The sequence below is a fragment of the Streptomyces sedi genome, assembly GCF_006335015.1.
GTDB classification, from domain to species: domain Bacteria; phylum Actinomycetota; class Actinomycetes; order Streptomycetales; family Streptomycetaceae; genus Streptomyces; species Streptomyces sedi.
Window position 1 is genome coordinate 55,304 of sequence record NZ_VDGT01000011.1, and the last position, 115,343, is coordinate 170,646.

Here is a 115,343-nt window from a genome sequence, read left to right on the forward strand (position 1 = left end):
GGGCGCCGGGGGGACTGCGTTGGACGGACGTGGAGGTGGTGCCGGAGGACTCCGGCCGTCCGCGTCTTGAGGTGCGCGGCACGGTCGCGGCCCGCGCGGCGGAGCTGGGCGTGACGGGCTGGCACGTGTCCCTCAGCCACGACGCGGGGGTGGCCTCGGCGGTGGTCATCGCGGAGGCGCTGCGCTGAGGTTTCTCGGGGAGGCGGGGCGTCCGTCGTCTTCGCGCGTGTCACCAACGTCCCGGGACAGCACATCTAGGCCAGCAGCCGCCGCCAGACCCGCGGCAGCGCTTCCGTGACCGTCGTCGCCGAGGGCGGCGGGGCCGCCTCGCGGGCGGCGAGGCCGTGGAGGTGGGCGCCGACGGCCGCCGCCTCGCGGGGGGCGAGCCCGGCGGCCAGCAGGCCGCCGGCCAGGCCGGTCAGCACGTCGCCGCTGCCCGCGGTCGCCAGCCACGGCGTGCCGGTCTCGTTCACCAGCACCGGCCCCGAGGGGTCGGCGATCAGCGTCGTGGAGCCCTTCAACAGCACGGTGGCGCCGAAGCGTTCGGCCAGTTCGCGGACGGAGGCCAGCCGCCGGGCCTCCACCCGTTCGCGTTCCGTGCCGAGCAGCGCCGCGGCCTCCCCGGCGTGCGGGGTGAGCAGCGTCGGCGCCGAACGGGCGCGCACCCGCGCCGGGTCGAGGCCGGCCAGCGCGTCCGCGTCCAGCAGCAGCGGAACGTCGGCGGCCAGCGCCTCGGCGACGATCCGTTCCCGCCGCGGGTCGTCGCCGAGCCCGGGGCCCGCCGCCCACGCCTGCACGCGGCCGGCCTCGGCCGGGGTGCCGCGGCTGACCAGCGTCTCGGGGTGGCGGGCGATCACCGCGTCGCCGGCCGGGCCGGCGTAGCGGACCGCGCCGACCCCGCCGCGCAGCGCGCCGCCGACGGTGAGCACGGCGGCGCCCGGGTAGCGCGGCGAGCCGGCGGCCACGCCGAGCACCCCGCGCCGGTACTTGTCGCTCTCGCCGGTCGGCCGGGGCAGCAGCGCGGCGACCTCGGCGGTGGTGAACGCGGCGACGTCCGGCTCGGCCGGCAGCAGCGGGCCCAGCCCGATGTCCACCAGGCGCACCTCGCCCGCGTGGCCGCGCGCCGGGTCGACCAGCAGCCCCGGCTTCAGCGCGCCGAACGCGACGGTGAGCGCGGCGGGCAGCACCGGTCCCTCGACCCGGCCGCTGTCGGCGTCGACGCCGCTCGGCAGGTCGACGGCGACCACCGGCACGCCGGCGGCCTCGACCCGTTCCGCCAACTCGGCGGCGGCCGGCCGCAGTCCGCCGCGCCCGCCGATGCCGGTGATCCCGTCCAGCACCAGGCCGGCGCGCCCCAGCAGCGCGTCCAGCGCTCCGGGAGCCGTGTCCGCGAGGGCCCACGCCCGCCCGCCGGCCGCCCGCAGCGCGGCCAGCCCGCGCGGGTGCGCGCGGTCGGGCGCCAGCAGCACGGCCGTGACGCCGACGCCGCGCCGCGCCAGCCGGGCGGCGGCCAGCAGCGCGTCGCCGCCGTTGTCGCCGCTGCCGACCAGCGCGACCAGCCGGGCGCCGGCGAGCCGGCCGCGCCGGGCGCGGAGCGCTCCGGCGCAGGCGGCGGCGAGCGCGGCGGCGGCCCGGTCCATCAGGGCGCCCTCGGGAAGCCGGTCCAGCAGCGCGCGCTCGGCGGCGCGCACGGTCTCCACGCGGTATGCGGTCCTCATGCGCCCAGTCTCACCCAGCCGCGTCCCGCCGCGGCTGTCGGCGCGTCCTCGGCTGTCGGCGCGTCAGGAACGCGGCATGGCCGGTCGAGGGGCGGGGCCGGCCGGGCATGCTGCGACACTGGTGGGCGATGAACGACCATGTGACCGCTGGGGGACCGGGCGAGGGGCCGCCCCTGCGCGCGGACATCGACCTCGCCGCGCTGCGTTCCAACGTGCGTGCGCTGCGCCGCCGGCTGACCGGCGGGGCGGCGCTGATGGCCGTGGTCAAGGCCGACGGCTACGGCCACGGCATGTTGCCCTGCGCCGCCGCCGCGCGGCAGGCGGGGGCGCGTTGGCTGGGCACCGCGACGCCGGGGGAGGCGCTGGCGCTGCGCGCGGCCGGCGACACCGGCCCCGTGCTGTGCTGGCTGTGGACGCCGGACGGGCCCTGGCGGGAGGCGGTCGCGGCGGGCATCGACGTCTCGGTCAGTGGCCGCTGGGCGCTGGATCTCGCCGTCGCCGCCGGCCGCGCCGAGGGCCGCCCGGCCCGGGTGCAGCTGAAGGCCGACACGGGCCTCGGACGCAACGGCGCCCCGCCCGCCGACTGGCCGGCGCTGGTGGCGGCGGCGCGGGCAGCCGAGGCGGCGGGCGAGGTGCGGGTGACGGGCGTCTGGTCGCATCTGGCGTGCGCCGACGAGCCGGGGCACCCGTCGATCGCGCCGCAACTGGCCGCGTTCGCCGAGGCGGTGGCGGCGGCGGAGGCGGCGGGGCTCACCCCCGAGGTGCGCCATCTGGCGAACTCGCCCGGCACGTTGACCCTGCCGGAGGCGCACTACGACCTGGTGCGCACCGGGGTCTCCGTCTACGGCCTGTCGCCCTCGGCCGAGGTGGGCGCCCCCGAGGACTTCGGGCTGCGCCCCGTGATGACGCTGCGCGCCCCGCTCGCGCAGGTCAAGCGGGTGCCGGGCGGGCACGGCGTCTCCTACGGGCACCACTACACGACGCCGGGCCCCACCACCCTGGCGCTGGTCGGCGCCGGCTACGCGGACGGCGTTCCCCGGCACGCCTCCGGCTCCGGGCCGGTGCTGGTCGCCGGGAAGTGGCGGACGGTCGCCGGGCGGGTGGCGATGGACCAGTTCGTGGTGGACCTCGGCGGGGACGCGGCGGAGGTCGGCGACGAGGCGGTGCTCTTCGGGCCGGGCGACCGGGGCGAGCCGACGGCCGAGGACTGGGCGCGCGCGGTCGGCACCATCGGCTACGAGATCGTCACCCGGATCGGCCCCCGGGTGCCCCGCGTCTACCACGGGGTCGAGCCGGGCCCGAAGGAGCCGGTGGACTGACGATGCGTTGGGCGACGAGGGCTGGCCTGGCGGGGCTCGCGCTGGGGGCGGTGGCCACCACGGTGGCGGTGGAACGGCTGACGGTGAGCCGTTCGGTGCGCCGGCAGGCGCGGGAGGCGCTGGACGCGGCCGGTCCGTTCGGCACGTTGCGCGGGAAGCCGGGCACGGCGTTCGCCGACGACGGCACCGAGCTTCACTACGAGGTCGAGGAGGCGTCGGACGGCGCGGCGGGGACGGTGGTCTTCTGCCACGGCTACTGCCTCAACCAGGACGTCTGGCACTTCCAGCGCGCCGCGCTGCGCGGCCGGGTGCGCGCCGTCTACTGGGACCAGCGCGGGCACGGCCGTTCCGCGCCGGGGCGCGCGCAACGGGAGCGCGGGGAGCCGTTGCACATCCGTCAGTTGGGGCGCGACCTGCGGGCGGTGCTGGACGCGGCGGCGCCCGAGGGGCCCGTGGTGCTGGTGGGGCACTCGATGGGCGGCATGACGGTGATGTCGCTGGTCGAGCGGCACCCCGACTACGTGGCCCGCCGGGTCGCCGGCGTCGCGCTGCTCGCCACCTCGGCGGGCGACCTGTCCCAGGTCGACTACGGCTTCCCGCCGACGGTGGTCCGCGCCGCGCGCCGGGCCGCGCCCGGGGTGCTGCGGGCGCTCGGCTCCCAGGCCGAACTGGTGGAACGAGGCCGGCGCGCGGTCGGCGACCTCTACGCCGGGCTGATCCGCCGCTACTCCTTCGGCGACCCGGACAGCGTCGACCCCGCGGTCGCGCGGTTCGCGGAGCGGCTGATCGAGTCGGTGCCGATCGACGTGGTCGCCGAGTTCTACCCGGCGTTCGCCGAACACGCCACGTGGGGGGCGTTGACCACCCTGCACACCCTCTCCGAGGACCTGCCCGCGCTGGTGCTGGTCGGCGACCGGGACGAGATCACCCCGCCCGAGCACAGCGGGCGGATCGCCTCGGCGCTGCCGGCGGCCGAGTTCGCGACGCTGCCGGGGGCGGGCCATCTGGTGCTGTTGGAGGAGCCGGAGGCGGTGACCGGGCGGCTGGTGGAACTGCTCACCCGTAGCATCGGGTGCCATGGGCCGACCGCTGACTGAACCGCGCCTCAGCCACGAGGTGGAGACCGCCGAGCTGATGGTGGAGCTGGGCCGACGCCTGGCCGGGCTGCTGCGCCCGGGGGACCTGGTGCTGCTCAGCGGCGACCTGGGCGCCGGCAAGACGACGCTGACCCGCGGGCTGGGCGAGGGGCTGGGCGTGCGGGGCGCCGTCACCTCGCCGACGTTCGTCATCGCCCGGGTCCACCCGCCGCTGGGCGACGGGCCGCCGCTGGTGCACGTGGACGCCTACCGGCTGGGGGGCGGGCTTGAGGAGATGGAGGACCTGGACCTGGACGTGGCGCTGCCGGAGTCCGTGGTGGTCGTGGAGTGGGGCGAGGACCGGGTGGAGGAGCTGGCCGACGACCGGCTGCACGTGGTGATCCACCGCGCGGCGACGGAGGCGGAGTCCGGCCCGGACGGGCGGGACCCGCGCGTGGTCGAACTGCGCGGGGTGGGCGCGCGGTGGCACGACGTCGACCTCGGCGCGGCGCGGGTCTGACCTGGCGGGGGTTGGTCGACTACCGACCTGGCCGGTCGGGGTGGGGTGTCGTCCTCGGCTGGGTGTTGGGTTGCTCGCGCAGTTCCCCGCGCCCCCTTGTGGGGGTGGGCGTTCGCCGTGAGGTGCGGGTTTCTTTGTTGGCGGGGTCGGGCCCCGTCAGGGGCGCGGGGAACTGCGCGGTGCATTCGTGGCGGGGGTTGGTCGACTACGGAGCTTCGTGGCTGGGTGGGTTGTCGGCGTGAGCCCGATGTCTGGTTGCTCGCGCAGTTCCCCGCGCCCCTGCACTGCCGGTGGGCGGCTTGGGGGCGCGGGGAACTGCGCGGTGCATTCGTGGCGGGGTGCGGACGACTACGGTGCCGCACCGGCGAGGTGGCCGGCGGTCAGGGGACGACGATGACCGGGATGCCGTCGCGTGCGAAGTCCCACATCATCGCGCCGTCCTGGCGGGACTGCCGGATGCCGCCCGTGCCCTGCGCCGCCCCCGGCTCCGGCGTCGAGCCGTCCAACGCCGCGGAGAAGCCGAAGACCGCCCCGTCGTCCGCCACATGGAAGACCACCGCGTGCTCCATCGCCACCCCGTCCGAGCCGGTGCCGCGTTCCGAGCGCGAGCTGACGGCGTAGGTGCCGGGCTGGGGGTTGAGCGCGCTGGGGAAGACCTCGTGGGTGGAGAGCACGCTCTCCTCGTCGTCGACCAGCCAGACCCGCCGCTGCTCCAACGCGTAGACCACCCGGCGGCCCTCGCCCGACTCGGCCGGCAGCTGCGGCTGTTCCGCCGCCTGGTCGCCGTCGCCGTCGCCGCCCGCCTCGTCGTCGGTCTCCTCCGGCGTGGGGGTGGCGCGGTTCGGCGGGGGCCAGCTGTCGGAGGCCGAGGCCTGGTAGGCGAAGAAGCCGACGACGGCGAGGGCGAGCGCGGTCAACGCGGCGACGAAGACCGCGGAACCTGAGCCTGAGGTGTGGCGCGCCACGGGTCGGTGCCGCCTTTCGCGACGAGGCCGGCTTCCCGACCGGCTCTGCCTGGGATCTGCCCCGCACCGGTCGGGGACCGGAGCGGCGGGGGCCAGCGCGAGGCCCCACCCGTCGAAGCTACCAGGAGACGGGGACACCGCGCGGGCGCCGTAGGCTTGCGGGGTGCTGCTGCTCGCCCTGGACACCGCGACCCCCGCCGTCACCGTCGCCCTCTTCGACGCGGAGGCGGGCCGCGTGCTCGCCGCGCGGGAGCGGGTGGACGCGCGCCGCCACGGGGAGCTGCTGATGCCCTCCGTCGACGCGGTGCTGACCGAGGCCGGGCGGGGGCTCGGCGACGTCGGCGCGTTGGTCGTCGGCACCGGGCCTGGTCCCTACACGGGGCTGCGCGTCGGGCTGGTCACGGCCGCCGCGTTGGGCGCCGCCAGGGATCTGCCGGTGCACGGCGTCTGCACCCTCGACGGCCTCGCGCACGCCGGCGGGCTGCGGGAGCCGTTCGTGGTGGCCACGGACGCCCGCCGCAAGGAGGTGTACTGGGCCGAGTACGCCGACGCCGACACGAGGATCGGCGGCCCGGCCGTCGACCGGCCGGCGGAGATCGCCGAACGGGTCGCCGGCCGGCCCGCGTTGGGCGCGGGCGCGGCGCTCTACCCGGAGGCGTTCCCCGGTGTGCGCGCTGATCTGCCGGCGCACGCCTCGGCCGGGGCGCTCGCGGCGGTCGCCGCGCGCCGGCTGGCGGCGGGCGAGCCGTTGGACGCGCCCACGCCCCTGTATCTGCGCCGTCCCGACGCGCGCGAGCCGGCGGGGTACAAGGCCGTCACGCCGGCGGGCTCGGGCGGCGGGCGGTGAACGCGCCGGCGGCCCACGGGGGCGTCGCGCTGCGCGCCATGCGCTGGTGGGACATCGAGCCGGTGCTGGCCCTTGAGGCGGAGCTGTTCGCGCAGGACGCCTGGTCGGCGGGGATGCTCTGGGCGGAGCTGGCCGGCGCGACCGGCCCGGCGCCGACCAGGGAGTACGTGGTGGCCGACGCCCCGGGGGAGGTCGGGCTCGCCGGCTACGCGGGCCTCGGCGTCGCGGGGGACGTCGGCGAGGTGATGACCATCGGTGTCGCCGGCGCCCACCAGGGCACCGGCCTCGGCGGCCGGCTGCTGGCGCGGATGCTCTCCGCCGCGGGGGCGTTCGGCTGCGCCGCGGTGATGCTGGAGGTCCGGGTGGACAACGAGCCGGCCAAGCGCCTCTACCGGCGTTTCGGCTTCCAGCAGGTCGGCGTGCGGCGCGGCTACTACCAGCCGGGGAACCGCGACGCCCTGGTGATGCGCAGGGAACTGTCCGCCGACGCGGCGCCGGCGCCGGAGCCGACCCCGGAGAACGTTTCCGCGGGGTCCGTCGAGTCCGTCGGGTCCGTCGGGTCCGTCGGTTCCGCGCGGCACGCGCGGCATGTGAAGGGAGAGACCGTGAACGGCGGGGAGCGTGAGGATGGCTGACGAACCGCTGGTCCTCGGCATCGAGACCTCGTGTGACGAGACGGGCGTCGGCGTGGTGCGCGGCACCACGCTGCTCGCCGACGTCGTCGCCTCCAGCGTGGACGACCACGCGCGCTACGGCGGCGTGGTCCCCGAGATCGCCAGCCGTGCGCATCTGGAGGCGATGGTCCCGACCATCGAACGCGCCCTCGCCCAGGCGGGCGTGCGCGCCACCGACCTGGACGGGATCGCCGTCACCGCGGGGCCGGGGCTGGCCGGGGCGCTGCTGGTGGGGGTGTCGGCAGCCAAGGCGTACGCCTACGCGCTGGACAAGCCGCTCTACGGGGTGAACCACCTCGCCTCGCACATCTGCGTCGACCAGTTGGAGCACGGGCGGCTGCCCGAGCCGACGATGGCGCTGCTGGTCTCCGGCGGGCACTCCTCGCTGCTGCTGGCGCCGGACATCACCACGGACGTCCGCCCGTTGGGCGCCACCATCGACGACGCGGCGGGTGAGGCGTTCGACAAGGTCGCGCGGGTTCTGGGTCTCGGCTTCCCCGGCGGGCCGGCCATCGACCGTTGGGCGCGGGACGGCGACCCGGCGGCGATCGCCTTCCCGCGCGGGCTGACCGGCCCGCGGGACGCGCCGCTCGACTTCTCGTTCTCCGGGCTGAAGACGGCCGTGGCGCGCTGGGTGGAGGCGCGGCGGCGGGAGGGCGTCGAGGTGCCGGTGGCCGACGTGGCGGCCTCGTTCCAGGAGGCGGTCACCGACGTGCTGACCCGCAAGGCGGTCCGCGCCTGCCGCGAGCAGGGCGTCGACCATCTGATGATCGGCGGCGGCGTGGCGGCCAACACCCGGCTGCGCGCCATGGCCGAGGAACGCTGCGCCGCCGCCGGCATCACGCTGCGGGTGCCGAGGCCGGGGCTGTGCACGGACAACGGGGCGATGGTGGCGGCGCTGGGCGCCGAGATGGTGGCGCGGAACCGCCCGGCCTCGGCGCTCGACCTGCCGGCCGACTCCTCGTTGCCGGTGACGGAGCCGCTGGTGCCGGCGGGGGAGCCCGGCTGATGGCGCTCGCGCTGATGTGGGAGGCGAAGGCGGCGCCGGGGCGCGGCGAAGCGCTGCTGGAGTGGGCCCGCGCGCGGGCCCTGGACCCGGCGCCGGAGCGCCGCGAGACGTTCACCGCGCCCCGGGACCGGGTGCTGGTGATCACCTGGTGGCCGGAGAACGTCGCCGAGCCGCCCGAACTCCCCGACCCGCCGGAGGAGTTGCGGGCCCGTCCGCCGCACCGCTGGCGGTTCACCCCGGTCGCCTCCTGAGGCGGGCGGCGCCTACAGCTGCCGGCGCCTACAGCGGCCGGCCGAGGATCATGGTGGGGGCGTCGGCGACCCGGGTGAGGAAGACGGTCGCGGCGTTCGGCCCGCTCGGCCGGACGCGGCGGAGCAGTTCCTCGGGGCTGATCGCCGAGCCGCGCTTCTTGACGGTGAGCGTGCCGACGCCCCGTTCGCGCAGCAGCGCCCGCAGCCGCTTGAGGTGGAACGGGAGCACGTCGGTGATCTCGTAACCGGTGGCGTAGGGGGTGGGCGCGGGCGCGTCGGTGGTCAGATAGGCGATGCTCGCGTCGACCAGCCTGCCGTCGATCGCCTCGGCCACCTCGCCGACCAGCCCGGCCCTGATGACGGCGCCGTCCGGCTCGTACAGGTAGCGCCCGGGGGCGCCGACGGGCGCCGGTTCCGGCGTCCCGGTCAGCGTGTGGCCGCCGGGCAGCAGGGTGGCCCTGCGGCGGCCGGGCGCGGCGTCGCCGCCGAACCACAGCACCGCCTCCTTCACCTCGCCCCGGTGCGAGACCCACTCGGCCTCGGCCTCGGCGGGGATCGCCTCGTGCGGGACGCCGGGCGCGATCTTCAGCGCGGCGTTCGGCGTCCGGGCGGCGGTCTCCAGGGCCCAGGACAGCGGCGGCGAGTAGGCCGCGGGGTCGAAGACCCTGCCCCGGCCGCCGCGCCGCGCGGGGTCGACGAAGACGGTGTCGAAGCCGTCCAGCGCGACGTCCTCGACGGCCGCCTCCCGCACCTCGATCCGGTCGGCCAGCCCGAGCGCCGCCGCGTTGGCCTCGGCGACCGCGCGGGTCAGCGGGGAACGGTCGACGGCCAGCACCGTGAGCCCGGCCTCGGCCAGCGCGACCGCGTCGCCGCCGATGCCGCAGCACAGGTCGGCGACCCGGCGCGCGCCGGCCCGCGCGAGGCGTCGGGCGCGCCAGTCGGCGACGGCGGTCCTGGTGGCCTGTTCGAGGCCGTCGGGGGTGAAGTACATGGCCGCCGCCCGGTCGCCGAACTTGGCGACCGCGCGCTGCCGCAGCCGCGCCTGGCCCAGCGCGGCGGCGACCAGCTCGGGCGGGTGCTCCCTGCGCAGCCGGGTGGCGACGGCCAACTCCTCGGCCGGGGTGACCTCGCGCACCCGTTCCAGCAGGTGCTGCCCCCGCTCGGTGAGCAGGGCGGCGAAGGCGGCAGGGGCGTCGGGGCGCTCGGACTCCGCCGAGGTCGCTGGGGGTGGGGCCACCCGGGTCATTCTGCCCGGCCGCCCGGTCGGGCCTGCGGGGGAGTGGTCGTTGCCGGTGGCACGATCCCGAACCATGAAGCTAATCCGACAAGTAGTACAAAATTATTGGCGGAGTTGGCTTGGAAGACGCGCCCGCGCTCCCCGCCACGCGCGCCCCCGCGCGGTGTCCGCGCGCCGACTGGCCGGCGTGGTCGGCGGGCCGTCCCCCGCGGTCCGCGTGCGGCTGCGGCGGTACGGCGCTCTGACCGGGGCCGGCGTGCTCGCCGTGGTCTGCTCGGGCGTCGGCCTGCCGCCGCCGTCGCACGCCGAACCGCCCTCGGCCGGCCCCCGTTGGCGCCCGCTGGCCGCTGAGGCGGCCAGCCCGGTCAGCGGCGCCTTCCAGGGCGTGGCGCAGCACGTGCAGGCGCCCGACATCGCGCGTTCGCTCCAGGCGTACGCGCGGGAGCTTCAGCAGGCCGAAGTGCGCCGAGGGGCGGCCACCAAGCACTGGAAACTGCGCCGCGTGCCGCTGCGCGCGCCCAGACCCCCCGAGGAGAAGCCGAAGCTGACCACCGAGCCGGGGCACATCACGGGCGAGGGCCTGCCCCCGGTGATCGTCCAGGTCCCGACGGACGAGAAGGTCATCTTCCTCACGGTCGACGACGGCGAGGAGAAGGACCCCGCGCTGCTGGAGATGCTGCGCGCGCTCGACATCCCGATGAGCGGCTTCCTCTCCGACGAGGTGGCCCGCGCCGACTACGGCTACTTCCGCGAGGCCCAGCGCGAGGGCTTCGCGATGCACAACCACGCGATCAACCACCGGCAGATGAACACCCTCGACGAGGCCGCGCAGCACGCCGAGATCTGCGGCCAACAGAAGAACATGGAACGGGGGTTGGGCCAACGCCCCAAGCTGTTCCGGCCGCCGTACGGCGCCTACGACGAGGCGACGCTGCGGGCGGCGGCCGACTGCGGGATCGAGGTCGTTCCCCTGTGGGCGTCCGAGGCGTTCCCCGACCGGATCGAGTACGGGCGGGCGGACAAGAAGTTCCACCCCGGCGACATCGTGCTCACCCACTTCCGCGGCGAGGCGGAGTGGGACGCGGCGATGACGGACATGCTCCGCCGGCTGGTGGACGCCGCCACGGACCAGGGCTTCGCCATCGCCCGCCTGGAGGACTACCTCTGACCCACCGGTGGCCCCTTGCCGGGGGCACGGGGTCGACTACTGACCTTGCCGGTCCGGGTGGGTTGTCGTCCTCGGCCCGGCGTCGGGTCGCTCGCGCAGTTCCCCGCGCCCCTGGTGTGGTGGGTGTGGTCGGGTCAGGTGCGGGTTCACGCTCGGTAGGTGGCGGCCTGCTTGGGGGGCGCGGGGAACTGCGCGGTGCATTGGTGGCGGGCCGCAGTCGACCACGGTCCGCACCGGCAAGGTGGGTTGTCGGCGTGAGCCCGACGTCCGGTTGCTCGCGCAGTTCCCCGCGCCCCTTCTTGGCCGGTGGGCGGCTTGGGGGCGCGGGGAACGGCGCGAATGCTGGGTGGCGGGCCGAGGACGACAACCCACGTGCGCGATACGGACGCGTTGTCGCTCCCAGCCCCGCCGGACGGCACCCCGCCGGACGGCGCCTCATTGGCACTCTAGTTGACTGAGTGCTAACCGCGTCATAGTCTCGTGGTTGGCACTCTCACTGAAGGAGTGCCAACCGCGCGACAGGCGGACTCGGCACCCGCGACGACGGGTCCACCAGGTCGCCATCCAGCCCTAGATAAACCCCGTGAGATCTCCGAAGGGGGAGGTCGGATCGTGACGACCGCCAGCTCCAAGGTTGCCATCAAGCCGCTTGAGGACCGCATCGTGGTCCAGCCGCTCGACGCCGAGCAGACCACGGCCTCGGGCCTGGTCATTCCTGACACCGCCAAGGAGAAGCCCCAGGAGGGCACCGTCCTGGCCGTGGGCCCGGGCCGCTTCGAGGACGGCAACCGTCTGCCGCTCGACGTCAAGGTCGGCGACATCGTGCTGTACAGCAAGTACGGCGGCACCGAGGTCAAGTACAACAACGAGGAGTACCTCGTTCTCTCGGCCCGCGACGTTCTCGCCATCGTCGAGAAGTAAATCGTCGAGAAGTAACACGCGAGCGCCTGTGTCAGACCGCGCCCCGGACCCGCGCCGCACCGGCTGCCGGGGCCGGGGCGCTGTCTGACGCGAGCGGCTCGTGCGCGGCCCGCACGCGGCCCGCTCGCGGCACCGACTCCACGGCCGCGGCCCTGACTCCACGGCCTGAGGCCTGACTCCTAGAGGAACTAAGGGACACCGAAGACCCATGGCGAAGATCCTGAAATTCGACGAGGACGCCCGTCGGGCCCTTGAGCGCGGCGTCAACCAGCTGGCGGACGCGGTCAAGGTGACCATCGGCCCCAAGGGCCGCAACGTCGTGATCGACAAGAAGTTCGGCGCGCCGACCATCACCAACGACGGCGTCACCATCGCCCGCGAGGTCGAGGCCGAGGACCCGTACGAGAACCTCGGTGCCCAGCTGGTGAAGGAGGTGGCGACCAAGACCAACGACATCGCGGGTGACGGCACCACCACCGCCACCGTGCTCGCCCAGGCGCTCGTGCGCGAGGGCCTGCGCAACGTCGCCGCCGGCGCCTCCCCCTCGGGGTTGAAGCGCGGCATCGACGCGGCCGTCGCCGCCGTCGCCGACGACCTGCGGGCCAGCGCCCGGCCGATCGACTCCAAGGAGGACATCGCCGCCGTCGCCGCGCTGTCCGCCCAGGACACGCGCGTCGGCGAGCTGATCGCCGAGGCCATGGACAAGGTCGGCAAGGACGGTGTGATCACCGTCGAGGAGTCGCAGACCTTCGGTCTCGACCTGGACTTCACCGAGGGCATGGCCTTCGACAAGGGCTACCTCTCGCACTACATGGTCACCGACCAGGAGCGCATGGAGGCCGTCCTCGACGACCCGTACATCCTGATCCACCAGGGCAAGATCGGTTCCATCCAGGACCTGCTGCCGCTGCTGGAGAAGATCATGCAGTCCGGCGGCTCCCGCCCGCTGCTGATCATCGCCGAGGACGTCGAGGGCGAGGCCCTCTCGACCCTGGTGGTCAACAAGATCCGCGGCACGTTCAACTCCGTCGCGGTCAAGGCCCCCGGCTTCGGCGACCGCCGCAAGGCGATGCTCGGCGACATGGCCACCCTCACCGGCGGCACCGTGATCTCCGAGGAGGTCGGCCTCAAGCTCGACCAGGTCGGTCTTGAGGTGCTGGGCACCGCCCGCCGCGTCACGATCACCAAGGACGACACCACCCTCGTGGACGGCGCCGGTGACGCCGCCGCCATCCAGGACCGGGTCGCCCAGATCAAGGCCGAGATCGACGCCACCGACTCCGACTGGGACCGCGAGAAGCTCCAGGAGCGCCTGGCCAAGCTCGCCGGCGGCGTCTGCGTGATCCGTGTCGGCGCGGCCACCGAGGTGGAGCTGAAGGAGAAGAAGCACCGTCTGGAGGACGCCATCTCGGCCACCCGCGCGGCGGTCGAGGAGGGCATCGTCCCCGGTGGCGGCGCCTCCCTGGTCCACTCGGCGAAGGTCCTGGAGAACGACCTGGACCGCACCGGCGACGAGGCCACCGGCGTGGCGATCGTCCGCCGCGCCGCCGTCGAGCCGCTGCGCTGGATCGCGGAGAACGCGGGCCTTGAGGGCTACGTCATCACCTCCAAGGTCTCCGAGCTGGACAAGGGCCAGGGCTACAACGCGGCCACCGGCGTCTACGGCGACCTGGTCAAGGACGGCGTGATCGACCCGGTCAAGGTCACCCGTTCCGCCCTGCAGAACGCGGCGTCCATCGCCTCCCTGCTGCTCACCACCGAGACCCTGGTGGTGGAGAAGAAGGAAGAGGAGCCGGAGGCCGCCGCCGGCCACGGCCACGGGCACTCGCACTGAGCCAGGTGAGCCCCCGGGCCGCCTGAGCGCGACAAAGGCCGGTCCCGACACCCCGCGGGGGGTGCCGGGACCGGCCGTTCGCGTTCCCCGGCCGGTGTGCCCTACTCGGTGGGCGCCTCGCGGGACGCCGCCCGCCGGGCCAGCGCCCCCGGGCGCTCGCCGCGCCGGCGCGGCCCGAACTCCCGCCCGGCCCGCGCCGAGACCCGGCCCAGCGCGCCGACGGGCAGCAGCTTCGCCGCGCCCAGCAGCGCCTTGTAACGGAAGTACGGCACGCTCACCACGCGCCGCCGCGCCAGGTCCCGCATCGCGGTGGCCACCACCCGGTCGGCGTCCAGCCACATCCAGCCCGGCAGCGACGCCATGTCCATCTCGGCGCGCCGGTGGAACTCGGTGCGCACGAAGCCGGGGCAGAGCGCCATCAGCCGCACCCCGCTGCCGGCCAGTTCGAGCGCCACGCCCTCGGTGAACCTGACCACCCACGCCTTGGAGGCGCCGTAGGTCCCGCGCGGCACGAACGCGGCGACGGAGGCCACGTTCACCACCCCGCCGCGCCCGCGCTCCCGCATCCCGGGCACGGCGGCCGAGGTCAGCCGCAGCACGGCCTCGCAGTGCACCCGCAGCATCCGCAGCTCGTCGTCGAGCGGGGCCCGCAGAAAGCCGCCGCCCAGGCCGAAGCCGGCGTTGTTCACCAGCAGGTCGATCGGGCGGTCGGCGTCGGCGAGCCGTTCGGCGACCTTCCCGATGCCCTCGTCCGTGGCCAGGTCGGCGGGCAGCGGCGTCACGGAGACGCCGTGGCGCTCGGCCAGCTCGGCGGCCTGGGCCGCCAGCCGTTCCTCGTCCCTGGCCACCAGCACCAGGTCCAGGCCGTCCCCGGCCAGTCTGCGGGCGAAGGCCGCGCCGATCCCCGCGCTCGCCCCGGTCACCAATGCGGTCGTCATGGGGCGACGGTAGCCGCCGCGTCGCGGTGCGTCCGCACCGCCCCGCGTTCCTCAGCCGCGGCGCACGGCCCCGCTCTCGGCGAGCCCGCGCCGCGCGCGCCCCAGCAGTTCCTCGCGCTCGTCCTCCGTCAGCCCGCCCCAGACCCCGTAGGGCTCACGGACGGAGAGGGCGTGTGCCGCGCACTCGGTGCGCACCGGGCAACGGGTGCAGACCTCCTTCGCGGCCTCCTCCCTGGCGCTGCGCGCGGCCCCGCGTTCCCCCTCGGGATGGAAGAACAGCGAGCTGTCCACCCCCCGACAGGCGGCCATCAACTGCCAGTCCCACAGATCGGCGTTGGGGCCGGGTAGGCGGGAGAAATCTGCCATGGCATGTCCCATCGTCATCGGGGTCGTCGGCGCGACCAGCCCTTGAGCCAGCGAGGAGCCCAGGAAGTAGATGTAAATATGACTACCAGCCGAATATAGCCTTAGACACGTCAAAGCGGAAAAGAAGGTCTAAATAGGGCAGAACTCAAACCCCGGCGTGTTTGCCGGACCCCCGCTTCGGGGTGACGGATCAGTCACGTACAGTGCGGATGCGGCGGGGTTGGAAGCCGTAACTCTTTCGGGTGACCGTCGTTGAGAGGGCGGAGGCGGTTGGCGTGGTTGTCAATCGCCAGGACGACGAATCACACTCCCTGGAGGCTCAAGGTGACGCGCATCAGCTGCGGAGGACGGCCATGACTTCTGTCCTTGTCTGCGACGACTCCCCGCTCGCCCGGGAGGCACTCCGTCGCGCGGTCGCGACCGTGCCCGGTGTCGAACGGGTCACGACGGCGGCGAACGGCGAGGAGGTCCTCCGCCGTTGGGGTGCCGACCGCTCCGACCTCATCCTGATGGACGTGCGGATGCCGGGGCTCGGCGGTGTCGAGACGGTCCGCCGGCTGCTCTCCGCCGACCCGGGCGCCCGCATCATCATGCTGACGGTCGCCGAGGACCTCGACGGCGTGGCCCTGGCCGTCGCCGCCGGCGCCCGCGGCTATCTCCACAAGGACGCCTCGCGCGCGGAGTTGCGGGCCACGGTCACCCAGGCCCTGGCCGACCCGACCTGGCGGCTCGCCCCCCGCCGGCTGCGCTCCTCGGACATGGGCGCGGCGCCCACGCTCACCGCCCGGGAGATCCAGGTGCTGGAGGGCATGAGCCACGGCCGGTCGAACGCGGAGATCGGCCGTGAGTTGTTTCTCTCCGAGGACACGGTCAAGACCCACGCCCGCCGGCTCTTCAAAAAGCTCGGAGCCTCGGACCGCGCACACGCCGTGGCCTTGGGTTTTCGTTGGGGGCTGGTCCGCTGACCCCAGGCGGCGCACGGGGCGGGACGGGGTGTTCGCCGGCGGCGCTCCACCCCGTCCGGCGGGAAGCGGGACGCAAACGGTCCACCGGTGTCGCATCCTGGAGGTATGAAGCTCCTTGGGGACGAGCCAGCCGGGTGTGAAGGGGAGGGCCAGGATCGTGACCTTCAGCGCTCCCGCGCATAACGCTTCGGTGCACAACTCCGCCTCGACGGCCACGGACCGGCCGGCGGGGGTGCACCATGGACCGATGCGCGATGACGACACCTCGGCGATCGCCGCCCTGGCGCATCGTGCGGCCACGGGCGACGCCCAGGCCACCCACGACCTGCTGGCCCATGTGCACCCGTTGGCGCTGCGCTACTGCCGGGTCCGGCTCTCCCGACTCCCGGGCGAGGCGCGGCACTTCGTGGACGACCTGGCCCAGGAGGTGTGCCTGGCGGTGCTCTGCGCGCTGCCGCGCTACCGGGACACGGGCCGCCCGTTCGACGCCTTCGTCGTCGCCATCGCCCAGCACAAGGTCGCCGACCTCCAGCGCGCCGCGCTGCGGCACCCCGGCAGCATGGCGGTGCCCTCGGACGAGATGCCCGAGCGGCCCGACGACTCGCTGGGCCCCGAGGAGCGCGCGCTGCTCAGCAGCGACGCCGAGTGGGCCAGGAAGCTGCTGGCCAACCTCCCCGCCCATCTGCGTGAGCTGGTGCTGCTGCGGGTGGCCGTCGGGCTGACCGCCGAGGAGACCGGGCACCGGCTCGGGATGTCCCCCGGCGCGGTGCGGGTGGCGCAGCACCGGGCGCTGACCCGGCTGCGGGCGCTCGCCGGACGGTAGGCCGTCCGGGTGTTCCGAGGGTCGTAAGCTGGACACCCCGGCCGAGTGAGCCCGAGGGGAGTGTTCGGATCGTTCGGTTCATTCGGAAAAGTGGTGTCATGACTGATCACGTGGGCGAGGTGCCGCAGAAGTTCGCGGCGCTCGGGCTGACCTTCGACGACGTGCTGTTGCTGCCCGGCTCGGCGGATCTGGCACCCGACGAGATCGACACCTCCTCGCGGATCTCGCGCAACGTCCGGGTCAACGTTCCGCTGCTCTCCGCCGCGATGGACAAGGTCACCGAGGCCAGGATGGCCATCGCGATGGCCCGCCAGGGCGGCGCCGGGGTGCTCCACCGGAACCTCTCGATCGAGGAGCAGGCCGCCCAGGTCGACCGGGTGAAGCGCTCGGAGTCCGGGATGGTCACCGACCCGATCACCATCCGGCCGGACGCCACCCTCCGCGAGGCGGACGAGCTGTGTGGGCGCTACCGGATCAGCGGCGTGCCGGTGACGGACGAGTCCGGCCGGCTGCTGGGCATCGTCACCAACCGCGACATGGCCTTCGAGACGGACCGCTCCCGCGAGGTGCGGGCCGTGATGACGCCGATGCCGCTGGTCACGGGCCAGGTGGGGATCTCCCCCGAGGAGGCCGTCGAGCTGCTGCGCCGGCACAAGATCGAGAAGCTGCCGCTGGTCGACGGCTCGGGCCGGCTCAAGGGCCTGATCACCGTCAAGGACTTCGTCAAGGCCGAGCAGTACCCGAACGCGGCCAAGGACTCGGAGGGCCGGCTGATCGTCGGCGCCGCCGTCGGTGTGGCGGGCGACGCCTACGAGCGGGCCGAGGCGCTGATCGAGGCCGGCGTGGACTTCGTGGTGGTGGACACCGCGCACGGCCACTCCCGGCTGGTGCCGGAGATGGCCGCCAAGATCAAGGGCGCCCACGCGGGCGTCGACGTCGTCGCGGGGAACGTGGCGACCAGGGACGGCGCCAAAGCGCTGGTGGACGCCGGCGTGGACGGCATCAAGGTGGGCGTGGGCCCCGGCTCGATCTGCACCACCCGGGTGGTCGCCGGCATCGGTGTGCCGCAGGTGACCGCGATCTACGAGGCGGCGCTCGCCGCCCGTGAGGCCGGCGTCCCGGTCATCGGCGACGGCGGCCTCCAGTACAGCGGCGACATCGCCAAGGCGCTGGTCGCCGGCGCGGACACGGTGATGCTCGGCAGCCTGCTGGCCGGCTGCGAGGAGTCCCCCGGCGAGTTGCAGTTCATCAACGGCAAGCAGTTCAAGTCCTACCGGGGCATGGGCTCGCTCGGCGCGATGCAGTCGCGCGGCGAGCGCCGTTCCTACTCCAAGGACCGCTACTTCCAGCAGGGCGTCGGCGACGACGACAAGCTGATCCCCGAGGGCATCGAGGGGCAGGTGCCCTACCGGGGCCCGTTGGCCTCCGTGGTCCACCAGCTGGTGGGCGGGCTGCACCAGTCGATGTACTACCTCGGCGGGCGGACCGTGCCGGAGATCAAGGAGCGCGGGCAGTTCGTGCGGATCACCTCGGCCGGGCTCAAGGAGAGCCACCCGCACGACATCCAGATGACCACGGAGGCCCCCAACTACTCGCGGCGGTAGCGGGCCCGGTGCCGCCGCGGCGGCATCGGTGATACTGGGGGGCGCACACCGTATGAAGGGGCTCTACCTGTGACTGAGATCGAGATCGGGCGTGGCAAGCGTGGGCGTCGTGCCTACGCCTTCGACGACATCGCCGTGGTGCCCTCGCGCCGCACCCGCGACCCGAAGGAGGTCTCGATCGCCTGGCAGATCGACGCCTACCGCTTCGAGCTGCCGTTCCTGGCGGCGCCGATGGACTCCGTCGTGTCGCCGAAGACCGCGATCCACATCGGCGAGCTGGGCGGGCTCGGGGTGCTGAACCTTGAGGGGCTGTGGACCCGTTACGAGGACCCGGAGCCGCTGCTCGCCGAGATCGCGGAGCTGGACGAGGAGCTGGCCAACCGCCGGCTCCAGGAGATCTACGCGGCGCCGATCCAGGAGGAGCTGATCTTCCGGCGCATCCGTGAGGTCAGGGACGCGGGCGTGGTCACGGCCGCGGCGCTCTCCCCGCAGCGGACGGCGCAGTTCTCCAAGGCGGTGCTCGACGCCGGCGTCGACATCTTCGTGATCCGGGGCACCACGGTCTCGGCCGAGCATGTCTCGGGCGCGGCGGAGCCGTTGAACCTCAAGCAGTTCATCTACGAGCTGGACGTCCCGGTCATCGTCGGCGGCTGCGCCACCTACACGGCGGCGCTGCACCTGATGCGGACCGGCGCGGCCGGCGTGCTGGTGGGCTTCGGCGGCGGTGCCGCGCACACCACGCGCAACGTGCTGGGCATCCAGGTGCCGATGGCGACGGCGGTGGCGGACGTGGCCGCCGCCCGGCGCGACTACCTGGACGAGTCGGGCGGGCGCTACGTGCATGTGATCGCCGACGGCGGTGTCGGCTGGTCGGGCGACCTGCCGAAGGCCATCGCCTGCGGCGCCGACTCCGTGATGATGGGCTCGCCGCTGGCCCGCGCCACCGACGCCCCCGGCCGCGGGCACCACTGGGGCATGGAGGCCGTGCACGAGGACGTGCCGCGCGGCAAGAAGGTGCACCTGGGCACGGTGGGGACGACCCGCGAGGTGCTGGCGGGCCCCTCGCACATCCCGGACGGCTCGATGAACTTCTTCGGCGCGCTGCGTCGGGCGATGGCCACCACGGGCTACTCGGAGCTCAAGGAGTTCCAGCGGGTCGAGGTCACGGTCGCCCGCTCGCGCTGAGCGACGGGGCGTTCGCCGGCCGGCTCACAGCCGGTGGGCGGCGCCCGCCGGGGTGACGCCCCTGGTGTCGAAGAGCAGCTGCGCCTTGGCGGCCAGGCCCTGGAGGTCGTAGGTGCCGTGGTGGTGCAGCAGCAGCGTCAGATCGGCAGCCGCCGCCGACTCGTACGGTGAGTCGGCGCGCGGCACCCGCCGGCCCGCCACCCGCCACTCGCCGACGCCCGGGTCGTGGAAGCTCAGCCGGGCGCCGAGCGTCATCAGCCGGGAGGCGATCTCCCGCGCGGCGCCGCGCTCCGGCTCGGGCAGCTCGGGGTCGGCGACGCCGAGCAGCAGGACGTCGGCGCCCCTGGCCGACTTGCCGTGCTCGTTGAGGAGCGCGGTGGCCCGGCCGGTCAGATAGCCGGGCATCCGCGCGTTGACCTCGTGGGCCAGGCCCACCAGCCGCAGTCGTTCGCCCGGGTTGACCGGCGCGTCCGGGCCGGCGACGCCGGGTCCCGGGCGGCTCACTCCGGTGGCGGGGGCGCGGGTCTCGGCGCAGCGGACGACGTCCCACAGGTCGATGCCCAGCTCGTGGCAGAACATCGCCATCTCGTTGATCAGCGCGGCGGAGACGTGCTGGACGTTGGTCTCCAGCACCTTCACCGTCTCCGCCTCGCGGAGGCCGCGGGCGCGCACCACCTTGTCGGTGAGCCGCCCGTAGAACGCGGCGGCGGCCTCGACGCAGTCGGAGGTCAGGCCGCCGATCACCCGGGGGACGGCGGCGGGGCCGCCGGCGGGCTGGGGGCCGGAACGGCCGGGGGCGTGCGCCAGTTGGAAGTCGCGCCCGGCGCGCAGCCCCGAGCCGCGCTCCAGCACCGGGCGCAGCACGCCCTCCGTGGTGCCGGGCGGCACCGTGGACTCCAACACCACCAGCGTGCGCGGGCGCAGCCGGGGCGCGAGCGCGGCGGCGGCCTCCCGCACGCCGGTGAGGTCGGGGGCGCCCCGGTCGTCGGGCGGGGTCGGCGCGCAGATCAGCGCGGTGCGGACCCGGCCCAGCACGACCGGGTCGCTGGCGGCGCGGAAGCCGCCGGCCAGCATCCGCCGCAGCGCGGGCGCGGAGAGCGAGCCGTCGGCGGGCGGGCGGCCCGCGTTCAAGCCCGACGCGAGCCGGGCATCCGGTACGAAGGCGACGGTACAGATGCCGGCGGCGGTGGCCGCCCTGGCGGCGGGCATTCCCATGGGCCCAAGGCCGAGAACGGCGAGATCAGCGGGCATACGCGGGCGGCTCCCTTCCCTTCTGCCGCTCCCCCCGGGGAGGGCATATGCGCTGCCGGTCAGGTTACGGGCATATATGACAGAAATGGTGGATTGTGTCGATCGGCGGGGCCGGGCGAGTGCCGGAGGGCGGCGCTCGGGCGGCGAGCCGGTCCGGCCTGGGGGACGCTGGAACGGCGTGCTGAAAGGGCGTCGGAAGACGAAGGCGGGACGGCGTTCCGGGCGGCCGGAACGCGGGGCCGATCGGGACCAGGGCACGGCGGACGCACACGACATGCCAGGGAGGCAGCGGTGAGGACAGCGACGCTAGGACCGGAACAGCGAGCCGAGGCACTGGCGCGGATGGCGGAACGGGAGCTGGACGTCCTGGTGGTCGGCGGCGGCGTCGTCGGCGCCGGCACCGCGCTGGACGCCACCACCAGGGGCCTGTCCACGGGCCTCGTCGAGGCCAGGGACTGGGCGGCCGGCACCTCAAGCCGCTCAAGCAAGCTGATCCACGGTGGGCTGCGCTATCTGGAGATGCTGGACTTCGGCCTGGTCAGGGAGGCGCTGCGGGAACGCGGGCTGCTGCTCGGCCGGATCGCCCCGCACCTGGTGCGCCCGGTGCCGTTCCTCTATCCGCTGCGGCACCGCGGCTGGGAGAGGTTCTACGCGGGCTCGGGCGTGGCGCTCTACGACGCGATGTCGCTCTCCTCGGGACACGGGCGTGGGCTGCCCACGCACCGTCACCTCAGCCGCACCAGGGCGCTGCGGGTGGCGCCCTGTCTGCGGAAGGACGCGCTGGTCGGCGCGTTGCAGTACTACGACGCGCAGGTGGACGACGCCCGGTTCGTCGCCTCCCTGGTGCGCACCGCCGCCGGCTACGGCGCGCGGGTCGCCAACCGGGCGCGGGTCACCGCGTTCCTCAGGGAGGGGGAACGGGTCGTCGGCGTGCGGGTCTCGGACCTGGAGAGCGGCAGCGGGAAGGGCGAGGGGGACTTCCGCGCCTACGAGATCAGGGCGCGGCAGGTGGTCAACGCGACCGGCGTGTGGACCGACGACACCCAGGCGATGATCGCGGAGCGCGGGCAGTTCCACGTCCGGGCCTCCAAGGGCATCCACCTGGTGGTGCCCAAGGACCGCATCCACTCCTCGACCGGGCTGATCCTGCGCACCGAGACCAGCGTGCTCTTCGTGATCCCCTGGGGCCGCCACTGGGTGGTCGGCACCACGGACACCGCCTGGGACCTGGACAAGGCGCACCCGGCCGCGTCCAGCGCCGACATCGACTATCTGCTGGAACACGTCAACTCCGTGCTGGCCACGCCGCTCACCAGGGACGACGTGGAGGGCGTCTACGCGGGGCTGCGCCCGCTGCTGGCCGGGGAGTCCGACGCCACCAGCACGCTCTCCCGCGAGCACACCGTCGCCCACCCGGTGCCCGGGCTCGTGGTGGTCGCCGGCGGCAAGTACACCACCTACCGGGTGATGGCCAAGGACGCGGTGGACGCCGCGGTCCACGGGCTGGACCAGCGGGTGGCGGAGTGCTGCACGGAGGAGGTCAGGCTGGCGGGGGCCGAGGGCTTCGCCGCGCTGTGGAACGCCAGGGCCAGGATCGCGGCCAGGGCGGGGCTGCACGAGGCGCGGGTCGAGCACCTGCTGCTCCGCTACGGCTCCCTGACGCAGGAGGTGCTGGACCTGATCGTCGACGACCCGCGCCTCGGCCGGCCGCTGCCGGCGGCCGACGACTACCTCAAGGCCGAGATCGTGTACGCCTGTTCGCACGAGGGCGCCCGCCACCTGGAGGACGTGCTGACGCGGCGCACCCGGATCTCGATCGAGACCTTCGACCGGGGCACCCGAAGTGCCCAGGAGTGCGCCGAGTTGATGGGAGGCGTCCTCGGCTGGTCCGACCGGCAGGTGGAACGTGAGGTGGAGCACTATCTGAAGCGGGTCGAGGCCGAGCGGGAGTCGCAGCTCCAGCCCGACGACCAGACCGCCGACGCCGCTCGGCTGGGGGCCCCGGACACCGTTCCGCTCTGACGCCCCGGCGGCCCGCCCGTGTTGATTCGTTACTGATCGACTCGGCCGGGCGGGTCGCCCGGCGCCCCGGATGTCATACGGATGGGTGACAATGGCCCGGGAAGCCGGAGGGGACGCACGCATGGGCCAGGACAGTGGGGCGAACGAGTCGAGGCTGCGCCGACAGCCGGACGAGGTAGAGGACGGCGGCACGGAAGCCGGCGCCTCGTCAGCGAAGGGCGGGGAAGCGGGCGTTGCCGAGGGCTCCGGCGCCGGGCGGGGCGCGGCGGGAGCGGCCCGGAGGCGGGACGAGGACGAGGCGGAGGACGCGTCCGACGGGGCTGAGGACGAAGCCGCCGGGGCGGACGACGCGGCCGAGGCGCCCAAGGACGGCGAGGACGAGGGCCGTTCGACCGGCGCGAAGGGCAAGGGCGGCGGCGCGGGCGGCCGTTCGGGCGCGGCGGACGTGGAGGACCGGCCGACCACCAAGGTGGCCCCGGGCCGCAAGGCGGGGGCGAGCAAGCTGCTCAACGGGCGCTACCGGCTGGGTTCCGTCGTCGGGCGCGGCGGCATGGGCACGGTGTGGCGGGCCAGGGACGAGGTGCTGGGGCGCTCCGTCGCGGTCAAGGAGCTGCGGCTGTCCGCCGGGATCGAGGACGCCGAGCGCAAGCGCATGATCACCCGCACGCTGCGGGAGGCCAAGGCCATCGCCACCATCCGCAGCCGGGGCGTCGTCACCATCTACGACGTGGTGGACGAGGGCTCCCGCCCCTGGATCGTGATGGAGCTGATCGAGGGGCGTTCGCTGGCCGACATCATTCGGCAGGAAGGCCCGATGTCCCCGCACCGGGCCGCCGAGACCGGTCTGGCCATCCTCGACGTGCTGCGGGACGCGCACCTGGCGGGCATCCTGCACCGCGACGTCAAGCCGTCCAACGTGATCGTCGCCGACGACGAGGGCCGGGTGGTGCTGACGGACTTCGGCATCGCGAAGGTCGAGGGCGACCCGTCGATCACCTCGACCGGGATGCTGGTGGGCGCCCCCTCCTACATCTCGCCCGAGCGGGCCAGGGGCGCCTCGCCGGGGCCGCCGGCCGACATGTGGTCGCTGGGCGCGCTGCTGTACTGCTGTGTGGAGGGCCGGCCGCCGTTCGACGAGGGCAGCGCGATCGCCACGTTGGCGGCCGTGATGCACGACCCGGTGCCGCCGCCCGCCCAGGCGGGCCGACTGGGCGGCCTGATCATGGAGTTGCTCCAGAGGAAGCCGGAGGACCGGCCGGCGGAGCCCCGGGTGCGGGAGCTGCTGAACGCGGCGCTGGCCGGGGACGAGGGCTCCGGGTCGACGACCGACCACCAGACGCTGTTGGTGGCCGGGGGAAGCACCCCGAAGCCGGGGGACGTTCCGGCGGTCTCGCGCGGGGAGGGTGCCGAGGGCGGTGCGGACGGCGAGGGCCGTAACGACGGCGCGAGGGCGAGGGGCGCGGGGGCTGCCGCGGGCGCCGGCGCGCGGCCGAAGGCCGGAGCCCGCGACCCGCGCACGCCGGCGCGGCCCGCGGCCCCGCTCGGTGCCGCCGGTGCCCCCGGCGGGCCGCGCACCCCGCCGCCGGCCGGGCGGCCGGGCGGCGAGGACGCGGACCGGCGGCGGCTGGTGCTGGCGATCGGCGCGGTGGCGCTGGCGCTGGTCGTGCTCGGGACGGCCGTCGTGATCTGGCTGACCAGCGGCGACGACACGAAGAACGAGGGCGGCCCGTCCGGGGAGCAGGAGCAGGGCGAGACCGAGGGGCAGCAGGAGGGCAACGAGCCGGGCCCCGAGGGCGGTTCGGGCGGCGACTCCGAGGGCGGCCCCGAGGGCGGCCCCGAGGGCGAGGAGGGCGGGGGCGACTCCGCGGGAGCGCCCGGCGACTCGGGCGGGGAGGACGGCGGGTCGGGTGACGACGACGGGCCGCCCGGCACGGCGCCGGAGAACGACCCGGACGCCGAGCCGGACGGACCCAGCGGCTACGCCGAGGTCGTGGACGCGGACTTCCACTTCCGCATCGCGCTGCCGCAGGGCTGGCAGCGGATAGGCATAGCCGGACAGAATTCGGGCGCCATCTACGCGGCGGAGTCCGGCAGTCCGGTCAAGCTCCAGGTGGACTTCAACGGCAGCCCCGGCTCCGACGCGGAGGACGCGTGGCGCGATCTGGAGCCGGCGGTCCGGAGCAACAGCGACGGGTACGAACCGCTGGGGATCGAGAGCGTCGAGTGGCGGGACTATCCCACGGTTGCCGACTGGCAGTTCGAAAGGGTGGAGAACGGGGAAAGAGTCCGGGTGCTCAACCGTGGCTTCAAGGTCGACGACGACCGGGGCTACGCGATCATGATCACCTGCCCGGCGGGCGAGTGGGAGGGAGGCTCGTGCGAGACGTTGCGGGAGACGGCTTTCCAGACCTTCCAGCCGCTGGAGTGAGCCCCGGCGGCCCGAGTTACGGCGCCCGGTGCTCCGGCGCCCGGTGTTCGGGCGCCCGGTGTTCCGGCGACCTGGGTGCCGCTGGCCCGTGTACGGCCGGTCCGTGACCCGGCGACCCGTGACCCGGCGACCCGGCTCCGGCCGCGTCCCGGGCGGCGGGGTCGGGGCGGCGGTGTCGGGCGTTCCCTCCACCACTGACCGGATCTGGCGGGAGATGACTGGTGCTGAACGAGGGCTGCCATAGGGCTGATTGGAACTGAGAAGAATCGTGAGTTGACAGACCGTAGCCGGACAGGCGTCCCGCGCCGTATCGTGTGGGAAGCCGTTCGCTGGGTGGGCACGCGGTGGGGAGGCGCAAGGTGGACAAGTACGCGGGGCGGTTGCTGGCCGATCGGTACCGGCTTCCCCCAACCCCGTCCGACGAGTTCGAGTTCGTCGAGTCCCGGGCCTTCGACACCGCCAGCGGCCAGGAGGTCCTGGTCCGCCAGGTGCCGCTGCCCGAGGTCGTCGACGCCGAGCTGGCCGACGGCGGCGGGCGCGGCCCCGGCGCGGACCGGGCGACCAGGACGCCGGACGACCCCGTCGTCCGACGGGCCGTCGAGGCCGCCATGGCGGCGGCGGCGCTGCCCGACCACCCCAGGCTCGACCAGGTCTTCGACGTCTTCGTGCAGGGCGACGGGCTGTGGATCGTCAGTGAGTTAGTGCCGTCGAGGCCGCTGGCCGCCCTGCTCGCTGAGGAACGACTCGGCCCCTACCGCGCGGCCGAGGTCGCCGCCGACCTGCTCGCCGCGCTGCGGATCGTGCACGCCCACGGCTGGACCCACCGCAACGTCTCCGCGCGTACCGTGCTGATCTGCGACGACGGCCGCGCCGTGCTGACCGGGCTGGCGGCGGGCGCCGCGGAGGAAGTCCTCTGCGGCTACGACCCGTTGCCCGCGCCCGACATCCCCGACACCTTCGCCGCCCACCCCCGCACCGGCGTCTCGCCGACCGGCCCCGCCGGCGGCCGGACCCCGGCGAAGCCCGCGCCCGGCGGCCCGCCCGCCGGGCGCTACGGCGCGCCGCCCGCCGGTGGCGGCTCCTGGGGCGACGACGCCCCGACGGCCGACGGCGGCCCGCGCCCCTCGGGCGCGGCGGCGCCCGACGCCGGAGGCCGGGCCGGCAACGGCCGGGCGCGGGAGGCCGGTTGGCCGCCGGACGGCGGCGAGACGGGCGGCGCGCCCACCGGCGCCGGGTACTGGGGCTCCGAGGAGCCGCGGTGGCCCGCCGGCTTCGCCGGGGACGAGGCGCCCGCCGATGACGAGCGGGGCGAGCCGGGCGAACGGGCGGAGCTGCCGCCCGGCTTCCAGGAGGGAGAGCCGGGGAGCGAGCTGCCCGACGGCTACCGGCGTTGGGACAACGGCCAGCAGGGCGGCCAGCGGGCCGGACGGCCGTCCGAGCGCGAAGGGCTGCCCACCACCTGGGACTTCGAAGGCGGCGAAGGCCCGCCGGGCGACCCGGGGCAGCAGCCGGGCGCCCCCGGCGAGCGCCCCACCACGGACCGCGCCGCGCGCAGCGGCGCCATCGCCGCCTACCGCGCCGGCGCGCGGGCCGGCGCGGCGCGCAGCGCCAGCATGTCCCCGCGCCCCCCGGGCGGCGAAGGCGCGGACGGCGCCCACGGCGGCGGCGCGGGGCCGACGGACCTGCCAGGCGCTCGGCGGCCGAGCGAACCGGTGCGCACCGGCTGGGAGTTGACCGAGCCGCCGCGCCCCAGGCCCCAGGAGGGGCCCCCGCACCCGCCCGCGGGGCAGGACGGCCACGACGTGTACGAGGGGCGCTTCGGCCCGGGCCCCCACGCGGGGCAGGGCGCGCGGGGCGGCCACGCCCCGGCGCTACCGCCCGCGCGGCGAGAGCCCTCCGGCGCGCCCCAGCCGCCGCCCGCCCCCCACGTCGAGCACGCGCCCCCGCCCGGCGAACGCGCGGCCGACGAGCAGCGCTACCGGGGTCCGGACAGCGCGTTGGCCGCCGAACGCGCCCGCCAGGCGCGGATCACCACCGTGGGCGCCGTCACCGAGCGCTGGGCACCCGAGCAGGCCGGTCCCGTCTACGAGCACTGGCGGCTGGCCCCGCCCGTCGGCCCGCCGGCGGACTTCTGGGCGTTGGGCGCGCTGCTCTTCCGCGCGGTGCAGGGCCACCCCGCCTACCCCGAGGACAGCGCGGCCGAGCTGGTGCAGGCCGTCTGCGCCGAGCAGCCCGCGTTCGCCGAGGACTGCGGCGCGCTGCGGCCCATCGTGGAGTCCCTGCTGCGGCAGGACCCGACGGAGCGGCCGAGCGCCGAGGCGCTGCGCGGCTGGCTGCGTTCCATGCTGCGCGGCGCGCCCGAGCCGGACGTCGGCCGCCGCACGGTCACCGCGCCGCCGCCCGCGTTGGAGCCGGGCCGCCCCTCCGACCCCCGGCGGCTGCCGATACTGCGCCGCCGCGGCGAGTTGGTCGGCCCGCGCCGGCGCCCGCGCCGGGAGCGCGGCCCGCGCCGGCTCGGGCGGGTGCTGCTGACGCTGGTGCTGCTCGGGTTGGCCGGCGCGGTCGCCTATGTGCTCGCGTTCGCGCCCGACGAGCGCGGCGAGGGCGACGCGACGGGGGAGAACACCCCGGACGTCGACCCCACGCCTGACGAGGCGGAGGACCCGACGGGCGGCGCCGGCGGCGCCGACGGCGAGCCCGAGGAGGAGCCGGACGGGGGCGAGCCCACCGAGGGCGCCACCCAGCCCTCGCCCAACGAGCAGGACAGCCAACCGGCCCCGCCGCCCGACGGCTTCGGCCTCGTCGAGGACGGCGCCGGCTTCACGCTGGCCGTCCCGGACGACTGGCAGCGCGAGGAGGGGCCGGAGCAGCGGGTCGTCTTCACCGACGGCGAGATAGAGATCGTGGTGGTCCCCGGCCGTGACAGCGTGGCCGACTTCGGTGACACGCCGATGGACTACCAGCTCACCGAGCAGCCCGAGTTGGCGGACTTCCGGGCGTACCAGTTCGGCTCGCAGAGCGGGCTGATCGAGACCAGGGTCGGCGACGTGCAGATGGCCGAGGGGGTCTTCGGCTGGCGCGAGGGCGGCGGGGAGCTGGTGGCGTTCAACCGCGTGCTGCTCATCGCCGGTGACTACCATGTGGTGCAGGTGCTCGGCCCCGACGACCTCAGGGACCGGGTGGCCGACATCTACGACGTGACAGCCGAGAGCTACCGCCGCGGCGGCTGAGCACGGACCCGAAGGTGGTTCGGGACCGCGGTGCCGCCGGTGGCCCGGCGGCCCGCCGGGCGTGGTGCCGGACACGGCAAGCGGAGCACGGGACAGACGGGGAACGGGCTGGTGAACGAGGGCGCGCACGTCGACCCACGCCTTTCGCGGGGCGACGCGAGGGGCCGACTGCTGGGTGGCCGCTACCAGTTGGTGGAGCGGCTCGGGCAGGGCGGGATGGGCACCGTCTGGCGGGCGCGCGACGAGGTCACCGGCCGGGAGGTCGCGGTCAAGGAGCCGCGGCTGCCCGCCTCCGTCGCACCGGAGCGTCAGCGGCGCGCGTTCGCCCGGATGCGCCGGGAAGCCGCCGCGGCGGCCAGGATCGGGCACCCCGGGGTGATCACCCTCCACGACCTGGTCTTCGAGGAGGGCCGCCCCTGGCTCGTGATGGAGCTGGTGCGCGGCGGCTCGCTGGAGGACCTGCTGGACAGGGGCCCGATACCCCGCGCCGAGGCCGCGCGGATCGGTCTCGGCGTGCTGGAGGCGCTGGTCGCCGCGCACGAGGCGGGGGTGCTGCACCGCGACGTGAAGCCGGGCAACGTGCTGCTCGGCGCCTACGGCCGGGTGGTGTTGACGGACTTCGGGATCGCCGCCGTCGAGGGCGAGCAGGCGCTGACCGACACGGGGGCGTTCGTCGGCTCGCCCGAGTTCGTCGCGCCCGAGCTGGCGTTGGGCGAGAAGCCGGGGCCCGAGGCCGACCTGTGGTCGCTCGGCGTGCTGCTGTATCTGGCGACGGAGGGCGTCTCGCCGTTCCGCAGGGAGCAGTTGGCCGCCACCATCCAGGCGGTGATCTCCGCGCCGCCCCGGCCGCCGGAGCGCGTCGACGACGCCCTCGGCGACCTGATGCTGCGGCTGCTCAGCAAGCGCCCGGGGGCGCGCCCCGAACCGGACGAGATACGCAGGGTGTTGCGTCGCGAGGCGGCCGGCGCGCCGGGCCCGAAGGCGCCGCCCGGCGTTGCCGCCCGGCTGCGCCGGCTCAGGCTGGGACGGCGCGGCCGTTGGGTGGCGGGCGGCGCGGTCGCCGCCGCGCTGCTGGCGGCGGCGGTGCTGCTGGTGCCGTGGCCCGGCGAGGACGGCGACACGACGGCGGGCGGCGACGGCGTGGAGGAGCGCACGGAGTCGGCCGCGGGCGCCGGCGCGGACGAGGGGGAGAACGGGCGCGCGCCGGAGGACGAGGACGAGGAACGCGCCGCCGACGAGGGCTCCGAGGAGGAGAACGACGGCGGGCAGGACGAGGGCCCCGCGGAACGGGAGCGGGGCGGCGCCGACGAGGGCGCCGACGACCCCTCCGACCCGACGGAGGACTCGACCGACCCCGGCGACCCGGAGGGACTCGACGACTCAGGACCGCCGCAGGAGGTGGCGCCGCCGGCCCAGTGGGACGCGATCGAAGAGCCGGCCCTGGCCATGACGCTGTCGCTGCCGCCCGGCTATGTCCGCGAGCAGAACCCCTCCAGCGAACGGCAGGTGAGCTACCGCTCGCCCGACGGGCGCCACTCGGTCGATCTCTGGCACCACCCCGGCTTCACGTCCCCGCCGCTGACCGAGGCGGAGCACCAGGTCGCCGCGTACCGTGCCGACGCCAACTACGCGAGCGTCGACGGCGAGGCCTGGGCCACCGACTTCCAGTCGGGCGGCGACGCGGCGGAGCTGCGGGTCGTCACGACCAGCGCCACCCGGCCGCACGAGGGGCCGGCGGAACGGCGCTCGCTGCACTTCGGCGGCCCGACGGCCGGCTCGCACTGGCAGGTCCAGGTGACCACGCTCGGCTCGGAGGGCGAGGCCGCGACGGCGGGGGACCGGCTCTACACCGGACTCCTCGCGGATTTGGCCTTCCGGCCCTGACGTTTCGCGTGCGCGGCCGGGTTGTGGGCAGTTCCCCGCGCCCCTGGTGTGGGCTGGCGTGGTGGGTTGGGTGCGGGTTCGTGTTCGCGTTTGGCAGGTGGCGGCCTGCTTGGGGGCGCGGGGAACTGCGCGGTGCATTTGTGGCGGGGGTTGGTCGACTACGGAGCTTCGTGGGTGGGTGGGGTGTCGGCGTGAGCCCGGTGTGTGGTTGCTCGCGCAGTTCCCCGCGCCCCTGCACTGCCGGTGGGCGGCTTGGGGGCGCGGGGAACTGCGCGAATGCTGGGTGGCGGGGGTTGGTCGACTACGGAGCTTCGTGGCTGGGTGGGTTGTCGTCCTCGCCCGGCGCGGCGCCGGAAAAGCGCCAGTGATCGCTGGCAAAAAACTCGTTACCAGTGGGTAGGAATGGCCCACACTCCGACGTACCCTCCCGTTATGACGACAGCGCAGTCCGACGTGAGCGAGGCCGCCGCCCGTATCGTCACCCCCGCTCTGGTCGAGTCGCTGACCAGCGGAGTGGTGGGCGGTGGGCGCACCGCGTGCCACTGTCCGTTCACCGGGGAGCGGTTGGCCGAGCTGCCCGAGGCCACCCCGGACGAGGTGGCCGACGCGTTCCGGCGGGCCAGGGCCGCCCAGCCGGCGTGGGCCGGCAGACCCGTCAGGGAACGCGCCCGCGTGGCGCTCCGCTTTCACGACCTGCTGCTGCGCCGCCAGTCCGAGGTGCTCGACCTCGTCCAGCTGGAGACCGGCAAGAGCCGGCTCTCGGCGCACGAGGAGGTGCAGGCGGTGGCGATGGCGGCCCGCCACTACGGCCGCACGGCGCCCGGCAGGCTCGGCGAGCGCCGTCACCTGGGCGCGATACCGCTGCTCACCCAGGTCAGGGAGGTGCGCCACCCGCACGGCGTGGTGGGCCACATATCGCCGTGGAACTACCCGTTGGAGCTGTCGGCCGGCGACGTGCTGCCGGCGTTGCTCGCCGGCAACGCCGTCGTCATGAAGCCCGACACGGAGACCGCGCTCACCGCCCTGTGGGCCCGCCGGCTGATGCGCGAGGCGGGGCTGCCCGAGGACGTGTGGACGGTGGTGCTGGGGGAGGGGCCCGTCGTCGGCCCGGCCGTCGTGGAGCACGCGGACTACGTCACGTTCACCGGGTCGACCCGCACCGGGCGCGAGGTCGCCCAGCGCGCCGCCGCCCGACTGATCGGTGCCAGCCTGGAGTTGGGGGGCAAGAACGCGCTGCTGGTGCTGCGCGACGCCGATCTGGACCGGGCCGCCGAGGGGGCGGTGCGCGCCGCCTTCTCCTCCTCGGGGCAGCTGTGTGTCTCCGTCGAACGGCTGCTGGTCGACGCCTCGGTGGCGGACGACTTCCTCGCGCGGTTCGTCGCCCGCGTCGAGGCGATGCGGCTCGGCCCCGCCCTCGACTACGGCACCGACATGGGCAGCCTCTGCTCGGCGGCCCAACTCGCCGCCGTCACCACCCATGTCGAGGACGCCGTCGCGCGGGGCGCCAAGGTGCTCGCCGGCGGGCGGCACCGCCCGGACCTGGGGCCCTACTTCTACGAGCCCACCGTGCTGGAGGGGGTCACCCCGGCCATGCGGGTCTGCGCCGAGGAGACCTTCGGCCCCGTCGTCTCGGTCCAGCGCTTCACGGACGAGGAGCAGGCGGTGGCGATCGCCAACGACACCCCGTTCGGGCTCAACGCCAGCGTCTGGTCGCGCGACTCCCGCCGCGCCGGCCGCCTGGCCCACCGGCTGCGCACCGGCACGGTCAACATCAACGAGGGGTACGCCGCCGCCTACGGCAGCGTCGCGGCGCCGATGGGCGGCATGCGCGACTCGGGGCTCGGCCGGCGCCACGGCGCCGACGGGCTGCTGAAGTACACCGAGCCGCAGACCGTCGCCCGCCAGCGCCTGCTGCCGCTCGCCCCCTCGCACGGACTGGACGACCGCCGCTACGCCGCGCTGATCAGTCGCTCGCTGCGCGCGCTGAAGTCGCTGGGGGTGCGCTGATGACCGGGGGAACCGGGCGCGAGGAGGACGAACGGGTCGGCGAGGACGGCGCGTTCGACTACGACGTGGCCGTGGTGGGCTCCGGCTTCGGCGGGGCCGTGGCGGCGCTGCGGCTGAGCGAGAAGGGGTACCGGGTGGTGGTCCTGGAGGCCGGCCGCCGGTTCACCAGGGAACGGCTGCCGAAGAACTCGTGGCATCTGCGCGACTACCTCTGGGCGCCGAGGCTCGGCCTCTACGGCATCCAGCGCATCCACCTCCTCAGCAATGTCATGATCCTGGCAGGTGCCGGGGTCGGCGGCGGCTCGCTGAACTACGCCAACACGCTCTATGTGCCGCCCGACGCCTTCTTCGAGGACCGCCAGTGGCGCCACATCACCGACTGGCGGCGGGAGTTGACCCCCTACTACGAGCAGGCCAGGCGGATGCTCGGGGTGCGGACCAACCCCACGATGACCGCGTCCGACCGCCATCTGCGGTGCGCGGCCGAACGGATGGGCGTGGGCGACACGTTCCGGATGGCCCCGGTGGGGGTCTTCTTCGGGGACGGCGGGGACGCCGACGGCGAGCACCGGGCGGGACCCGGCGAGGAGGTCTCCGACCCGTACTTCGGCGGCGCCGGCCCCTCGCGGCGGGCCTGTCTGGAGTGCGGCGAGTGCATGACGGGCTGTCGGCACGGCGCCAAGAACACCCTGAACGAGAACTACCTCCATCTCGCCGAGCGCGCCGGCGCCGAGATCCGCCCGCTGACCACCGTCACCGAGGTCGCCGAGGCGCCCGAACTCCCCGACGGCGGCGGCCACCTGGTCACCTGCGTGCCGACGAGGGCGGGGGCGCGCGGTCGGCGCAGGCGGCGCACCGTGCTGCGCGTGCGCCAGGTGGTCCTCGCGGCCGGCACCTACGGCACCCAGACGCTGCTGCACCGGATGCGCGACGCGGGAACGCTGCCCCGGCTCTCCGCCCGGCTCGGCACCCTCACCCGCACCAACTCCGAGGCACTGGTCGGCGCCAGCACCATCTCGCGCCGCTACCGCGCCCGGCACGGGGAGGACGCGACCCTGGACTTCAGCCGGGGCGTGGCGATCACCTCCTCCATCCACCCGGACGAGCACACCCATGTGGAGCCCGTCCGCTACGGCAAGGGCTCCAACGCGATGGGGTTCCTGTCGATCAAGCAGTTCCGCAGGGGCGGCCGGCTGCCCCGGCTGCTCGCCTACGCCGCGACCAGCCTGCGCCACCCGGTGGTCTTCGTGCTGTCGCTCTCCAACCGGCGCTGGTCGGAGCGGACCATCATCGGGCTGGTGATGCAGACGCACGACAACTCGCTGACCACCTACCGCAGAACGCGCCGCCCCGGCCGTGGGCTGCTCACCGCGCGGCAGGGGCACGGCGCGCCCAACCCGGACCACATCCCGGCGGGCGCCGAGGCCGCGCGTCATCTCGCCGACGACATCGGCGGGTTCGCCGGCACCAACGTGGGCGAGCTGGTCGGTACGCCGCTGACCGCGCACTTCCTCGGCGGCTGCCCGATCGGGGACACCGCCGAGCGCGGGGTGGTCGACCCCTATCACCGGCTGCACGGCCACCCGGGGATCAGCGTGGTCGACGGCTCGGCCGTCTCGGCCAACCTCGGCGTCAACCCGGCGCTGACCATCACCGCCCAGGCGGAACGCGCGTTCGCGCTGTGGCCCAACGCGGGCGAGCCGGACGGGCGGCCGGCCCCCGACGAGCCCTACCGTTCGCTGCGCCCGACACCGCCGCGCCGGCCGGCCGTTCCCGAGTCGGCCTTCGGCGCGCTGCGGCTGCCGGTCGTGCTGCCCGTGCCCGAGGTGCCGCCACCCGCCCCGAGCGGGGACGACGACGCGATGCCCGGTGGTCTGGACCAGTGAAGGGCGGGGTGTGGCGCCCGGGACCCGCGGCGACATTCCGGGCAAACGAAGAGGCCCGCTCGACGGGGGAATGGAGCGGGCCTCTCCGTTCATGATGGCACAGCCGGTAAACGGCTGTACATGTGCTGAGACCGTTGAATCACGTGGAAGGTTGTTCGCCGTTCGGTCACGAAAGGGACACGGACCTTCAGTCGGGCCGAGAACACCACCCCCGGGGAGAGTCCCGGGGACCCCGGCCGTCGACCGAGGCCCCCGGGTCAGCACGGCGACAGGGCGGCGCCTGTGCTGGGAGCGGCACCCGGGGGGTAGGCGCCGCTTTTCGTTGGTCGAACCACTGGAGGGGGGTGCGCCGTGGCTCGCCAACGTCCTTGGCCCCGCTCGCGTGCGTCGCCTCACGCGGGAGACGGGGGCGCTGCCCGCGAAGCCGGGGGCGGCCGGTCCTCGGCGTCCCGAGAACCGACCGTGGGGCGTGACCGGCCTGCTGTCCCCTGCTGCCCGGCCACCGCACCGGAGCGAGGTCCCACGGCGCGTGGACCTCGCCACACCGCGAGGACCACAGCGCCTCATCGCCCCGGGGACACCACCTTCAACGAAGCCCCGCGCGGGCGGTCACGCTCCGTACGGGTGACGCGTCGTGCCCCGGTTCGGCCGGCGTCGCGCGGCGCCGGCGGGTCAGACGCGGCCCCGGCAGAGCTCCAGCAGCGTCATCGCCAACGCGGTGCCCGGCTGGCCCAACTCCGCGTGCCAGCGGCGCAGTACCTCGTTCTCCCGCGCCAGGTCGGTCCGCCGGCCGCCGCGCGCCATCCGGATGTGCTGCACGCCCTCGGAGAGCGCCATGCGCCGGCGGAGAAGGCGCACGATCTCCTCGTCCAGCGCGTCGATGTCCGCGCGCGCCCGCGCGATCGCCGCCTCGGGGTCGGCGTCGGGGCCCTCGGGGGCGGAACCCCCGGGATCGGCGGCGGCCCGGGGCGGGGTGGTGGTCGTTGTCTGAGTCGTCATGATCCGGTTCTCCCTGGAACTGTCCCCCGACGCCCGGTGGCCGGAGCCTCCGGCCCGCGAACGCGACGACGCCCCGGGCCGGTTGATCCGGGCCCGGGGCGTCGGGGAGTCTTCACTGTCAGTGCCGCGTGCGACACTCCCCATGACGGCCGGCCGGGCCGGTGCCATAGGTGAAGAAGATGTGTCGCGGCTGTGCCATGCGTCCGAGTATGCCACCGCACGGTGCCCACCCCAAGGGGGCCGCCGCCCCGGCGGCCGGCCGGCGCCCGCCCCGTGGACGCCAGGACCGCGGGCCCCGCGCCGCCGGTAGACTCGGGCCACATCCCCGCACCGCGCGCCCGCGCGGCGACCACCTCGCCGCCGCCCGAACGTCGGCACCCCGCACCGTTCCCACCCTTCCGCATCACCGGCACCACTCGCATCACCGGCACTACTCGCATCACCGGCACTACTCGCAGCACCCGCACCACTCGCACCAACTCCGCCGACAGGCAGCAGGCCGGGTAGGCACGAAAGGCAGTTCTGTGGCATCCGTGGCAACCGTGGCAGAGACGGCCCCCCAGGACACGGTCCTCGTCGTCGACTTCGGCGCGCAGTACGCCCAGCTCATCGCCCGCAGGGTCAGGGAGGCCCGGGTCTACAGCGAGATCGTCCCCTCCACCACCCCCGTGGACGAGATCCTGGCCCGGCGCCCCAGCGCGATCATCCTCTCCGGCGGCCCCTCGTCCGTCTACGCCGAGGAGGCCCCCGGCCTGGACCCGGCGATCTTCGAGGCGGGCGTCCCCGTCTTCGGGATGTGCTACGGCTTCCAGCTGATGGCCCAGGCCCTCGGCGGCACGGTCGACAACACCGGCGCCCGCGAGTACGGACGCACCCAGCTGTCGGTGACCCGCTCCGGCTCCACCCTCTTCGAGGGGACGCCCGACGAGCAGCAGGTCTGGATGTCGCACGGCGACGCCTGCTCGGCCGCGCCCGAGGGCTTCCTGGTGACGGCCGCGACGGACACCGTTCCCGTCGCCGCGTTCGAGAACGACGAGCGCCGGCTCTACGGCGTCCAGCACCACCCCGAGGTGCTGCACTCCACCCACGGCCAGCAGGTGCTGGAGCACTTCCTCTACCGGGGCGCCGGGATCAGCCCGAGCTGGACGACCGGCTCCATCGTCGAGGAGCAGGTCGCGGCGATCCGCGCCCAGATCGGCTCGAAGCGCGCCATCTGCGCGCTCTCCGGCGGCGTCGACTCCGCGGTCGCCGCCGCACTGGTCAACCGCGCCGTCGGCGAGCAGCTCACCTGCGTCTACGTCGACCACGGGCTGATGCGCAAGGGCGAGACCGAGCAGGTCGAGAAGGACTTCGTCGCCGCGACCGGCGCGAAGCTGCGGCTGGTCGACGCCTCCGAGCGCTTCCTCGACGCGCTGGCCGGGGTCTCCGACCCCGAGACCAAGCGGAAGATCATCGGCCGCGAGTTCATCCGGGTCTTCGAGCAGGCCCAGGCCGAGCTCGTCGCCGAGGCCGGCGCCGCCGGCGAGGACGTCGCCTTCCTCGTCCAGGGCACCCTCTACCCCGACGTCGTCGAGTCCGGCGGCGGGACGGGCACCGCCAACATCAAGTCCCACCACAACGTGGGGGGCCTCCCCGAGGACATCGAGTTCCAACTGGTCGAGCCGTTGCGGCAGTTGTTCAAGGACGAGGTCCGCATGGTCGGCCAGGAGCTGGGCCTGCCCGAGGAGATCGTCCACCGCCAGCCGTTCCCCGGCCCCGGCCTCGGCATCCGCATCATCGGCGAGGTCACGCGGGACCGACTCGACCTGCTGCGCGAGGCCGACGCCATCGTCCGCGAGGAGCTGACGGCCGCCGGCCTCGACCGCGACATCTGGCAGTGCCCCGTCGTCCTCCTCGCCGACGTCCGCAGCGTCGGCGTCCAGGGCGACGGCCGCACCTACGGCCACCCGATCGTGCTGCGCCCCGTCAGCTCCGAGGACGCCATGACGGCCGACTGGTCCCGCCTCCCGTACGACCTGCTGGCCCGCGTCTCCAACCGCATCACCAACGAGGTCCGCGACGTCAACCGCGTCACCCTGGACATCACGAGCAAGCCGCCGGGCACCATCGAGTGGGAGTGAACGGCGGGACGGGCGGCTCCGGATCGGTTCCGTCAACCTGAGCCGTTTCGCCCCGAGATCGACCGGATGTGACCGTCGGCGACCTCAGGGGGCCGCTCAGGGGCGGACGACGGACTGGATCTCGTTGACCTGGACCTCGTGGGTGGTGGCGAAGGTGGCGTCCGGGAGGGTGCCGCCGGTGTCGCCCGTGCCCTCCCAGGTGATGGACCACGTGATGCTGGCGGTCAACGGGTAGTTCCCGCCGCCGTGGGTCGCGCGCAGATAGGTGAGGCCGCAGGGCGGAACGGCGTCCTCGTCGCCGCCGTAGGGCGCGCCGATCGACCCGTCCCCGTTGATCGGGCAACTCCCCGACGCGGGACGGGTCTCGGCGTCCGCCGTGCCCGGTTCGACGGTGAGCGCCGTCGGCGTCGCGGTGGTGGTGGCCGAGATGCCCCAACTCTCCAACGACGCGGTCACGGCCACCGGGTCGTACTCCCCGCTCTCCGCCCAGATCCAGGTCGGCAGGTTGACGACCTGTCCGTCGAGGTCGGCGGGGCTGAAGGAGACCTCGGTCTCCGGCACGCGGATCCGTTCGTACGCCAACTCCGCGAGGACGGAAGGGGACAGCGCGTTCTCGACGTCCGGGACGACGCCGGTCTCCGCCCAGAAGGGGATCTCGGTGCAGGACATGCGTTCCAGGACATCGGGTTCCGAGGGATTCTCGACGGCCCCCCACCACATGCCCTCGTCCGCCTCCTCGGCGTTGAAGTCGGTGTAGGGGTCGCCACCGTCGTAGTGGTTCCACATCCAGCCGATGGCCGCCGCCGCGTGGCCCGACTGGCCGTCGGCGGTCCATCCGGTCTCGGCGGTCACGCGTAACTCCCCGGGGGTCCACCGCGGGGCATACCAGCACGGGGGTGGGGACCAGTTCCGTGCGGTCGTCGTGAGCCGACCACCTGAGCCGTTGCCGCTCTCGTCGAAGGCCACCTCTTCGGCCGCCGCGTGCGCGGCGACCTCGCCGCCCTCCTGGCTGCCCCCGATCTCACGGTCGGGCGGCGCGGACAGGGCGGGCGCCGCACACAGGAGCACAAGGCCGACCGCGGCGACGGGGGGGACGTGGTGTCGAGCCCTCAGCCGGCGCACTGCGGCGCGTCTCCCTCCACGGTGACGCTGCGCGCCTGCCAGAAGCCCTCGACCCCGGGGGCCGGGGACATGCTGACGGTGTAGTGGTAGACGGAGGTCTCGTTCTGTTCTTCGTCGGGGACGACCTCCCCGGATTCCACGTACTTGCCGACCAACTCCGATCCGTCGTTGCAGAACTCGACGACCACCAGCTCCTCGTTGGCCGGGTTGGGGGCGGTGGTGGCCTGGTAGTACCGGTCGGTGCCGTACATCGTCCAGCCGCCGTCGATCCACAACTCCGTCTGCGTGCGCGCGTACTCCGCCGCCTGTTCCACCCCGTAACCGTTGTACGCGTCCGGGTCCTGGGCCACCACGCTGGCGGCGATCGCGCGGAGGTACTCGCCCGCGCCGTGGAGGGCCGCCGCCTCGTTCGGGTCCTCGGGGGTCTCCCAGTCGAAGACCAGTTCCACGTCGTCCGGGAGCGGGATCTCCGAGGCGTCGGGGTCCGCCTCGTGGTCCCGGGCGTCGTCCTCGGCGGCGTCTGTGTCCTCCGCCGGGGTCTCCTCGTCGACGCCGGCGATCGGGTCGTCCGCGGAGTCGTCGGAGTCGCCGCCGCAGGCGGTGAGGGCGAGGAGCAGGGCCGTGGTGAGGGCCGTGGTGGTGGCCAGGCGGTGGCGGAGCACGGGAAGTCCCCTTCGCTTACACGGTGTTGACGGGCGATGACACCGTAGCAGCGGGGCAGCGTCGTTCAGGAGGGTTCCCCGGGGCGGTGGGAGCGGCGGTGGGCGAGGCCGGTGCGGGCGAGGAGGCCGCCGACCATGGCGAAGAGGCTGACGGCGCTCGCCGCGTAGATCATCGTGAAGACGCGGGAGAGCGCGGTGGTGGGCGCCAGGTCGCCGTAGCCGATGGTCAGGCCCGTGGTCACCGAGAAGTACAGCGACTCCAGCACCGACCAGTGCTCGTGCACCCGGTAGAAGAGCGTCCCGGTGGCCAGGACGAGCAGCAGGGAGAGCGCGGCGCCGCGGAACGAGGGGGAGCGCCACGCCTCTCGTCCCGCGGTGACCAGCGCCGCGGCGAGGACCACGAATCCGAACATTCCCCCAGTCTTGGCCAGCGGGGGCGCCGGCCGGGGGAGCGACGCTCAGACCAGTCGGCGCGCGGTCGCCCAGCGGGTGAGCTCGTGGCGGTTGGAGAGCTGGAGCTTGCGGAGCACGGCCGAGACATGGCTCTCGACCGTCTTCACCGAGATGAACAGCTCCTTGCCGACCTCCTTGTACGCGTAGCCGCGGGCGATCAGCCGCAGCACCTCGCGTTCTCGCTGCGTCAGCCGGTCCATGTCCTCGTCGACCGGCGGGGCCTCGGACGAGGCGAACGCGTCCAGCACGAAGCCCGCGAGCCGCGGCGAGAAGACCGCGTCGCCGTCCGCGACGCGGAAGATCGCGTCGACCAGGTCGGTCCCGGTGATCGTCTTGGTGACGTACCCGCGCGCCCCGCCCCGGATGACACCGATGACGTCCTCCGCCGCGTCGGAGACGGAGAGCGCGAGGAAACGGACGGTGGCGCCCGACGCGCTCACCAGCTCCGAGCCGCGGCGCAGCACCTCGACGCCGCCGCCGCCCGGCAGGTGCACGTCCAGCAGCACCACGTCGGGCGCCGCCGCCTTGATCACGGTGATGGCCTGGTCGACGTCGCCGGCCTCGCCGACCACCTCGACGCCGGTCTCGTCCGTGCGGCCGATCTCGGCCTGCACCCCCGCGCGGAACATGCGGTGGTCGTCGACCAGCACCACCCGGGCGCGTCGTTCCTCCGGTGACCGGTTCATTGGGATCGCTCCATCGTCAGCTCCACCTCTGTGCCCTCGCCTGGTGTGGACCGTACCCGGGCGGTGCCGCCGTGGCGCCGCATCCGGCCCACGATGGACTCGCGCACGCCCATCCGGTCGGCCGGCACCGAGTCCTGGTCGAAGCCCGGGCCCCGGTCGCGCACCGAGACGAAGACCGTGCGACCCTCGACCTCGGCGAACACCCGGATGGGCCCGCCCTCCCCACCGTACTTGGCCGCGTTGACCATGGCCTCACGTGCCGCCTGGAGTGTGGCGCCCAGCGGTTCGTCGAGGGGGCAGTCGCCGACGCAGACCACCTCGATCTGCACCCCGTGGTGGTCCTCGACGGAGGCGGCGGTGGCGCGCACCGCCTCGGCGAGGGTCTTCGGCTCGTCGTCCTCCTCCGCCGGCTGGCCGTCGACGGACTCGGCGGAACGGTAGAGCCAGGCGCGGAGTTCGCGTTCCTGGGCGCGGGCGAGGCGGGCGACCTCCCGGCCGTTCTCGGCGTTGCGCTGGATCAACGTCAGGGTGTGCAGCACCGAGTCGTGGACGTGGGCGGCGACCTCGGCGCGTTCCTGGGCGCGGATGCGCATGGTGCGCTCCTCGGAGAGGTCCTGCACGATCCGCACCAGGTAGGGGCCGGCGAGCAGCGCGATGCCGACGACCACGGCGACGGAGGCCTGGAGCGCGACGCGGAGGCTCTCGGTGGCCGCGCCGCCCTGGCCCACCACGAAGACGGAGACGCCAGCGCCGACGAGTACCGCGCCGGCCGCGCTGCGCAGCAGCGGCAGCCAGCGGCTTCTGCGGGTGGCCTCGGCCCAGGCGGCGCGGCGCGAGTTGTCGGCCTGCCGCCAGACGACGGCGGCGCCGACGCCGATGATCAGCAGCGGCCACAGGTAGCGGCCGGAGATGGGGTACTGGATGCTGCCGGCGAACGCGAAGAGCGCGACGGCCAGCACCAGGAACGCGACCAGCGACTCCTTGCCGGGCTTGCGCCAGTTCATCCTGCGGCGCGCGGGCGCGGCGGGGCTGGTCTCGGGCGCGCCGAGCGGCACCACGAACCAGAAGACCGCGTAGAGCAGCACGCCCAGTCCGTTGGAGGAGAGGAGCACCAGCAGGATCACCCGGACCCAGGAGACCGGGACACCCAGGTGCCCGGCCAGGCCCTGGGCGACCCCGCCCAACCAGCGTCCGTCCGCGCTGCGGTAGAGCTTGCGGACCGGTGCCTCGTCCCCGGCGCTCGCGTAGGGCGTGGCCATCGTCATGCCCCGCATCGTCACACGAGCGGTCGGCGCCGCACATCAGGGGTGCCCCGGAAGGGGGCGTCAGGGGCGTTCTCCGGGGCTCCCCCGATTCCGTCGTGCCACGGGCGGGGAGAGGATGGCCCCATGACCGACGACCGCACGTGGCCCGGGGCCGGCACCGGGTCGACCTCCACGGCGACGCCGCCGGCGGCGCCCGGCGACGCGCCGTTGCGCCGTTCCCGCAAGCACAAGGTGATCGGCGGTGTGTGCGGAGGTTTCGGCCGGCACTACCGGATGGATCCGGTGATCTTCCGGGTGTCGCTCCTGGTGCTGTCGGTGCTGGGCGGGCTGGGGCTCGTCGCCTACGGCGTCGCGTGGCTGGTCACACCGTTCGACGGCGAGGAGGAGAACGAGGGGCGGCGGCTGCTCTCCGGCCGGGTCGAGGGCCCGGGGCTGACAGCGCTGCTCTTCGTGGTCGCCGGGTGCGGGCTGATGCTGGCGTCGCTGGGGGGCAGCAGGACGACGACGTGGTTCTCGCTTGAGGTGCTGGCCGCGTTGGCGGCTGCCGCCTACTGGGCGAAGTACCGGCGCGGCACCGAGCGGGAGACGACGCCGGAGGGGACGCCGGCGCACCCCAAGCTGGCGCAGGTGGCGGCCGAGGCGCCGCCGGAGGCGCGGCGACCGCCGGCGCCCAGCGGGCCCTCGTGGTGGCGGGGGAACGCGGGCCAGGCCAGCTATCTGTGGGGCCCCGAGCAGGCGGCGCCCGGCGACTACGCGCACGCGGGCGCCCCGCCGGTCGGGCGCCCGCCGGCGCCGGGATGGCCGGGCGGCCCGGGCGGGCCGCCGCTGCCGCCACCGCCGCCGCGCGAGCTGCCGCTGAGCGGGTTGGTCTTCCTGGGGGCTGTGGTCGCGTTCGGCGTCGGCGTCGCCGCGTCGTGGACCAGCCAGCCGCTGGGACCCGCGCTGGTCATCGGCTTCTCGGCGGCGCTGACGGTCTTCGCCGTCGGGCTGGTGGTCAGCGCGTTCCGGGGGCGGCTCGGGGCGGGCACCATCACGTCGGTGCTGCTGACGGGCGGGATGCTGGCGGGTGCCTCCGTGCTGCCCGACAACATCACCACCAGCTGGGAGAGCCACGAGTGGCGTCCCGGCGACGCCGAGACGGTCCGTTCTCAGTACGAACTGGGCAGCGGGCAGGCCGAGTTGGACCTGACGGGGGTGGACCTGGCGGTCGGCGGCGAGCTGGCCACGCAGGTGCGGGCCGGTGCGGGCGAGGTGACCGTGCTGGTGCCCTACGACGTCGATCTGGAGGTCTCGGTGGACATCGGCGCCGGGGCGTTCACCTACCAGCCGCTGCGCGGCATCGGGGAGAACGACAACCGCGACTCCTGGGGCGGCTTCGGGCAGGAGCGGCTCCTGGAGTATCCGGCCGTGCTCGACGCCGCCGAGGAGGCGGAGCGCGAGGCCGCGGGGGAGACGGTGGAGAACGCGAGGATCGAGCTGCGGCTGGAGATGGGCATCGGCCACGTCCAGATCCAGCGCGCGGGAGAGGAGCCACGGCCGTGAGCGACGGAGGACAGCGGTGCCGGGGCGGTCGCCGCCGGTTGGGGCGTCACCGGTTCGAGCCGGCCAGGCTGGTGCTGGGGCTGTGCCTGCTGCCGATCGCGGCGCTCTACGCCCTGGACGCCGTCGACGAGACGGACGTGCCGATGGCGGCGCGGTTCGCGATGCTGCCGGCCGCGCTGCTGCTGGCGGCGGTGGTCGCGGTGATCGCCGTCGCGGTGCGCCGCGCGAGGGGGCCCCGCGAGACGGCGAAGGAACGGGAGGCGGGCGAGGTGCGCGGCGGCGAGAGGTAAATAGCCGCGGCGAGAGATAGATAAGGGGAGCCTTACCTAATGAACTCTCCCGGTGAGCGCCCCCGGTTCGACCATCTGCTGCACTACGTGCCCGACGTGCCCGAGGCGGTGGCCGCCTACCGCGCGGCCGGGCTGCCGGCCCACACCAACGACGCGCGCGACGGCTTCCAGAACGGCGGCTGGCGGCTGGACGCCCGCTACGTCGAGATCCTCACCGTCACCGACCACACCGCGCTGCCCCGTTCCCGCTTCGAGCGGGGGGTGCGCCTGCTGGAGCCGGCGATCGAAGCGCTGCCCGGCCCCGCCGGCCCGCTCACCTTCGCGGTCGACGTGGCCGACGCGCACGCCACGGCCGCCCGGCTGCGCGCCGCCGGGCACCGGGTCGAGGTGCTGGAGATCGAACTGGCCGAGCACGGCATCTCGTTCGTCGAGGTGTTCGTGGTGGACGGGCCGCCGTGGTGGCCGTTCTTCATCACCTGCACGCCGTCAGGTGAGGAGCTGGTCGCCGACCTGCCGCCCGGCGCGTTCGAGCGCGGGCCGCACGATCTGACCGGGCTGGTCGTCTCGGCCCCCGAACCGGAGGCCGCCGCCCGCGCTTTGGGGGAGCTGCTCGGCCTCCCCGCCGAGGGCACCCGGGTGCCGCTACCGGGGGCAGCCGTCACCTTCGAACGCGTGGGGGACGACCCGCACACCGGCCGGGACGCGGCCGGCGGCCACGGGCGGCTGACCGCCATCGGTCTCGACGGCGCCGACGGCGCGGACACGTACCGCGCCGTGGAGCTCCACGGGCTGCGGGTCCGTTACCGCGCCTGAGCCCCCGCCGGCGGGCGGGGGGCGCCGGCTCAGCGGAAGATCTTGCTCTTCCGCTGCGGCAGGAACCACGGCTTCGAGCCCAGCAGCCCGTCCACGGTGTACGGGCCGCCGCCCGCCAACGCCAGCGTCACGAAGCCGAAGAGCAGCGGCAGGTCGGGGCCGAAGTAGTACGGGTCCGACGACCAGGAGACCGTCAGCCAGAACGCCAGCGCCAGCAGCGCGCCCAGCGCCGCCGCCCACCTGGTGCGCAGCCCCACCAGGATCGCCACCCCGATCACGATCTCCGCGACGGCCGTCCCGTGCCCCATCAACTCCGGGGACTCCAACGCCAGATCGACCAGCCAGGGCACGGGCGAGTCGTCCTTGGCGACGGTCAGCATCCCCTCCATCGTGTCGGTGTTCATCACCGAGCTGAAGGGGCCACCGTCCACGTACTTGTCGATCCCCGCGTAGAGGAAGGTGAACCCGAGGAACAGGCGCAGCGGCAGCATCGCCCACCGCGTGGCGGCCTCCCGGACGCCTCCGGGCCCCCCGGGCACCGGGGGATGGCCGCCCAACTGGTCCGACACCGACATGGGCCAACGCCCTTTCGTCGCGGCTTTCTGGGACGGGTCAGTCTGCCACCGTGACGCGGTAGCGGCCAGACTCCGTGCCGGCCGCGGTGATCACCTGCACCTCGACCCGGCCCGGCTCGACCTCAGCCGGCACGCACACCACCAGCCGGTCGTCGCGCGGGTTGTCGAACCCGCCGCGCCGGGGCACCAGCGGCACCGGAACGGTCAGGCCGCCGATCCGCACCACCGTCTCCGCCAGCCGCTGCGCGGAACCCGCGCCGGCCGGCACGAACCCCGAGCCCCTGATCTCCAGTTCGTCGCCCTGCCTGATCGGCGCCACCACCGTGCCCGGCTCCCGCACCCGCACCACCGACTGGATGACGGGCCGCGCGCCCTCGGTGTACTTGGCGCCCAGATACGTCAACGCGGAGACCGCGAGCAGCAGCGCCACGCCCCACGGCAGGTCGGGCAACTCCCGTGGCGCCCGCGCCAGTCGCACCCCGACCAGCACCATCGCCGCCGCGTTCACCAGCAGGAACTGCGTGTCGGGGAAGCTGCCGCGCCCCGCGTCGTCGGTCAACAGGTCGGCCGGGCGCGGCGCCTCGGCCCTGACCTTCTGCATCCGGAAGCCGCGCACCCGCGTCGCCACCGTGTGCCGCACCCAGACCGTCACCGCGCAGGAGAGCGCGACCGCGGCCAGCAGCCCGCCGCCGCGCGTGAGCTCCAACCCGTCGAGCAGCGCCGAGCGTTCACCGCCTTCGCCGAGCGCGGCCAGCGTGAACGCCAGCATCAGCACGGTCACCCCGCAGAACAGCAGCCAGCCGGCGGCCACCCCGCGGGACGTCGACAGCCGGTTGTCCTCGCCGATCAGCGGCGCCAGGAACCCGCCGCGCTCGCGGTGCGCCCGGCCGACGACCGTCAGCAACGCGGCGACCAGCGCGGCGGCCAGCAGCGCCGTGGTGCGCGCCGTCGTCCAACCCCGGTCGCCCAGCAGCGCGGTCACGCCCTGGCCCAACGCCAGCGCCCCCACCACGCCCCACAGGGCGAACGACGCCCGGTCGGCCAGCCGCGCCAGCCGGAAACGGCCGTGCGCCTCGGTGCTGGCCGCCACCTCCCTGGCCGCCTCCGTCAGTTCGTCGGAGATCCACTGCCGGGACGCCTCGGGGGAGTGGCCCAGGGCCGGCGGTATCCCGTCGCCCCTGGCCAGCCGGTCACGCAGCTCCGCCAGCGCCTCCTCGGAACGGCGCAGCGCGGCCCGGGTCGACTGCGGGCAGTCGCCGCACGCGCAGTCCGCCGGATGGGCCGGCGGAGCCGGGCGCGCGGCCTCCGGCGCCCCGCTCGGCGCGGCTTCGCTGGACGGCTCCTCGGCCACGGTGTTCCCTACTTCCCCCGGGCCCGGAGCGCGGGGCCGGCGACCGGCGCCTTATCGCATCAACGCCGGGCCGTGGATAGACGCTCCTCGATGTCTGTGGCCCTAGGGATTCTGCCTTACCCGCGCGCGCTCACGCGGGCCGGGTCGCGCCGCTGAACGGCATCGAGTCGACGCCGGCCAGCCGCACCGGGGTGCCCGACCTCGCGGCGTGCACGATCTGGCCGTTGCCGATGTAGAGCGCGACATGGCTGTTGTCCGCGTAGTAGAACACCAGGTCGCCGGGGGCCAACTCGGAACGCGCGACGCGCGGCCCCGCCGTCGCCTGCGCGTAGCTGGTGCGCGGCAGCGACACCCCGGCCGCGCCCCACGCGGCCTGCGTCAGCCCGGAGCAGTCGAACGCGTCCGGGCCCGTCGCGCCCCAGCCGTACGGCTTGCCCACCTGCGCCAGCGCGAAGCCGACCGCCGTCGCCGCCCGCGCCGACGGCGCCTCCACGGCGCCGACCGGCCGGGGCTCGTCCCGCCCCGCGCGGGCCGGGGCCAGGCCCTCGCCCTCCTCGGCGAGCAGCCGCTCGCGCTCCTCCGCGGTGCGGGTCGCCAGCAGCTCCTCCGCCTCCGCCAGCCGCTCCTCGACCGTCTCGCGGTGCCGCTCGGCCTCCTCCCGCGCCTCCTCGACGGTCTCGGCGCGCTGGTCCGCCTCGTCCCGCAACTGCTCCAGGTCGCGCAGCTTCTCGGTGACCTCGCGCACCCGCTGCGCCTGCCGGTCGCCGGTGCGGCTGGCCACGGCGGCGCGGCGCAGATAGTCCTCCGGGTCGCTGGAGAGCGCCAGGGCCAGCCCGGCCGGCATCCCGCCCGAGCGGTAGCTGGCGCTGGCGTGCGCGCCGAGGGCGTCGCGCGCCTCGTTCAACTCCTCGGTGTGCCGGTCGGATCGGGCCGCCAGCTCGGCCAGCTGCTCCTCCGCCTCCTCGGCGGTCTCCGTCGCCGCGTTGTACGCCTCGGTGGCGCGCTCGGCCTCGTGGTGCAGCGTGTCGACGCGCTCCTCGACCTCGGCGAGGGTCGGCTCCGGCTCGGCCATCGCCGGCGCCTCCAGCGCGCCGGCGGCGGCGCCGGCGAGGGTGAGCCCCGCGGCGACCCGCAGGGCGGGGCGTCTGGACGACCAGGGTTTTCGGTAGGTGGGACGCCTCCAGCGGCGCCCGCGATGCTCGGCCATGAGGCAGGACGCTAGACCGGCGCGGACCCCGCAACCGCTCTCTGACCGGCATTGGCGGCAAACGGCTGTAGCTGACCCGAGTTGATCGAAACGATCGAGAACGACTACCGTTCGCTCAAGCTTTGGGACTCAGCGTGATCACTTTCGGGGGATGGGGACACCGGCGCCTCAGGAGCCCTCGGCGGCCTCCGCCAGCGGCTCGATCAGCTCGACGAACTCGGCGAACGGCCGCGCCCCCTGGAGAGGCTGCCCGTTGACCAGGAACGACGGCGGCGTGGTGATCCCCAGATCCATCGCCTCCTCGGCGTCGGCGCCCACCGCCTCACCGGCCTCGTCCGACTCCATGTCGGCCAACAGCCGCTCCACGTCCGGCACCCCGGCCTCCTCGGCCAGCTCCGTCAACCCCTCCTCGGAGAACCTGCCGCTCTCCAGATGGAACTCCTCGGCGAACGCCGCCTCGTGGAACTCCCAGAACCGCCCCTGCCGCCCCGCCGCCCACGCGGCCCGCGCGGCGGCGTCCGACTCCGGGCCGTTGATCGGGAAGTTGCGGAACTCGATGCGCAGCAGCCCCCGCTCCACGTACTCCTCGACCAGCATCCCGTGCGCGCCCCTGGCGTGCGTCCCGCAGAACGCGCACTGGAAGTCCGCGTACTCGATCATCACCACCGGCGCGTCCGCCTCGCCGAGCGCCAGCGGATCGTTCGCGTCCCGCCGCGCCAGTTCGAGCGCCGGATGCCCGTCCGGCAGCGGCACGACCTCCTCCTGGCCGCCGGCCCCGTCGGCGTCGTCGCCACCACCACCGCTCACCAGCAACGCGGCGATGCTCCCCACCAGCAGGAACAGCACGACCACGACGGCCACCGCCCCCACCCCGAGGCGCTTCGACCGGCTCCCGCCCTCCCGCGAGGACCCGGGCCCACGCCCTCCCGCCCGCCCACTCGACGGACGGCGCTGCTTCGACTTCGGCTTACGCGAACGGGAGACCGGCATGTCCCCCAGCGTAGGCGCCCCGCGCACGAGCGCTCGGGGGTGGCCTGAGCGTGCGCTCTACGCTGGATGCCGTGATCAAATGTGTGGCGTTCGACATCGGCGAGACCCTGACGTGCGACGACCGGTACTGGGCCTCTTGGGCCGACTGGCTCGACGTGCCGCACCACACACTGTCGGCCCCGGTCGGGGCGGTCGTGGCGCAGGGCCGCGACAACGCGGACGCGCTCCGCCTGCTCCGACCGGACATCGACCTGACCGTCGAGTACGCCGCCCGGGAGCGGGCCGGGCTGGGTGAACTACTGACGGAGAACGACCTCTATCCGGACGTGCGACCGGCGCTGGCCGCGCTGTGTGATCTTGGCGTCCGTGTGGTGGTGGCCGGCAACCAGACTCGGCGCGCGGGAGAGTCGTTGCGTTCGCTGGGCCTGCCCGCGGACGCGGTCGCGGTCTCCGAGGAGTGGGGGACGGCGAAGCCGGACGTCGAGTTCTTCCACCGGGTGACCGACCTGGCCAGGGCTGAGCCCGAGGAAACACTCTACGTGGGTGACCACCCGGCCAACGACGTGTTCCCCGCACGCGAAGCGGGGCTGTTGACGGCCCACCTCCGGCGTGGTCCCTGGGGGCGACTCTGGGCGGACACCCGGGAGGTGCTGGCGGCTGCCGACTGGTCCGTCTCCGGCCTCGGTCAGCTGGCGAGCGTCGTCGCGGGGAAGTGAACGCCCGACCGCGTCAGGGCGACGGCTCGATGTCTCAGTCGCCACCTGCCACCATGGCGTGCAGCATCATCAGCGCGGCGGCGGTGTTGGCCGCACGGATCTGCCCCTTGGCGAGTAGATCCGGCACATCCGCCAGCGGCACCCAGGCGCGCCGCGACGACTCGAAGTCATCCTCCGGAGGCCCCATCTGCTCCGCGCCCTCCGACCAGTACACGTGATGCCGAGCGTCGCTGAGTCCGTTTGACGGCTCGACGGTCAGAAGATGCCGTAGCGGCCCGGCCGGCCGCCACCCCGTCTCCTCCAACATCTCCCGCGCCGCCGCGTCCTCCAACGACTCGCCGTCCTCGACCACGCCGGCCGCGATCTCCCAGCCCCAGGAGTCCGTGATGAACCGGTGCCGCCACAACAGCAGCGCCTCGCCTGCCTCGTTGACCGCCGTCGCCAGCGCGACGGGGCGTTGCCGAATCAGGTAGTGGTCGAGATGACGGCCGTCGGGCAGCTCTACGTCGGCCAAATTCACCCGCAGCCACGGGTTTGAGTACACCGTTCGCTCACCGTGGTTCTTCCACATTCCGTCAACGTCCTCTCGTGATGCGTTCGTGTCACTGGACACTGCCTAGGTCCAGGGGCACCAGAAGCGTCTCGTCGATCAGCTCGACGGCGTCCGCCGCGCTACGCGTCTCGTAGCGCGCCAACGTGGTCCGCACCGAGTTGAGCCGATCCCTGATGCGCTGTGATTCCATCCCCCGCGCCGTCGCCACCAGTTCGGTCGTGGTGGCCGCGGCTCTGTCGATCTCGCCGGCCGCCGCTTCGGTGCGGGCCAGGGTCGCCAGACGGTGAGCCCGCCCCCGCGTGTGGGCCAACGAATGTACGGCCTCCTCCGCGTACACCTGTGCCGGGGCGGTGTCGCCCAGGCTCATCAACGCCTCTGCCAGGTGGGCCTCCACCAGGCCGGGTTGCACGTAGCCTGTCTCCTCCGGCTCCTGGTCGATCCTGATGTGACCGGCCGCGCGCTCCGCGAGCCCCATGCAGCGGTGGGCGGCTGACTCGTCACCCATGCGTGCGAACGCCTTGGCCTGCATGGCGTGGAGGTCCGCCGCAAGCGCGGGGGAGATATGTGCGCCGGCAGCGCGGACGCCGGCTTCCGCGAAGGCCACTGCTTGCCGAAAGTCCTTCATGTACACGGCCTGGTTGACCAACAGCACGATTACGTAGCCGCCGAACCGTCGGTCGCCGGAGGCCTTCGCCAGCCGTAGGGCCTGGTGGAAGTATCGCTGCGCGATGGCCTGTTGATCAGAGTCGTAGGAACAGATCCCCGCCACGGCGACCAGGCTTCCGACCGCTCGGAAGAGTTCCCGCCCGACGGGGTCGCAGTAGGCGCCCCGCAACATCGGTGCAGCTTCTCTGGTCAGGAAACGGAGAATTCTGCCTCGCGTCGCCATCCCGCCGACGCGACGGTACATCTGTTCGTAATGGGAACGCGCTACGCCGAGAACGGCGATGTCATCGGGGCCGACACGAACGGTGCCCTGGCGCGAGACATCCACGTCGTGTGGCGGGTTCTCCCACTCCCAGACCGGAGCCACCGCCTCCATTCCCGTGACCACGCCCAGTTCACTGAGACGCATTCTTCCGTCCGAGTGCCAGAAGGCCGTGGCGCGGTCCAAAAACCCAGGCAGCGTCGGGCCGGTCGCGCGCGTGGATGCGAGCGGACCAAACCCGGCGGCGTCCAGGGAGACCGGGCGGCCGAGCCGGTCGGTGAGCACGGAGCAGATGATGTCCGGGACCTCGCCCCGCGGTTTCTGACCTCGTATCCACCGAAGGACGGACGTGTTGTCGTACCGAAGCGAGAGGCCTCGCGGTCTCCCCGCCTCGTTCACTCGGGTGGCCAGGCCCACATGGGACACACCGGCCTCATCAAGGAGTGCCGCCAGAAGCGTGTTCGGTTCCACGGGGGGAGTGTAGTGAACCGGCATTCACACACTGTGTGTTGAGTGTGCCTCCGATGACCTGCTTCACACACTCCCGGCCTGCCCCGCCCCACGGCACTCTGATCGCGACCCGCATTCCCGAAAGCCTCATGGACGTGGGCGGTAAGAACCATTCCCCGTCCACGTCAGGCGGAAAGGCAGGAAAACCCGTGCCAGATCTACTCGTTCCGGAATCCGTCGCGACGTGGGGACCACGTCGCGTTCCCGTTCCCTACGCCGCTCACTGGACCGGCGAGAAGGTCACCGCCTCGCGGGTGGTCTCACGGGTCGACGGCGCCGGAATCCGATACGTCGACGAGACGGCCGCCGACCGCGACGCCTTCGGCGTGCTGTGGGGCCGGCTCGCCAACGCCCCCGGCGCCGGACGCCCCGACTTCCGCAGCCTGCACCCCGCACGCCAACGCCACACTCAGGCCGAACGGTTGTGCCAGGTCTGCGCCAAGCCCGCCAGCCACAACCGCGACGGCTGGCTCTTCCTCGTGAACGAAGACGAAGCGAGTCACGACGCAGGCGGTCAGCACACCACCCACGACGGCACCCTCACCACCAAACCGCCGGTCTGTCTGCCCTGTGCACGGCTGGCCGTTCAGCACTGTCCCCACCTCACCCACCCTCTCGGCGTTCGCGCCCGCCGCCCGAGGATCTGGGGCGTCTTCGGGACCTTCTACACCCCCACGCCCGAGGGGCGTCTCCGCCCTCACCACGATCACCACCTGCCATACGGTCATCGTGCCCTCGCCTGGTTCCTCGCTTCCCAGCTCGTCACCGAACTCAAGCGTTGCACCACCGTCGACCTCACCGCCGAGTTCCGCGCACTGAGTTGAACGGCTCTGCCCGCGCGCCGACCCCACCGGCCGCCCGCCCCCCGCCCGGGGGGCCGGGCGAGGGGCGGGCGGGGGCGGTCAGTCGGTGGTGGGGGTGCCGCCGGCGAGGTCGTCCGTGTAGGAGGCGATCCAGGCCAGGGGCGCGTTCCAGTTGATGGTGATCTCGTTGGTCGAGTAGGACTCGATGTCGTCGACGTAGCACATCGCGGGGGCGCATCCCTGGAGCAGGTCCTCGGCGACCGGGTCCTCAAGGGAGCTGTTGGGGCCGCCCGCCACCGAGCCGGGGGCCGGGTTCGGCAGGTCGGGGTCCAGCTGGTTGGCCCAGAAGCGGTGGTGCTGGTTGTGGGCGTCGCGCTCGCCGTGGCCCGTCACGTAGGAGAGGTTCAGCGGGTTGCGCCCCAGCAGGTAGTCCAGCCCGGTCAGCACCGCGTCCCGGTAGGCGCTCTCGCCCGTCAGGTCGTGGGCCGTGGCCAGCACCACCATGTTGTTGAGCACCTGCGAGTTGGAGCCCCAGACATAGCTGTCGGCGCCCAGCGGCACGCCGTACGCCTGCTCGCCGGCCAGCGCGACCAGCCCGTCGGCCGCCTCGGCGACCGTGGCCCGCGCCGCCGCCAGCTCGTCCTCGTCCAGCGCGTTGGGAACGGTCGCCAGCGAGAGTCCGCCGAGCGCCGCCGTCTCACCCCAGGAGAAGCCGCCGGGCGGGAAGACGCCCTCGACGTCGCCGTGCAGCTCGGAGCCGAGCACCGCTTCCCGGTAGGTGTCCTCGCCGGTGGTGACGAACAGCTCGGCCGCCGCCCAGTAGAACTCGTCCGTCAGCTTCGCGTCGCTGTAGGCGCCGCCGCCGACGCCGTCGTTCGGGTCGGCCAGCAGTTCGGGGTTGGCCACCGCCGCCGCGTACGACGACTCGGCCGCCGCCAGCAGCTGGTCGGCGAAGTCCGCGTCGTACTCGGCGAAGAGCCGCGCGCCCTGCGCGGCGGAGGCGGCCACGTTCAACGTCGCGGCCGTCGAGACCGGGTGCAGCTCACGCGGCTGGTCGTCCTCGTGGGGCAGCGTCGGCAGCGCGGTCCACGCCGCGTCGTGCAGCTTGTGGTGCGCGAGACCCGCCTGCTCCTCGCCCTCGGGGACCCGCATCGACAGCAGGAACTCCAGCTGCCAGCGCGCCTCGTCGAGGATGTCCGGCACCCCGTTGCCCTGCTCGGGAACGGCCAGCGCGCCGTCGCCCAGCGGCTCGCCGTCGGCGCCCTCGGTGGTCAGGGTCCGCTCGTAGGAGGAGAGCAGCTGCGCCACCGAGATGCCGCCGTTGACCACGTACTTGCCGTGGTCGCCCGCGTCGTACCAGCCGCCGGCCGCGTCCAGGGTGTAGTCACAGGCGTCCTGCCAGCAGGTCACGCCGTCGTCGCCCTGGTTGGGCGCCTCGCCCACGTGTCCCGCCGGGCGCGCGTACTCCTCGCCGACCAGCTCGGCGTCGATCTCGATGCCGCTGCGGTTGTGGTAGAAGTACGCCAGCGCGTCGGTGCGCAGCGTCGAGTAGAGGTCGTCGCCGATGGCGAACGGTTCGCTGGTCTCCTCGCCGACGGTCACCGTGTAGCCCTCGCCCGGCGTGGTGAACTCGCCGAAGTCGAAGGCGTGCACGTTCTCCTCGGACGACGGGTCCACGCCCAGCGGGGTGGTGGTGCCGGTCGCGACCTCGGTGCCGGAGTCGTCGGCGAGGGACCAGGGCAGCGCCTCGGTCGACTCGGTGACCAGGGTGCCCTGCTTGGGGCCTTCGGTGAGATAGCCGACCTGGTTGACGCGGACCGGCGAACCGGTGTCCGGCTCGTACACCGGCGGCTCGGCGCCGCCGGTCAGCGAGATGTCGTCCAGGCAGAGGGTGAACGCCTCGTCCCGGCCGCCCACCTGGAAGACCAGCTGCGCCGCCTCGTGGTCGGCGCCGGCGGTGAAGACATGGGTGAAGGTGGTCGCCTCCTCGCCGATCCGGTCGGCGGCGGCCAGCTCGGCCGCGTAGGGCTCCTCCGCCTGCTGCACGTTGGTGCGGCTGACGACGGTGGCGGTGGCGGTGGCGGTGTAACTCAGCTCGTAGGACTCGCCGGCGGTCAGCGGCAGGTCGTCCTGGCCGATGATCGCGTCCCAGGGGTTGGTGGTGCCGCCCGGTATGTCGGCGCACAGCTGGCCTTCGACGACCTCGCCCGGGTTGTCGGCGGTCCACCACCAGGGGGCGGTGGTGCCGTCGGCGAAGTCGCCGTTGACTATCAGCTCGGGGCCCTCGGCCGACGCGGGGCCCTCGGCCGCGCCGGCCTGGGGCAGCGTCAGCGCGCCGGCGATCAGGCCGGCGCCGAGTGCGGCGCCCAGCAGGCGTCGGCCCCGCGTGGCGCGGGGATGCCGCCGGGGGGCGGCGGGGGAAGGACGTGGGGTCACGGCTCGTTCCTTCGACGGAGCGGATGGGGTTCGCTGCGCTGTTCTGTCGACGGTGTCCCTGGCCTGTGGGAGCGCTCCCAAGTGTCGGGTTATCGTCGAACGAGTGGCAGGAACCCGTCAACCCCCGTGCCGTGGTTCGCGGGTGTCGGTGCGCCCGGAAGCCCGCCGGCCGGGGAGGGCGCGGTGCTCACTAGGCCGTCTCGTTTGGATCTTCGCGGGGGCGCGACGCCAGCTACGGCACCTCGCTGCGTTACCGAATCGCGCGAATACGGCCAAGTATGAGCTGCGATCCGGCGCCTTGCGATGCACCGCATCTGACGCCGCGCCCTGCTCCACGAAGATCCAAACGAGACGACCTAGACTCCCGTGGCATGGGAGTAGCCATCGATCTGGTCCTCGCGCTGCACATCATCGGCATCGCCGCGCTGCTCGGCGGGGTGCTCGCGCAGGTGAGGGCGCTCGGCGCGGGTGACGCCGTCGTGACGCCCGGGATGCTGCACGGGGCCGCGACCATGCTGGTCACGGGGATGGTCCTGGTCGGGCTCAACCAGGCCGACGACCAGGAGGTCGACAACACCAAGATCGCCGTCAAGCTGGCGGTGCTGGTGGTGATCTCCGTGCTGGTCTATCTCAACCGCGGTGAGAAGGTGTCGTCCGCGATCATGGGGGCCATCGGTCTGCTCACGGTGGCCAACATCGTGATCGCCACCGTCTGGTAAAGCGTGATCGCCGCCGTCTGGTAAAGCGTGGTCGCCACCATCTGGTAAACCGTGGTCGCCGCCGTCTGGTGACCGGTCGGAAGGCGGCCCCGGGGGCCCTACCCCTCCTCGATCCGCCCCTCGCGCACCGACAGCTGGCGCCCGGTGAAGCGGGCGCGCATACGACGGTCGTGGGTCACGACGACCAGCGTGCCGTGGTAGTCGTCGAGGGCGGTCTCCAGGTCCTCGACCAGCGCGGGGGAGAGGTGGTTGGTCGGCTCGTCGAGCAGCAGCACGTCCACCGGCTCGGTGACCAGCCGCGCCAGCTCGATGCGCCGCCGCTGGCCGTAGGACAGCTCCCCGACGCGCAGGCTCAGTTCGGACAGCTCGAAGAGGCCGAGCGAGAGCAGGATGTGGATCTGCTCGTCCAGGTCGCCGACGTTCTCCCTGCCGTGGGCGAAGGCGCGCAGCACGCTGTACCGCTCCGGCCAGGGCGTCTCGCGCTGCCGAAGGTGGCCGACGCGGCCCGGCACGGTGACGGTGCCCGACTCGGGCGCCAGCTCGCCGGCGATCAGCCGCAGCAGCGTCGACTTGCCGGCGCCGTTGGGCCCGGTGACCAGGACGCGTTCGTCGTGCCTCAGCCGCAGCGCCCCCACGGTCAGCCGGCCGGGGACCCGCACCTTGCGCAGCGCGACCGCCGGCCCCTCGTGCGTGGCGCCGGTCTCCTCGACGCGGCCGGTGAACCGCAGCGGCTCGGGCGGCGGCGCCACCGGGTCGGCCGTCAGCCGCTCCACCCGTTCCCGCGCGTTGCGGATGCGACTGGCCGCGCCGTGCTCGCGCCCGCGTTGGCGGAACGCGCCGTGGCCGAAGGCGGCCATCGGCGCCTTGCGGGGGATGGCGTCCAGCCGGTCGACGTTCGCGTCGGCGATCCGCTCGTTGCGCGCCAACTCCTCGCGCCACTCCTCGAAACGCTGGAGGCGGCGGCGCCGCTCGGCGGCCTTGGCGCGCAGATAGCCGGCGTAGCCGTCGCCGTGCCGGGTGACGGTGCCGGCCTCGACCTCCAGCACGGTGGTGGTGAGCCGTTCGAGGAAGACCCGGTCGTGGGTGACGGCGACCACCGTGCCCCGGTGGGCGCGGAGTTGCTCCTCCAGCCAGCCCACGGCCTGGTCGTCGAGGTCGTTGGTGGGCTCGTCGAGCAGCAGCAGCTCGGGGGCGGCGGCGAGGGTGGCGGCCAGGGCGAGCCGGGAGCGCTCCCCGCCGGAGAGGGTGCCGATCAGGCGGTCGCGTTCCAGCCCGGGCAGGCCGAGGGCGTGCAGCGCGATGTCGACCTTGGCCTCCGCCTGGTAGCCGTCGCGGGCCTCGTAACGTTCCACCAGAGCCGCGTAGTTGGCCATCGCGGCGGTCAGCTCGGGCCCCTCGCGGGTCTCCATCGCGCGCTCGGCGCGGCGGATGCGCTCCTCCAGCTGGCGCAGGTCGGCGAGCGCCAGGTCGATGGCCTCCTGGACGCTGGCCCGCGGCGGCAGGGCGAGGGTCTGCGGGAGATAGCCGAGGCCGCCGGGCGCGGAGACGGTCAACTCGCCCTGGTCGGGCCGCTCGAACCCGGCGGCCAGCCGCAGCAGGGTGGACTTGCCCGCGCCGTTGTCCCCGATCACGCCGACCTTCTCGCCGGGGCCGACGGCGAGGGTGACCCGGTGGAGCACCGTCTTGCCGTCATACCGCTTGGTGATGTCACGCAGGGTGAGTTGCGACGTGGTGGCGAAGGACACGGGTCTCCCCGGGGAGTGAGGGGCGGGCGCGGGGGCGTGCGCGAGATGAGCCGCGCGCCGGGGGCTCAGGAAGATCGCGTCACGGCAGCGTAGACGGAGCGCCCCGGGACTGGCAACGGTCACGGAACGTAACCCGCGGGCTCATTCGTCGAGCAGCGCCGCGACCGCCTCGATCTCCACCAGCTGGTCGTCGTAGCCGAGCACGGTCACCCCGAACAGGGTGCTCGGCACGTCGTGGTCGCCGAAGGCGTCCCGCACCACCTCCCAGGCGGCCACCAGGTCGGCCTGGTCGGAACTGGCCACCAGCACCCGGGTGTTGAGCACGTCGGTCAGGGTGGCGCCGGCCTCGGCGAGCGCGGTGCGCAGATTGGCGACGGCCACGGCCGCCTGGCCGGCGTAGTCGCCGACGGCGGCGGTGGAACCGTCGGCGTTCAACGGGCAGGCGCCGGCGAGAAAGACGAGCCGCGCCTCGGCGGGCGCGGTGGCGGCGTAGGCGTACTCCGCGACATCGGAGAGCGCGGCGGAACGGATCAGGGTCACGGCCTTCGGCACGGTGGCGCCTTTCGGGGACGGTTTCACGGGGCGTTGGTGCGCGTGCGTGATCGTCGCACGCCGGCGTCCGCGCCGGCGCGCAAATTCGGTTGCCGCCGCGCGGCGGATGGGCTGGGGTGGCGGCCATGAGAGTCGGAGTGGTCGGTCTGGGCATGGGTCTGCATCTGGCGCTGTGGTGCCGGCGGGTGGGGATCGAGGTGGGGATGGTCTGCGACCGGGACCCGGCGCGGCTGTCGGCCGCGCGGGACCAGATCCCGGAGGCGGCCGGCACGGACGACTGGCGCGCGCTGCTCGACGCCGGCCTCGACGGGGTGGTGCTGGCCAACGACTTCGACGCCCACGCCCCGCTCGCCATCGCCTTCCTGGAACGCGGCGTCGCCGTGCTCTCGGAGACCGCCGCCTGCGTGGACGAGGACGAGGGGCGGCGGCTGATCGCGGCGGCCGAGGCGTCGAGCGCCAGCTACTCGTTCGCCGAGAACTACCCGCTGATGCCCGGCACCCGACTGCTGAGGGAGGCCGTCGAGGCCGGCGAGTTGGGGCGACTCCAACTGGTCGAGGCCGACTACCTGCACGGACTCTCCCCGGACGCGCTCGCCGAGCTGACCGGCGACCCCGACCACTGGCGGGGCCGCATCGCCCCGACCGCCTACTGCACCCACACCCTCTCGCCGATCCTGTCCCTCACCGGCGCCTGGCCGGTCGAGGTCTCCGCGTTCCCCGTCGACGAGGGCGACGCGACGACGGCGGTGGTACTCGTGGTCCGGCTCTCCAGCGGCACGTTGGCCGTCAGCCGCTTCTGCTTCCTCCAGGGCGAGCCGGACGGCCACTGGAGCGCGGTGACGCTGCGCGGCACCCACGCGATGGCCGAGTCGGTGCGCGCCCAGGGCGAGCGCGCCTGGTCGGTGCGGGTCCGCCGCGAGGCGTGGGCGACCGAGGAGGGCACCGCCGCGCACGAGGAGGAACGCGTGCCCCCGCGTGTGCTCCTCGACGGCACGGAGGTGGAACGCGAACGGGAGGCCACCGTGCTGCTGCTCCAGGGCTGGCGGGACACCGTGGAACGGGGACGTCCCCCGCTGGTGCCCGTGCGGCAGGCCGTCGCCGCCTCGCTGGTCGGCGTCGCGGGCGCGCGCTCCCTGCGCGAGGGCTCACGGCCGGTCCCGGTCACCGACGTCAGCGCGGGAGCGCCCGCCGCCGGCTGACAGGATGCCCGGCTGAACGGATCCCCGGCTGAACGGGCGTGCGCCGCCCGCCCGTTCAGCCGTGCGGTCAGGCCGGGCGGACGGCGCTGTGCCAGGGCATGTTGTCGATCGACTCGAACTTGATCACGTCGTTCGGCTTCGGCGCGTGGATCATCTGGCCGTCGCCGACATAGAGCCCGACGTGGCTGATGTCGTCGTAGAAGAAGATCAGGTCACCCGGCTGTATCTGGTCGCGCGGGATGGTCGTCCCGATGTTGACCTGGTCCCAGGTGACCCGGGGTATCTCCACACCGGCCGCGCGCCAGGCGGCCTGGGTGAGCCCGGAGCAGTCGTAGCTGTTCGGGCCGGTGGCGCCCCACACGTAGGGCTTGCCCAACTCGCCCTCGGCGAAGGCGATCGCGGCCTCGGCGGCGGTGGCGTAGTCGCCCGAGTCCGGCGGGGTCTCCGGCTGTTGCTGCTCCTGCTCCTGCTCCTCCCGCTCCTGCCGCTCGCGTTCCTCCTGCTCGCGCCGCTCCTGCTCCTGCCGGGCCTCCTCGGCGCGGCGGGCGGCCTCCTCCTCTTCGAGGCGCTCCAACTCCTCCAGCTCGGCCTGCTCCTCCTCGTCGAGCTGGTCGAGCAGGCTCCGCGCCTCCGCGAGCCGGTCCTGGACCGCCTGCTTCTGCGACTGGAGCTCCCGCTCCCGCTCCTCCAGCTCGGCCAACGCCTCGGTGGCGGCGTCCCGTTCCTCGTCGGCGGCCTGCTCGCGCTCGGAGAAACGGTCCAACGCGTGCTGCTGGAGGCTGGTCAGCCGGTCCAGCGTGTAGCCGATGTCGAAGAAGCTCTTCGGATCGTCGGCGAGCAGCATCGCCGCGGCGTCCGGCAGCCCGCCGGTGCCCGCGCGGTACTGGGCGGCGGCCATGGCGCCCAGCGTCTGCCGGGCCTCGTTCACCTGCTCGGTGGCGGCGTCCGCGGCGGCCAACGCGTCGTCGACCTGGCCCTGTTGGGCGTCCACGTTCTCCTGGGACGCGTTGTAGTGCTGGGTGGCGACGCCCGCCTCGTGGTACAGCGCGTCGACCTGCTCCCGCACCTCGCGGGCACGCTCGGCGGCCGAGGTGGCGCGGTCGCGCTGCTCCTCGATGCCCTGTTGCTCGTCGTCGTCGGCGAAGGCCGGCTGACCGAACAGCGTCGCGGACGCGAGGGCACAGGCGCCGACGCCGATGGCTCCACGGCGGGCGGACGGGGACTCCAGGATGCCGCCGCGCGGCTTGCGGTGAGTACCCAAGGCCGGTGTGTCTCCAATCCCTGGCCGATCGTGGGCTGCTGGCGGCCGGGGCCGCGGCGAGGGAGATCTGTCCCCACGAACGGGGGCGGCCCGTGCCGCCGGGTGCGGCGTCAGGGGAGCGAGCCACCTGCCGCCGCACGCTAGTCACTGCGCGGGGCTCTTGGGAAGGCTGATGCGCGATATGACCGAAACCAAGTTGTGATCTTTGCCTCGTGATTGTTCTCGACCGGTGGCCTTGCCGGCCGGGGGAGGGGTGTCGTCTGCGGCTTGGTGTTGGGTTGCTCGCGCAGTTCCCCGCGCCCCTGGTGTGGGCTGGCGTGGTCGGTCGGGTGCGGGTTGGGCTTCGGCAGGTGGCGGCCTGTTTGGGGGCGCGGGGAACTGCGCGGTGCATGTGTGGCGGGGGTGAGACGACTACGGTCCGCACCGGTGAGGTGGGTTGTCGTCTGCGGCTGGGTGTTGGGTTGCTCGCGCAGTTCCCCGCGCCCCTGCACTCGCGGCGGGCTTGGGGGCGCGGGGAACTGCGCGAATGCTGGGTGGCGGGGGCTGGTCGACTACGGTCCGCACCGGTGAGGCGGGTGGTCGTCCTCGCCCCGGTGGGGCCCCGCGCCCCAGGATGTGGTGGGCGTCCGGTCAGGAGGACGAGAGGCGGCGGCGTTCCCAGCGGTTGGGGTGGCGCACCGTCGTGCCGGCCATGCCGCACGTGCCGGTGAGCCACAGCGTCGGCGCGCCCTCCGGCGCCTCGTCCGAGGTGCGGTCGCGCAGCCCGCCGATCGCCGGGTCGACGCCCGTGGTGTCCACCCGCCAGCCGTCCGGCACGATGAGGGTGACGCCTCCCATGTCGCCGTGTACCTCCACCTCCGTCTCACCCAACGGAAGCCGCGTGCGGGTGAAGTCCAACTTGGCCCCGCCCAGCCCCGCCTTCACCACGATCTTCGGCGGCACCAGCCAGCGGCCCACCCGTTCCACGCCGTGCAGCCCGCCCTTGAGCAGCAGCGGTTCCCCGCTGTCCGGTGGGGGCTGCGGGCCCATGGGCGGCGGCTGGCGCAGGTGCGGGCCCGGCAGGTCGGCGGTCAACGGGGCCAGTTCGCCGTAGGTCTTCGCGGAGAACGCCGCCTCCAGCCGTTCCTCCAGCTCCTCCAGGTCCAGCCGTCCGTCGCCCGCGGCCTCCCGCAGGCGTTCGGCCACCGCCTCCCGGTCCGAGTGCGAGGCGCGCAACGCCGCCCGCGGGTCGGCCGTTTGGTGCCCGCCGAGCGTCGGCGCGGCGTTCTCCGTTCCCCGCGGGTCTCCCCGCAGGTCCATCCCCCCTGTGTCCCCGGGCTGGCTCACGGATGTCATGCGCGCGTTCCCCTCCTGTGCGCTGATCCCGCCTGACGGCGGGGGCGGCCCGGCGGCGCCGGAGCCTGCTCCCTCAACGTAGCCGCGCCCGCCGCCCGCGTCGCCTCCGCCGGCACGATCTCGGGGCCCTCTCCGGGCAAACTCCGGGCTGACCCGGGGAGGACGCCGACCCGCCCCCGAACGCGCCCCCGGGAGCGGGCGGACCGGGAGCGGGCGGACCGGGCTTCCGTTGTCAGTGGGGGCATCTAGACTCGGTGGGCGATGAGCGGCCTCTTCGACGACCAAGCCCTGGCGGACCTCGACCCCACCCCGGACGAGGGGCCGCCCCCCGAGCCCGAGGACGCGCACGGCGCCGATCCCGAGGGCATCCCCGACGACCTGTTCGCCGGCACCTTCGCCGAGCCCAGGGCCGCCGAGGAGGACGCCTACTACCGCAACGGCGCGCGCAAGCCGCTCGACCCCGCCGCCCTGCTGGACGGGCTCAACGAGCAGCAGCGCGCCGCCGTCACCCACAGCGGGGGGCCGCTGCTGATCGTGGCGGGCGCCGGCTCGGGCAAGACCCGGGTGCTGACCCACCGCATCGCCCATCTGCTGTCGGCGCGCGGCGCGCACCCGGGGCAGATCCTCGCGATCACGTTCACCAACAAGGCCGCCGGCGAGATGCGCGAGCGGGTCGCCGAGCTGGTCGGCCCGCGCGCCCAGGCGATGTGGGTGATGACGTTCCACAGCGCCTGCGTCCGCATCCTGCGCAGGGAGAGCCGCCAGCTCGGCTTCACCTCCAGCTTCTCGATCTACGACGCGGCCGACTCCAAGCGCCTCATGGCCCTGGTCTGCCGGGACCTGGAGCTGGACCCCAAGCGCTTCCCGCCCAAGTCGTTCAGCGCCAAGGTGTCCAACCTGAAGAACGAGCTGATCGACCCGGAGGACTTCGCCGCCCGGGCGACCGACGGCTTCGAGAAGACGCTCTCCGAGGCGTACACGATGTACCAGGCGCGGCTGCGCGAGGCCAACGCGCTGGACTTCGACGACATCATCATGACCACCGTCCATCTGCTCCAGGCGTTCCCCGACGTCGCCGAGCACTACCGCCGCCGCTTCCGGCACCTCCTGGTCGACGAGTACCAGGACACCAACATCGCCCAGTACACCCTGATCAGGGAGCTGGTCGGCGAGCAGGGCGGCCCGCTGGAGCCGGCGGAGCTGTGCGTGGTGGGCGACGCCGACCAGTCGATCTACGCGTTCCGCGGCGCCACGATCCGCAACATCCTCCAGTTCGAGCAGGACTTCCCGCAGGCCGCGACGTTGCTGCTGGAGCAGAACTACCGCTCCACGGAGACCATTCTCTCCGCGGCCAACGCGGTGATCGCGCGGAACGAGGACCGCCGCCCCAAGCGCCTGTGGACGGACTCCGGTGGCGGCGCCCGGATCACCGGGTATGTCGCCGACACCGAGCACGACGAGGCGCAGTTCGTCGCGGACGAGATCGACCGGCTGACGGACGCGGGCGACGCCAGGCCGGGCGAGGTCGCGATCTTCTACCGCACCAACGCCCAGTCCCGGATCTTCGAGGAGGTCTTCATCCGGGTCGGCCTGCCGTACAAGGTCGTCGGCGGCGTCCGCTTCTACGAGCGGCGGGAGGTCCGCGACGTCCTGGCCTATCTGCGGGTCCTGGCCAACCCGGAGGACACGGTGCCGCTGCGCCGCATCCTCAACGTCCCCAAGCGCGGCATCGGCGACCGCGCCGAGGCGATGATCGAGGCCCTCGCGCTGCGCGAGCGGATCTCGTTCGCCCAGGCGCTGCGCCGCGTCGACGAGGCGTACGGGATGGCGGCGCGCTCGGCGAACGCGGTCCGGAAGTTCAACGTGCTGCTGGAGGAGCTGCGCACGGTCGTCGAGTCCGGCGCGGGCCCGGCCACGGTGCTGGAGGCGGTGCTGGAGCGCACGGGCTATCTCGCGGAGTTGCAGTCCTCCACCGACCCGCAGGACGAGACCCGCGTGGAGAACCTCCAGGAGCTGGCCGCCGTCGCCCTGGAGTTCGAGCAGGAGCGTGCCAACGCGGAGGACGCGTCGCCCGGCACGCTGGCCGACTTCCTGGAGCGGGTGGCGCTGGTCGCGGACTCCGACGAGATCCCCGACGAGGAGGACGAGGGCGGCGTGATCACGTTGATGACGCTGCACACCGCGAAGGGCCTGGAGTTTCCCGTGGTCTTCCTGACCGGCATGGAGGACGGGGTCTTCCCGCACATGCGGTCGCTGGGCAAGACCAAGGAGCTGGAGGAGGAGCGCCGGCTGGCGTATGTGGGGATCACCCGCGCCAGGCAGCGGCTGTATCTGACGCGTTCGGTGCTGCGCAGCGCGTGGGGGCAGCCGCAGCACAACCCGCCCTCCCGGTTCCTGGAGGAGGTGCCCGAGGAGTTCCTGGACTGGCGGCGCACCGGCCCGACGGTGAGGGCGCCGGAGCCGAAGGCGCCGGTGGCCGCCCGGCGCGGCGGCGGCGCGGCCGGCGGGTTCGCCACCGGCCGGAAGTCGGACCGCCCCGTGGTGTCGCTGGCGCCGGGGGACCGGGTGACGCACGACACGTTCGGGATGGGGCGGGTCGTCGCCGTGCAGGGCGAGGGCGACCGGGCCGAGGCCAGCATCGACTTCGGCGGGGAGAAGCCCAAGCGGCTGCTGCTGCGGTACGCGCCGGTGGAGAAACTCTGACCTGCGGCGCCTGACTCTGTCGCCGTCCTGTCACAGACCGGGGAAAGGGGTTGTGGCCGGGCAAGCCGGGCGGTGGGATGACCCTTGTACGTTTGGCGCCCCGTGCACACACCGCTCTCGCGGGGCTCGCTTTTCTTCTCTTCCTCAGGGGGAACCCATGAGCCAGCCCTGGCAGCAAGGTCCGCAGGGCGGGTACGGAGGCCAGCAGCCGCCGCCGCAACAGCCCCCGGGCCCGGCGCCCTACGGGCAGCAGCCGGGTTACGGGTATCCGCAACAGCAGCCGCAGCCGCCGCAGCAGCCCGGGTACGGCTATCCGCAGCCGCCGCAGCAGGGCTACGGCCAGCCGCCGCAGCCCGGTTACGGGCAGCCGCCGCAGCCCGGGTACGGCGGCCAGCCGCCCTACCCGCACCCCCCGCAGCAGCCCGGGCCCTACGGCGGTCCGCCCGGCGGTTTCCCGCCGCCCCCGCCGCCCGGCGGCGGTGTGAACAACCCGCTGCTGGCGCTGCTCGCGGCGCTCGGCGCCACGCTGATCGCCAGCATCGTGTACGCGATGATCTACAAGGAGTCCATCGACGAGCAGACCGGCGAGGCGAGCCAGTACCCGTGGCTCTTCCTGCTGGTCGGCGCGTTGGTCGCCGTCGGCCCCGCGTTTCTGTCCCGGCGCAACTACGCGGTCTGGGGCGCCGCCGCCGCGTTGGCGCTGGTCGCCGCCGTCGTGGGCGAGTTGTACGGCATCGCGCTGTTCCTCGCGGAGAGCATGTCCGAGTTGGACAGTGACCTGGCGGCGGCCAACGGTGTCGAGGTCAAGAACGCGGTGGAGATCTTCTTCCAGGACTTCGGCGACCTCTGGGACCTCTGGACGGAGGTCATGGAGGCGGACAACTACCTGATGCTCGTACTGGCCCCGGTCAGCGCCGTCGGCCTGTGCGCCTCGATCGACAAGAAGCGCCGCTGACGGCGACGGCGACCACACACGGCGGAGGCGCCGGTCCCTGAGGGGGCCGGCGCCTCCGCCGTGTGTCGGGTGCGGAGCCGTGTGCCGGGCTCGGTCGGGCCTATGTGGGTTCGAGGCCCTGGTTGCGCAGCCAGGTCAACGGGTCGATCGGCGAGCCGCCGCCGGGCCTGACCTCGAAGTGCAGATGGGGACCCGTGGAGGTGCCGGAGCTGCCGGAGTAGGCGATCACGGTGCCCGCCTGGACGGAGCCGGAGTAGAAGACCGTGGACTGGAGGTGCGCGTACCAGGTCTCGGTGCCGTCGGGCGCCGTCAGGATCATCATGTTGCCGTAGCTGGGGTGCGACTGGGTGGTGATCACGCCGTCGGTCGCGGCCAGCACGGGGGTCCCGAAGCCCACCGGGAAGTCGATCCCGGTGTGGGTGGACATCCAGTTGACGCCGGCCTGGCCGTAGTAGGCGCTGAGTCCCCGCTGTTCGACCGGCAGGAAGAACTTCTGCCGCGCCGCCTCGACGCGCGCGGCCTCCTCCTCCGCCGCCTGTTCCTCGGCCTCGATCTGCGCGGCGAGATCCATCCGGCCCTGGGTGCGGCTGGCGCGGTCGGCGTAGTCGTCGGCCGCCCGCGTGAGGCTCTGGAGCTGGGTGTCGAACTGCTCGTTGGCGGCGATCTCCTCCACCTCGGAGGGATCGGGGGCCGCGACGGGCGGCGGCTCGCCGGGGTCGGACGAGTTGGTGACGGTCGCCGCGGTGGCCGCCGCCGTGACGCCGAGCACCGCGAGGGACGGTGCCGCGACGCTCAGCAGCGCGGAGCGGCGGGACTTCGGGCAGCGCCGCCGCCCCCGGTCGAGCGGCTTGCCGGCGGCGGGGCGGGGGGCGAGGGTTCGTTCACCGTCGGCCGGCACCGTCGCCCCGTCGTCGGCCGTGTCCGTGTCCGCGTCCGCGTCCTCGCACGAGGAGTCGTTCCACACGCCGACCGCCGGCTGCGCGCCGGTCTCGTCGGCGGCACGTTCGAAGGTGGCGGTCTCCATCGCGGCGAACGCGTCCGGCTCGATCGCCCAGCCGCCGGAGGGGGTCGAGTCCTGGGCGCTCCAGTCGCTCCACTCGCTCCGCACGGCCTCGAACTGGCCGGTGTCGAACCGCGGCGTCTCGAACTGCCCGGTGTCGTGGGGCTGGGCCTGATGTCGGTATGCGTCGTCGGCGTACGTGCCGTCGGCGTAGGTGCTGTCGGCGTACGCGCCGTTGCCGTACGCGTCCCCGGCGTAGGTGCCGTACCCGTCGACGTGGGAGTCGCCGCCGTACGAGTCCGTCCCGTACTGCTCGGCGAACGGGGCGAACTGCCCGTGCTCCCCGGCCTGTTCGCCCGTCAGTACCGCGGTCGCCTGCTGCGGGTAACCGCCGTACTCGGCCTGCTGGCTCTGTTGTTCGGGGGAGTAGGAGGGGAAGTCGCGCTGCTGGTAGGCGGGGTCCTGGTAGCCGTCGGTCTGATACCCGTCGGCCTGGTAGCCGTTGGTCGGGTAGCCGTGGCCCGCCGTGCCGGAGGGGTCGGCGCCCCAGGCGGTGCCCGCGCCGCTCGTGTCGTATCCCGCGCCCTCGTATCCGGCGCCGTAGCCGCCGTACGCCTGCCCGTAGCCGTACCCCTGGTCCTGTCCGGCCGACGTGCCGAACGTGCCCTGATGGCCCGTCATCTCGCCCATGCCCTGGGCGGTCGCGTAGTGCCCCGCGTAGCTGTCCTGGGGGCTCTCACCGAAGCCGGGGGAGGGAAAGGATCCGAGGCCGGAGTAGTCCAACTGGTCGGGGTCTCCCGACAACAGACGATCGCTCACCGACCATGCCTTTCGGCTCGACAACAGGAGCTGGGGTGGGGACCCGGCGGCTGCTGGTCGGTGACTGTACCCGGGGGTACGCGAGCCCCACAATCTTCGGCCGGTTGTTCTTGGGTTTCCAGACATGAGGAAACGGGCAATCACCCGCCTTTCGACGGAGGGGCCATGGAGACCGCACTATTTGTTCGAATAGAGTTCGAATTTCAGGGGGGTTTAACGGCGCCCGTCGGCCGTTCCCGAGGGGTTTTTTCGGCCGAGGTCACCCGCCGCTGACGGGCGGGGGCCCGGTGCGCGATGCTGTGGTTAACGTTCGTTCGCGTCCGCCTCGGTCGGTGGCGTGTTCCTTGGGAGGCAGTCGATGGGTGAGTCAGGACCGATCAGGGTCGTCGTGGCCAAGCCGGGTCTCGACGGGCACGACCGTGGCATCAAGCTGATCGCCCGGGCGCTGAGGGACGCGGGGATGGAGGTCATCTACACCGGGCTGCACCAGACCCCGGAGCAGATCGTGGCGACGGCGATCCAGGAGGACGCGGACGCCATCGGCCTCTCCATCCTCTCGGGGGCCCACAACACGCTGTTCTCCCGCGTGTTGGAGCTGCTGCGTGAGCAGGAGGCGGGCGACATCACGGTCTTCGGCGGGGGGATCATCCCCGAGGACGACATCCCGCCGCTGAAGGAGCAGGGGGTGGCGGCGATCTTCACCCCCGGTGCGCCGACGGGGGAGGTCGTGGAGTGGGTCCGTTCCCACGTACGCGCGGGCCTGTAGCGGCCCTTTCGCGGCGGGGTCCCCCGACTACCGGCCTTGCCGGCCGGGGGTGGGGTGTCGTCTGCGGCTTGGTGGTCGGTTGCTCGCGCGCTGTTCCGCCGGCGGGCGTTGGCGGTCGTCCTCGCCCCGGTGGTCGGTTGCTCGCGCAGTTCCCCGCGCCCCTGGGTGGGGTGGGCGTGGTCGGTCAGGTGCGGGTTCACGTTCGGCAGGTGGCGGCGGGCTTGGGGGCGCGGGGAACTGCGCGGTGCATTGGTGGCGGGGGTTGGTCGACTACGGACCTTGCCGGTCTGGGTGGGTGGTCGTCCTCGGCCCGGTGGTCGGTTGCTTGCGCAGTTCCCCGCGCCCCTGGGTGGGGTGGGCGTGGTCGGTCAGGTGCGGGTTCACGCTCGGCAGGTGACGGCGGGCTTGGGGGCGCGGGGAACGGCGCGGTGCATTCGTGGCGGGGGTTGGTCGACTACGGAGCTTCGTGGCCGGGTGGGTTGTCGTCCGCGCCCCGGTGATGGGTTGCTCGCGCCGTTCCCCGCGCCCCTGTCACGCCGGCTACCGTGTCGCGCCGGCAAGGCGGGCCGCGCCGGCAAGGCGGGCCGCTCCGGCGGGGGGTTTGTGACGGGTCTCACCGCTCAGGGGCGACCCGGGGTCCGGAACGCCCACAGCGCACCGATACGCTCGACTTCGGACATGCCGCGTGCGCTCGCTCGCACTGATCGCCTCGCATCGCGGCCACGCGGCACGCCCACGTCGAGAACGAACCGCGAGATTCACTGACGACTGAGGACGGACGCGAGCGTGGACCTGTTCGAGTACCAGGCGAGGGACCTCTTCGCCAAGCATGGCGTGCCGGTGCTGGCCGGCGAAGTCATCGACACGCCGGAGGCGGCGCGTGAGGTGACCGAGCGGCTTGGCGGTCGCGCGGTCGTCAAGGCGCAGGTGAAGACCGGTGGTCGAGGGAAGGCCGGCGGCGTCAAGCTCGCCTCCGACCCGGCGGACGCCGTGGAGAAGGCCGGGGCCATCCTCGGCATGGACATCAAGGGCCACACGGTGCACCGCGTGATGCTGGCCCAGACCGCGGACATCGCGGACGAGTACTACGTCTCGTTCCTGCTGGACCGCACCAACCGCACCTTCCTGGCGATGGCCTCCGTCGAGGGCGGCATGGACATCGAGGAGGTGGCCGCCACCAAGCCGGAGGCGCTGGCCCGCATCCCCGTGGACGCCGTGGACGGCGTGGGCGTGGAGAAGGCGCGTGAGATCGTCGCCGCCGCCAACTTCCCCGCCGAGGTGGCCGAGCAGGTCGCCGACGTGCTGGTGAAGCTGTGGGGGGTCTTCGTCAACGAGGACGCCCTGCTGGTCGAGGTCAACCCGCTGGTGAAGACCGGCGACGGGCGGATCATCGCGCTGGACGGCAAGGTGTCGCTGGACGGCAACGCCGAGTTCCGCCAGCCCGACCACGCCGCGCTGGAGGACCGCGACGCGACCAACCCGCTGGAGGCGGCGGCCAAGGAGCGCGGCCTCAACTACGTGAAGCTGGACGACGGCAACGTCGGCATCATCGGCAACGGTGCCGGCCTGGTGATGAGCACCCTCGACGTGGTCGCCTACGCGGGCGAGAAGCACGGCGGGGCGAAGCCGGCCAACTTCCTGGACATCGGCGGCGGCGCCTCCGCCGAGGTGATGGCCAACGGCCTGGAGATCATCCTGGGCGACCCGGACGTCAAGTCCGTCTTCGTGAACGTCTTCGGTGGCATCACCGCCTGCGACGCCGTCGCCAACGGCATCGTGCAGGCCCTGGAGCTGCTGCGCGGCAAGGGCGAGGACGTCAGCAAGCCCCTGGTGGTGCGGCTCGACGGCAACAACGCCGAGCTGGGGCGCAAGATCCTGACCGACGCCAACCACCCGCTGGTGGAGCAGGTCGACACCATGGACGGCGCGGCCGACAGGGCCGCGGAGCTGGCCGCCAAGTAACGCCCCCGATCGGGACAGACGAGAACAGAGGACAGCGAGACTCACACCATGGCTATCTTCCTCACCAAGGAGAGCAAGGTCATCGTCCAGGGGATGACCGGCTCCGAGGGCCAGAAGCACACCCGGCGGATGCTGGCCGCCGGCACCAACATCGTCGGCGGCGTCAACCCGCGCAAGGCCGGCACCAGCGTCGACTTCGACGGCAACGAGGTCCCCGTCTTCGGCGGCGTGAAGGAGGCCATCGAGGCCACCGGCGCCGACGTGACCGTGATCTTCGTGCCGGAGAAGTTCACCAAGTCCGCCGTGATCGAGGCGATCGACGCCGAGATCCCGCTGGCCGTGGTGATCACCGAGGGCATCGCGGTGCACGACACCGCCGCGTTCTGGTCCTACGCGGGCCAGAAGGGCAACAAGACGCGCATCGTCGGTCCGAACTGCCCCGGCCTGATCACCCCCGGGCAGTCCAACGCGGGCATCATCCCGGCGGACATCACCAAGCCCGGCTGCATCGGGCTGGTCTCCAAGTCCGGCACGCTGACGTACCAGATGATGTACGAGCTGCGGGACATCGGCTTCAGCTCGTGCGTGGGCATCGGCGGTGACCCGATCATCGGCACCACGCACATCGACGCGCTCGCCGCGTTCGAGGCGGACCCGGAGACCGACCTGATCGTGATGATCGGCGAGATCGGCGGCGACGCCGAGGAGCGCGCGGCCGACTTCATCAAGGAGAACGTCACCAAGCCGGTCGTCGGCTATGTGGCGGGCTTCACCGCGCCCGAGGGCAAGACGATGGGCCACGCGGGCGCCATCGTCTCCGGCTCGTCCGGCACCGCCCAGGCGAAGAAGGAGGCCCTGGAGGCCGCCGGCGTCAAGGTCGGGAAGACCCCGTCCGAGACCGCCCTGCTGGCGCGCGAGCTGCTGGCCGGCTGAGGACCCTTTCTCCCCGCTGGGGGCGCCCATCGGCCACGGCCGACCGGGCGCCCCCTCGGCGTTTCCGGGGTGGCCCGCCGGGCCGGTCGTCACTGGAGCGCGGCCAGCACCCCCGAGCCGGCCAGGGCGACGGCGGTGCCGGCGAAGAGCACGGCCGAGCCGCGCACGATCCTGCGGGTGGTGCGTTCGCTGGCCCGCAGGGCCTCGGCGGCCGGCGGCGGTGGGGCGCCCGGCCCGGTCCGTGCGGCGCGGCGCAGCGCCTCGCCCGGGTCGGCGACTTCCGGTAGCCGTTCGGCGAGCGCGGCCCTGGCGTGCCGCAGCCGGCCGGCGGTCGCCGCCGTGCTGGCCTCGCACTCGGTGGCCACCGCCGCCTGCTTCATCCCGAGGCCGTCGGCGAGCAGCAGCGTCCGCCGGTAGGCGGGCGGCAGCGTCAGCAGCGCGGTGGTCAGCACGCCGTCGTCGTCCGCCGGCACCACCGGATCGAGCCAACGGTCGGGAACGTAACGGTGCCAGGGCGCGAGCGCGTGCTCGTGACATCTGGCGCGCACCCAGCCGGCCGGGTCCTGGTCCGTGGCCACCTCGGGCCAGGACTCCCACGCCAGCCGGAAGGCGCGGGCGACCGCGCGGCGCGCCACCGCGTGGTCACCGCAGAGCAGCAGCGCCTGCCGCAGCAGTGGCGGGGCGTGCCGCTCGTAGAGCGCGGCGAACGCGTCGCGGGCGTCGGGCGCCGGCGCGGCGGCGTCGCGGTCCGGTCTCCGGGGGCGGCCACGACCTCGACGATGACGGTGAGGATTATCCTTAAAACGGGTCATATGGGGATGGTGGCCGACACTGCGACGAAAACCCATTACCGGGACACTTCGGGTGTTGTTGGGAGCATGGCCCGGTGCGACACCTCACTCAGCTGGCCCTGCGGCGGATCGCTCCTCCCGGCCGCACCCAGGGCCGGTGGTTCTTCGAAGGAATGCTCGCGGCCGGCCTCGGCCTCGGCGGCCTCGCCGTCCTGGTCCTGCTGTTCTGGGTGCTCTCCCCCTACCCGGACCAGGGCGCGACCGGAGCGCTACGGATCGCCGCCGACCTGTGGCTGCTCGCCCACGGCTGCGAACTGGTCCGCCACGACACGCTCTACGGCGGCACCGCCCCCGTCGGCCTCACCCCGCTGCTGCTGGCGGCGTTCCCCGTCTGGCTGCTGCACCGCGCGGTCCGCGTCACCCTGCGGCCCGACCCCCAGGACGCCGAGTGGGCCGCGGCGCCGGGGGAGGCGTTCGCCGTCGCCCGGTGGATCTGCGCCGGCTACCTGCTCACCGGCGCCGCCGCCACGGCCTTCGCCACACCGGCCGACCTCGCACCGGGGCTCCTGTCGACCGCGCTCCAACTGCCGCTCTTCGCCGCGCTGGTGACCGTGGTCTCGGCGTGGACGCTCAGCGGGGTCTCGCCCTGGACACCGCCCGCCGGCTGGCGCGCCACCCGCTGGGCGGAGTCGTTCACCGCCGAACGGCTGGCCGGCGCCGGCCGGGCCGCGCTCGGCGGGGCAGCCGCCTGCTGCGGCGTCGGCGCGCTGCTGGCGGCCGGGGCGCTGCTGCTCCACGCGTCGTCCGCGCAGGGGACGCTGGTCGCGCTGAGCGGCGACTGGTCGGGGCGGCTCGCCGTGCTGCTGCTCGGCTGCGCGCTGGCGCCCAACGCGGCCGTCTGGGGCGCCGCCTACGGCCTCGGGCCCGGCTTCACGCTGGGCGGCGGCAGCGTTCTCTCTCCGCTGGCGGTCAGCGGGGACCCGGTGCCGCCGCCGTTCCCGCTGCTCGCCGGGCTGCCCCACGGCACGCCCGACGGGGCGCTGCTGTGGTGCACGGCGGCCGTCCCGCTGGCCGGCATCCTCGTGACGGCGGGGCTGGTCGCGCGGTGGGCCGTCCCCGTCCCCGGTGAACGCGGCACCGCCGCCGGCTGGTGGGGAACGGCACTGACGGCGCTGCTCGCGGCGGCCGGCGCCGGGCTGCTGCTCGGCTGGCTAGGGACGCTCTCCGGGGGGCCGCTTGGCGCCGGGGAACTGGCCCAGTTCGGCCCGCACGGCTGGCTGACCGGGGCGGTCGCGGCGGGGTGGGCGCTGGTGGCGCTGCCGGTGGCGTGGGGGTTCCGGCTGCTCCGGCTCCACCAGCCGCGGCTGGTGCTGGCCGAGCTGCTGGGCCGCGAACGGCCTGGAGAACGGAAGCCGGCGCCGCGGAAGCCGCGGCTTTCGCGGCGGGGTGGGGAGCGGCGCCAGCGCCGGCGCTGGCGCCGGCGGCGGCGGGCTGAGCCGGTGCCCGAGTGGCACGCGACGGACGCGCGGCTGACGCGCTGGTCGGCGCTGCGTAAGAACTCCGGCGAGTTGGTCTCCCGCATGGACGACCACGGGTAGGGCGTGGCCCGGGTGGGTTGCTCGCGCAGTTCCCCGCGCCCCTGGGTGTGGTGGGCGTGGTCGGTCGGCTGCGGGTTCACGTTCGGCAGGTGGCGGCCTGTCTGGGGGCGCGGGGAACTGCGCGGTGCATGGGTGGCGGGGGTTGGTCGACTACTGACCTTGCCGGTCTGGGTGGGTTGTCGTCCTCGGCCCGGTGTGTGGTTGCTCGCGCAGTTCCCCGCGCCCCTGGGTGTGGTGGGCGTGGTCGGTCGGCTGCGGGTTCACGTTCGGCAGGTGGCGGCCTGTTTGGGGGCGCGGGGAACTGCGCGAATGCTGGGTGGCGGGGGTTGGTCGACTACTGACCTTGCCGGTCTGGGTGGGTTGTCGTCCTCGGCCCGGTGTCCGGTTGCTCGCGCAGTTCCCCGCGCCCCTGGGTGTGGTGGGCGTGGTCGGTCGGCTGCGGGTTCACGTTCGGCAGGTGGCGGCCTGTCTGGGGGCGCGGGGAACTGCGCGGTGCATTCGTGGCGGGGGGCAGACGACCACGGTGCCGCACCGGCAAGGTGGGTTGTCGGCGTGAGCCCGGCAAGGGGCTATTCGGCGAAGATCGGCCGCAGCTGGCTCGGGAGGTCCTTCTCGCAGGCCTCCTTCGAGGGGGCGGTCAGGGAGTCGGAGACGCAGTCGAAGTAGTCCTTGTAGACCAGCTGCGCCGTGTAGCTCGCCGCCACGATGGCCAACGCGACACCCGCCAGCACCACGCCCGCGATCGCCGAGCCGCGCTGCGGGCGGCGGCCGTCCGGGGTCGGGGCCGGCGGGCGGCCCTCCGCGTCGCGCGGGCCGCCGCGCAGGGCGCTGACGCCCCAGTAGAGGGCGAGCGCGCCCAGCAGCAGCCCCAGCCACTCCCAGGAGAGCAGCCCGGCGAAGACACCCCACATACCCGCCAACACCGCGTACCGCGCGTGGCGTTGCACCGGGTCGTTGGGGTCCCAGCGGCGGCCGTTGCGGTCGTCGTCTCCCTCGCCCTGTGACGGGCGCCGGCCGAACGGGCCGCCCCAGCGGCCGGGCTTCGCGTCGTCTCCGGAGCCCCGTTCGTCCCCGGAGTCCTCGTCGGGACGACGCGGTCGCCACGGCTGGTCGGGCTTCCCCTCGGGCGGCGGAGCGAAGGGGTTGTCCTCGCTGGGCCGCTCCTGCTTGCCTGAGGCTCGGGGTCGGTCCGTCATCTGAGTGGTCGCATCTCCCTGTCGGGGCCGCGAGCCGGGATTCTCGCGGTGCCGGTGGCTCCGACCGTACCTGCCCGCGGGCGGCCCACGGCACCGGGGGACCCAGCCGTGCCGGTATCGTTGCGGACGGCCGGCCGGTGAGCGGCCGGCGCCATCCGGGGAGGAAGACCCCGGAGAAGACCTCAAGGAAAGACCTCGTCGTGGCCTCTGCCTCCGCCGCCCCCGATGCCGTCGACTCCCCGGTGGGAGCCCAGCAGGGCGCGGGGGGCAAGCCCCCGGTGCGCCTCGTCGTCCTCGTCTCCGGCTCGGGGAGCAACCTCCAGGCGCTGCTCGACGCCGCCGCCGACCCGGAGTCCGGGTTCGGGGCCGAGGTCGTCGCCGTCGGCGCCGACCGGGGCGGGATCGAGGGGCTGCGGCGGGCCGAACGGGCCGGGGTGCCGACGTTCACCCACCGGCTGCGGGAGTACGCCTCCCGCCCCGACTGGGACCGCGCGCTCACCGAGTCGGTGGCCGCGCACCGGCCGGACCTGGTGGTCTCGGCCGGTTTCATGAAGATCGTGGGAGCGTCGTTCATGGCCGCCTTCGGTGGCCGGTTCGTCAACACCCATCCGGCGTTGCTGCCCAGCTTCCCCGGCGCGCACGGGGTGCGCGACGCGCTGGCGCACGGCGTCAAGGTGACGGGCTGCACGGTTCACTTCGCCGAGGCGGAGGTGGACAGCGGCCCGATCATCGCTCAGCGAGCCGTCGAGGTCAGGGACGATGACGACGAGGACACCCTGCACCGGCGGATCAAGGAAGTGGAACGCGGCCTGCTTGTCGACGCCGTGGGCCGACTGGCCCGGGACGGCTACCGCGTAGAGGGACGAAAGGTGTACATCCCGTGACCGCCGAGGACCACACGCACGACCAGCAGCCCGCCGAACTCCCCACCGACACCGCGCGGTTGGCGACCGAACGCTTCCAGCGCGACGACGCGGGGGAGGGCGGCCCCGAGGGGCGCCGGCCGATCGCCCGCGCGCTGATCAGCGTCTACGACAAGACCGGTCTTGAGGAGCTGGCCAAGGGGCTGCACGAGGCCGGCGTCGCGCTGGTCTCCACGGGCAACTCGGCGCGCAGGATCGCCGCCGCCGGGGTGCCGGTGACCCCGGTCGAGGAGGTGACCGGCTTCCCCGAGTGCCTGGACGGCCGGGTCAAGACGCTCCACCCGAAGGTGCACGCCGGCCTGCTGGCCGACCGGCGGGTCGCCGCGCACCGGGCGCAGCTGGAGGAGCTGGGCGTCGAGCCGTTCGACCTGCTGGTGAGCAACCTCTACCCGTTCGAGCAGACCGTCGCCTCGGGCGCCGCGTTCGAGGACTGCGTGGAGCAGATCGACATCGGCGGCCCCGCGATGGTGCGCAGCTCCGCGAAGAACCATGCGACGGTGGCCGTCGTCACCGATCCGGCCGGCTACGGCGAGCTGTTGGCGGCCGTCGCCGACGGCGGCTTCACGGCGACGCGCCGACGGGAGCTGGCGGGTGAGGCGTTCCGGCACACGGCGCGCTACGACGCCCAGGTCGCGGGGTACTTCGCGGCCCAGGGCGGGGCGGAGGAGACCTTCCCGCAGAGCCTCAGCCCCGTCTTCGGGCTCGGCCGGGTGCTGCGCTACGGCGAGAACCCGCACCAGTCCGCCGCGCTCTACACCGACGGCAGCGGAACGGGCCTGGCCTCGGCGGAGCAGCTGCACGGCAAGGAGATGTCCTACAACAACTACGTGGACACCGAGGCCGCGCGCCGGGCCGCCCACGAGCACGCCGAGCCGTGCGTGGCGATCATCAAGCACACCAACCCCTGCGGCATCGCCGTCGGTTCGGACGTCGCCGAGGCGCACCGCAAGGCGCACGCCTGCGACCCGCTCTCCGCGTTCGGCGGGGTCATCGCCGTCAACCGGCCGGTCAGCGCCGAACTGGCCGGGCAGATCGCGGAGATCTTCACCGAGGTCGTGGTGGCGCCCGGGTACGAGGACGGCGCGCTGGAGGCGCTGACCGCGAAGAAGAACATCCGGGTGCTGCGCTGCCCCGAACCGCCGTCCGCCGTCACGGAGTTCCGGCCGGTCGACGGGGGCGCGCTGGTGCAGGTCAGCGACCGGCTCCAGGCCGAGGGCGACGACCCGGCGGGCTGGCGGCTGGTGGCGGGCGAGCCGCTGGACGCGGCGGGGCTGAACGAACTGGCCTTCGCCTGGCGGGCGTCGCGCGCGGTCAAGTCCAACGCGATCCTGCTGGCGAAGGGGCTGGCGACGGTCGGCGTCGGCATGGGCCAGGTCAACCGGGTCGACTCGGCACGGCTGGCGGTCGCCAGGGCGGGCGCGGAACGGGCGGCGGGGGCGTTCGCGGCGTCCGACGCGTTCTTTCCCTTCCCGGACGGGTTCGAGGTGCTCGCGGAGGCGGGCGTGCGGGCGGTGGCCCAGCCGGGCGGCTCGGTCCGCGACGAGCAGGTGATCGAGGCGGCGAAGAAGGCCGGCGTCACGATGTATCTGACGGGCACGCGTCACTTCTTTCACTGACGGGCCGGACGACTACTGACCTTGCCGGTCGGGGTGGGTTGTCGTCCTCGCCCCGGTGGGTGGTTGCTCGCGCAGTTCCCCGCGCCCCTTCACCGCCGGTGGGCGGCTTGGGGGCGCGGGGAACTGCGCGGTGCATTTGTGGCGGGCCGCAGTCGACTACGGTTCTGGCCGGCCCGGGTGGGTTGTCGTCTGCGGCCCGGTGTGTGGTTGCTCGCGCAGTTCCCCGCGCCCCTTCTCGGCCGGTGGGCGGCTTGGGGGCGCGGGGAACTGCGCGGTGCATGGGTGGCGGGCCGCAGGTAACTACGGTGCCGGCGCCCCCGGGGCGGGTGTGGCTTCGTGTGGGTGGCCGGGGAAGCTGCTGGAATGTCGGGCATGAACGAGAGACGGTCCTTCTTCAGCAGCCCGGCCGGCGGCGTCATGACCCGGGAAGTCGGCGCGATCACGGGCGAATTGGAGCTGCACAGCACGGTCGACGAGGACGGCGCGCTGGCGCTGCGCGTCCGCTACGCCGGCGCGGACGAGTGGTACGCGGTCGAGGGCGGCCCCTACCGGTTGCACGACGCCCGCGACGCGGAGGTCCTGCACGAGGTGCTGGTGGCGATCATCAACCGACCGGCGGCGTAGCCGGCCGGTGTCGACCACGCCCCGCGGCACCTGATTGGTGGCGCGGGGCCCTCATCGGGGAGTATGGGCCCATGACTGCCCAGACACTCGACGGTCAGGCGACCGCGGCCGAGATCAAGTCAGACCTGCGCACCAGGATCGCCGACCTCAAGGCGAGCGGCCATCTCCCGGGCCTCGGCACGCTGTTGGTCGGGGAGGACGTGGGCAGCCAGAAGTACGTCGCCGGCAAGCACCGCGACTGCGCCGCCGTCGGCATCGCCTCCATCCAGCGGGAGCTGCCGGCCTCCGCGAGCCAGGAGGAGATCGAGGCCGTCGTCCGGGAGCTGAACGACGACCCGGCCTGCACCGGCTACCTGGTGCAGCTGCCGCTGCCGCGCGGCATCGACGCCAACCGTGTGCTCCAGCTCATCGACCCCGTGAAGGACGCCGACGGGCTGCACCCCACCAACCTCGGCCGCCTGGTGCTGAACGAGCCGGCGCCGCTGCCCTGCACGCCCAACGGCGTGATCCAGCTGCTGCGTCGTTTCGAGGTGCCGATCGAGGGCGCCGAGGTGGTCGTGGTGGGCCGGGGCGTGACCGTCGGGCGTTCGTTGCCGCTGCTGCTCAGCCGCCGTTCGGAGAACGCCACGGTGACCCAGTGCCACACCGGCACCCGTGACCTGGCCGCGCATCTGCGGCGCGCCGACATCGTCGTGGCGGCGGCGGGCGTTCCGCACCTGGTGAAGCCGGAGCTTGTGAAGCCGGGCGCGGCCGTGCTCGATGTCGGCGTCAGCCGTGACGAGTCGGGCCGGATCGTCGGGGACGTGGACCCGGCGGTCGCCGAGGTCGCCGGCTGGCTGTCGCCCAACCCGCGCGGCGTCGGCCCGATGACCCGCGCGATGCTGCTGACCAACGTGGTCGAGGCCGCCGAACGCGCGGCCGGCATCGCCCGTTGACCGGGCGGCCCGGCCGCACGCACCGACCGCACGAACCGACCGACGAGAACGAGAATGACGAGGGGGCCGATCGGCCGTGAGCGGCGTGGCCTGGCGCAAGCGCTGGAGGGTGCCGGAGAGGTACCGCACCCGGAGCACGGCGCGTCCCGAGGGCGGGGGGCGCACGGCCGGCGGGGACGCGCCGGCGCCGATACGGCAGTGGCCGCTGCTGGTGGTGCTGGCCACCACGCTGGCCGGGCTGCTGCTGACGCTGGCGGACTTCCGCGTCGGGCTGCTGGTGGTGGGGTGCGGGCTGCTGACCGGCGCCGCGCTGCGCGCCTGGCTGCCGGCGGTGGGGATGCTGGCGGTGCGTTCCCGCTTCACCGACATCGTCACCTACGGGCTGCTGGGCACCGTGGTGGTGCTGCTGACGCTGATGGCCGAGCCCAGCCCGTGGCTTGAGGTGCCGTTCCTCAACGACATCCTGCGCTTCTCGGTGGACTGACCCGCGCCGGACGCGTGGACGCGTGAACGCGCGGGCGCGGGTCAGCCGAGCCAGGCGGCGACGGTGTCCGGGTTCTCGGCGACCCAGCGTTCGGCCGCGGCGCCAGGGGTCATGCCCTGGCCGGCGATCAGCGCGGCGACGGCGTTCTGGTCGCGTTCCGACCAGGAGAACGCCCGCAGGAAGTCGACGACCTCGCCGCCGGCCTCGGCGAACTCCGCGTTGAGGTACTTCCGCAGCGGGATGCTCGGGTAGTAGTCGGGGAGTTCGACCTCGGCCAGCTCGACCTTGGTGGCCAGCCAGTGCGGCTGCCAGAAGTAGGCCAGCAGCGGGGTGCCGCGCGCGCCCGCCTGGTGGATCTTGTCGATCAGCGCGTCCTCGCTCCCGGCGGCGACCGGGGCGAGGTCCAGGCCCAGCTCCTCGATGATCGCCTCGTCCCTGGTGGCGAAGCCGGGATCGGCCTGGAGCACCTCGCCGTGCAGCTCCTCGGCGAAGTCGTTGAGGTGGCGCCAGTCGAGCACCTCGGGGTTGGCCCGGGCGAACTCCCCGGGTATGTACCAGCCGACGTGGCCCTCGATGCCCAGCTCGCCGGCGGCGACCACGTCCGCGCGCTGCTCGACGTGGAGCCGGGTCTGCTCCGGCAGCGCCCCCCAGTCCTCCAGCAGGACCTGGGTGTCGCCGACGCCCAACTGGCCCCAGGCCGCGCTCGGTTCGGTCTCGACCTTCTCGACGGGGACGCCCAGCTCCTCCTCCAGCAGATAGGCCACCACCGCCGCGTTGGCCCGGGCCCCCGGCCAGTCGGTCACCGCGATCCGCACGGGCTCGGCCTCGTCGTCACCGAGCGCCCCGCCGGGCAGGTCGCAGGCGCTGGCGAGCACCAGCCCCAGGGCACCGAGGCCGGCCAGCAGGCGGTGGCGCGCCCGACGGCGTATCCGGGGGGAGATGCGGAGCATCGGCGAGGGCTCTTCCTTCGGTGTGCCGGCGGCGGGTCGCTGGAGGCTGGAGGGGTGCCTACGCAGTGTGGCCCCAACAGCGGGTGTGGGGCCACAGGTGCGTCCTGAGACGTCGATGTTGCGGGTGGTGCGGTCTCGCTTGGTCCGCTCGGCTCAGATGAGGCCGAGCGCGCGGACCGCGTCGCGCTCCTCGGTCAGCTCGCGGACCGAGGCGTCGATGCGGGTCCTGGAGAACTCGTTGATCTCCAGGTCCGGAACGATGGTGTAGGAACCGTCGGCGCAGGTGACGGGGAACGAGGAGATCAGGCCCTCGGGAACGCCGTAGGAACCGTCCGACGGAATCGCCATCGAGGTCCAGTCGCCGGCCGGGGTGCCGTTGACCCAGGTGTGCACGTGGTCGATGGCGGCATTGGCGGCGGAGGCGGCCGAGGAGGCGCCCCTGGCCTCGATGATCGCGGCGCCGCGCTTGGCGACGGTCGGGATGAACTCGTCGGCCAGCCAGCTCTCGTCACCGATCGCCTCGGCGGCGTTCTTCCCCGCGACCTCGGCGTGGAAGACGTCCGGGTACTGGGTGGCGGAGTGGTTGCCCCAGATGGTCAGGCGGCGGATCTCGGCGACCGAGACACCGGTCTTCGCCGCGAGCTGCGAGAGCGCCCGGTTGTGGTCCAGCCGGGTCATCGCGGTGAACCGCTCGGCCGGCACGTCGGGGGCGGCGGCCTGGGCGATCAGCGCGTTGGTGTTGGCCGGGTTGCCCACGACCAGGACGCGGACGTCGTCCGCCGCGTGGTCGTTGATGGCCTTGCCCTGCGGCTTGAAGATCCCGCCGTTGGCCTCCAGCAGGTCGCCCCGCTCCATGCCCTTGGTGCGCGGGCGGGCGCCGACCAGCAGCGCGACGTTGGTGCCGTCGAACGCGACGTCGGCGCTGTCGGTGATGTCGATGCCGGCCAGCAGCGGGAACGCGCTGTCGTCCAGCTCCATGGCCGTGCCCTCGGCCGCGCTCAGCGCCGGGGTGATCTCCAGCAGCCGCAGACGGACGGGGACGTCGGGCCCGAGGAGCTGGCCCGAGGCGATCCGGAAGAGCAGCGCGTAGCCGATCTGGCCGGCGGCGCCGGTGACGGTGACGGTGACGGGGGTGCGGGGCATCTGGGACCTTCCGGTTGTGAATGAGGCGGCCGGGTCCACGGCCAGGTTACTCGTCGGACGTGGCCAGGAACCCCCACGGTGGGCGCGGGAGCCCTCGCGCGCTTTCTCGCCATATCTCGCCATCAAGATACGGGCGCCAGCGTAGTCCGGCGCCGCCGCCCGCTTTTCGTCGGGGCGGGATCGACGGTTCACCTGGCCGGTGGGGGCGCGGTCGACTACGGTCCTGGCCGGCCGGGGTGGGTTGTCGGCGTGAGCCCGGTGTGTGGTTGTTCGCGCAGTTCCCCGCGCCCCTGGTTGGGGCTGGCGTGGTGGGTCGGGTGTGGGTTCACGCTCGGCAGGTGGCGGCGGGCTTGGGGGCGCGGGGAACTGCGCGGTGCATGTGTGGCGGGGGTTGGTCGACTACGGAGCTTCGTGGGTGGGTGGGTTGTCGGCGTGAGCCCGGTGGTGGGTTGCTCGCGCAGTTCCCCGCGCCCCTGGGTGTGGTGGGCGTGGTGGGTTGGGTGCGGGTTCACCTGTGGCCGGTGACGGCCTGAGGGGGCGCGGGGAACTGCGCGATTGCTGGGTGGCGGGGGTTGGTCGACTACGGAGCTTCGTGGCGGGGTGGGTTGTCGTCCTCGGCCCGGTGGTGGGTTGCTCGCGCAGTTCCCCGCGCCCCTGTCACGCCGGTGGGCGGCTTGGGGGCGTGGGGAACGGCGCGGTGCGTTCGACCACGGTGTCGCGCCGGTCAGGCGTGAGCCGTCAGCCGACGAGAACCTCGCGGAGTTGGGTCAGGGCCCAGTCCAGGTCCTCCTCCTCGATCACCAGCGGCGGCGCGATGCGGAGAGTGCTGCCGTGGGTGTCCTTCACCAGCAGGCCGCGTTCCAGCAGCTTCGTCGCGACCTCGCGGCCGGTGCCGAGGCCCGGCGCCAGGTCGAGGCCCGCCCACAGGCCGCGCCCGCGCACCTCCGTGAGCACGCCCTCGCCGACCAGCTTGCCCAGCTCCTCGTGGAGCCGCTCGCCCAGCCGGGCGGACCGCGCCTGGATCTCGCCCTCGCGCAGCATCGTCACCACCTCAAGGCCCACCGCGCACGCCAGCGGGTTCCCGCCGAACGTCGACCCGTGCTCGCCCGGCCGCTGCACGCCCAGCACCTCGGAGGAGGCGACCACGGCGGAGACCGGCAGCACGCCGCCGCCCAGTGCCTTGCCGAGGATGTAGACGTCGGGCACCACGTTCTCGTGCTCGCAGGCGAACGTGCGGCCCGTGCGGCCGAGCCCGGACTGGATCTCGTCGGCCATCAGCAGCACCCCGCGTTCGGCGGTCAGCCTCCGCACGCCCGGCAGGTAGTCGGCGGGCGGCACGACCACCCCGGCCTCGCCCTGGATCGGCTCCAGCAGCACGGCCACCACCTCGCCCTCCGCGTCGTCGGCCAGCGCCGCCTCCATCGCGGCCAGGTCGCCGAACGGCACCACGGTGAACCCGGGCGTGAACGGGCCGTGGTCCTCGTAGGCGTCCGGGTCGGTGGAGAAACCGACGAGCGTGGTGGTCCTGCCGTGGAAGTTGTTGGCCGCGACGACGATCCGCGCCCGGCCCGCCGGCACCCCGCGCACCCGGTAGCCCCACTTGCGGGCCGTCTTCACCGCGGTCTCCACCGCCTCGGCCCCGGTGTTCATCGGGAGCACCATGTCCTTCCCGCACAGCTCGGCCAGCTCGGTGACGAACGGCGCGAAGCGTTCGTGGTGGAAGGCCCTGGAGGTGAGGGTGAGCCGGGTCAGCTGGGCCTTGGCCTCGGCGATCAGCCGGGGGTGGCCGTGGCCGAAGTTGAGCGCCGAGTAGCCGGCCAGCAGGTCCAGGTAGCGGCGGCCGGTCACGTCGGTCACCCAGGCGCCGCGGCCGGAGGAGAGGACGACCGGCAGCGGGTGGTAGTTGTGCGCGCTGTGAGCCTCGGCGGCGGCGATCAGTGCGGCGGGGTTCTCCTGGACGCTCATGGCGGCTTCCGATCTCTGGCGGGGGTGTTGCCTTCGCCTCGACTTGTAGCGGGTTCCGTCCGCTATGGGAAGAATCCGCACGCGACTGTCCGGAATCCGGTGCCCACGAGCCCTCTCGGCGGACGTTCCGCCGGGGCCGTTACCCGGTTGGCCGACCTGAGAGAATGAGCCGCATGGCCACCGAACGTCCTCGCGTCCTGTCCGGAATCCAGCCGACCGCCGGCTCCTTCCACCTGGGTAACTACCTGGGCGCCGTGCGGCAGTGGCTGCCGTTCCAGGACACCCACGACGCCTTCTACTCCGTCGTGGACCTGCACGCCATCACCATCCCGCAGGACCCGGAGGCGCTGCGCCAGGCCACCAGGCTGGCCGCCGCGCAGCTGCTGGGCGCCGGGCTCGACCCGGAGCGGTGCACGCTCTTCGTGCAGAGCCATGTGCCGGAGCACGCGCAGCTGGCCTGGGTGCTCAACTGCGTGACCGGCTTCGGCGAGGCGTCCCGGATGACGCAGTTCAAGGACAAGTCGGCCAAGCAGGGCGCCGAGGGCACCACCGTGGGGCTCTTCACCTACCCGATCCTCCAGGCCGCCGACATCCTGCTCTACCAGACCGACCAGGTGCCGGTCGGCGAGGACCAGCGGCAGCACGTCGAGCTGACCCGCGACCTGGCCCAGCGGGTCAACGGCAGGTACGGCGCCGACCTGTTCCGGCTGCCGAACGCCTACATCCTCAAGGACGCCGCCAAGATCCAGGATCTCCAGGACCCGGCGAGCAAGATGAGCAAGTCCGGCTCCTCGCCCAAGGGCATCGTCTGGCTGCTCGACCCGCCGAAGACGTCGGCGAAGAAGTTCCGGAGCGCCGTCACCGACACCGGTACCGAGGTGCGCTACGACCCGGCGGAGAAGCCGGGGCTGAGCAACCTGCTGAGTGTCTACAGCGCGCTGAGCGGCATGACGATCGCCGAGATCGAGGAGAAGTACACGGGCCAGCTCTACGGCCCGCTCAAGACCGAGCTGGCCGAGCTGTTCACCGAGTGGGTGGCGCCGTTCCAGGAGCGGACCCAGGGCTTCCTCGACGACCCGGCCGAGCTGGACCGGGTGCTGGCCAGGGGCGCCGAGAAGGCCCGCCCTGTGGCGGCCGAGACGCTGGCGCGGGTCCACGAGGCGGTCGGCTTCCTGCCGGGGCTGCGCGGCTGAGAACGGAGCCGGGGTCGCGCGCCGTTCGCGTTCGCGCCCCGAGGCGGCACACTGGCCAGGAGCAGGCGCACGGGTTCGACGTCGGGAGTGCGAACCGGCGGGAGTGGGAGGGAGTCGGATGGTGGGGACGGTGACGCTCGGTGTGTCCATCGCGGTCCCGGAGCCGCACGGAAGCCACTTGCAGCGCTGTCGCCTCGGCTTCGGCGACGCGGCAGCCGCCCACATCCCGACCCATGTGACGCTGCTGCCGCCGACCGAGGTGGACCCCGCCGCCAGACCGGCGATCGAGGACCACCTGTCGGCGCTCGCCGCCGCCGGGCGGCCGTTCCCGATGCGGCTCGGCGGCACCGGCACCTTTCGGCCACTGTCGCCCGTCGTCTTCGTGCGGGTCGTGGAGGGCGCCGCGGCCTGCGGCTGGCTCCAGGAGCGGGTGCGCGCCCCCGAGGGGCCGCTCGCCCGCGAGCTGCTCTTCCCCTACCACCCGCACGTCACCGTGGCGCACGGCATCGCTGAGGAGGCGATGGACCGGGCCAGCGAGGAGCTGTCCGACTACGAGGCCGCCTGGCAGGCGACCGGGTTCGCCCTCTACGAGCAGGACGGGGGCGGCGCCTGGGCGCTGCGCAGGGAGTTCCGCTTCGCCTCGGCCCCCGGGACCGCGCCCCGCCCCGACGCCGCCTCTCGGGTGGCCTGAACGCCCGGGGTCCGCCTCGTCGGCCCGCCGCCGGTGTCGTGTGCCGCGCGGCCGGGCAGGCGCGCATAGGGTCACGGCGACCGGGGCGCGACGGGCGCGGCCGGCTGGGCGAGGAGGGTCGGATGGACTGGCTGCGGCGGCTCCCCTGGGTGGCGACCGTGGTGGACTGGTTTCTGCGTAGCCCGATCTGGCGGCTCTACCAGCACCTCGACCGGCGGAACTGGACCCGGCTGGCGGCGGCGATCACGTTCACCAGCTTCATCACGCTCTTCCCCGTTCTCGGCCTGGTGGCCGCGGTCGGCGGGCTGCTGCTGAACGACGGGCACCTCGACGACATCGAACACTGGATCTCCGAGCAGATCCCCGGCATCTCCGAGCAGCTCGACCTCGGCGCGCTCTTCGACCACGCCGGCACCATCGGCCTCGTCTCGCTGCTGCTGGTGCTGCCGACCGGCGCCGCCTGGGTGGACGCGCTGCGCGGCTGCCTGCGGGAGGTGTGGGACCTCTCCGAGCCGGAGGAGAACATGGTGCTGCGCCGGGTCAAGGACATCGGCGTGCTCGCCGGCCTCGGCCTGGTCACCCTGGTCTCGCTCGCGGTCTCGGCCGTCGGCCAGTCCCTGCTGCACTGGGCCAGCAGGGAGTTGGGCGGCTTCACCGCGCTGGTCCAGCTGGGGGCCTACGCGGTGGCCGTCGGCGTGACGTTCCTGCTGTTGCTCTACGTCCTGGTCTGGCTGCCGGGCGTCCGCCCGCCGCGGCGGGCCACGGTGACGGCGTGCCTGCTGGGCGCGGTCGGCATCGAACTGCTGAAGCTGCTGCTCGGCGGCTATCTGACCGGCGTCGCCGGCCGGAGCATATACGGCGCCTTCGGCGTGCCGGTGGCGCTGCTGCTGTGGATCAACCTGATCGCCAAGCTGCTGCTGTGGTGCTGCGCCTGGACGGCCACCGCCGTCAGTCCCGAGGACCGTCCCGACGCCGACGCGCTGGAAGCGACACCGGCAGCGGATGACGCCGGTGATACAGATACGCCGCCCCCGCCAGCACCGCCAGACCCCCGGCGGTGACCGCCAGCACCAGCGGGCCGCTGGCGGAACCCGAGTCGCCCGCCGGTCCCGCCGCGCCGCCCAGGGAGGCGTCCGCGTTCTTCCCGTCGGACACGGCGCCGCCGGCTTCCCCCTCGCCGGCGGGCGGCATCTCGCTGAGCGGACGCACCAGTTCGCCGACCGGCTCGACGCTGTCGGCCGCGGCGAAGCCCCACTCCAGCAGGGCGGCAGCCTCGCGGTAGACCGCGAGGCTGTCGTCGTCGGCCGGGTCCATCACGGTGACCAGCAGCACCCGGTCGTCGCGCTCGGCGACGCCGGTGAAGGTGTAGCCGGCCTCGGTGGTGTAACCGTTCTTCACGCCGGCGATGCCGGGGAACGGGTCCAGCCCGGGGGCGCCGACCAGCAGCCTGTTGGTGTTCTGCACCTCGAAGGTCTCGCGGTCCTCGCCTTCGCCCTCGCCGGGGAAGTCGGCGGAGGGGGTCGCGGCGTACTCGCGGAAGTCCTCGTGTCGGAGCCCGGCGCGGGCGAAGAGCGTCAGGTCGTAGGCGGAGGAGAGCTGGCCGTCCGCGTCGTAGCCGTCCGGGTTGACCACATGGGTGTCGTTGGCCTGGAGGTCGGCGGCGCGCGCGTTCATCTCCGCGACCGTCGCCTCCTTGCCGCCGTTCATCGAGGTCAGCGCGTACACCGCGTCGTTGCCCGAGGCGAGGAAGACGCCGCGCCACAGGTCCTCGACGGTGTAGGTGCTGCCGTCGGCGACGCCGACCGCGCTGCTGCCGGGGCCCAGCTCGGTGAAGTGCTCCGGCTCGGCCAGATAGGTGGCCTCCCGGTCCAGCTGCGGCAGCAAGGTGTCGGCGAAGAGCATCTTGATGGTGCTCGCCGGCGGCAGTCTGCGGTGGGCCGCGTGGGCGGCCAGCACCTCGCCGTTCTCGGCGTCGGCTACGACCCAGGACTTCGCGGTCAGCTCCTCGGGCAGCGCGGGCGCGCCCTCGCCGAGGTGCACCGCGGTTCCCGAGCCGGCGAGTTCGGGCCCGCCGACGACCGCGCCACCGGCGGGCGGTTCGTCGGCCGCGGCCAGCGCGGGCGCCAGCAGGGTCGGGGTGAGCAGGCCAAGGACCGCCAGGCGAACGGAGATCCGACAAGAAGACGAACGATTGAACGGCACACGGTGAACCTATCTCTGCTCCCCCGCGTCCGTGCCAGCGGAGCGGCGCAAACCGGTGAACGGATGGGGCGCGGACCGCTCCGGAGCCGCCGTCGGCGGCCGGGGGCGGCCCACGGGGGTCGCTCATACTGGAGTGCGAGGCCGGGCGCGGCCTCGCACTCGGGAGGGGTTCGCTTGTGATGACCGTCGTGACCGTCCTGGTCATGATCCTGGTGGCCGGCGCGGTGCTGGGCGGGGCGCACTGGTACCTGTGGCTGCGGCTCGTGCGGGACGTCTCCCGCCCCGGCACGCGCTACCGGCGCCTGGGCGGCTGGCTGCTGGGCGGGATGACGCTGATGACGCTGCTGGCGGCGGGCGGGGGACGGTTGGGGCTGCCGTTCGGGGTGCACAGGGTCCTGGCCTGGCCCGGGTTCCTCTGGATGGCGGCGCTGCTCTATCTGCTGCTGGCGCTTCTCGTCGGCGAGGTGGCGCGCTTCGCGCTGCTGCGCCGTTCGCGCGCCGTGAAGGCGCCGGCGCGGGAGCCGGCGGAGCCGGGCGAAGCGCCGGTGGCGGCGGAGCCGGTGCGTGAGGAACCGGTGCGTGAGGAGCCGGTGCCGGCCGGCGTCGCGGCGGGCGCCGCGGGAGGGTCGGCGGAGCCGGCTGCCTCGGAGCCGGCTGCCTCGGAGCCGGCTGCCTCGGAGTCGGCCGCCGCCGAGCCGGCGGCGGCCGGGGGTGCCGGCGGGGACGGTCCCGTGGACGAGGCGGCGGGCCGGGGGGACGACGGGCTGAGCCGGCGGCTGCTGGTCTCCCGTTCCATAGCTGTCGGCGCGGGCCTGGCGGCCTTCGGCACGGTCGGCTACGGCGTGGCCAACGCCCGCCGGCTGCGGGTGCGTCGCGTCACCATCCCGCTCGCCAAGCTGCCGCGCGGCGGGCACGGCTACCGGATCGCGGTGGTCAGCGACATCCATCTGGGGCCGGTGCTGGGGGAGTCCCACTGCCGCCGGGTGGTCGACGCCATCAACAAGGTCCAGCCCGACGCCATCGCCGTCGTCGGCGACCTGGTCGACGCCGAGGTCGACGACCTGCGCTCGGCCGTCGCCCCGCTGGGCGACCTGCGGGCCCCGGACGGCGCGTTCTTCGTCACCGGGAACCACGAGTACTACGTGGAGACCGCCGAATGGGTCGACCACGTACGGGAGTTGGGCGTCACCCCGCTGATCAACGAACGCCGGGAGCTGCCGTTCTTCGACCTCGCCGGGGTCAACGACGTCGACGGCGAGGGCACGGACTTCGGCGGACCGGACTACGGCGCGGCGCTCGGCGACCGGGACCCGGCGCGGGCCTCCGTGCTGATGGCCCACCAGCCGGTGATGGTCCACGAGGCGGTGGACCACGACGTCGACCTCCAGCTGTCCGGGCACACCCACGGTGGGCAGATGTGGCCCATCACGTATCTCGCGGGGCTGGCGAACCCGACGCTGGCCGGGTTGGAGCGGTACGGCGACACGCAGCTGTATGTGAGCCGGGGGGCCGGCGCGTACGGTCCGCCGGTGCGGGTCGGCGCCGACCCCGACATCACGGTCGTCGAACTGGCCTCCGGCCAGGTTTGACCGGACCGGTCGGGTGCATGGGGGGCGGGCCGCGGTCGACTATGGTCCTGGCCGGCCGGGGTGGGTTGTCGTCCTCGGCCCGGTGGTGGGTTGCTCGCGCAGTTCCCCGCGCCCCTGGGTGTGGTTGGCGTGGTGGGTCGGGTGCGGGTTCACGTTCGGCAGGTGGCGGCGGGCTTGGGGGCGCGGTGCATTCGTGGCGGGCCGCGGTCGACTGCGGTCCTGGCTGGTCCGGGTGGGTTGTCGTCGTGAGCCCGGTGTGTGGTTGCTCGCGCAGTTCCCCGCGCCCCTGGGTGTGGTTGGCGTGGTGGGTCGGGTGCGGGTTCACGTTCGGCAGGTGGCGGCGGGCTTGGGGGCGCGGGGAACGGCGCGGTGCATGGGTGGCGGGCCGCGGTCGACTACGGTCCGCACCGGCCCGGTGGGTTGTCGGCGCAAGCCCGGTGGTGGGTTGCTCGCGCAGTTCCCCGCGCCCCCGCACTGCCGGTGGGGCGTGGTGCATGAGGGGCGGGGGGCGGACGACAAGGGTGATGCGCCGGCAAGGCGGTTGGTCGCGCCCGTCACCCGATTTTGTCGGCTCGCCGCCTCAACTATTCGGGCGCCGTTGGTGTCCTTGATAACGCTGGGGGAACAAACTGACAGCGTGATGGACACAGAACGCGTTGCGGAGGTTGGGAACGGCATGACGGAGTTGACTGGGACGGGGGAGGACCTCGTCATCAGAGGACGGGTTCGCGACGCGCTGGGCGTGGCTCTGCCGCGCGCGGTGGTGACGCTGTCCGGAGTCGAGGGCGGGAAGAACCTGGACAAGACGCGCAGCGGCGCGGACGGTTCCTTCGAGGTGCGCGCGCCCTTCGAGGGCGACTTCGTGCTCTCCGCGTTCTCCCCGCAGTTGGGGACGCAGAGCGTGGAGATCCGGCTCGACGGAGTGCGGCCCGTCGAGGTCGAGTTCATGATCGACGTGCCGGGCGTGGTGCCCGAGTAGGCAGCCGGGGGTGAAGCGGGGGTGAACTCGCTCCCGGTAGCGGTCCGGGTACCAGCCGAAGTGTGGCCCGTCCGTTGCCCTCCGCCCGCTCACGCCGGTGACGCGTGTGGTTGGCTGGTGCCCTCGTTGCTGGACTTTTGAAGAAAGGGCGCGGGGAGTGCGACGTATCCGGGCCAAAGGGGTCATAGGCATCGGTCTGGCCCTGGCGCTGGTCGCCGGCGCGATCGGCGGCTGGGCGCTGTTCCGTTCCTCGGACGACTCCGAGGAGCCGATCGTGGTCGGTACGACCTCCACGCCCACCATGGTGGACCCGGCCGGGGCCTACGACGCCTCGGCCTGGGCCCTGATGAGCAATCTCTACCAGTCGCTGCTGACCTTCGAGCACGGCCGCGAGCAGCCCGTCCCGGACGCCGCCGAGAGCTGCGGCTTCACGGACAACGAGCTGACCGTGTACCGCTGCACCCTGCGGAGCGGCCTGAAGTTCAGCAACGGGAACCCGATCACCCCCGAGGACGTGCAGTTCTCCTACGAGCGCATCCAGGCGATGGCCGCCCGCGCCGAGGAGGAGGCCGCCGACGACTCGATCCCCGAGGACGAGAAGTTCTCCTACGCGGGTCCCTCCGCGCTGCTGGCCAACCTGCTGGCGGTGCGCGTCGACGGCCGGGACATCATCTTCGAGCTGGAGCACTCGGACGCCACCTTCCCGTTCGTGGTCGCCGGCAGCGTCGGCGCCATCGTCGACCGGAAGAACTACGCGACGCTGGAGCTGCGCGACAACTGGCAGGTGGACGGCTCGGGGCCGTTCGTGCTTGAGGAGTACCACGAGGGCGAGTCCGTCGAGCTGGTGCCGAACCCGGAGTACCGGGGCGCCCACGAGCCGGCCGAGCAGGCCGTGACCGTGCGGTACTTCTACGGGAACGACGAGGAGTCCCCCGAGGACCAGCTCGTCGCCGCGTGGGAGGCCGGCGAACTCGACGTCAACGACGGCAAGATGCCTCCCGGCGTGATGGCCAACGTCAACCGCAGCGACCCCAAGCGCCCCGTGACGGAGAACACGGCCGGTTCGATCCGCGTGCTGGCGTTCAACACCGACGACGGGATGCCGGTCGACTCGCAGGTGGCCCGGCAGACCGCCGCCGCGCTGCTGGACCGCGAGTCGTTGAGCAACCAGGTCCAGCAGGGCACCGTCGAGCCGCTCTACTCGCTGATCCCCGTCGGCTACACCGGCCACGGCACCCCCTACTTCGACCAGTACCGCGAGACGGACACCGAGGTGCTGCGGCAGCGGATGCTGGACGCGGGGCTGTCGCTGCCCGTGGAGTTCGAGATCGCCTACTCGCGCGGCGCCGCCAACCACGAGGAGGCGGCGGCCATCGAGCGGCAGCTTGAGGCGGGCGACCTCTTCGAGGTGGAGGTCACCCACCACGAGTGGGACGACTTCATCCCGGGCGTCTACTCGGCGCGTGACTACGACGCCTACCTGATCGGCTGGCGCCCCGACTTCCCCGACCCCTCGACGTTCACCGACGGCATCCTCGGCCCCGGCGACGGCATGGCCACCGGCTACTCGGACGGGCGGATCGACGGGCTGATCGCCGAGGCGCAGGCCGAGCCGGACCGGGCGCAGACCGCCGACACCTTCCTGGCCATCCACGAACTGGCCGCGGAGAGCGCCGCGATCATCCCGATCTGGCAGGAGAAGCGGTTCACCATCAGCCAGGAGGACATCACGGGCGTCCAGCACCTGATCGGAAGCGGCATCTGGCGGCTCTGGGAGCTTCGCCGAATCTGATCCGTGGGGCAGGATGCGCCCATGGCACGACTCAAGCACACCGTCATCCTGGATCCGCCCCTCAGCCGTGACGAACTGTCGCGTGCCGTCGCGGTGCCGTTCGATGTCTGGCAGGGGCTGCGCGCCGAGGACCACCGGCTGGTGGCCGAGGACGGCAGGACCGTCCAGGGCGTCGCCCTCTTCGACGGCGCGCACGCCACCGCCGGAGCGCGTTACGTCCGGGACGAGGAGACGGCCGCGCCCCTCGCCAAGGGCGCGATCGCGCCCCGCGTCACCCTCGTCGAGTGGGACCGCGCCGCCGGCGTCGCGCTGCGCGTCGACGGCCAGCGGCTTGGCCCCGGGCCGACCCCGCGGCTCGCCGCCGAACTGCGGCTGCGCGGCGTCGAGCGACCGGAGAGCGCCACCCTGCGCGTGGACGGCTCCGTCTCCCGGCCGGGGCGCCAACGGCGGCGCTGGCTGCGTTGGTTCACGCTCCAGGCCGAGCTGGACTTCGGTCGCTGGTACGCCTCGGCCGCCGGCACGGCCGGGCGCCCGCCGCTGCTGGTCCAGGTGCGGCACTCGCTGGTGCGCGGCGAGGCCAGGGCCACGCCCCGCCCGGCCCCCGGTGGCGCCTGGGAGGTGGAGGTGCTGGTCAACGCGCGCGGGCGCGGCGTGCTGCGCCCGGTGGTCGCGGTGCCGCTGCTGGTCGCCAAGCGGATGCTGCGCCGCTCCCTCGCCGAGTCGCTGCCCCGCGCCGCCGAGGTCTGGCGGGAACGCGTCCAGCCCGACCTGGTCCGCGACCCCGCCGACTCCCGCGCCCGCCTGCTGGACGAGCTGTGCACCCCCTACGACCAGCGCGAGGACACCGCGCGCGACGTGCGCGCCGGGGGCTCGGCCGTCGAACGGCGGGAGACGGACTGAGCCGGCCGCCCTGCCCCGGGGGCTCGGAGCGCCTTGCCCGGGCCGGTCTCAGAGCACCTTGCCCGGGTTGAGGATGCCCGTCGGGTCGAAGACCCGGCGGACGGAGCGCTGGAGTTCGAGGCCGACCGGGCCCAACTCCCTGGCCAGCCACTCCTTCTTCAGCACCCCGACCCCGTGCTCGCCGGTGATCGTGCCGCCCAGCTCCAGGCCCAGGGCCATGATGTCGTCGAACGAGGCCCGCGCCCGCGCCGCCTGGTCGGGGTCGGAGGCGTCGAAGCAGACCGTCGGGTGGGCGTTGCCGTCCCCGGCGTGGGCGACGACGCCGATGGTCAGGTCGACGCGTTCGGCGATGGCGGCGATCCCGTCGATCAGCTCCGCCATCCGGTCGCGCGGCACGCACACGTCGTCGATCATCGTGGTGCCGGTCACCGCCTCCAGCGCCGGGAGGGTGGCGCGGCGGGCGGCGAGCAGCATCTCCGACTCGGCCTGGTCGTCGGCCGGCACCACCTCGGTCGCCCCCGACGCCCGGCACAGCTCGGCGACCGCCGCCAGGTCCTCCGCCGCCCCCGGGGTGTCGAACGCGGCCAGCAGCAGCGCCCGCGTCGACTCCGGCAGGCCCATCCTCGTCAGCCGGTTGACGGCCCGCACGCTGGTGCCGTCCATCAGCTCCAGCAGCGACGGCGTGTGCCCGGCGCCCATGATCGCGGCCACCGCGTCCCCGGCCGCCGCCGCCGAGCCGAACTCGGCGGCCAGCACCAGCTGCCGCGGCGGCGCCGGCCGCAGCGCCAGCACCGCGCCGACCACCACGCCCAGCGTTCCCTCGGCGCCGACGAAGAGCCGCGTCAGGTCGTAGCCGGCGACGCCCTTCGCGGTGCGCCGCCCGGTGTGCAGCAGCCGCCCGTCGGCCAGCACCACGTCCAGGCCCAGCACGTACTCGGCGGTCACCCCGTACTTGACGCAGCACAGCCCGCCGGAGCCGGTGCCGATGTTGCCGCCGATGGTGCACTGCTCCCAACTGGAGGGGTCCGGCGGGTAGGTGAGCCCGTGCTCGGCGACCGCCTTGGAGAGGTCCGCGTTGACGACGCCCGGCTCCACGACGGCGATCCGGTTCACCGGGTCGATCTGAAGGACCCGGTCCATCCGCAGCAGCGAGAGCACCACGCAGCCGTCGACCGCGTTCGCCGCGCCGGACAGCCCGGTCCGGGCGCCCTGCGGCACCACGGGGACGCCCAGCGCGTGGCAGATCCGCAGCGTCTCCTGGACCTGCTCGACGGAACGGGGCAGCACCACGGCAGCGGCCCGGCCCGCCGGGCAGAAGCTCGCCATGTCGTGCGCGTAGGAGGCGGTCACATCGGGATCGGTGAGCACGGTGTCGGCCGGCAGTGCCGCCAGCAACCGTGCGACGACGGTGGTCTCGACCGGGGTCTCTTCTGCGGTGCTCATGAACGCAGCTTGGCATCCGGCGGGCGGAATTCCCATGCCGTGGGCACGAGACCCGTGCCAGGCAGCCGTGACGAGCGACGCACTGACCCCGGTGGGCCGACCGCGGAGCCTCGGGGCCGGGCGGGTTGTCGTCCTCGGCCCGGTGTGTGGTGCTCGCGCCGTTCCCCGCGCCCCCTCACCGCCCGGTGGGCGGCTCGGCGGCGCGGGGAACGGACCCGCGGTCTCAGAACCGGCGGGTGATCAGGGCCTTCTTGACCTCCTGGATGGCCTTGGTCACCTCGATGCCGCGGGGGCAGGCGTCGGTGCAGTTGAACGTGGTGCGGCAGCGCCACACGCCGTCCTTGTCGTTCAGCACCTCAAGGCGCTGCTCGCCGCCCTCGTCGCGCGAGTCGAAGATGAAGCGGTGCGCGTTGACGATCGCCGCCGGCCCGAAGTACTGGCCGTCGTTCCAGAACACCGGGCACGAGGAGGTGCACGCGGCGCACAGGATGCACTTGGTGGTGTCGTCGAAGCGCTCCCGGTCCTCGGCGGACTGGAGACGCTCGCGCGTCGGCTCGTTCCCCGAGGTGATCAGGAACGGCATGACGTCCCGGTACGCCTGGAAGAACGGCTCCATGTCGACCACCAGGTCCTTGAGGACCGTCATGCCCTTGATGGGCTCGACGAGGATCGGCTTGGTGGCGACCGAGCCCTTGATGGCGGTGATGTCCTTGATCAGCGTCTTGCAGGCCAGCCGGTTCTTGCCGTTGATCCGCATCGCGTCCGAGCCGCAGATCCCGTGGGCGCAGGAGCGGCGGAACGTCAGCGTGCCGTCCTCGTGCCACTTGATCTGGTGGAGCGCGTCGAGGACCCGCTCCTTGGGGTCGATCGCGATCTCGAAGTCCTGCCAGTGGACCTCCTCCGAGACCTCCGGGTTGAACCGGCGGATCCGGAAGGTCACGGTGACGAGGTGGTCGGTGCCCGCCTCGGCGGGCTTCTCCAGAGTCGGGGTAGCCATCAGTACTTACGCTCCATCGGCTGGTAGCGGGTGACGACGACCGGCTTGTAGTCCAGCCGGATCGACTCGTTGCCCTCGGCGTCCACCTCGCGGTAGGCCATGGTGTGCCGCATGAAGTTGACGTCGTCGCGGTTGGGGTAGTCCTCGCGGTAGTGGCCGCCCCTGGACTCCTTGCGGGCCAGCGCGGAGACCACCAGGACCTCGGCGAGCTCCAGCAGGTTGCCCAGCTCCAGGGCCTCCAGCAGGTCGGTGTTGAACCGCCGCCCCTTGTCCTGCACCGAGACGTCGCGGTAGCGGCGGCGCAGCTCGGTGATCTCCTCCAGGGCTTCCTTGAGGGTCTGCTCGGTGCGGAAGACCATGGCGTTCTTGTCCATGGTCTCCTGGAGCGCCGCGCGGATCTCGGTGATCCGCTCGCCGCCGGTGGCGTCCCGCATCCGTTCCACCTCGTCGGCGACGAACTTGGCGGGCTCGTCCGGCAGTTCGACGAAGTCGGCGGTGGCCGCGTACTCGGCGGCGGCGATGCCGGCGCGGCGGCCGAAGACGTTGATGTCCAGCAGCGAGTTGGTGCCCAGGCGGTTGGCGCCGTGCACCGAGACGCAGGCGACCTCGCCGGCGGCGTAGAGCCCCGGCACCACGTCGGTGTTGTTGGCCAGCACCTCGCCGAGCACGTTGGTCGGCATCCCGCCCATCGCGTAGTGCGCGGTCGGCTGGATCGGGATCGGGTCGGTGTACGGCTCGATGCCCAGGTAGGTGCGGGCGAACTCGGTGATGTCCGGCAGCTTGGCGTCCAGCTGCTCGGGCGGCAGGTGGGTGAGGTCCAGGAAGACGTGGTCGCCGTCGGGGCCGCAGCCGCGACCCTCGCGGATCTCGGTGTAGATCGAACGGGAGACGACGTCGCGGGAGGCGAGGTCCTTCATGACGGGCGCGTACTTCTCCATGAAGCGCTCGCCGTCCTTGTTCCGCAGGATGCCGCCCTCGCCGCGGGCGCCCTCGGTGAGCAGGATGCCCATCTTCCAGATGCCGGTCGGGTGGAACTGGAAGAACTCCATGTCCTCCAGCGGCAGTCCGCGCCGCAGCGCGGCGGCCTGGCCGTCACCGGTGAGGGTGTGGGCGTTGGAGGTCACCTTGTAGAACTTGCCGTTGCCGCCGGAGGCGAAGACGACGGCCTTGGCCTGGAAGACGTGCAGCTCGCCGGTGGCCAGCTCGTAGGCGACGACGCCGGCGGTGCGGCGCTCGCCGTCGACCTCGTTGAGCAGCAGGTCCAGGACGTAGAACTCGTTGTAGAACTCCACGCCCTCCTTGACGCAGTTCTGGTACAGCGTCTGGAGGATCATGTGCCCGGTGCGGTCGGCCGCGTAGCAGGAGCGGCGGACCGGGGCCTCGCCGTGGTTGCGGCTGTGACCGCCGAACCGGCGCTGGTCGATGCGGCCCTCGGGCGTGCGGTTGAACGGCAGGCCCATCTTCTCCAGGTCGAGCACGGAGTCGATGGCCTCCTTGGCCAGGATCTCCGCCGCGTCCTGGTCAACCAGGTAGTCGCCACCCTTGATGGTGTCGAAGGTGTGCCACTCCCAGTTGTCCTCCTCGACGTTGGCGAGCGCCGCGGCCATGCCGCCCTGCGCCGCGCCGGTGTGGGAACGGGTCGGGTAGAGCTTGGTGAGCACCGCGGTCCGGCTGCGCTTGGTGGCCTCGATGGCCGCGCGCATCCCGGCGCCGCCGGCGCCGACGATCACGGTGTCGTACTTGTGGATCTGCATATGCGAATGCCTCGTCAGCCCCGGTGCGTCAGCGGATGTTCGGGTCGAAGGTGAAGATCACCAGGGTGCCCAGCAGCACGGTGAAGACCGTGGCCGTGTACAGCAGCATCTTCAGCCAGAAGCGGGTGCCGTCCCGCTGCGCGTAGTCGTTGATGATCGTGCGCAGCCCGTTGGCGCCGTGGAGCATGGCGAGCCAGAGCATGATCAGGTCCCAGGCCATCCAGAACGGGGAGGCCCAGCGTCCGGCCACGAAGGCGAAGCTGACCTTGCTCACGCCGCCGTCCAGCACCAGCTGGATCAGCAGGTGGCCGAGGACCAGCACCACCAGCACGATGCCGGACAGCCGCATGAAGATCCAGCCGTACAGCTCGAAGTTGGTGCGGGTGGACTTCGGTGTCCTGGCCGACCTGGCGCGCGGTGGCTCGACCAGCGGCGCCGGGTTGTCGGGGCCGATGCCCTCGGTGGCACTCACGGAACTCGTTGCGCTCATGGTGATCTAGCTCCCGAACACTTCGCGGACGGCGTGGCCAAGCACCGGGTAGGCGGCGCCGGCCATCAGCAGCAGCCAGAGGCCCACCACGGTCCAGAGCATCTGCTTCTGGTAACGGGTGCCGCTGGCCCAGAAGTCGACGGCCACCACCCGCAGGCCGTTCAGCGCGTGGAAGAGCACCGCGGCGACCAGCCCGTACTCCATCACGGCCACGAGGGGCGTCTTGTACACCGCGATGGTGTCGTCGTACGCCTCGGGGGAGACACGGACCAGAGCGGTGTCCAGGACATGGACGAACAGGAAGAAGAAGATGAGGACACCGGTGACGCGGTGCGCCACCCATGACCACATGCCTTCCCGGCCGCGGTACAACGTTCCTGCCGGCACGGAAGAACCCTTCGCACGCGAATCACGTCGGGCCTGCCGGCAGCTCCCTTTGGATGTCGGTCGGCCCGGCCGGGTACGGTCCACCGGCCGCGCACATGGTATCGACGCGTTTCGGCCGCCCTGTCCCGGGGGCCTCCGCGGGCGATAAATCCGGCATCCCTGTCATCCGTTTGCCAGCTCATGACCAGCGGTTACCTTCGGAATATGCGACAAGCGCCCTGGCGAATATGCGCACTGGCCGGAGCGGTGGCGTTGATCGCCCTCGCCCTGGTCGTGACGATGACCAGACCCTCAGGCGACCCCCACGACGAGGCCGGTTCCCGGCAGCCGGGGGGCGTCGGCGAGTCCCCCGCGACCCCCCTGCCCACCGGCCCGGACGAGGCGCCGCGCACGGTGCCCGCCGTCCGTTCCTTCGACGCCGCCCCCGGCCCCGGCTGGGCCCCCGCGGACTCCACCCGGGTCGTGACCGACCCGGACGGCTCCCTGACCGACGAGGCCGACCGGCTGGCGGACGAACTGTCCGTCGACCGGGCGGACGAGGACGCGGGCCCCGGGGACATAGAGCTGGTGCTGGACGACGGCGCCGACAGCGGCGCCGAGGGCTACCGGCTTCGGACCGATGACCAGCGGGTGACGATCACGGCCGAGACGGACGCCGGCGCGTTCTACGGCACGGTCACCCTCGTCCAGGCCGTGCGCGACCAGGGCGGCATCGCCCAGGGCACGGTCGAGGACCGGCCCGACCGGCCGCAGCGCGGCCTGAGCCTGGACATCGCCCGCAAGCACTACGACGCCGAGTGGATCGAGGCGCGGCTGCGCGAGATGGCGGAGCTGAAGCTGAACCAGCTCCAGCTGCACTTCAGCGACGACCAGGGCTTCCGCATCGAGAGCGAGTCCCACCCGGAGATCGTCTCCGACGACCACCTCACCAAGGACCAGGTCACCGACATCATCCGACTGGCCCAGTCGCTGCACATCGATGTGATCCCGGAGATCGACTCCCCCGGGCACCTCGGCGTGGTGACGGAGGCCCACCCCGACCTCCAGCTGCGCGAACAGGACGGCTCGGCGACGCCCGGCGCCATCGACATCGCCAACCCCGACTCCGCCGAGATCGTCGACGACCTGCTGCGCGAGTACGCCGAGCTGTTCCCCAGCGACTACCTCCACCTGGGCGGCGACGAGTACGCGGCGCTCTACAAGTCCGACCCGGACGCCTCCTACCCGGACCTCGCCGAGGCGGCCAGGGAGCGCTTCGGCGACGACGCCGGCGTCACCGACCTCGCCACCGGCTGGCTCAACGACCGGGCCGACGTCGCCAGGGACGCCGGCAAGACCCCGCAGGTGTGGAACGACGGGATGCACGCCGGCGGCGAGGTCCAGCCTGACCAGGAGCGGGAGGTCACCTACTGGACCGGCCGCGAGATCGGCGCCCGGGAGCCGGTGGAGTACCTGGAGGGCGGCTGGCCGCTGGTCAACATGAACTCCGAGTACCTCTACTACGTGCTCGGCGAGCCCAACGAGTTCACCTATCCGACGGGGGAGCGCATCTACCAGGAGTGGACCCCGGACGTGGTGCGCGGCAGCGAGCCGGTGCCGGAGGAGTTCCGCGACGCCGAGCATGTGCCGGGCGGGCGGTTCGCCGTCTGGGGCGACATCGCGGACGCCCAGACCCAGGACGAGGTCGCCGCCGGCATCACGGGGCCGTTGCGCGCGGTCGCGCAGAAGCTCTGGGACCCGGCCGAACCCGAGCTGGAATGGGCCGAGTTCAGCCAACTGGCCGACCGGGTGACGGCGGCCTGAGCGCGCGGCGGAGGCGAACGGGGGTCCCGGCGGCCCTCGTTCGCTCACTCCCCGTCCCGCTCCGGCGCGTCCGGTGCCTCCCCCTCGGCGCCCGCCGCGGGCGGCCGGCCCCGGCGGGCGGGGGGCCGGGCGCCGGACGGCAGCCGGCCGGCCTCCCGCAGCGCGCGGCGGATCAGGTAGTCCAGCTGGGCGTTGGTGCTGCGCAGCTCGTCCGCCGCCCAGCGCCGCAACGCCTCGTGCACCGCGGGGTCCAGACGCAGCAGCACCTGCTTCCTCGTGTCACGCGCGGCGCGGTGTCCGCGCCCCTCGGACGGCTCGGTCACTGGTACAGCGTGCCGGTGTTCAGCACGGGCTGGGGCGAACGGTCGCCGCAGAGGACGACCAGCAGGTTGGAGACCATGGCCGCCTTGCGCTCCTGGTCCAGCTCCACCAGCTCCAGCTCGGTCATCCGGCCCAGCGCCGCCTCCACCATCCCGCAGGCGCCCTCGACGATGGTCTCCCGCGCGGCCACCACGGCGCCCGCCTGCTGGCGCTGGAGCATCGCGGAGGCGATCTCCGGCGCGTAGGCGAGATGGGTGAAGCGGGACTCGACGATCCGCACCCCGGCGGGGCTGACCCTGGCGGTGAGCTCGACGGCCAGCTTCTCGGTGATCTCCTCGGCGTTGCCGCGCAGCGAGAGCGCGTTCTCGCCGGGGGCGTCGTAGGGGTACTCGATGGCGATGTGCCGGACGGCGGACTCGGTCTGGGTGGCGACGAACTCGACGAAGTCGTCCACCTCGAAGCTCGCCTGCGCGGTGTCCCGCACCTGCCAGACGATGACGGCGGCCAGCTCGATGGGGTTGCCGTCGGCGTCGTTGACCTTGAGCACGGCGGTCTCGTGGTTGCGGACCCGGGTGGAGATCTTGGCGCGGGTGGTCAGGGGGTTGACCCAGCGGAGGCCGTCGTCGCGGATGGTGCCCACGTAGCGGCCGAAGAACTGCACCACCCTGGCCTCGCCGGGGGCGACCATGTTGAGCCCGCTCATCGTGAGGATCGAACCGGTGAAGAGCAGCGAGCCGAACACGATCGCGACGGTGCCGAGCGCCGCCCGCTCGTCCTTGGCCAGCAGGATGCCGAGCACCAGGACGGCCGCGCCGAGCAGCGTCCCGAGGAACGTCAGCAGCAGAGCCAGCCCGCCGGGGACGCTGTGTGCCGGGGTCTCCCGTATCGACGGCTCCGTCGTGGGCTCGGTCGTCGGATCGGTCGGATCGGTGGGCTGTCGCTGGTCGGTGGTCTGCGTGGATGTCATGTGTGGCTCCGCCCTGCCCGTGGGGTCCTCGGAAGAGGCTGTCTATCTAAGTGCTATCACTTTAACGGTATGTGTCGGCGGGTGGTGGAACGGGGGTGCGGAGAAGTGGGGAGGTTGGCGCGGAGAACACGGCGGAACCGGCCGGAAGACGGGGGGAAGGCGTGAGAGCGCTGTGCGGCCTGGTGCGTTCCGCGGGGAGACGGGGCAGTCACGGTGGGACAGCCGGGGCCGCCACCCCCCACAGGAGAGACCCCGGCTGTCCGCCGGACGCGGGCCCCTGACCGGGCCCGTTCGGCACTTCCTTCAGCGCCTCGGGACCGCTTTCCGTTACCGCGCGGATACGGCCGGATGCGCCATGGACGGCACCGCTGGGGACGCGTAGCGTTCAGAACAGAAGGACAGACAGTTACCACCGTGGGAACGAGTGTGCGGCCGAGGGGTCGCCAAGGGGGCGGGAGTGCAGGGGGCAGACTGCGAGCTGACCGAGGCGGTCCATGCCGCTCAGGGAGGCGACGAGGCCGCGTTCCGCGCGGTCTTCCGTGCCGTGCATCCCCGGTTACTCGGCTATGTGCGCACCATCGTGGCCGATCCGGACGCCGAGGACGTGACGGCGGAGGCATGGCTCCACATATCGCGTGACCTCGATCGTTTCCATGGCGACGCCGACCGCTTCCGCGGCTGGGCCGCCCGCATCGCGCGGAACCGGGCGCTGGACCACCTCAGGGCGCGCGGCCGACGGCCCAGGGAGTGCGGCACGGACGAGACGGCGCTGGTCGACCTCCCGTCCTCGGCCGACACGGCGGAGGAGGCCATCGCCGCGCTGGGCACCAGCCGCACCATCGAGCTGGTCGCCGAGCTGCCGCAGGAGCAGGCCGGCGCGGTGATGCTGCGCACCCTCTTCGGACTCGACGCCAAGCGCGCGGCGCTGCTGCTCGGCTCCCGCCCCGGCGCCGTCCGCACCGCCAACCACCGGGGGCTGCGCCGCCTCGCCGAGCTGGTGGAACGGGCCTGACGTGACGGGCCGGCGGAGCGCTGTAACGCAAACGCGGGGCGCGGCGCAGTAAGAAGCAGGCCGACTGGTCATCGGCCGACAGGGGCTCACCCGGAGGTCCCCCCCGTACCTCAGGGAGCCCCAGGCGCGGGCGGGGTGGTTTTCCCCCAGCCCTGCCCGCGCCACTCTCTTTCTTTTTCCCGGAAGGGGCCGCCGAGCGGCCCCTTTTTCCGTTCCCCCGGCGCATGGTTGCTCGCGCAGTTCCCCGCGCCCCTGGTGGGGGCTGGCGTGGTGGGTCAGGTACGGGTTTCGCCTGCGGCAGGTGACGGCCCGCTTGGGGGCGCGGGGAACTGCGCGGTGCATTCGTGGCGGGGGTTGGTCGACTACTGACCTTGCCGGTCTGGGTGGGTTGTCGTCTGCGCCCCGGTGGTTGGTTGCTCGCGCAGTTCCCCGCGCCCCTGGATTGGGCTGGCGTGGTGGGTCAGGTACGGGTTTCGCCTTCGGCAGGTGGCGGCCTGCTTGGGGGCGCGGGGAACTGCGCGGTGCATTCGTGGCGGGGGTTGGTCGACTACGGAGCTTCGTGGCCGGGTGGGTTGTCGTCTGCGCCCCGGTGTGTGGTTGCTCGCGCAGTTCCCCGCGCCCCTTCTCGGCCGGTGGGCGGTTGGGGCCCCCGGCGGCGAGGCGCGGGCGACCACGGTCCGCACCGGCAAGGTGGGTTGTCGGAGGGCCGTCCCAACGGTGTCCGTGAGGTGAACAGCGTCGCCGAGACAGGTGAACACGCCCTCTGACGAGGCCAGTTCGGGTTTATGTGTCGTGCTGTTAACGCCCTGTTGTCATTGAGTTGGTCCGCGACTCGAAACGGCTGCCTAGCGTTCAGAACGTGCCCGATTCATCCCCCACCAAGACCCGCGTGGCCGTGCTGGCGGATTCCGACACCCGGTGGAAGTGGGGCGCCCTGACGGCGCTCCGCATAGCCCCCGAGTCGGCCGTCCATGGCTACCTCCTCTGGGGCCGCGCCACACCCACGGCCCGGCAGCTCGCGGAGGTGGGGGCCGAGGCCCAGGACCTGACCGAGATCAACGCGGTCGACTTCCTCGCCGAGCAGGGCCGCAGGGCCTCCGGCGAGAACCCCGAGCTGCCGCCGTTCGACGTGCTGGTGCTCTCCTGCGTCGGCGGCACCACCCAGGCCATGCTGCACGGGCTCGCCCGCGCCTGGGAAGGCGCCGAGCGCCGCCCCGTCGTGGTCACCGGCTACGTGGGCGTCGTCTACGAGAAGCTCTCCGACGGGCTGCTGCTGCGCCACGGCGCCGACCTGGTCCTCGCCAACAGCCCTTACGACGTGCGCCGTTTCCGTGAGATCTACGAAGGCGTCGGCGCGGGCGGCGACTCCGTCACCCCCTGCGCGCTGCCGTTCCTCGGCGGCACCGCCCACGACCCGGGCCCCGCCGCGCGCGGCGAGCGGCCGACGCGGGTGGTCTTCGCCGTGCAGCCCTCGGTGCCCGAGGGGCGCGCGGAGCGCGCCTATCTGCTGGGCCGCGCCATGGCGCACGCCCGGCGCCACCCGGACCGCGAGGTGGTGCTCAAGCTGCGCAGCAAGCCCAGCGAGCACACCACCCACATCGAGGAGCTGCCCTACCAGCGGCTCGCCGAGCGGGCCAAGGAGGAGTGGCCGGCCAACTTCAGCCTCGCCTACGGCAACATGGGCGAGGTCCTGGACACCACCGACCTGCTGGTGACGGTCTCCTCGACGGCCGCCCTGGAGTCGCTGGAGCGCTCCATACCCACGGCCGTCCTCACCGACCTCGGCGTCCGCGAGCCGCTGGGCAACCACTACTTCATCGGCTCCGGCTGCCTCGCCTCCTGGGACGAGATCGACGACGGCCTGATCCCGACCCCCGACCCCGGTTGGCTCGCCGACCAGGGCATCACCCGGGGCGCCTCCAGCGTGGAGAGCGGCTTCACCGCCGCCCGCGGCAGGCTCGCCGCCCTGCTCGACGAGCGGGCGCGCGACGGGCTGCCCCCGTTGGCCCCCTACTACACGGCGCGCACCGCGCCCGGCTATCTGCCGCGGCTGCTGGCCCGCCACGGGCTCGACCCCAAGGGCGAGCCGTTGGCCGACCAGCCGTCGAACGCCTCCGAAGCGGGCCTGCGCGGCGCCTCGAAGAAGCTGCTGCGCCGCACCGCCCGCGGCGCCTACCGCGCGGGCGCCCAGCGCGTCGCCCCCCTCATCCGCCGCTGGGGCCAGCTGTGAACGCCCACCCCCCGGCCACCACACCGAACCGACCTCGACGAAGGCGTGAGCCATGAGCACAGTGCTGGCCGTGATCCCCGCGCGCGGAGGCTCCAAGGGAGTTCCCGGCAAGAACCTCGCGCCCGTCGGCGACGCCCCGTTGATCACCCGCGCGGTGCGGGAGTGCCGGGCCGCGCGCCTGCTGACCTCCGTGGTCGTCTCGACCGACGACCCGGGCATCGCCGCCGCCGCGCACGCCGCGGGCGCCGAGGTCATCGAGCGCCCGGAGGACATCTCCAGCGACACCGCGACCAGTGAGGCCGCCGTCCTGCACGCCATGGGCGTCTACGAGGAGCGGCACCGCGTCAAGGTCGACGTGGTGCTGCTGGTGCAGTGCACCAGCCCGTTCATCAGCCGCGAGGAGATCGACGGCGTCTCCGCCGCCGTGCTCGACGGTGCCGACACCGCGCTGACCGTCGCCCCGTTCCACGGCTACGTCTGGCGCGAGGCCGCCGCCACCGGCGGCCAGGGCGTCAACCACGACAAGGCGTACCGCCCCCGCCGCCAGGACCGGCCGCAGGACCTGCTGGAGACCGGCGCCGCCTACGCGATGCGCGCCTCCGGCTTCCGCGCCGAGCGGCACCGCTTCTTCGGCCGCACCGAGCTGGTGCGCGCCGACCCCGCGCGGGTGCTGGAGATCGACGACCCGCACGACCTGGCCCGCGCCCGCGCGCTGGCCCCGCTGCTGGACGGCGGACGGAACGCGATAGCCACCGGCACCTCCGCCGACCACGACAGCTACTCGCGCTTCCCGCACTTCCCCGACTACCTGCCCACCCGCGCCGACGTGGACGCGGTGGTGCTCGACTTCGACGGCACCCAGACCGACGACCGGGTGCTCGTCGACTCCGAGGGAAGGGAACTCGTCTCGGTCCACCGCGGCGACGGGCTCGGCATCGCCGCGCTCCGCCGGGCCGGGATGCCCCTGTTGATCCTCTCCTCGGAGGAGAACCCGGTGGTCGCCGCCCGGGCGCGCAAGCTGCGCATCCCGGTGATGCACGGCGTCGACCGGAAGGACCTCGCCCTCAAGCAGTGGTGCGAGGAAGCAGGAATCGCCCCGGAGCGCGTGCTCTACGCGGGCAACGACGTCAACGACCTGCCGTGCTTCCACCTGGTCGGCTGGCCTGTGGCCGTCGCCAGTGCCCATGACGTCGTGCGCTCCGCCGCCCGCGCTGTCACCTCAGCGCCGGGCGGGTCGGGCGCCGTCCGCGAGATCGCCTCGTGGCTCCTCGGAAAGGAACTGACAGCATCATGACCGCAGGAAACCGGCTCCGTCAGCTCGGCGACCGCATCGTGGGCCCGGGCCGCCCGGTCTACATCACGGGCGAGATCGGCATCAACCACAACGGTGACCTGGAGAACGCCTTCGCCCTGATCGACGCCGCCGCCGAGGCCGGCTGCGACGCGGTGAAGTTCCAGAAGCGGACCCCCGAGATCTGTACCCCCCGCGACCAGTGGGAGATCGAGCGGGACACCCCCTGGGGCCGGATGACGTACATCGACTACCGGCACCGGGTCGAGTTCGACGCCGACGACTACCGGGCGATCAACGAGTACTGCGTCAAGCGCGGGCTCCACTGGTTCGCCTCGCCGTGGGACACCGAGGCCGTCAACTTCCTTGAGGGCTTCGACGTTCCCGCCTACAAGGTGGCCTCCGCCTCCCTCACCGACGACGAGCTGCTGCGCTCGCTGCGCGCCACCGGCCGCACCGTCATCCTCTCCACCGGGATGTCGACGCCCCAGCAGATCCGGCACGCCGTCGAGGTGCTCGGCAGCGAGAACATCCTGCTCTGCCACGCCACCTCCACCTACCCGGCCAAGGCCGAGGAGCTCAACCTGCGGGTGATCCACACCCTCCAGGCCGAGTACCCCAACGTGCCGATCGGCTACTCCGGCCACGAGACCGGCCTCCAGACCACGCTGGCCGCCGTCGCGCTCGGCGCGGTCTTCGTCGAGCGCCACATCACCCTGGACCGCGCCATGTGGGGCTCGGACCAGGCCGCCTCCGTCGAGCCGCAGGGCCTGACGCGGCTGGTGCGGGACATCCGGATCATCGAGGAGTCCCTGGGCGACGGCGTGAAGCGGGTCTACGACAGCGAGCTGGCCCCGATGAAGAAGCTGCGCCGCGTCAAGGGCGTCGTGGCCGAGAACAACGAGAGCTCCCCCGAGCCGGCCTCGGTCTGAGGCCGGGCAGCCGGCGCCCCCCGTGCGCCGGCACCCACCACCCCGCCGACGCGGGAGCGTCACGCGGTCCCGGACGGAGAGGTCCATGAGCGAACCCCAGACCAGGAAGGCCGGAACGGCCGGGGCGACGGAGACGGCCGAGACGCTGGCCTTCGCCGAGAGCCCGGTCCAGCTGCTCAACATCCTGGAGTGGGCCAGCGCCACCGAGACCGAGTGCGCGGTGGTGGTGCTCCCTCCTCGTGACCCCACGACCCGTGGCCAGCTGCGCCGGATGGCGCGGCTGGCCAGGGACTCGGGGCACCAGGTCCGCTGGCAGGAGGCGCGCGGCGGCGCCGGCGCGCCTCCCAGGACGCTGGCCGCGCTGGCCGGGCCGCTGCGCAGGGCCCGCCGGCTGGTGGTGGGGGACCCGTTCTCCCGCTACCTCCAGCTGCTGCTCTCGCTCAGCCGCCCGCGCGACATCGTGGTGGTCGACGACGGCACGGCGACCATGGAGTTCGTCTCCCAACTGGCCAACGGGGAGCGGCTGGTGCGCTGGCACCGGCCGTCCTCCCGGGGCGCGGCCGGGCTGCTCTTCGCGCCGGTCGCACGCCGCGCGGTGCACCGGCTCTCCCCGGCGCCCGGCCGGGTCGTGGAGATCTTCACCGCGATGCCGGTGCGCCCCATGGAGGGGATCACCGTCACGGAGAACGCGTTCCCCTGGACGCGCCACTACTTCGGCAAGCCGCGCGTCACGGAGGGGGCCGACCTGGTCGGCACCTCCCTGGTGGAGACCGGGGTGCTGCGGGAGGACCGTTACCTCGCCGCCGTCGGGGACCTGGCCAGGGAGCACCACGTCACCCGCTACTGGGCCCACCGCAGGGAGAGCGCCGAGAAGCTGCGCCGCCTCGCGGACGAGACCGGCGTCGAGGTGATCCGCCCGGACCTGCCGCTGGAACTGGTGGCCAGGCGCGGGCCGATAGGCGGAACGATCCTGAGCTTCCCCTCCACCGTGGTGCACACGCTGCCCCGCGTGCTGGCGGACACGGAGGTGCGGGTGCTGGTCTGCGACCTGGCCGAGGGGTGGTTCACGGACCGCGTCACGGCACGCGCCAGCGGCTTCCTCTCCGCCGTCACGACCACGGCCCGAGGCACCCACGGCCTGGTCTCCCTCCCCGCCCCCCAACAGACCTGAGCCACCCACGGCCGGCGGCAGGACCGCGGTGAACTACGCGAGCAACCCCACGCCGGCGCAGGGGCGCGGGGAACTGCGCGAGCAACCCCACGCCGGGCGGCAGTCGACAACGCGCCCGCCCGGTACGGCTCGGTGGTCGTCTGCCCCCCGCCACGAACGCACCGCGCAGTTCCTCGCGCCCCCCAGCCGCCCACCGGCGGTGGAGGTGGCGCGAGCAACCCCACGCCGGGCGGTACTCGACAACGCACCCCCGCCACCCCGTACCGTGGTCGCACCCCCACAAACCACAAGCGTGCCGGTGCAACTTCAGTCCGGAAAAGGGCAATCACGCGCAAGCATGGATAAGAGAGCACTCATACCCAGTCACACCACGACCCAACCGAATATCTATGCATCTGTTGTGTGAACTTTGCATGATCGCCGGCCCATCGGCCGGTGATCGGGGCTAACCTCGATCACGTGAGTGATCTGCTGTCCCCTGAGTCCACCCCCACGACGCTCGACGACGCGCTGCGTGCGGAACTCATCGCCTTCCGGCGCGACCTCCACCGTCACCCCGAGCTGGGTAACCAGGAGGTCCGCACCACCGCCGTGCTCAAGGACCGTCTGGAGCGTGCCGGTCTGGCCCCCCGCGTCCTCGACGTCGGCACGGGCCTGGTCTGTGACGTACGCCCACCCGGTGCCGAGGGGGAGATGCTCGCGCTGCGCGCCGACATCGACGCGTTGCCCATCCCGGACACCAAGACGGTCCCGTACCGTTCCTCCGTCCCCGGCCGCGCCCACGCCTGCGGGCACGACGTGCACACCACGGTGGTCCTCGGCGCCGGCCTGGTGCTGGCGAGGCTGGCCGCCGAGGGGCGGCTGACCCGCCCGGTGCGGCTGATCTTCCAGCCGGCCGAGGAGGTGCTGCCCGGCGGGGCGACGGACGCCATCGAGTCCCGCGTGCTGACCGGCGTCGGCCGCATCCTGGCCCTGCACTGCGACCCGAAGGTCGAGGCCGGCCGCATCGGCCTGCGCACGGGGGCGATCACCTCGGCCTGCGACCGCGTCGAGGTCACCCTCGCCGGCCCCGGCGGTCACACCGCGCGCCCGCAGCTGACCACGGACCTGGTCACCGCCGCGGCCAAGGTCGTCACCGAGGTCCCCGCGCTGCTCGGCCGCCGCGTCGACACCCGCGCCGGGCTCGCCATGACCTGGGGGCGGCTGACCACCGGCCACGCGCCGAACGTCATCCCACAGTCGGCCGAGCTGTCCGGCACGATGCGCTGCCTGGACCTCGACACCTGGCGGCAGGCGCCCGACCTGGTGCACGCCGCGGTGGACGAGGTCGCCACGCTCTGGCGGGCCAAGTCGGAGATCCAGTACATCCGCGGCGTCCCCCCGGTGGTCAACGACCCGGGCTCCACCGCGCTGCTGGCCGAGGCGATGACCGCCAGGTTCGGCGCCGAGTCGGTGGAGTCCACCGAGCAGTCGCTGGGCGGCGAGGACTTCTCCTGGTATCTGGAGCAGGTGCCGGGCGCCATGGCCCGCCTCGGGGTCCGGCCGCGCGGGGACGCCTCGGGGGTCGTCAGGGACATCCACCAGGGCGACTTCGACGTCGACGAGCACGCCATCTCCGTCGGCGTCGACCTGCTGACGGCCGCGGCGCTCCTCGGCTGAGCCTCGGCTGAGCGGACGTACCTCGTGGATCACGGTCATGTCGTGGACGGAAGGGCGCGGGCCTCTCGGCCCGCGCCCTTCCGCGTCGGCCGCCGCGTGACATGGACCACCCGTCATCGTTGCCTCCACGTTGCCTTAACACCGATCTGATAACGGGCCCAAACGTGAGGCTGTCTCCCCTGTTCTACGCGCGTTACGATCGGCCCAACAGCGCCGTAAGAGGCGCTTTCAAACCCGAAGGGATCGGTCCTCTTGCGCCGCGTATCGAGGTTCGCAGCAACGGTCGCCATCGCCGCGACGCTGGCCCTGACGGCCAGCGCCTGTGGGGAGAGCTCGACCGAGTCCAATGACAACGAGGGGGACAAGGGCCCCGGCATCGCCTTCGACGTGGGCGGGCGCGACGACCACTCGTTCAACGAGTCGGCCGCGACCGGCGCCGACCGCGCGGGCGAGGAGCTGGGCGTCACCCCCGAGTTCCAGACCGCGCGCAGCGGCGAGACCAACGCCGACCGCGTGCAGCGCCTGACCGCGCTGGCCAACGAGGGCTACAACCCGGTCATCGGCGTCGGCTACCTCTACGGCGACTCGATCCAGCAGGTCGCCGCCGACTTCCCGGACACCACCTTCGGCGTGGTGGACGCCGCCCCCGAGGGCGACAACGTCTACGGCATGGTCTTCGCCGAGCACGAGGTCTCCTACCTCGCCGGCGTCGCCGCCGCCCTGAAGAGCGAGACCGGCCGCGTCGGCTTCATCGGCGGTGTGGACAACCCGCTGATCCAGAAGTTCCAGGCCGGCTTCGTCCAGGGCGTCACCGAGACCGACCCGGACATCGACGTCGAGGTCGACTACCTCTACGCCGACGACGACCGCGGCTTCGCCGACCCGGCGAAGGCCAGCGAGAAGGCCAACGCCATGCTCGGCCGCGACGTCGACGTCATCTACACCGCCGCCGGCTCCTCCGGCAGCGGCTCGGTCGAGCAGGTCGCCGCCGTCGAGGGCGCCTGGGCGATCGGCGTCGACTCCGACCAGTACCAGCAGCCCGGGCTCGCCGAGTACCAGGACTCGATCCTGACCTCCGGCGTCAAGCGGGTCGACGTGGCCGTCGAGGACCTGATCACCGCCGTCCACAACGGCGAGGCCCCGTCCGGTGTCCACGAGTACACGCTGGCCGAGGACGGCGTCGAGCTGTCCACCTCCGGCGGGTTCATCGACGACATCCAGGGCGATATCGACGCCGCCACCCAGCGGATCATCGACGGCGAGACCACCGTCAGCGACACCCCGTGACACCACGCCGGCGCCCGCGCCACCGCCCCGCGCCGGGGCGGACGGCGCGGGCGCCGGCAGGTTCCGGCAGCGTCCCGGCGCTGACCCGGTGCCGGCTCGGTGCCGACCCGGCGCCGACCGGCGGGGTGAACGAGCCCCGCTGAGCCGGCGTCACCCGCACCCGGTACCGTCTGCCCCACCCTTCCCACTCGACCCCGCACGGGGCCCCGCTCCTTCTCCCGAGGAGAGTGCGTCATCCCAGCCTCCAGCAGCCCGCCCCCGGCCGCCGGGGACGCCGGTACCCCCGACGTTCCCGCGGTGGCCCTGCGCGGCATCACCAAACGCTTCCCCGGCGTGGTCGCCAACCACGACATCGACATCACCGTCCGGCGCGGCACCGTGCACGCCCTGGTCGGGGAGAACGGCGCCGGCAAGTCCACCCTGATGAAGATCCTCTACGGGATGCAGCGCCCCGACGAGGGCACCATCGCCATCGACGGGGAGCAGGTCTCGTTCAAGGGCCCGGCCGAGGCCATCGCGCGCGGGATCGGCATGGTGCACCAGCACTTCATGCTGGCGGACAACCTGACCGTGTTGGAGAACGTGGTGCTCGGCGCCGAGAAGGCGCACGGCATCGGCGCGCGCGCCCGGCGCAGGATCGCCGAGCTCTCCGACACCTACGGGCTGAACGTCCGCCCCGACGCGCTCGTCGAGGACATCGGCGTCGCCGACCGGCAGCGCGTGGAGATCCTCAAGGTCCTCTACCGGGGCGCCCGCACCCTGATCCTGGACGAGCCGACGGCCGTGCTGGTGCCGCAGGAGGTGGACGCGCTCTTCCACAACCTGCGGGGGCTGACCGCCGAGGGGCTGACGGTGCTGTTCATCTCGCACAAGCTGGGCGAGGTGCTCTCCGTCGCCGACGCGATCACCGTGATCCGGCGCGGCACCACGGTGGGCAGCGTGCTGCCGGCCGAGACGGACCCGAAGCGGCTGGCCGAGCTGATGGTCGGCAGTGAGCTGCCGACGCCGGCCACCAGGGAGTCCACGGTCACCGACGAGCCGATGCTCACGGTCTCCGGGCTGCATCTGTCGGGCACCGACTCGGACGGGCTGCGCCGCGAGGTGCTGGCCGACATCGACTTCACCATCCACCGCGGCGAGGTCATGGGCATCGCCGGCGTGGAGGGCAACGGCCAGGCCGAGCTGGTCGAGGCCGTGATGGGCATCCGCACCCCGGACGGCGGGTCGGTGACGCTGGACGGCGAGGAGATCTCCACCGCCTCGACCCGGCGCCGCCGCGAGGCGGGCATCGGCTACGTTCCCGAGGACCGGCACCGGCACGCGTTGCTGCTGGACGCGCCGCTCTGGGAGAACCGGATGCTGGGCCATGTCACGGAGCCCCCCAACTCGCGGGGCCCGTGGCTGACCGGCGGTCAGGCCAGGGCCGACACCCGGCGCATCGTCGAGGAGTACGACGTGCGGACCCCGGGCATCGAGGTCACGGCCGGTTCGCTCTCCGGCGGCAACCAGCAGAAGCTGATCGTGGGCCGCGAGATGAGCCACCAGCCGAAGGTGCTGATCGCCGCGCACCCCACCCGGGGCGTGGACGTCGGCGCGCAGGCGCAGATCTGGGACGAGATCCGCCGCGCCCGGCACGAGGGCCTGGCGGTGCTGCTGATCTCCGCCGACCTGGACGAGCTGATCGGCCTCTCCGACAGCCTGCGCGTGATGTACCGGGGCCGGCTGGTCGCGGACGCCGATCCGGCGACCATCACCCCCGAGGAGCTGGGCACCGCGATGACGGGAACGGCCAGCGGCCATCTCACCGCCGAGGGCGCGGAGACGGCGGAGCCCGCCGAGCCCGCCGATGCGGCCGAACCCGCCGAGCCCGCCGACTCCTCCGGGGCCGCCGAAGGCTCGGGAGCGGTCGCCGAGACCACCGAGAACGACACCCCGGCCGACGGTTCCGGGACCCCCGACGGGAACGACGCCGAGGGAGGTGCCCGGTGAAGGCGGGCGGCTTTCTGACCGAGGAGCGCCGCGAGAAGCTGGTGCTGGGCGGTGCCGCGCCACTGCTGGCGCTGGTCACCGCGATGGCCATCACCTCGCTGGTGATGCTGTTGACGGGCGACAACCCGTTCACCGCCTTCTCCGTGATGCTCGACTTCGGCATCAAGAGCGACAGCCAGGTCTGGATCCTCAACAAGGCGATCCCGTACTACCTGTCGGCGGTGGCCGTGGCCATCGGCTTCCGGATGAACCTCTTCAACATCGGGGTCGACGGGCAGTACCGGGTCGCCGCGTTCTTCGCCGCCGTGGTCGGCGGGGCGCTGAGCCTGCCGGGCTTCGTGCAGATCCCGGTGATCCTGCTCGTCGCGATGGTCTGCGGCGGCATCTGGGCCGGCATCGCCGGCTACCTCAAGGCGACCAGGGGCGTCAGCGAGGTGATCACCACCATCATGCTGAACTTCATCGCCGGCTCGCTGATCGCCTACTTCCTGAAGGAGGGGCGGCTCGCCGAGCGCGAGGGCAACATCGTGCACACCCCGGACATCCCGGGGTCGAGCCACTTCTTCGAGTTCGCCACCAGCGTCCAGCCGATCCACGGCACGGTGCTGCTCGCGCTGCTGATCGGCGTGGCCTACTGGTTCGTGCTCAGCCGCACCCGCTTCGGCTTCGACCTGCGGGCCGTGGGCCGCTCCGAGTCGGCGGCCGAGGCCAGCGGCGTGAGCGTGACCCGCACCGTGGTCACCGCGATGCTGCTGTCCGGCGCGGTCGCCGGCCTGGTGGGTATGCCCACGCTGCTCAACGAGTCGGGCAACTACGGCAACGACTTCCCCGAGGGCCTCGGCTTCACCGGCATCGCCATCGCGCTGCTGGGCCGCAACCACGCGATCGGCATGGGCTTCGCCGCGCTGCTGTGGGCGTTCCTGGAGAGGACCGGCACACAGCTGGAGTTCGAGGGCTTCGACCAGGAGATCGTCGGCGTGATGCAGGGCATCATCGTGCTCTCCGTGGTCGTCGCCTACGAGCTGGTCCGCCGCTGGGGCGTCCGCCGCCAGCAGCGTCTGGTCGGCGAGAAGCTCGCCCGGGCCCGCAAGAGCGACAACGACCAGGCGGAGGTGTCCGCGTGACCGCCCTGACCACCCTCGCCGAACGGTTCCGCCCGGGTGCCCCGGGCCAGGGGCGGCGCGGCCTGACCTACCCGAAGGCGCTGCTGCTGGTCGCCGGCGCGCTCTTCCTGCTCTCGGTGGTCCGCATGATCACCGACGAGAACAGCCTCACCGCGACCGACCAGTGGGTCTCCGCGATGACCTTCGCCGTGCCGATCGGCCTCGCCGGCCTCGGCGGGCTCTGGGCGGAACGCGCGGGCGTGATCAACATCGGCCTTGAGGGCATGATGATGCTCGGCCTCTTCGCCGCCGGCTGGATCGGCTGGCAGCACGGGCCGTGGGCGGCCGTCGCCGCCGGCATCGTGGGCGGCGCGCTGGGCGGTCTTGTGCACGCGCTGGCCACCGTCACCTTCGGCGTCGACCACATCGTCTCCGGTGTGGCGATCAACATCCTGGCGCTGGGCGTCGTGCAGTTCCTCGCCAAGCAGTGGTTCGGCAACGAGGGCAGCGCCGCCGCCGACGCCGGGGGCAACGACAAGCAGTCCCCGCCGATGGACCGCATCGAACCGTTCAGCGTGCCGGGGCTCTCCGACTGGCTGGGCGACCTGGCGGGGCAGCGGTGGTTCCTGATCTCGGACGCGGCGGGCGTGCTGCGCGCGCTGGTGCACAACGTGTCCTGGCTGACGGTCGTGGCCGTGCTGCTCTTCGTCGGCACCTATCTGCTGCTGTGGCGCACCTCGTTCGGCCTGCGGCTGCGTTCCTGCGGCGAGAACCCGCAGGCCACCGAGTCGCTCGGGGTCAACGTCTACCTCTACAAGTACGTGGCGCTGATCGTGTCCGGCGCGCTGGCGGGGCTGGGCGGCGCCTATCTCGCGGTGCTGATCCGGATGTACCAGGACGGGCAGACCGGCGGGCGCGGCTACCTCGGCCTGGCCACCATGATCTTCGGCAACTGGCGCCCGGGGGGCGTCGCCGCCGGCGCCGGCCTCTTCGGCTTCATGGACGCGCTCCAGACCCGGGGCGGCGGCGCGGTGGTCCACGCGACGCTGCTGCTCTTCGCCCTGGTGCTGCTCGGCCTCGCGGTCTGGCAGTACCTCAGGGGCCGCCGGGTGGTGGCGGCGGCGCTGGCCGGCACGGCCGTGCTGCTGTGGGCCTGGTACCAGGCCACCGACACCATGCCGCTGGAACTGGTCACCGCCAGCCCCTATCTGACGACCCTGCTGGTGCTGACGCTCTTCGCGCAGCGATTGCGCACGCCACGGGCGGTCGGCAAACCGTATCGACGAGGACAGGACAGTTGACGACCGCATCCACGCCCGACTGGGCGGCGCTGCGCGCGGCGGCCCGGGACGCGATGTCCCGGGCCTACGCCCCCTACTCGAAGTACCCGGTGGGCGCCGCCGCCCTGGTCGACGACGGCAGGACCGTGGTCGGCTGCAACGTGGAGAACGCCTCCTACGGCCTGGGCCTGTGCGCCGAGTGCGGGCTGGTCTCCGCGCTGCACGCCTCGGGCGGCGGGCGGCTGACCCACTTCACCTGCTGCGACGGCGCGGGGGAGCTGATCACCCCGTGCGGGCGCTGCCGTCAGCTGCTGATGGAGCACGGCGGCCCGACGCTGCTGGTCGACCTGCCGGAAGGGCCCCGGCCGCTGGGCGAACTGCTGCCGCTGGCCTGGGACTTCGACGACCGGGCCGAGCGCACCTCCTGACCCCTCAACCGTTCACCCATCCCTCACGAGCACGGACGCGCACCTGACATGGACGTCATCTCGATCATCCGCACCAAACGCGACGGCGGGGCGCTCAGCGACGCCCAGATCGACTGGGCGGTGGCCGCCTACACCTCGGGGGAGGTCGCCGACGAGCAGATGTCGGCGCTGGCCATGGCCATCCTGCTGAACGGGATGGAACGCCGCGAGATCGCCCGCTGGACGGCGGCGATGATCGCTTCGGGGGAGCGGATGGACTTCGGTTCGCTCGCCCGCCCCACCGCCGACAAGCACTCGACGGGCGGCGTCGGCGACAAGATCACGCTGCCGCTGGCGCCGCTGGTCGCCGCCTGCGGCGCGGCCGTGCCCCAGCTCTCGGGGCGCGGGCTCGGCCACACCGGCGGCACCCTCGACAAGCTGGAGTCCATCCCCGGCTGGCGGGCCTCCCTGGACAACGCCGAGATGCTGCGGGTCCTCGACGAGGTGGGCGCCGTGATCTGCGCGGCGGGCGACGGGCTGGCGCCGGCCGACCGGAAGCTGTACGCGCTGCGGGACGTCACGGGCACCGTGGAGTCGCTGCCGCTGATCGCCTCCTCGATCATGTCGAAGAAGATCGCCGAGGGCACCGGCTCGCTGGTGCTCGACGTCAAGGTCGGCTCGGGCGCCTTCATGAAGACCCTCGACGACGCGCGGGCGCTGGCCGAGACCATGGTGGGTCTCGGCACCGACCACGGGGTGCGGACGGTGGCGCTGCTGACCGACATGTCGACTCCGCTGGGACGCACGGCGGGCAACGCGCTGGAGGTGCGCGAGTCCGTCGAGGTGCTGGCGGGCGGCGGGCCGCGTGACGTGGTGGACCTGACGCTGGCGCTGGCCAGGGAGATGCTGGACGCGGCCGGGCTGCCGGACGCCGACCCGGCGCGGGCGCTGGCCGACGGCTCTGCGATGGACCACTGGCGGCGCATGATCGCCGCCCAGGGCGGTGACCCGGACGCGCCGCTGCCGGTGGCGCGCGAGCGCCACGTGGTGCCGGCGCCGGCGGGCGGGGTGCTGGCGAAGCTCGACGCCTACGCCGTCGGCCTGGCCGCCTGGCGGCTGGGCGCGGGCCGCGCCCGCAAGGAGGAGAGCGT

General features: G+C 73.4%; 96 protein-coding genes and 1 pseudogene (2 of these 97 running past the window's edge). 60 read left to right on the forward strand and 37 right to left on the reverse strand.

Translation table 11 applies throughout. The features are described from left to right. On the forward strand, positions 1 to 188 hold the 3' portion of the coding sequence (locus FH715_RS15950) for a holo-ACP synthase (RefSeq protein WP_139645775.1). Its footprint begins 187 nt before the window's first position; the window shows 188 of its 375 coding nt (coding positions 188-375); the start codon falls outside the window, past its left edge; the stop codon is at positions 186 to 188. Between the two features lie 66 nt (positions 189 to 254). Here the strand turns inward: FH715_RS15950 and FH715_RS15955 are convergent, their stop codons facing one another. Beyond that, entirely contained in the window at positions 255 to 1,718 is a 1,464-nt protein-coding gene (locus FH715_RS15955) for an NAD(P)H-hydrate dehydratase (RefSeq protein ID WP_139645777.1), read from the reverse strand. A gap of 128 nt (positions 1,719 to 1,846) precedes the next feature. On the opposite strand from FH715_RS15955, the gene alr reads away from it, so the two are divergent. The 3 genes from alr to tsaE are packed head-to-tail and all read left to right on the forward strand — an operon-like array spanning position 1,847 to position 4,633. Further along, on the forward strand, positions 1,847 to 3,037 hold the full coding sequence (alr, locus tag FH715_RS28955; RefSeq protein ID WP_139645779.1) for an alanine racemase: 1,191 nt from the start codon (positions 1,847 to 1,849) through the stop codon (positions 3,035 to 3,037). A gap of 2 nt (positions 3,038 to 3,039) precedes the next feature. Then, a complete protein-coding gene (locus FH715_RS28960) occupies positions 3,040 to 4,134 on the forward strand; it encodes an alpha/beta fold hydrolase (protein WP_139645781.1) in 1,095 nt (364 codons plus the stop codon). Beyond that, positions 4,115 to 4,633 (forward strand): tRNA (adenosine(37)-N6)-threonylcarbamoyltransferase complex ATPase subunit type 1 TsaE, encoded by a 519-nt coding sequence (gene tsaE / locus FH715_RS15970; protein ID WP_170184740.1) that lies wholly within the window; start codon positions 4,115 to 4,117, stop codon positions 4,631 to 4,633. The genes FH715_RS28960 and tsaE overlap by 20 nt, the downstream gene beginning before the upstream one ends. A 380-nt stretch (positions 4,634 to 5,013) precedes the next feature. Here tsaE and FH715_RS15975 read toward each other — a convergent pair whose 3' ends face one another. Next, positions 5,014 to 5,598 (reverse strand): hypothetical protein, encoded by a 585-nt coding sequence (locus FH715_RS15975; protein ID WP_139645783.1) that lies wholly within the window; start codon positions 5,596 to 5,598, stop codon positions 5,014 to 5,016. 163 nt (positions 5,599 to 5,761) lie between these two features. Here FH715_RS15975 and tsaB point away from each other — a divergent pair, with 163 nt between their 5' ends. Genes tsaB through FH715_RS15995 form a run of 4 tightly spaced genes read left to right on the forward strand, consistent with a single transcriptional unit; the run spans position 5,762 to position 8,379 of the window. Next, positions 5,762 to 6,445, forward strand: coding sequence for a tRNA (adenosine(37)-N6)-threonylcarbamoyltransferase complex dimerization subunit type 1 TsaB (tsaB, locus tag FH715_RS15980; RefSeq protein WP_139645785.1), 684 nt, complete (start codon positions 5,762 to 5,764; stop codon positions 6,443 to 6,445). 38 nt (positions 6,446 to 6,483) lie between these two features. Then, positions 6,484 to 7,080 (forward strand): ribosomal protein S18-alanine N-acetyltransferase, encoded by a 597-nt coding sequence (gene rimI / locus FH715_RS15985; RefSeq protein WP_139646031.1) that lies wholly within the window; start codon positions 6,484 to 6,486, stop codon positions 7,078 to 7,080. Next, on the forward strand, positions 7,073 to 8,128 hold the full coding sequence (tsaD, locus tag FH715_RS15990) for a tRNA (adenosine(37)-N6)-threonylcarbamoyltransferase complex transferase subunit TsaD (RefSeq protein WP_139645787.1): 1,056 nt from the start codon (positions 7,073 to 7,075) through the stop codon (positions 8,126 to 8,128). The genes rimI and tsaD overlap by 8 nt, the downstream gene beginning before the upstream one ends. Continuing rightward, entirely contained in the window at positions 8,128 to 8,379 is a 252-nt protein-coding gene (locus tag FH715_RS15995) for a hypothetical protein (RefSeq protein WP_139645789.1), read from the forward strand. The genes tsaD and FH715_RS15995 overlap by 1 nt, the downstream gene beginning before the upstream one ends. 28 nt (positions 8,380 to 8,407) lie before the next feature. Here the strand turns inward: FH715_RS15995 and FH715_RS16000 are convergent, their stop codons facing one another. After that, positions 8,408 to 9,625, reverse strand: a complete 1,218-nt coding sequence (locus FH715_RS16000; RefSeq protein ID WP_139646033.1) for a class I SAM-dependent methyltransferase — start codon at positions 9,623 to 9,625, stop codon at positions 8,408 to 8,410. 154 nt (positions 9,626 to 9,779) lie between these two features. Here FH715_RS16000 and FH715_RS16005 point away from each other — a divergent pair, with 154 nt between their 5' ends. The 3 genes from FH715_RS16005 (at position 9,780) to groL (ending at position 13,539) form a co-directional block, all read left to right on the forward strand. After that, positions 9,780 to 10,784 (forward strand): polysaccharide deacetylase family protein, encoded by a 1,005-nt coding sequence (locus FH715_RS16005; RefSeq protein WP_246108770.1) that lies wholly within the window; start codon positions 9,780 to 9,782, stop codon positions 10,782 to 10,784. Between the two features lie 612 nt (positions 10,785 to 11,396). Then, the gene (groES, locus tag FH715_RS16010) at positions 11,397 to 11,705 is read left to right on the forward strand and encodes a co-chaperone GroES (protein WP_097230433.1); all 309 of its coding nucleotides are present in this window, start codon (positions 11,397 to 11,399) and stop codon (positions 11,703 to 11,705) included. Positions 11,706 to 11,913: 208 nt separating this feature from the next. Then, positions 11,914 to 13,539, forward strand: a complete 1,626-nt coding sequence (gene groL / locus FH715_RS16015) for a chaperonin GroEL (protein WP_139645793.1) — start codon at positions 11,914 to 11,916, stop codon at positions 13,537 to 13,539. A 101-nt stretch (positions 13,540 to 13,640) separates the two neighbouring features. On the opposite strand, the gene FH715_RS16020 is transcribed toward groL, so the two are convergent. Both FH715_RS16020 and FH715_RS16025 read right to left on the reverse strand, forming a co-directional pair. Then, positions 13,641 to 14,477, reverse strand: a complete 837-nt coding sequence (locus FH715_RS16020) for an SDR family NAD(P)-dependent oxidoreductase (RefSeq protein ID WP_139645796.1) — start codon at positions 14,475 to 14,477, stop codon at positions 13,641 to 13,643. Between the two features lie 51 nt (positions 14,478 to 14,528). After that, the gene (locus tag FH715_RS16025; protein ID WP_139645798.1) at positions 14,529 to 14,843 is read right to left on the reverse strand and encodes a WhiB family transcriptional regulator; all 315 of its coding nucleotides are present in this window, start codon (positions 14,841 to 14,843) and stop codon (positions 14,529 to 14,531) included. A gap of 353 nt (positions 14,844 to 15,196) precedes the next feature. Here FH715_RS16025 and FH715_RS16030 point away from each other — a divergent pair, with 353 nt between their 5' ends. From FH715_RS16030 to FH715_RS16045, 4 genes are all read left to right on the forward strand, one after another. After that, positions 15,197 to 15,808, forward strand: coding sequence for a response regulator transcription factor (locus FH715_RS16030; protein ID WP_019431595.1), 612 nt, complete (start codon positions 15,197 to 15,199; stop codon positions 15,806 to 15,808). Positions 15,809 to 16,055: 247 nt separating this feature from the next. Then, entirely contained in the window at positions 16,056 to 16,631 is a 576-nt protein-coding gene (shbA, locus tag FH715_RS16035) for an RNA polymerase sigma factor ShbA (RefSeq protein ID WP_281259638.1), read from the forward strand. Positions 16,632 to 16,729: 98 nt separating this feature from the next. Further along, on the forward strand, positions 16,730 to 18,235 hold the full coding sequence (gene guaB, locus FH715_RS16040) for an IMP dehydrogenase (RefSeq protein ID WP_139645802.1): 1,506 nt from the start codon (positions 16,730 to 16,732) through the stop codon (positions 18,233 to 18,235). Between the two features lie 69 nt (positions 18,236 to 18,304). Continuing rightward, complete coding sequence (locus tag FH715_RS16045) at positions 18,305 to 19,420, forward strand: GuaB3 family IMP dehydrogenase-related protein (protein WP_139645804.1); 1,116 nt, start codon at positions 18,305 to 18,307, stop codon at positions 19,418 to 19,420. 24 nt (positions 19,421 to 19,444) lie between these two features. On the opposite strand, the gene FH715_RS16050 is transcribed toward FH715_RS16045, so the two are convergent. Further along, entirely contained in the window at positions 19,445 to 20,671 is a 1,227-nt protein-coding gene (locus FH715_RS16050) for a nucleotide sugar dehydrogenase (RefSeq protein ID WP_139645806.1), read from the reverse strand. 291 nt (positions 20,672 to 20,962) lie between these two features. Here FH715_RS16050 and FH715_RS16055 point away from each other — a divergent pair, with 291 nt between their 5' ends. The 6 genes from FH715_RS16055 (at position 20,963) to FH715_RS16080 (ending at position 34,128) form a co-directional block, all read left to right on the forward strand. Further along, positions 20,963 to 22,693, forward strand: a complete 1,731-nt coding sequence (locus FH715_RS16055) for a glycerol-3-phosphate dehydrogenase/oxidase (RefSeq protein ID WP_139645808.1) — start codon at positions 20,963 to 20,965, stop codon at positions 22,691 to 22,693. Positions 22,694 to 22,814: 121 nt separating this feature from the next. Beyond that, positions 22,815 to 25,121, forward strand: coding sequence for a serine/threonine-protein kinase (locus FH715_RS16060; RefSeq protein ID WP_139645810.1), 2,307 nt, complete (start codon positions 22,815 to 22,817; stop codon positions 25,119 to 25,121). 359 nt (positions 25,122 to 25,480) lie between these two features. Further along, a complete protein-coding gene (locus tag FH715_RS16065; protein ID WP_139645812.1) occupies positions 25,481 to 28,351 on the forward strand; it encodes a protein kinase family protein in 2,871 nt (956 codons plus the stop codon). Between the two features lie 111 nt (positions 28,352 to 28,462). Continuing rightward, complete coding sequence (locus FH715_RS28965) at positions 28,463 to 30,235, forward strand: protein kinase domain-containing protein (protein WP_246108771.1); 1,773 nt, start codon at positions 28,463 to 28,465, stop codon at positions 30,233 to 30,235. Between the two features lie 432 nt (positions 30,236 to 30,667). Then, positions 30,668 to 32,242, forward strand: a complete 1,575-nt coding sequence (locus tag FH715_RS16075; RefSeq protein WP_246108772.1) for a succinic semialdehyde dehydrogenase — start codon at positions 30,668 to 30,670, stop codon at positions 32,240 to 32,242. Then, positions 32,242 to 34,128 carry a GMC oxidoreductase gene (locus FH715_RS16080; RefSeq protein WP_139645816.1) on the forward strand — a complete coding sequence of 629 codons (1,887 nt, stop codon included), beginning with the start codon at positions 32,242 to 32,244 and terminating at the stop codon, positions 34,126 to 34,128. Before FH715_RS16075 ends, FH715_RS16080 begins: the two co-directional genes overlap by 1 nt. Positions 34,129 to 34,800: 672 nt before the next feature. Here FH715_RS16080 and FH715_RS16085 read toward each other — a convergent pair. Beyond that, positions 34,801 to 35,127: a chorismate mutase gene (locus FH715_RS16085; RefSeq protein ID WP_139645818.1), complete on the reverse strand. Its 327-nt coding sequence runs from the start codon at positions 35,125 to 35,127 to the stop codon at positions 34,801 to 34,803. A 524-nt stretch (positions 35,128 to 35,651) separates the two neighbouring features. On the opposite strand from FH715_RS16085, the gene guaA reads away from it, so the two are divergent. Beyond that, entirely contained in the window at positions 35,652 to 37,247 is a 1,596-nt protein-coding gene (gene guaA / locus FH715_RS16090; protein WP_484422042.1) for a glutamine-hydrolyzing GMP synthase, read from the forward strand. 96 nt (positions 37,248 to 37,343) lie between these two features. On the opposite strand, the gene FH715_RS16095 is transcribed toward guaA, so the two are convergent. The 5 genes from FH715_RS16095 to FH715_RS16115 all read right to left on the reverse strand — a co-directional run bounded on the left by FH715_RS16095 (position 37,344) and on the right by FH715_RS16115 (position 41,435). Next, the gene (locus FH715_RS16095) at positions 37,344 to 38,099 is read right to left on the reverse strand and encodes a hypothetical protein (RefSeq protein ID WP_246108773.1); all 756 of its coding nucleotides are present in this window, start codon (positions 38,097 to 38,099) and stop codon (positions 37,344 to 37,346) included. A 257-nt stretch (positions 38,100 to 38,356) separates the two neighbouring features. Continuing rightward, positions 38,357 to 39,031: a hypothetical protein gene (locus tag FH715_RS16100; protein WP_139645822.1), complete on the reverse strand. Its 675-nt coding sequence runs from the start codon at positions 39,029 to 39,031 to the stop codon at positions 38,357 to 38,359. 65 nt (positions 39,032 to 39,096) lie between these two features. After that, on the reverse strand, positions 39,097 to 39,444 hold the full coding sequence (locus FH715_RS16105) for a potassium channel family protein (protein ID WP_139645825.1): 348 nt from the start codon (positions 39,442 to 39,444) through the stop codon (positions 39,097 to 39,099). Between the two features lie 45 nt (positions 39,445 to 39,489). Continuing rightward, positions 39,490 to 40,170, reverse strand: a complete 681-nt coding sequence (locus FH715_RS16110) for a LuxR C-terminal-related transcriptional regulator (protein ID WP_139645826.1) — start codon at positions 40,168 to 40,170, stop codon at positions 39,490 to 39,492. Then, complete coding sequence (locus FH715_RS16115; RefSeq protein WP_139645828.1) at positions 40,167 to 41,435, reverse strand: ATP-binding protein; 1,269 nt, start codon at positions 41,433 to 41,435, stop codon at positions 40,167 to 40,169. The genes FH715_RS16110 and FH715_RS16115 overlap by 4 nt, the downstream gene beginning before the upstream one ends. 123 nt (positions 41,436 to 41,558) lie before the next feature. Between FH715_RS16115 and FH715_RS16120 the strand changes: the two genes are divergently transcribed. From FH715_RS16120 to FH715_RS16130, 3 genes are read left to right on the forward strand one after another with little or no spacing between them, the layout of a single operon-like run. Continuing rightward, the gene (locus FH715_RS16120) at positions 41,559 to 42,977 is read left to right on the forward strand and encodes a PspC domain-containing protein (protein ID WP_139645830.1); all 1,419 of its coding nucleotides are present in this window, start codon (positions 41,559 to 41,561) and stop codon (positions 42,975 to 42,977) included. Further along, on the forward strand, positions 42,974 to 43,267 hold the full coding sequence (locus tag FH715_RS16125; RefSeq protein WP_139645831.1) for a hypothetical protein: 294 nt from the start codon (positions 42,974 to 42,976) through the stop codon (positions 43,265 to 43,267). Before FH715_RS16120 ends, FH715_RS16125 begins: the two co-directional genes overlap by 4 nt. Before the next feature lie 39 nt (positions 43,268 to 43,306). After that, a complete protein-coding gene (locus FH715_RS16130; protein ID WP_139645833.1) occupies positions 43,307 to 44,080 on the forward strand; it encodes a VOC family protein in 774 nt (257 codons plus the stop codon). A gap of 29 nt (positions 44,081 to 44,109) precedes the next feature. Here the strand turns inward: FH715_RS16130 and FH715_RS16135 are convergent, their stop codons facing one another. The 4 genes from FH715_RS16135 to FH715_RS16150 form a co-directional block, all read right to left on the reverse strand. Next, positions 44,110 to 44,655, reverse strand: a complete 546-nt coding sequence (locus FH715_RS16135; RefSeq protein ID WP_139645835.1) for a DoxX family protein — start codon at positions 44,653 to 44,655, stop codon at positions 44,110 to 44,112. A 37-nt stretch (positions 44,656 to 44,692) separates the two neighbouring features. Beyond that, complete coding sequence (locus FH715_RS16140) at positions 44,693 to 46,006, reverse strand: hypothetical protein (protein WP_139645837.1); 1,314 nt, start codon at positions 46,004 to 46,006, stop codon at positions 44,693 to 44,695. Positions 46,007 to 46,136: 130 nt separating this feature from the next. After that, on the reverse strand, positions 46,137 to 47,213 hold the full coding sequence (locus tag FH715_RS16145; protein ID WP_139645839.1) for a C40 family peptidase: 1,077 nt from the start codon (positions 47,211 to 47,213) through the stop codon (positions 46,137 to 46,139). A gap of 168 nt (positions 47,214 to 47,381) precedes the next feature. Continuing rightward, positions 47,382 to 48,074 carry a DsbA family protein gene (locus FH715_RS16150; protein WP_246108774.1) on the reverse strand — a complete coding sequence of 231 codons (693 nt, stop codon included), beginning with the start codon at positions 48,072 to 48,074 and terminating at the stop codon, positions 47,382 to 47,384. Positions 48,075 to 48,274: 200 nt separating this feature from the next. On the opposite strand from FH715_RS16150, the gene FH715_RS16155 reads away from it, so the two are divergent. Beyond that, positions 48,275 to 48,919, forward strand: coding sequence for an HAD family hydrolase (locus tag FH715_RS16155; RefSeq protein WP_211367666.1), 645 nt, complete (start codon positions 48,275 to 48,277; stop codon positions 48,917 to 48,919). A 34-nt stretch (positions 48,920 to 48,953) separates the two neighbouring features. On the opposite strand, the gene FH715_RS16160 is transcribed toward FH715_RS16155, so the two are convergent. Both FH715_RS16160 and FH715_RS16165 read right to left on the reverse strand, forming a co-directional pair. Next, positions 48,954 to 49,490: an NUDIX hydrolase gene (locus tag FH715_RS16160; protein ID WP_139645841.1), complete on the reverse strand. Its 537-nt coding sequence runs from the start codon at positions 49,488 to 49,490 to the stop codon at positions 48,954 to 48,956. 31 nt (positions 49,491 to 49,521) lie between these two features. Continuing rightward, on the reverse strand, positions 49,522 to 50,871 hold the full coding sequence (locus tag FH715_RS16165) for an NsdA family TPR-like regulatory protein (RefSeq protein ID WP_139645843.1): 1,350 nt from the start codon (positions 50,869 to 50,871) through the stop codon (positions 49,522 to 49,524). 188 nt (positions 50,872 to 51,059) lie between these two features. Between FH715_RS16165 and FH715_RS16170 the strand changes: the two genes are divergently transcribed. Next, positions 51,060 to 51,734, forward strand: a complete 675-nt coding sequence (locus FH715_RS16170; RefSeq protein WP_139645845.1) for a hypothetical protein — start codon at positions 51,060 to 51,062, stop codon at positions 51,732 to 51,734. A 78-nt stretch (positions 51,735 to 51,812) separates the two neighbouring features. Here the strand turns inward: FH715_RS16170 and FH715_RS16175 are convergent, their stop codons facing one another. Continuing rightward, positions 51,813 to 54,149, reverse strand: a complete 2,337-nt coding sequence (locus FH715_RS16175; protein ID WP_425472724.1) for a glycoside hydrolase family 9 protein — start codon at positions 54,147 to 54,149, stop codon at positions 51,813 to 51,815. A gap of 371 nt (positions 54,150 to 54,520) precedes the next feature. On the opposite strand from FH715_RS16175, the gene FH715_RS16180 reads away from it, so the two are divergent. After that, positions 54,521 to 54,868, forward strand: coding sequence for a hypothetical protein (locus FH715_RS16180; RefSeq protein WP_139645847.1), 348 nt, complete (start codon positions 54,521 to 54,523; stop codon positions 54,866 to 54,868). Positions 54,869 to 54,966: 98 nt separating this feature from the next. Here FH715_RS16180 and FH715_RS16185 read toward each other — a convergent pair whose 3' ends face one another. After that, positions 54,967 to 56,613, reverse strand: a complete 1,647-nt coding sequence (locus FH715_RS16185; protein WP_139645849.1) for a TlrC/CarA/OleB/SrmB family ABC-F type ribosomal protection protein — start codon at positions 56,611 to 56,613, stop codon at positions 54,967 to 54,969. A gap of 141 nt (positions 56,614 to 56,754) precedes the next feature. Then, positions 56,755 to 57,165, reverse strand: a complete 411-nt coding sequence (locus tag FH715_RS16190) for a RidA family protein (RefSeq protein WP_139645851.1) — start codon at positions 57,163 to 57,165, stop codon at positions 56,755 to 56,757. Between the two features lie 125 nt (positions 57,166 to 57,290). Here FH715_RS16190 and FH715_RS16195 point away from each other — a divergent pair, with 125 nt between their 5' ends. Further along, positions 57,291 to 58,364, forward strand: a complete 1,074-nt coding sequence (locus FH715_RS16195) for a Gfo/Idh/MocA family protein (RefSeq protein ID WP_139645853.1) — start codon at positions 57,291 to 57,293, stop codon at positions 58,362 to 58,364. Between the two features lie 67 nt (positions 58,365 to 58,431). On the opposite strand, the gene FH715_RS16200 is transcribed toward FH715_RS16195, so the two are convergent. Then, positions 58,432 to 59,625, reverse strand: a complete 1,194-nt coding sequence (locus FH715_RS16200; protein WP_139645855.1) for a C40 family peptidase — start codon at positions 59,623 to 59,625, stop codon at positions 58,432 to 58,434. Between the two features lie 630 nt (positions 59,626 to 60,255). After that, positions 60,256 to 60,924: a DUF1707 SHOCT-like domain-containing protein gene (locus FH715_RS16205; protein ID WP_139645857.1), complete on the reverse strand. Its 669-nt coding sequence runs from the start codon at positions 60,922 to 60,924 to the stop codon at positions 60,256 to 60,258. A 297-nt stretch (positions 60,925 to 61,221) separates the two neighbouring features. Between FH715_RS16205 and pcrA the strand changes: the two genes are divergently transcribed. Together pcrA and FH715_RS28600 are read left to right on the forward strand one after the other, a co-directional pair. Beyond that, positions 61,222 to 63,663, forward strand: a complete 2,442-nt coding sequence (pcrA, locus tag FH715_RS16210) for a DNA helicase PcrA (RefSeq protein ID WP_139645859.1) — start codon at positions 61,222 to 61,224, stop codon at positions 63,661 to 63,663. A gap of 157 nt (positions 63,664 to 63,820) precedes the next feature. Further along, entirely contained in the window at positions 63,821 to 64,618 is a 798-nt protein-coding gene (locus FH715_RS28600; RefSeq protein WP_211367668.1) for a hypothetical protein, read from the forward strand. A gap of 100 nt (positions 64,619 to 64,718) precedes the next feature. Here the strand turns inward: FH715_RS28600 and FH715_RS16220 are convergent, their stop codons facing one another. Further along, a complete protein-coding gene (locus tag FH715_RS16220) occupies positions 64,719 to 66,437 on the reverse strand; it encodes a M23 family metallopeptidase (protein ID WP_246108775.1) in 1,719 nt (572 codons plus the stop codon). A gap of 358 nt (positions 66,438 to 66,795) precedes the next feature. Between FH715_RS16220 and icmB the strand changes: the two genes are divergently transcribed. The 3 genes from icmB to sucD all read left to right on the forward strand — a co-directional run bounded on the left by icmB (position 66,796) and on the right by sucD (position 70,098). Further along, complete coding sequence (icmB, locus tag FH715_RS16225; RefSeq protein ID WP_139645861.1) at positions 66,796 to 67,203, forward strand: coenzyme B12-dependent isobutyryl CoA mutase small subunit; 408 nt, start codon at positions 66,796 to 66,798, stop codon at positions 67,201 to 67,203. A 786-nt stretch (positions 67,204 to 67,989) separates the two neighbouring features. After that, positions 67,990 to 69,165, forward strand: a complete 1,176-nt coding sequence (gene sucC, locus FH715_RS16235; RefSeq protein ID WP_139645865.1) for an ADP-forming succinate--CoA ligase subunit beta — start codon at positions 67,990 to 67,992, stop codon at positions 69,163 to 69,165. A gap of 48 nt (positions 69,166 to 69,213) precedes the next feature. Further along, entirely contained in the window at positions 69,214 to 70,098 is an 885-nt protein-coding gene (sucD, locus tag FH715_RS16240; RefSeq protein WP_139645867.1) for a succinate--CoA ligase subunit alpha, read from the forward strand. 89 nt (positions 70,099 to 70,187) lie between these two features. Here the strand turns inward: sucD and FH715_RS16245 are convergent, their stop codons facing one another. After that, the gene (locus tag FH715_RS16245; RefSeq protein WP_139645869.1) at positions 70,188 to 70,910 is read right to left on the reverse strand and encodes an RNA polymerase sigma factor; all 723 of its coding nucleotides are present in this window, start codon (positions 70,908 to 70,910) and stop codon (positions 70,188 to 70,190) included. A 74-nt stretch (positions 70,911 to 70,984) separates the two neighbouring features. Here FH715_RS16245 and FH715_RS16250 point away from each other — a divergent pair, with 74 nt between their 5' ends. Further along, positions 70,985 to 72,487 (forward strand): cell division protein PerM, encoded by a 1,503-nt coding sequence (locus tag FH715_RS16250; RefSeq protein ID WP_139645871.1) that lies wholly within the window; start codon positions 70,985 to 70,987, stop codon positions 72,485 to 72,487. A 569-nt stretch (positions 72,488 to 73,056) separates the two neighbouring features. Here FH715_RS16250 and FH715_RS16255 read toward each other — a convergent pair. Next, the gene (locus FH715_RS16255) at positions 73,057 to 73,683 is read right to left on the reverse strand and encodes a hypothetical protein (protein WP_139645873.1); all 627 of its coding nucleotides are present in this window, start codon (positions 73,681 to 73,683) and stop codon (positions 73,057 to 73,059) included. Positions 73,684 to 73,925: 242 nt separating this feature from the next. Between FH715_RS16255 and purN the strand changes: the two genes are divergently transcribed. From purN to FH715_RS16280, 5 genes are all read left to right on the forward strand, one after another. Continuing rightward, the gene (gene purN, locus FH715_RS16260; RefSeq protein ID WP_139646044.1) at positions 73,926 to 74,567 is read left to right on the forward strand and encodes a phosphoribosylglycinamide formyltransferase; all 642 of its coding nucleotides are present in this window, start codon (positions 73,926 to 73,928) and stop codon (positions 74,565 to 74,567) included. 59 nt (positions 74,568 to 74,626) lie between these two features. Continuing rightward, on the forward strand, positions 74,627 to 76,222 hold the full coding sequence (purH, locus tag FH715_RS16265) for a bifunctional phosphoribosylaminoimidazolecarboxamide formyltransferase/IMP cyclohydrolase (RefSeq protein ID WP_139646046.1): 1,596 nt from the start codon (positions 74,627 to 74,629) through the stop codon (positions 76,220 to 76,222). A 372-nt stretch (positions 76,223 to 76,594) separates the two neighbouring features. Further along, entirely contained in the window at positions 76,595 to 76,846 is a 252-nt protein-coding gene (locus FH715_RS16270) for a hypothetical protein (RefSeq protein WP_139645875.1), read from the forward strand. 71 nt (positions 76,847 to 76,917) lie between these two features. Continuing rightward, positions 76,918 to 77,781, forward strand: coding sequence for a bifunctional methylenetetrahydrofolate dehydrogenase/methenyltetrahydrofolate cyclohydrolase (locus tag FH715_RS16275; protein WP_139645877.1), 864 nt, complete (start codon positions 76,918 to 76,920; stop codon positions 77,779 to 77,781). 76 nt (positions 77,782 to 77,857) lie between these two features. Continuing rightward, a complete protein-coding gene (locus tag FH715_RS16280; protein WP_139645879.1) occupies positions 77,858 to 78,265 on the forward strand; it encodes a DUF3017 domain-containing protein in 408 nt (135 codons plus the stop codon). Between the two features lie 41 nt (positions 78,266 to 78,306). Here FH715_RS16280 and FH715_RS16285 read toward each other — a convergent pair whose 3' ends face one another. The 3 genes from FH715_RS16285 to rocD form a co-directional block, all read right to left on the reverse strand. Next, positions 78,307 to 79,215 (reverse strand): glycine betaine ABC transporter substrate-binding protein, encoded by a 909-nt coding sequence (locus FH715_RS16285; protein ID WP_139645881.1) that lies wholly within the window; start codon positions 79,213 to 79,215, stop codon positions 78,307 to 78,309. Between the two features lie 153 nt (positions 79,216 to 79,368). Continuing rightward, complete coding sequence (locus FH715_RS16290) at positions 79,369 to 80,358, reverse strand: malate dehydrogenase (RefSeq protein ID WP_139645882.1); 990 nt, start codon at positions 80,356 to 80,358, stop codon at positions 79,369 to 79,371. A gap of 738 nt (positions 80,359 to 81,096) precedes the next feature. Further along, positions 81,097 to 82,323, reverse strand: a complete 1,227-nt coding sequence (gene rocD / locus FH715_RS16295) for an ornithine--oxo-acid transaminase (protein WP_139645884.1) — start codon at positions 82,321 to 82,323, stop codon at positions 81,097 to 81,099. 173 nt (positions 82,324 to 82,496) lie between these two features. Here rocD and trpS point away from each other — a divergent pair, with 173 nt between their 5' ends. The 3 genes from trpS to FH715_RS16310 all read left to right on the forward strand — a co-directional run bounded on the left by trpS (position 82,497) and on the right by FH715_RS16310 (position 85,268). Then, a complete protein-coding gene (gene trpS, locus FH715_RS16300) occupies positions 82,497 to 83,516 on the forward strand; it encodes a tryptophan--tRNA ligase (protein ID WP_139645886.1) in 1,020 nt (339 codons plus the stop codon). Between the two features lie 121 nt (positions 83,517 to 83,637). Further along, a complete protein-coding gene (locus tag FH715_RS16305; RefSeq protein WP_139646048.1) occupies positions 83,638 to 84,207 on the forward strand; it encodes a 2'-5' RNA ligase family protein in 570 nt (189 codons plus the stop codon). Between the two features lie 122 nt (positions 84,208 to 84,329). Continuing rightward, the gene (locus tag FH715_RS16310) at positions 84,330 to 85,268 is read left to right on the forward strand and encodes a YihY/virulence factor BrkB family protein (RefSeq protein ID WP_139645888.1); all 939 of its coding nucleotides are present in this window, start codon (positions 84,330 to 84,332) and stop codon (positions 85,266 to 85,268) included. On the opposite strand, the gene FH715_RS16315 is transcribed toward FH715_RS16310, so the two are convergent. After that, on the reverse strand, positions 85,156 to 86,409 hold the full coding sequence (locus FH715_RS16315) for a D-alanyl-D-alanine carboxypeptidase family protein (protein ID WP_246108776.1): 1,254 nt from the start codon (positions 86,407 to 86,409) through the stop codon (positions 85,156 to 85,158). The genes FH715_RS16310 and FH715_RS16315 overlap by 113 nt on opposite strands. A 179-nt stretch (positions 86,410 to 86,588) precedes the next feature. Here FH715_RS16315 and FH715_RS16320 point away from each other — a divergent pair, with 179 nt between their 5' ends. The 4 genes from FH715_RS16320 (at position 86,589) to FH715_RS16335 (ending at position 91,669) form a co-directional block, all read left to right on the forward strand. Next, positions 86,589 to 87,998: a metallophosphoesterase gene (locus FH715_RS16320; protein ID WP_139645890.1), complete on the forward strand. Its 1,410-nt coding sequence runs from the start codon at positions 86,589 to 86,591 to the stop codon at positions 87,996 to 87,998. A gap of 676 nt (positions 87,999 to 88,674) precedes the next feature. Continuing rightward, positions 88,675 to 88,977 (forward strand): carboxypeptidase-like regulatory domain-containing protein, encoded by a 303-nt coding sequence (locus tag FH715_RS28255; RefSeq protein WP_170184741.1) that lies wholly within the window; start codon positions 88,675 to 88,677, stop codon positions 88,975 to 88,977. Positions 88,978 to 89,134: 157 nt separating this feature from the next. Then, positions 89,135 to 90,769 (forward strand): ABC transporter substrate-binding protein, encoded by a 1,635-nt coding sequence (locus FH715_RS16330; RefSeq protein WP_139645894.1) that lies wholly within the window; start codon positions 89,135 to 89,137, stop codon positions 90,767 to 90,769. A 21-nt stretch (positions 90,770 to 90,790) separates the two neighbouring features. Further along, positions 90,791 to 91,669: a hypothetical protein gene (locus FH715_RS16335; RefSeq protein ID WP_139645895.1), complete on the forward strand. Its 879-nt coding sequence runs from the start codon at positions 90,791 to 90,793 to the stop codon at positions 91,667 to 91,669. A 48-nt stretch (positions 91,670 to 91,717) separates the two neighbouring features. On the opposite strand, the gene FH715_RS16340 is transcribed toward FH715_RS16335, so the two are convergent. The 5 genes from FH715_RS16340 to sdhC all read right to left on the reverse strand — a co-directional run bounded on the left by FH715_RS16340 (position 91,718) and on the right by sdhC (position 96,740). Beyond that, positions 91,718 to 93,112: an FAD-binding oxidoreductase gene (locus tag FH715_RS16340; protein WP_139645897.1), complete on the reverse strand. Its 1,395-nt coding sequence runs from the start codon at positions 93,110 to 93,112 to the stop codon at positions 91,718 to 91,720. Between the two features lie 223 nt (positions 93,113 to 93,335). After that, positions 93,336 to 94,109 (reverse strand): succinate dehydrogenase iron-sulfur subunit, encoded by a 774-nt coding sequence (locus FH715_RS16345; protein ID WP_139645898.1) that lies wholly within the window; start codon positions 94,107 to 94,109, stop codon positions 93,336 to 93,338. Further along, positions 94,109 to 95,863, reverse strand: a complete 1,755-nt coding sequence (sdhA, locus tag FH715_RS16350; protein ID WP_139645900.1) for a succinate dehydrogenase flavoprotein subunit — start codon at positions 95,861 to 95,863, stop codon at positions 94,109 to 94,111. Before sdhA ends, FH715_RS16345 begins: the two co-directional genes overlap by 1 nt. Before the next feature lie 28 nt (positions 95,864 to 95,891). Continuing rightward, on the reverse strand, positions 95,892 to 96,353 hold the full coding sequence (locus FH715_RS16355) for a succinate dehydrogenase hydrophobic membrane anchor subunit (RefSeq protein ID WP_211367670.1): 462 nt from the start codon (positions 96,351 to 96,353) through the stop codon (positions 95,892 to 95,894). Positions 96,354 to 96,359: 6 nt separating this feature from the next. Further along, positions 96,360 to 96,740 carry a succinate dehydrogenase, cytochrome b556 subunit gene (gene sdhC / locus FH715_RS16360; protein ID WP_139645904.1) on the reverse strand — a complete coding sequence of 127 codons (381 nt, stop codon included), beginning with the start codon at positions 96,738 to 96,740 and terminating at the stop codon, positions 96,360 to 96,362. 204 nt (positions 96,741 to 96,944) lie between these two features. Between sdhC and FH715_RS16365 the strand changes: the two genes are divergently transcribed. After that, on the forward strand, positions 96,945 to 98,543 hold the full coding sequence (locus FH715_RS16365) for a beta-N-acetylhexosaminidase (RefSeq protein ID WP_139645906.1): 1,599 nt from the start codon (positions 96,945 to 96,947) through the stop codon (positions 98,541 to 98,543). Positions 98,544 to 98,587: 44 nt separating this feature from the next. On the opposite strand, the gene FH715_RS16370 is transcribed toward FH715_RS16365, so the two are convergent. After that, positions 98,588 to 98,866, reverse strand: coding sequence for a type II toxin-antitoxin system antitoxin (locus FH715_RS16370; RefSeq protein WP_139645908.1), 279 nt, complete (start codon positions 98,864 to 98,866; stop codon positions 98,588 to 98,590). Then, positions 98,863 to 99,831, reverse strand: coding sequence for an SPFH domain-containing protein (locus FH715_RS16375; RefSeq protein WP_139645910.1), 969 nt, complete (start codon positions 99,829 to 99,831; stop codon positions 98,863 to 98,865). The genes FH715_RS16370 and FH715_RS16375 overlap by 4 nt, the downstream gene beginning before the upstream one ends. Positions 99,832 to 100,288: 457 nt before the next feature. Here FH715_RS16375 and FH715_RS16380 point away from each other — a divergent pair. From FH715_RS16380 to FH715_RS16435, 12 genes and pseudogenes are all read left to right on the forward strand, one after another. Next, positions 100,289 to 100,831: pseudogene (locus FH715_RS16380) on the forward strand (RNA polymerase sigma factor); the annotation flags it as partial. 871 nt (positions 100,832 to 101,702) lie between these two features. Further along, positions 101,703 to 103,073, forward strand: a complete 1,371-nt coding sequence (locus FH715_RS16385) for a DUF6716 putative glycosyltransferase (protein ID WP_139645913.1) — start codon at positions 101,703 to 101,705, stop codon at positions 103,071 to 103,073. 52 nt (positions 103,074 to 103,125) lie between these two features. Beyond that, complete coding sequence (locus FH715_RS16390) at positions 103,126 to 104,367, forward strand: acylneuraminate cytidylyltransferase (RefSeq protein WP_139645915.1); 1,242 nt, start codon at positions 103,126 to 103,128, stop codon at positions 104,365 to 104,367. Continuing rightward, positions 104,364 to 105,296 (forward strand): N-acetylneuraminate synthase family protein, encoded by a 933-nt coding sequence (locus FH715_RS16395; RefSeq protein WP_139645916.1) that lies wholly within the window; start codon positions 104,364 to 104,366, stop codon positions 105,294 to 105,296. The genes FH715_RS16390 and FH715_RS16395 overlap by 4 nt, the downstream gene beginning before the upstream one ends. An 85-nt stretch (positions 105,297 to 105,381) precedes the next feature. Beyond that, positions 105,382 to 106,467, forward strand: a complete 1,086-nt coding sequence (locus FH715_RS16400; RefSeq protein ID WP_139645918.1) for a hypothetical protein — start codon at positions 105,382 to 105,384, stop codon at positions 106,465 to 106,467. Between the two features lie 459 nt (positions 106,468 to 106,926). Next, positions 106,927 to 108,126 carry an amidohydrolase gene (locus FH715_RS16405; protein ID WP_139645920.1) on the forward strand — a complete coding sequence of 400 codons (1,200 nt, stop codon included), beginning with the start codon at positions 106,927 to 106,929 and terminating at the stop codon, positions 108,124 to 108,126. A gap of 252 nt (positions 108,127 to 108,378) precedes the next feature. Continuing rightward, positions 108,379 to 109,413, forward strand: coding sequence for a BMP family lipoprotein (locus tag FH715_RS16410; RefSeq protein WP_139645922.1), 1,035 nt, complete (start codon positions 108,379 to 108,381; stop codon positions 109,411 to 109,413). A 234-nt stretch (positions 109,414 to 109,647) separates the two neighbouring features. Further along, positions 109,648 to 111,402 (forward strand): ABC transporter ATP-binding protein, encoded by a 1,755-nt coding sequence (locus tag FH715_RS16415; RefSeq protein ID WP_139645925.1) that lies wholly within the window; start codon positions 109,648 to 109,650, stop codon positions 111,400 to 111,402. Further along, on the forward strand, positions 111,399 to 112,526 hold the full coding sequence (locus FH715_RS16420; protein ID WP_246108779.1) for an ABC transporter permease: 1,128 nt from the start codon (positions 111,399 to 111,401) through the stop codon (positions 112,524 to 112,526). Before FH715_RS16415 ends, FH715_RS16420 begins: the two co-directional genes overlap by 4 nt. Then, positions 112,523 to 113,806, forward strand: a complete 1,284-nt coding sequence (locus FH715_RS28605; protein WP_139645926.1) for an ABC transporter permease — start codon at positions 112,523 to 112,525, stop codon at positions 113,804 to 113,806. The genes FH715_RS16420 and FH715_RS28605 overlap by 4 nt, the downstream gene beginning before the upstream one ends. Next, positions 113,803 to 114,213, forward strand: a complete 411-nt coding sequence (locus tag FH715_RS16430) for a cytidine deaminase (RefSeq protein ID WP_211367672.1) — start codon at positions 113,803 to 113,805, stop codon at positions 114,211 to 114,213. The genes FH715_RS28605 and FH715_RS16430 overlap by 4 nt, the downstream gene beginning before the upstream one ends. Positions 114,214 to 114,261: 48 nt before the next feature. Next, on the forward strand, positions 114,262 to 115,343 hold the 5' portion of the coding sequence (locus FH715_RS16435) for a thymidine phosphorylase (RefSeq protein ID WP_139645930.1). 208 nt of this gene lie beyond the right edge of the window; the window shows 1,082 of its 1,290 coding nt (coding positions 1-1,082); the start codon lies at positions 114,262 to 114,264; its stop codon lies beyond the right edge, outside the window.

Excerpts from the sequence above, each read along its gene's own strand:
- FH715_RS15955 (WP_139645777.1), bottom strand. The coding sequence starts at position 1,718 with ATGAGGACCGCATACCGCGTGGAGACCGTGCGCGCCGCCGAGCGCGCG.
- alr (WP_139645779.1), top strand. The coding sequence starts at position 1,847 with ATGAACGACCATGTGACCGCTGGGGGACCGGGCGAGGGGCCGCCCCTG.
- FH715_RS28960 (WP_139645781.1), top strand. The coding sequence starts at position 3,040 with ATGCGTTGGGCGACGAGGGCTGGCCTGGCGGGGCTCGCGCTGGGGGCG.
- tsaE (WP_170184740.1), top strand. The coding sequence starts at position 4,115 with ATGGGCCGACCGCTGACTGAACCGCGCCTCAGCCACGAGGTGGAGACC.
- rimI (WP_139646031.1), top strand. The coding sequence starts at position 6,484 with ATGCGCTGGTGGGACATCGAGCCGGTGCTGGCCCTTGAGGCGGAGCTG.
- tsaD (WP_139645787.1), top strand. The coding sequence starts at position 7,073 with ATGGCTGACGAACCGCTGGTCCTCGGCATCGAGACCTCGTGTGACGAG.
- FH715_RS15995 (WP_139645789.1), top strand. The coding sequence starts at position 8,128 with ATGGCGCTCGCGCTGATGTGGGAGGCGAAGGCGGCGCCGGGGCGCGGC.
- FH715_RS16000 (WP_139646033.1), bottom strand. The coding sequence starts at position 9,625 with ATGACCCGGGTGGCCCCACCCCCAGCGACCTCGGCGGAGTCCGAGCGC.
- groL (WP_139645793.1), top strand. The coding sequence starts at position 11,914 with ATGGCGAAGATCCTGAAATTCGACGAGGACGCCCGTCGGGCCCTTGAG.
- FH715_RS16020 (WP_139645796.1), bottom strand. The coding sequence starts at position 14,477 with ATGACGACCGCATTGGTGACCGGGGCGAGCGCGGGGATCGGCGCGGCC.
- FH715_RS16025 (WP_139645798.1), bottom strand. The coding sequence starts at position 14,843 with ATGGCAGATTTCTCCCGCCTACCCGGCCCCAACGCCGATCTGTGGGAC.
- FH715_RS16030 (WP_019431595.1), top strand. The coding sequence starts at position 15,197 with ATGACTTCTGTCCTTGTCTGCGACGACTCCCCGCTCGCCCGGGAGGCA.
- shbA (WP_281259638.1), top strand. The coding sequence starts at position 16,056 with ATGCGCGATGACGACACCTCGGCGATCGCCGCCCTGGCGCATCGTGCG.
- guaB (WP_139645802.1), top strand. The coding sequence starts at position 16,730 with ATGACTGATCACGTGGGCGAGGTGCCGCAGAAGTTCGCGGCGCTCGGG.
- FH715_RS16050 (WP_139645806.1), bottom strand. The coding sequence starts at position 20,671 with ATGCCCGCTGATCTCGCCGTTCTCGGCCTTGGGCCCATGGGAATGCCC.
- FH715_RS16060 (WP_139645810.1), top strand. The coding sequence starts at position 22,815 with ATGGGCCAGGACAGTGGGGCGAACGAGTCGAGGCTGCGCCGACAGCCG.
- FH715_RS16075 (WP_246108772.1), top strand. The coding sequence starts at position 30,668 with ATGACGACAGCGCAGTCCGACGTGAGCGAGGCCGCCGCCCGTATCGTC.
- FH715_RS16080 (WP_139645816.1), top strand. The coding sequence starts at position 32,242 with ATGACCGGGGGAACCGGGCGCGAGGAGGACGAACGGGTCGGCGAGGAC.
- FH715_RS16085 (WP_139645818.1), bottom strand. The coding sequence starts at position 35,127 with ATGACGACTCAGACAACGACCACCACCCCGCCCCGGGCCGCCGCCGAT.
- FH715_RS16105 (WP_139645825.1), bottom strand. The coding sequence starts at position 39,444 with ATGTTCGGATTCGTGGTCCTCGCCGCGGCGCTGGTCACCGCGGGACGA.
- FH715_RS16110 (WP_139645826.1), bottom strand. The coding sequence starts at position 40,170 with ATGAACCGGTCACCGGAGGAACGACGCGCCCGGGTGGTGCTGGTCGAC.
- FH715_RS16115 (WP_139645828.1), bottom strand. The coding sequence starts at position 41,435 with ATGACGATGGCCACGCCCTACGCGAGCGCCGGGGACGAGGCACCGGTC.
- FH715_RS16120 (WP_139645830.1), top strand. The coding sequence starts at position 41,559 with ATGACCGACGACCGCACGTGGCCCGGGGCCGGCACCGGGTCGACCTCC.
- FH715_RS16130 (WP_139645833.1), top strand. The coding sequence starts at position 43,307 with ATGAACTCTCCCGGTGAGCGCCCCCGGTTCGACCATCTGCTGCACTAC.
- FH715_RS16135 (WP_139645835.1), bottom strand. The coding sequence starts at position 44,655 with ATGTCGGTGTCGGACCAGTTGGGCGGCCATCCCCCGGTGCCCGGGGGG.
- FH715_RS16145 (WP_139645839.1), bottom strand. The coding sequence starts at position 47,213 with ATGGCCGAGCATCGCGGGCGCCGCTGGAGGCGTCCCACCTACCGAAAA.
- FH715_RS16160 (WP_139645841.1), bottom strand. The coding sequence starts at position 49,490 with ATGTGGAAGAACCACGGTGAGCGAACGGTGTACTCAAACCCGTGGCTG.
- FH715_RS16180 (WP_139645847.1), top strand. The coding sequence starts at position 54,521 with ATGGGAGTAGCCATCGATCTGGTCCTCGCGCTGCACATCATCGGCATC.
- FH715_RS16195 (WP_139645853.1), top strand. The coding sequence starts at position 57,291 with ATGAGAGTCGGAGTGGTCGGTCTGGGCATGGGTCTGCATCTGGCGCTG.
- FH715_RS16205 (WP_139645857.1), bottom strand. The coding sequence starts at position 60,924 with ATGGACCTGCGGGGAGACCCGCGGGGAACGGAGAACGCCGCGCCGACG.
- pcrA (WP_139645859.1), top strand. The coding sequence starts at position 61,222 with ATGAGCGGCCTCTTCGACGACCAAGCCCTGGCGGACCTCGACCCCACC.
- FH715_RS28600 (WP_211367668.1), top strand. The coding sequence starts at position 63,821 with ATGAGCCAGCCCTGGCAGCAAGGTCCGCAGGGCGGGTACGGAGGCCAG.
- icmB (WP_139645861.1), top strand. The coding sequence starts at position 66,796 with ATGGGTGAGTCAGGACCGATCAGGGTCGTCGTGGCCAAGCCGGGTCTC.
- sucD (WP_139645867.1), top strand. The coding sequence starts at position 69,214 with ATGGCTATCTTCCTCACCAAGGAGAGCAAGGTCATCGTCCAGGGGATG.
- FH715_RS16245 (WP_139645869.1), bottom strand. The coding sequence starts at position 70,910 with ATGACCCGTTTTAAGGATAATCCTCACCGTCATCGTCGAGGTCGTGGC.
- FH715_RS16255 (WP_139645873.1), bottom strand. The coding sequence starts at position 73,683 with ATGACGGACCGACCCCGAGCCTCAGGCAAGCAGGAGCGGCCCAGCGAG.
- FH715_RS16270 (WP_139645875.1), top strand. The coding sequence starts at position 76,595 with ATGAACGAGAGACGGTCCTTCTTCAGCAGCCCGGCCGGCGGCGTCATG.
- FH715_RS16275 (WP_139645877.1), top strand. The coding sequence starts at position 76,918 with ATGACTGCCCAGACACTCGACGGTCAGGCGACCGCGGCCGAGATCAAG.
- FH715_RS16285 (WP_139645881.1), bottom strand. The coding sequence starts at position 79,215 with ATGCTCCGCATCTCCCCCCGGATACGCCGTCGGGCGCGCCACCGCCTG.
- FH715_RS16290 (WP_139645882.1), bottom strand. The coding sequence starts at position 80,358 with ATGCCCCGCACCCCCGTCACCGTCACCGTCACCGGCGCCGCCGGCCAG.
- rocD (WP_139645884.1), bottom strand. The coding sequence starts at position 82,323 with ATGAGCGTCCAGGAGAACCCCGCCGCACTGATCGCCGCCGCCGAGGCT.
- trpS (WP_139645886.1), top strand. The coding sequence starts at position 82,497 with ATGGCCACCGAACGTCCTCGCGTCCTGTCCGGAATCCAGCCGACCGCC.
- FH715_RS16310 (WP_139645888.1), top strand. The coding sequence starts at position 84,330 with ATGGACTGGCTGCGGCGGCTCCCCTGGGTGGCGACCGTGGTGGACTGG.
- FH715_RS16320 (WP_139645890.1), top strand. The coding sequence starts at position 86,589 with ATGACCGTCGTGACCGTCCTGGTCATGATCCTGGTGGCCGGCGCGGTG.
- FH715_RS28255 (WP_170184741.1), top strand. The coding sequence starts at position 88,675 with ATGACGGAGTTGACTGGGACGGGGGAGGACCTCGTCATCAGAGGACGG.
- FH715_RS16335 (WP_139645895.1), top strand. The coding sequence starts at position 90,791 with ATGGCACGACTCAAGCACACCGTCATCCTGGATCCGCCCCTCAGCCGT.
- FH715_RS16340 (WP_139645897.1), bottom strand. The coding sequence starts at position 93,112 with ATGAGCACCGCAGAAGAGACCCCGGTCGAGACCACCGTCGTCGCACGG.
- FH715_RS16345 (WP_139645898.1), bottom strand. The coding sequence starts at position 94,109 with ATGGCTACCCCGACTCTGGAGAAGCCCGCCGAGGCGGGCACCGACCAC.
- sdhA (WP_139645900.1), bottom strand. The coding sequence starts at position 95,863 with ATGCAGATCCACAAGTACGACACCGTGATCGTCGGCGCCGGCGGCGCC.
- FH715_RS16355 (WP_211367670.1), bottom strand. The coding sequence starts at position 96,353 with ATGAGCGCAACGAGTTCCGTGAGTGCCACCGAGGGCATCGGCCCCGAC.
- FH715_RS16365 (WP_139645906.1), top strand. The coding sequence starts at position 96,945 with ATGCGACAAGCGCCCTGGCGAATATGCGCACTGGCCGGAGCGGTGGCG.
- FH715_RS16375 (WP_139645910.1), bottom strand. The coding sequence starts at position 99,831 with ATGACATCCACGCAGACCACCGACCAGCGACAGCCCACCGATCCGACC.
- FH715_RS16390 (WP_139645915.1), top strand. The coding sequence starts at position 103,126 with ATGAGCACAGTGCTGGCCGTGATCCCCGCGCGCGGAGGCTCCAAGGGA.
- FH715_RS16395 (WP_139645916.1), top strand. The coding sequence starts at position 104,364 with ATGACCGCAGGAAACCGGCTCCGTCAGCTCGGCGACCGCATCGTGGGC.
- FH715_RS16400 (WP_139645918.1), top strand. The coding sequence starts at position 105,382 with ATGAGCGAACCCCAGACCAGGAAGGCCGGAACGGCCGGGGCGACGGAG.